The organism is Amycolatopsis thailandensis, assembly GCF_002234405.1.
Taxonomy (GTDB): domain Bacteria; phylum Actinomycetota; class Actinomycetes; order Mycobacteriales; family Pseudonocardiaceae; genus Amycolatopsis; species Amycolatopsis thailandensis.
The window spans coordinates 1-84217 of record NZ_NMQT01000057.1 but is presented as its reverse complement, the minus strand read 5'-3'; the positions used below and the strand labels follow the sequence as shown (position 1 = coordinate 84217).

Below are 84217 nucleotides of genomic sequence, written 5' to 3'. Positions count from 1 at the left end.
GGCGGGCGGCCGTTGCCGCCACCGGACTCGCCACGACGCGGGCGGCCACGGACGCCGCCGGGACGGCCGCCTTCGCGGTGACCGTGACCCTCGCGCGAACCCTGGTAGCCGCCGCGGTCGCCGCCACCGTAGCCGCGGCCACCGCCACGACGCGGGGACTCACGACGACGCTCGACGACCGGCTCGCCGCTGGGCTGCTGCGCACCGGTGATGCGGGTGAGCTCGGCGTCGCCCGGGCGGATGGTGGTCTGCTCGGCGCGGACACCGGCGCGGTCGGTCATCCGGCGCACCATGCGGCGCTGGTCGTGGGTGACCAGCGTGACCACGACACCGGACGCCCCGGCGCGCGCGGTGCGGCCGGCGCGGTGCAGGTAGTCCTTGTGGTCAGCGGCCGGGTCGACGTGCAGCACCAGCGAGATGTCGTCGACGTGGATGCCGCGCGCGGCGACGTCCGTGGCGACGAGGACGGGCGCGTAGCCCTCCTTGAAGTCCGCGAGGACCCGGTTGCGCTGGCCCTGCGTCTTGCCGCCGTGCAGCGCGGCCGCGTGGACGCCCTTCTCGCGCAGGCGCTCGGTGAGGCGGTCCACGTGGTGCTTGGTGCGGACGAACATGATCGTGCGGCCCTCGCGGGCGCCGATCTCGGTGATGATGTCCTGCTTGTCCTGGTGCGACACCTGGAACACGTGGTGGTCCATGGTGGTGACGCTCGCGGTCGACGGGGCGACCGAGTGGGTGACCGGGTCGGTCAGGTACGCGCGGACCAGCCTGTCGACGTCACCGTCGAGGGTGGCCGAGAACAGCAGGCGCTGGCCGCGGGCCGGGGTCAGGTCGAGGATCTCGCGGACCTGCGGCATGAAGCCCATGTCGGCCATCTGGTCGGCCTCGTCGAGCGCGACGAAGTTGATGTCCGACAGCGACGCGGTGCCCTGGCGGACGTGGTCCGACAGCCGGCCGGGGGTGGCGATCAGCAGGTCGACGCCGCGGGAAAGCGCGTCGGCCTGGCGGGTGAAGGCCATGCCGCCGACGGCGGTGCGGCACCACAGGCCGAGGGACTTGGCCAGCGGGGTCAGCGAGTCGGCGACCTGCATGGCCAGCTCGCGGGTCGGGACCAGGATCAGCGCGCGCGGGTGCTTCGGCCGGGCGCGGCCGCCGTTGAGCCGGGTCAGCATCGCGAGGCCGAAGGCCAGGGTCTTGCCGGAACCGGTCTGGGCGCGGCCGAGCACGTCGCGGCCGGCGAGCGCGTCGGGGATGGTCGCCGACTGGATCGGGAACGGGGTGGTGATACCGGCGTCGGCCAGCGCCCGCAGCAGCGGGTCGGGGAGGCCGAGTTCCGCCCAGGTCTTCGCCTTGACCGTCTCGACGGCGTCTTCGCGCAGCATCGCGTCACCCGCGGGGCGGGTGCGCGGCTTGCGGTGCTGACGCGCCGACGGTGAGACGTGGCCGGAGTTGAACGTGACTGTCACAAATGCCTCTCGGACGTGGCACGTCACAAGGAGGCCCGGGCTGCCCGCGCGCAGGCAGGGCAAGATGGTGTGCACAGATGGGCGTTCACAGGGACGAACCCGGCACACCGCGTCTGCGTGACACCGCGCGCCAATTGGTTGATACGGATACCGCGAGCCATTCGGTTGGCTTTGGAGGCGACGGACACCACTCATCCACGCCGCCGGTTGCGGTCTAGTACTACTGTACCGGACCGTTATCCGGCCTCCCAACTGGAGGGACCGATTGTGGGCAGGGTCTCCACCGAGGGTTCTCCCGGCGTGTCATGAAGGGGTCTTTCCTGACGGATCACGTCAGGAAAGACCCCTTCATGACACTGTGGAGGGTCAGCGCAGCCCGGCGATCTCTTGCAGTTCCTCGATCAGCTCGGTGACCGACGTCAGCCGCTCCGGCAGTCCCCGTGAGTGGAACCACGCGGCGATGTTCCGCACGTCCCGCGCGAGGAACTCGAGCCCGCCCGGATTGGCGACGATGTCGACCACCTGGGGCAGGTCGATCACCATGATCCGCTCGCGGTGGACGAGCAGGTTGTACGCCGAGAGGTCGCCGTGCGCGAGCCCCTGCGACGCCAGCAGTTCCAGCATCGCCGAGGTCTGGAACCACAGCTCCCGCAACTGTTCCGGCTCCGGCCGGACCTGCGCGAGCCGCGGCGCCGCCGTCTCGCCGTCGCCGAGGAATTCCAGCAGGATTTCGGTTCCGTCGCGCTGCACCGGGTACGGCACCGGGGCACCGACCGTCCAGAGCCTGCTCAGCGCGCCGAATTCGGCCACCGCCCACTGTTCGGCGATGAGGTTGCGGCCGAAGCTGCTGCGCGACTCCATGGCCCGCATCTCCCGCGAACGCCGCATCCGCCTGCCTTCGAGGTAGCCGGCGTCACGATGGAACAAGCGGTGCTCACCACTGCGGTACCGCTTGGCGGCCAGCACGGTGCCCTCGGTGCCGGGCAGATTGCGCCGGACGAGGTGGACGTCCGCCTCCTTGCCGGTCTTGAGGATGCCGAGTTCGGTGTCCACCGCCGCCAGTTCGGTGATCACCCAGTCCGGCCGGGGCTGCGGCCCGTGCTCGGCGTCTCCCCAGGTGCTCCAGCGGTCGGCGCCGTCGGGGATGGCGGTTTCGGTGTAGGCGTCCTCACGCAGCCGGGCCAGCCGGACCTTTTCGGCTTCGGTGAGCCGTCCGCCGCGCGTGGGTTCGGGCTCGTCGTCGAAACGAGGACGACGGATACGGCGAGGACGTTGTTCGTAGGACTCTTCGAGATCGTGCTTGCGCACTGGTGGGTTCTCCTAGTCAGGGGTGCCCCACCGGGCGAGCGTCGTGGCTCCGCGCTCAGCCGCGAGGGGCGAGTGGATGGGGGCGGACAACGCCCCGGACAGTCATCAGCACGAGGCACCTCCCTGTCGCATCCACCGGCTCCCTGCCGGATCGCGCACGATCATCTCGGACACCCTCAGGCGCGCGCAACCGAATTAATTCGAGGGCGGAGGGGAGGGAGTGTCGTGAGTGGTGAGGCCGGCTCGGACGGACTCGTGTTTACCTGCCCACTGGTGTGATCGGCGGTCGAGTGTGGAGGATTCGGGACGTTCACCGTCCCGGATCCTCCACACTCGGGGTCAATCTCCCCCGCCACCGCGTCTGCCACCGTCGCCAAGGACGGTGGCAGACGAGGTACCTGCGCTTACCCGTCTGCACGTACATGAAGGCCCCCTTCACTGCGCCAGGCGCAGTGAAGGGGGCCTTCACGTACTTGGCAAGGTGTGAAGGTCGAGTTTCCTCGGCTCAGCCGAGGGAAGGGGGCCTCCACGCGCGGCCGCTGTGACTACTGTGGTTGCTGGTGCCTGTGGGGCGAAAGTGGCGATCGCTCAGGTAGTGAAGGCCTCCTTCACTACCTTCAGGGTAGGCAAGGAGGCCTTCACGGACCTCGGCGAGCACCTAGGCGGACCGCAGTCCGGCGAGTTCGCTCCGCGACCGCACCTTCAGCTTCCGCAGAACACTCGCGACGTGCTGTTCCACCGTGCGCCGCGACAGGAACAGCACCTCGGCGATCTCCCGGTTGGTGTGCCCGGCGGCCAGCAGGCGGGCGACGTCGCGTTCGCGCGGGGACAGTTCGTCGCCGTACCCACGGCGGCCGCGTCGCGACGGGGCGACCGCGCCGGTGGACCGGAACGCGTGACGGCATCGAGCGGCGTCGCGGGTGGCGCCGAGCCGGTCGAACGCTTCGGCGAGCGCGGCGAACGTCTCGGCGACGTCCTCGTTCCCGGCCAGGCGGCACCGCGCGGCCCGTTCGGCGATCAGCGCCGCGTGATACGGCGCGGGGAGGGCTTCGAACCGGGTCCGCGCCTGTTCGAAGGCTTTGATCGCGGTCGCGTGGTCGCCCCGGGCCGCCGCGACGAGACCGCGGTTCGCGGCCAGCGCGGCATGGGTGGCCGGCGCGTCGAGACCGCCGATCTCGCGTTCGAACTCGTCGGTCAGCGCCTCCGCCTGGTCTTCCCGGCCGGTGACGCAGTACGCGTCGACGGCGGCCATGAGCAGATCCGCGCCCCAGGCCCAGACACCCTTGGCGCGCAAGAGTTCCAGTCCCTTTTCGGCCTGGGTGACGGCGGCTTCGCCGAGGTCCTGCGCGAGCAGCATGCCCGCCATCCCGGCGTGCGCCGCGATCACGACCGGCGTGAACGCGTTCTCCGGCTGGTCCGCCGCGGTCCCGGCGAACCGGGCGGCGGCCTCGTCCCATTCGCCGCGGGCGGCGGCGAGCAGGCCCAGCACCAGGCACAGTTCGCTGGTCACGGGCAGGAGGTCGCGGTACTCGTCGATCAGCGCGTCGGCCCGTTCGGCGAGGCCGTCCCAGTTCCCGGTGAGCCAGTCGGTGTGGACGGCGGTCGCGCTGGCGGTGCTGACGACGTACGGCGCCCCGCAGTCGGCGGCCAGCTGCAGCCCGCTGCGCAGCAGGCTCCTGGCCCGCCGGTGGTGGCCCGTCCAGGCGCAGGCGTCCGCGATGTTGCAGTGCAGCCGCGAAAGATGCCGCTGCTCGTCGGGCGAACCGACGCTGGTGGGCGCCCGGTCCAGCATGTCCCAGCCGCGGGCGTCCCCGATGTGCAGCCGGGACGCCGCGTTGTTGGCCAGCAGGATGATCTTCAGCCGCCGATCGGTGGCTTGGTCGATGAGGCCGTCCACCCGGTCCATCCATCGCCGGTGTTCCCGCAGCGGCGTCGCGCCGACCCACGGCTGGGCGAGCACGCCCATCCCGCGTCCGGCCAGGTCGGGCCGGTCGGAGAGGTCGTTGACGGCGATCTCGATCTCGGTCCTCGCCGCCTCCAGCCCGCCTGCCTGGCGCACCAGCAGGAGCCCGAGGCCCAGCCGGACCTCGCCGCTCAGCCGTCCGGACAGCCTGCCGTCGGTGAGCAGCCGCTCCAGCGCGGGGACGACCTCGGCCTGCGCGAGGCCGTTGCACGCCACCGAGCTGAACTTGACCGCCAGTCTGTCCACATCGGACGGTTGCAGGCCCGGTTCGTCGAGCAGGGTGCGGAGCAGGTCCGTCGCGGTGGCGAGATCGCCGACCGTCGACGCCTGATCCGCGGCCGCTTCGCCGTACTTCAGGGCACCGGCCCGGTCGCCGGCTTTGCGGCAGTGTTCGGCGAGCCGCACCAGGGACTGCGGGAGGCGGTCGCGCAGCAGCCGCGACGCCCGCCGGTGCAGCTCCTGGCGATCGGGGCCGGGGATGGCGCGGTACACGGCTTGCTGGGCGAACGCGTGCCGGAAGCCGTAGGTGCCTTCACCGCTCTCCACCAGGACGTTGCGTTCGAGCGCGAGGACGAGCGCGCGGCGGGCGCGTTCGGGGGCGATCGCGGCCGCGGCGGTCAGCAGGTCCGAAGTGGACGGTGTGCCGAGAACGGCGGCGGCCTCGGTGATCCGCCGCGCCGCCGACGGCAGCGCGATGAGGCGCTCGACGGTCGCTTCCTTCAACAGCGCGGGGACTTCGACCGTGTCCAGCAGGCGTCGCGCGGTCGCGCCGTCGGCGTGCACCGCGCCCTCGACACCCCCGATGGCGTGCACGATCTCCTCGACCACGAACGGGAGCCCCGCGGTGCGCTCGTGCAGTCGCGCGGCGAACTCGGCCGACACGTTCGCCTCGCCGAGCAGGGCCGACACCAGCGCCTGGACGCCGTCGCGGTCCAGCGGACGGAGCGTGACGGGTACGTGCGTGGTGCCGGGCACGGGCCGGTAGGCGCTGCCGAGCGGGATGCCGCCGGGCGTCTCTTCACGCCGGTAGGTGAGCAGGAGGGTCAGGCCCGCGGGCGGGTCGGTCATCAGGAACCGCAGCAGGCGCCGGGAGCCGTCGTCCGCCCAGTGGAGGTCTTCGATGAGGAGGATGTGCGGGCCCAGCGCGCAGAGCAGCTCCCGGACGGCGCGGAAGAGCCGGTGCCGTTCGGCGCGGGGATCGCCGAGCCGGGCGGGCGGCTCGGGCAGGAAGGCCGCGAGTTCCGGCAGGTAGGGCGCGAGCACGCCGGTCACGGGGTTGAGTTCGCGCGCCGGGCGGACGTCCTTCAGCGCGTCGAAGACGACGCCGTAGGGGAAGGGCTCGCGCAACGGCTGGCAGCTTCCGGTGAAGACCGGCCGTCCGGCCAGTTCGGGGCAGGCCAGCAGTTCGGTGGCGAGCCGGGTCTTGCCCACGCCCGCTTCGCCTTCGAGCATGAGCACGGACGGCGAGCGCATCGCGCCGTCGAGGAGCTCGCGTAGTTCAGCTTCACGGCCGACGAGAACTGGCGAGCTCGTCCTGCGTCGGCAGCCACCGATCACCATGCCGGGTCACCCCCGCTTCACGAACAACACCGTTCGAGTGAACGCAGCTTAAGCGCGGATTCAGTGCTCACGGAACCCGCTCGGACGGTCACACAACTTTCGTAGGGATGGTGATTTTCCCTATTAGATACGTAGTCCTACGGACCGTTGCCTCGCTTGTTCGTGCAGGTACCGCCACCCGAAAGTGATTCCAGCGTGACTGCTCGTCACGGCGTCGGCCCGGATTCTCGCCGACGCGAACCACCTGTTCGAGTGAACGGAGCTCAGGAAATGCGTGGAGAACTTCGACGTCACCGGATCGCTGGTGCGGTGCTCGCCGGGGCCTGTGTGACGGCCTCGCTGGCCTTCGCCGGGTCGGCGACGGCCGCCGAGGGGCAGATCCTCGGCGCCGGTGCGCCGGGAGCGGTCACGGACGGGTACATCGTCTCGTTGAAGAGCGGCGACGCCGGTCTCGCGGCCAAGTACGGCGGCCAGGTGAAGGCGACCTACGGCGCCGCGCTGAACGGCTTCTCGGTGAAGATGACCGAGGCGCAGGCCAAGCGGCTCGCCGCCGACCCGGCCGTCGACTTCGTCCAGCAGGACGCCGTCGCGCACATCACCGGCACCCAGAACAACCCGACCTGGGGCCTGGACCGGGTCGACCAGCAGAAGCTGCCGCTGGACAAGAAGTACACCTACCCGAACGACGGGGCGGGGGCGACGGTCTACGTCGTCGACACCGGCGTGGACTACCGCCAGTCCGAATTCGGCGGCCGCGCCTCCAGCGGGTACGACTTCATCGACAACGACGCCGACGCCAAGGACTGCCAGGGCCACGGCACGCACGTCGCCGGCACGGTCGGCAGCGCCACCTACGGCGTGGCCAAGGGCGCCAAGATCGTCGCGGTCCGCGTGCTGAACTGCCAGGGCAGTGGCCAGTACTCGCAGATCATCAGCGGGATCGACTGGGTCATCAAGAACGCCAAGGGCCCGTCGGTGCTCACCATGAGCCTCGGTGGCCCGGCCGACAACGGCGTCGACGCCGCCGTGCGCCGCGCGGTCTCGGCGGGCATCACGAACACGGTGGCCTCCGGGAATTCCAACACGAACGCCTGCAGCACCAGCCCGGCGCGCGTGAAGGAGGCCATCACGGTCAACGCCACGCAGAACGACGACCGCCGGTCCACGTTCTCGAACTACGGCAGCTGCACCGACATCTTCGCGCCCGGCACCAACATCACCTCGCTGCGCAACGGTGGCGGTACCCAGCAGATGAGCGGGACCTCGATGGCGACGCCGCACGTCGCCGGCGCGGCCGCGATCTACCTGACCTCGCACCCGTCGGCCAACCCCGCCGCCGTGGCCTCCGGTCTGGCCGCCGCCGCCACCAACGGCGTCGTGACCAGCCCCGGTTCCGGCTCGACCAACAAACTGCTGAACGTGGCAGGTCTCTGATGCGCCGCGGCGTGCGCGGCGGGGTGGTGGCCCTCGCGGCCACCGCACTCGCCGCGCTCGCCGCCGGCAACGCCGTCGCCGCGCAGGCGGAAGGCGTTGTCGTGCAGGCGAACCAGCACTACGGGGATCAGTACATCGTGGAACTCCACGAGGTCGGCACCATGGCCGTCGAGCAGTCTTCGGCTTCGCTGACCAGCCGCTACGGCGGCGAGGTCCGGTCGGCGTACAAGAACGTGCTCCGCGGTTTCTCGGTCAAGGGCCTGTCCGAGCAGCAGGCCCGGCGCCTCGCGGCGGATCCGGCGGTCAAGACGGTCTACCAGGACGGCACCGCGCGTGCCGTCGGCACCCAGACCAACCCCACCTGGGGCCTCGACCGCATCGACCAGAAGAACCTGCCGCGCGACAAGAGCTTCACGTACCCGAACACGGGTGAGGGCGTCACCGCGTACGACCTCGACACCGGGATCAACCCGGAGAACCCCGAGTACGAGGGGCGCGCGTCCATCGGCAAGGACTTCGTGGGCGGCAACGGCAAGGACTGCAACGGGCACGGCAGTCACACCGCGGGCACCATCGGCAGCAAGACCTACGGCGTGGCCAAGAAGGTCAAGCTCGTCGGGCTGAAGGTGCTCGGCAACGACTGTTCGGGCAACGGCCCCGACTCCGCCATCGTGGACGCGGCGGAGTGGCTGACCTCGAACGGCACCAAACCGGCGGTGGCGAACCTGAGCCTGCGGATGGACCAGGTCGGCCTCGGCGACGACGTCATCAAGAAGTCCATCGCGGCGGGCTTCGTCTACGTGGTGGCGGCGGGCAACGAGAACCAGAACGCCTGCAACGTCAGCCCCGCCCGCATCCCCGAGGCGATCACGGTCGGCGCCTCGGACGAGAACGACAACAAGTCCTCGTTCTCCAACCACAGTTCGTGCGTGGACATCTTCGCCCCTGGCAGCAACATCACGTCGCTGTCCACGTCCAACGGTGGTTCGGCGAACATGAGCGGGACTTCGATGGCCACGCCGCACGTGGCCGGTGCCGCGGCGCTGTACCTCGCCGCGAACTCCGGCGCCACCGCGCAGCAGACGCGGGACGCGCTGGTGAACAACTCCTCGGACGGCGTGCTCAAGGGCCTGCCGAGCGGAACGGTGAACAAGCTGCTGAACGTCTCGTTCATCGGCGGAGGCGGCCCCGGCCCGAAGTGCGGGGCCAAATCCAACACGACACCGGTGTCCATTCCGGACGCGGGTGACGCGGTGACCAGTTCGGTGACGCAGGAAGGCTGCGACGGCAAGGCGTCGGCGACGCTGCCGGTCAAGGTCGACATCGCGCACACCTACACCGGTGACCTGGCGATAGACCTGATCGGGCCGAGCGGTGCGGTGTTCGGCCTCAAGCAGGCGGGAGGGATCGGCGAGGCGAGCGGCGTGCACACGTCGTACACGGTGAACGCCTCGTCCGAACCGGCGAACGGGACCTGGAAACTGCGGGTCCGTGACGTCTACCGGTTCGACAGCGGGACGATCGAAGGCTTCTCCATCACCTTCTGAGTCCTTGCGAAGGGCGGTGCGCCGCGGTCACGATGACCGCGGCGCACTGTCGTTCTCGCTGGGAGGCCTTGGATGGAGTCGTACGACGCCGTGATCGTCGGTGGCGGGCACAACGGCCTGGTGGCGGCCGCCTATCTGGCCAGGGCCGGCCGCTCGGTGCTGGTGCTGGAACGCCGGGACGAGGTCGGTGGCGCGGCGGTGTCGTTCCGGGCCTTTCCCGGCGTCGACGTCCGGCTTTCGCGGTACTCGTACCTGGTGAGCCTGCTGCCGCGCAAGATCATCGCGGACCTCGGGCTCACACTCGATCTCCGGCGACGGCGGATGTCGTCGTACACGCCTGTCGGCGACGGCGGTCTCCTTGTCGACACGGGCGACGACGGCCGCACTTCGGCGTCGTTCTCCGCGCTCACCGGGTCCACAAAGGACTTCGAAGCGTGGCGACGGTTCTACGCGATGACCTCCCGGGTCGCCGAGGCGACGTTCTCGACGCTGACCGAGCCGCTGGTCTCCCGCGCGGAGCTGCGTTCGCGGATCGAGCCGGAGGGCTGGGACGCGCTGTTCGAACGGCCGATCGCGGAAACACTCGTCCGGATGTTCGGCGACGACACCGTCCGCGGCGTCGTCCTGACCGACGCGCTGATCGGGACCTTCGCCGACGCCGGCGACTTCCGGCAGAACCTTTGCCTGCTCTACCACGTGATCGGCAACGAAACCGGCGACTGGGACGTGCCGGTGGGCGGGATGGGCGCGGTGACCGGGGCGCTCGCGTCGGCCGCGCGGACGGCGGGGGCGCGGCTGGTGACCGGCGCCGAGGTGCTGTCCCTCGATCCGGACGGTTCGGTGCGCTATCGGCTCGGTGACGACGAGTTCGCCGTGCGCGGCGGGCACGTGCTGTCGAACGTCGCGCCGCGAACCCTTGCCCGGTTGCTGGGGGAGGAGCCGCCGGAGTCGCCGGAAGGCGCGCAGCTCAAGGTGAACATGGTGCTGTCACGGCTGCCCCGGCTGCGCGATGCGAGCGTCGACCCGCGCGAGGCGTTCGGGGGCACGTTCCACGTCAACGAGGGTTACGGGCAGCTGGCGACGGCTTACGCCGAGGCCGCCGCGGGCGAGATCCCTTCACTGCCGCCGTGTGAGATCTACTGTCATTCGCTGACCGACCCGTCGATCCTCGGCCCGGCCGAGCGGGCCGCCGGTGTGCAGACACTGACCTTGTTCGGGCTGCACATGCCGGCGCGGCTGTTCGAGGGACGCAACGACGCCGCGCGCGAAGAGGCGTTGCGAGCGACTTTGTCCTCTTTGGACAGTGTGCTGGCCGAGCCGATCGAGGACTGCGTGCTGCGCGCGCCGGACGGCCGGTCGTGCGTCGAGGCGAAGACACCGCTGGACCTCGAAGCCGAGCTGGGATTGCCCGCGGGTCACATCTTCCATCGCGATCTGTCATGGCCCTATGCGGCCGATGCCGCTCAGGTGGGTCGTTGGGGAGTCGAGACCGAACACGAGCGGGTGCTGCTCTGTGGCGCGGGCGCCGTACGGGGTGGTGGCGTTTCGGGCATCCCCGGTCACAATGCCGCCATGGCGGTGCTTTCCCGCTCCTGAAGTGTCATAAGGGGTCCCCTCAAGACGAAAAACGTCTTGAGGGGACCCCTTATGACACGCGCGCTACTGGACGGTGAGGGTGTAGGTCGCCGTAGCGGTCTTGCCCGCCGAGTCCGTCGCGGTGACGGTCACCGGATACGTGCCCCGCTGGAACGGCGCGGCCACCTGCATGGTCGAGTTGCCGCCGCTCGAGATCGTCTTCGGGTTGAAGAACGGTGCGAACGGCAGGCCCTGTCCGGACGCCGAAAGCGTGATCGTGCCGGTCCCGCCGGTGGCGGAAACCGTGACGTTGCTGAAGAAGCCGGGCTGGACGGTCCCGCTGCCGGGGTTCACGCTCACCTTCAGGTCGCCGGGCTGCGGGCCGCCGTTGCCGACGGTCAGCGTCAGCTTCGTGGTCGCCGTGTCCGTGGTGCCCTTGCCCGAGATCGTGACCGCGTAGTCCTTTTCGGCCGTCCCGGCGGGAACGTCGATGCTCACCTTCGCCGACTCACCCGAGTTGATGGCCGCGGGCTGGAACGTGGCCTTCGCGCCGTCCGGAAGCCCCGACGCGCTCAGATCGACCTTCTCCGCGCCGTTCTTGCCCGGCTTGCTGGTCACCGTGGCCGAAACGTACTTGCCCGGCTCGACCTTGAGTGAGGACGGCGTCACCGCGAGGGAGAACGTCTCGGGGTTGTTCGGCTCGCCGATCTGCTGCTTGACCCAGTCGCCCATGTCGTTGTTGAGCCGGCCGTAGACGCTGTACCACTTGAAGTCGCTGCGGCTCCAGGACGCGACGCCGACGACCTTGCCGTCCACGATGAGCGGACCGCCGCTGTCACCCGGCAGGATGGTGACGCGGCCGTCGCTGTAACCGCTGCAGATCATCGTGGCGTCTTTGAAACCCGCGCCGACACCATTGCAGTTGCTGCCCTGCACGACCGGCAGGGTGAACTTGTGCAGTTCGACGTTGCGGGTGTCGTCGTTGAAGTCCTTCTTGCCGTAGCCGAGCCCCAGCCCGGACTTGCCCGGCTTGTTCAGGTCCGTGTCGGCCGACGTCGCGACCTTCGCGTACTGGCCGCCCGGCACCGGGATGTCGGCGTCCGTGGTGACCACCGCGACGTCGTAACCCTGGTCGAAGTTGACGTACTTCGGGTGGATGTCGTAGCTGACGACGCCGATCCTCGTCCCGCCGCCCGCGTTGAGATCGTCCAGTCCGTAAAGGAAGCTCTTCTCGCCTTCGGCCGCCTTGCAGTGGGCGGCGATCAGGATCTTGCGCGGCGCCACGACCGAACCGGTGCACGTCTGGCCCTGCGGCCGGGAGCCGCCCTGGCGCAGGCCCGCGATGATGAACGGGTGGTCCTTGACCGAGGCGGGCGTGCCGCCGATGGAGTTCGTGTGCGGTCCACTGGGGACGACCGCTTGATCCGTCGGCGTGACCGCGGGCAGGTTCGCGGCGGCCGCGGGCGCGGGGAGGAGGACCGAGAGGCAGCCGAGGGTGGCGGTGGCGATCCCCAGCAGCCGTTGTCTTCTGTTCACGGTGGTTCCTTTCCAGGTGGCTGGAAATCACTTTCCGCATCCGTGCCTGGTGGAACAACCGAGGAAGAAGCCCGTAGGGGTACGGAACTAATGCACGCCGTCGCCGGTGAGTAGTTCGATGCTGTGGTCGCCGGTGCGCTCGACGTCGAGACCGGCTTTCGACAGCACGCGCATCAGCTGTTCCACAGTGGACGGTTCGCTCCGGGACTTCACCAGTTCCGCGGCCAGCCGTCCCTTGTAGGCCTTGTTGAAATGGCTCACCGTGGTCCGGTTGCCCTTCGCGTCTTCTGTCACGACGCGCACGGTCACCGCGTCCGGCCGGAGTTTCGCGAGCGCCGAGTACGTTCCGGAACGCAGGTCGACGACCAGCCCCTCGATGCCCTGGAGCACCGGTTCGAGCACCGGCTTCCACACGCTGCGGATGGTCCCCAGCGACGGCAGCGCGTTCCCGCCGGAAAGCCGGTACGCGGGGATCGGGTCCGTCGCCGCGACCACGCCGAACAGCGCCGAAGCGACGGCGAGGCGCTTCTCGGCCTTCGCCAGCGTCGCCTTGGTGAAGGACTTCACGTCGAGCGCGTCGTAGAGCACCCCGGTGTAGCGGCGCAGCCCGGGCATCGTGGGCGAGGTCCACAGTTCGGCGTTGCGGGCGACCTCGTCGGCCTGTCGTGGCGTGATCCCGAGCGCGGCGACGCTGGCCGGGACGTCGGCTGCGAGTTCGGACAGCGCGTCGGCCAGCTTCGCCCTGGTCGGGTTCAGTTCCGGGAACGACAGCGCGCCGAGGTCCAGCGGCGCGCCGGTGCCGCCGGCGGCCTTGGTTTCGGAAGGGGGGAGCAGCACGAGCACCACGGAAGCGTAACTAAATGGGGTGCGTCACTCCGAGGCGCGGGCTTAGCCTCGTCCGCATGAGCCTGACCTGGCGCCCGCTGACCATGGAAGACATGCCACGACTGGCCGAGACCTTCGCCGCGGCGGAGCGTGTCGAGCCGATCGAAGAGCACTACAGCGCGGAGGACCTCGCCGAAGAGATCGGCTCGCCGAACGTCGACCTGCCGACGGCGACCACCAGCGCCTGGGACGGCGGCAAGCTGGTCGCCTACGGCCTGCTCAGGCGGCGTGACGCGGCGAATCCGGCGCATATGGTGCGGGTCGAGACGCTCGTCCACCCCGGGTACCGCGACGACGCGATCGCCGCGCGCCTCACCGCCTGGTTCGAGAAGACGGGCAAGGAGATCCACGCGAAGTCCCATCCGGACGCACCGCTGGAACTGCACGCCGCGGCCAACACCAAACAGCGCTGGCTCACCGACCTGCTCGTGGACGCCGGTTACGAGCACGCCCGGTGGTTCGTCGACATGCGGGCCGACCTCGGCTCGCTCCCGCCGGTCAAGCCGCTGCCCGAAGAGTTCCCCCTCGTCGCTTACGAGGACAAGTACGAGGAACTCACCCTGCGGTCCCGCAACGAGACCTTCGCGGACCATTGGGGGAGCACGGAGCAGTCCCCGGAGGCCTGGCGGCATCTCGTGGTGGGCGCGAAGGACTTCCAGCCGGATCTGTCGTTCCTGTTGCTGAGCCCGGCCGGGGACAAAGTGGTCGCGATGGTGCTGACCGCGCATTTCGCCTCCGACGAGGCCGCGACGGGTGTGAAAGAGCTGTATGCCAGTCACGTCGCGACCGACGCGGGCCTTCGTGGACGCGGCATCGCCGGCGCGCTGCTCGGTCACACGCTCGTCAAAGCCAAGGCCGCGGGCTTCCAACGCGCTTCGCTCAACGTCGATCAGGACAACACGCATCGCGCTCTCGGCGTCTACGAGCGCGTCGGGTTCAGCGAGCATCAGCGCTGGGCCGGGTACGTGAAGCCCATCGCCACCTGACCGGTTGTCACCCGAAAGGGCGTATTTCGGTACAGTCGATCTTCTCGGAGAGATCGCTGGGGGTGGTAGGGCGTTGCCGGTTTCCGCACGCCTCGGCTGGCACGACCTGCCGTCGGCGACGCGCGACGCCGTGGAGCGTGAGCTCGGGTCGGCGGTCCGTCGTTCGCTGTGGCAGACCCCGGAATTCGACGGCGGTGTCGCCGCGAGGCTCGAACTCGACCGCGGTCATCGCTGGGTTTTCCTGAAGGCCATTCCGGCCGACAGTCCGCGAGCGGGCGGCTACCGGACGGAGGCCGCCATCGCGCGACGGCTGCCACCGGAGGCGCCGACGCCGAGGTTACTGTCCTTTGTGGATGGTGACTGGCTGGTGCTCGCGTTCGCCGACTTCGACGGCACGAGGCCAAACCTGCGCCCAGGCTCGCCGGACATCTCCGCGGTCCTGGCCACGTTCGGCGCGCTCGGGCGCACGCTCACGCCGTGCCCGCTGCCCGACGTCCCGGACGCACTCGACGATCTCGGCCCGCTCCTGCGCGGATGGCACGAACTGGCGAAGGAACTTCCCGGCGACCTCGACGGCTGGGCCGTCCGCAACCTCGACAGGCTCGTCCAGCTGGAGACGTCCTGGCATCCCTGGTCGGCCGGGGACACCTTGCTGCACAACGACATCCAGCTCGAATACCTGGTGCGGACCGGGCCGGGCAGGGTGCTCGTCACCAACTGGCGCTATCCGGCGAGGGGCGCGGGCTGGCTCGATCTGGTCGCGCTCGTCCCGTATCTGCTCGACGCCGGGCACGAACCCGCCGACGTCGACCGCCTGCTGCGGCGCCGCCCCGTGCTCGCCGGCGTCCCGGTCTGGGCGGTCACCGCTTTCGGCGTCGCCCTGGCAGGGCACGCCGAACGCGCGTCCCGGTTACCGGAACCACCCGCGACGACCGGCGTCCGCGCGGCGCAACGCCGTCTCGCCGCGGCCATGCGCGACTGGCTCGCCTACCGGACCCACTGGCCCTAGGCCGTCAGGTCGCATCCAGAGGACTAAACGCCCCACGAGCACCCGGGGCACGCCGCGCCGAACACGTGAGTTCCGGCTTCAAGCACGCGAGTTCCGCCTCTGATCACGCGAGTCACGTCCGCGCCCCGGCCGAGAACCCGGCGAACGAGCCGGGAGCAGGCACCGTGACAAGTCCGTCAGCGCGACAAAGTACGTCAGCCGACGACGTGCAGCGGGTCTTCGCCCGCGACATACCGGCGCAGTTGCTCGGCGACCAGCCGCTTCGCGCGCGGGTAGAACGACGCCGATCCGCCCGCGATGTGCGGCGTGATGATCACGCCCGGCGCGGACCACAGCGGATGCCCGGCGGGCAGCGGCTCCGGATCGACGACGTCCAGCGCGGCCCGCAACCGTCCGGAGACGGTCTCCGCGGTGAGCGCCCCGGTGTCGATCGCCGAGCCCCGCCCGACGTTCACCACCAGGGCGTCGTCCGGCAGCGCGGCGAGTTCCGCGGCGCCGAACAAGCCCATGGTCGCGGGCGTTTCGGGCAGGATCAGGACCACGATGTCGGCGGACGGCAGCAGTTCCGCCAGTTCGCCGACGCCGTGCACCCGTTCCGCGGGCCGGGCCGTGCTCGCCACCCTGGTCACGACGGCCTCGGCCGCGACCAGCTGCCGCTCGATGGCCTGGCCGATCGAGCCGTGGCCGACCAGCAGCACCCGGCTGTCCGCCAGCGAACGCGTGTGCTCGCGATCCCACGACGCCGTCGCCTGCTGCGCGAACCAGCGCGGCAGATCCCGCTGGGACGCGTGGATCAGCGCCAGCGCGTGCTCGGCCACGCTGAGGTCGTGCAGGCCGCGGCCGTTGGCCAGCTTCACTCCCGCCGGTACCAGCGGGACCAGCTTCTCCACCCCGGCCGAAAGCGCCTGCACCAGCTTCAACGCGGGAAGCCGGGCGATCAGCTTCGTCGGCTCCGAACCCGAGTCGTACGGCAGCACGTAGACCTCGACGTCATCGAGGTCGCCGTCCGGCAGCGGACCCGTGCCGTCGTAGAGCCGGGCGCTCAGCCCGTCGGGCAGCTCGATGTCGGACCAGGGCAGGATGGCTCGCTCCGTCATGCCGCCATTCTGACCATGGGACTCGCCGCGGAATCCGTTGCCCTTCCACGCCCATGGGCGCGAGACTCTGCTTCTCTGGCCAAAGGGACCAAGGAGACGGCAGTGACCCAGTACCTGATCTCGTTCGACGAAGGCGCGATGCAGATCTCCGAGGAGGACCTGCCCGCCGTCACCGATGCGTCGGTCGCGGTGGTCCGGGCGGCCATGGACGCCGGCGTGTGGGTGTTCGGCTGTGGCCTGACGCCCCGGGAGGGGACGAGCGTGGTGGCCACCGACGGCACGGTCACCGACGCCCCGCAGCCGGCGGGCAAGCAGTACCTCGGCGGATTCTCGATCGTCGACGTGCCCACGCGCGAGGAAGCGTTGCGGTGGGCGGCCGAGATCGCCGTCGCCTGCCGTTGCGCGCAAGAGGTCCGCGAGCTGCTGCCCGCTCCGGACGACCTCTGATCACGGGTGCCGTCCATCTGATCACGCGTGTCGTCCGCCTGACCACGGGTGCCGTCCGGCTGGGCACGCTTGAGCGCACGTCCAGCCGGACAACGCCGAGGCTGCCCCGGGGCGGACCGATGCGGCGATGACTATCAACGGACGTCAAGCGTGCGCAGCCGGACGTCGCCCGTGATCAGATGGACGACACGCGTGATCAGATGGACGTCAAGCGTGATCGGCGGGACACCGGCTAGCCGTGGACCGCGACGCAGAACTCGTTGCCCGCGGGATCGGCCAGCACCGTCCAGGCGATACCCGGCATCTCGTGCTCGTCGAGCTTCTTCGCACCCAGTGCGGTCAAACGTTCCACCTCCTTCTGTCTGTCTTCGGTCTGGAAGTCCATGTGGACGCGGTTCTTGGTGGTACGCGGTTCCGGCACCCGCTGGAACGCGAACACGGGCCCGGCCCCGGCCTTGGGTCGCAGGATCAGGAACTCGCCCTCGTAGTCCTGATCCACCTCCACCCCGAGCGCCTTCGTCCAGAACGCCGCGAGCGCGCGCGGATCCGCGCAGTCGATCGTGATCATGCCCAGTTCGATACCCATGGCGGAACGCTAGCGGCACCCACCGACAAAACCGGGTGCCCGCGATAACCGGTTGAACAGCCCCGGGGCGGGGTGACTACGCTGCGCAGAACGTCTAAGCACGTAATTCCAGCGAGGAGCCCAGAAGTGATCACCAGGATGTCGTCGTTGTTCCTTCGCACCCTGCGTGAGGATCCGGCGGACGCCGAGGTACCGAGCCACCGGCTCCTGGTACGCGCCGGCTACGTCCGCCGGGTTGCCCCGGGCGGCTACTCCTGGCTGCCGCTGGGCCTACGGGTGCTGCGCCGTATCGAGAACGTCGTCCGCGACGAGATGAACGCCATCGGCGCGCAGGAGATCCAGTTCCCCGCGCTGCTGCCGAAGGAGCCCTACGAGGCCACCGGCCGCTGGACCGAGTACGGCGACGCCCTGTTCCGACTCAAGGACCGCAAGGGCGCCGACTACCTCCTCGGCCCGACTCACGAAGAGCTCTTCGCGCTCACCGTGAAGGGTGAATACAACTCGTACAAGGACTACCCCGTCGTCCTGTACCAAATCCAGACCAAGTACCGCGACGAGGCGCGTCCCCGGGCAGGCATCCTGCGCGGCCGCGAGTTCGTCATGAAGGACTCCTACTCCTTCGACCTCGACGACGAGGGTCTGGCGAAGTCGTACGAGCTGCACCGCCAGGCGTACACCAAGTTGTTCGACCGCCTCGGCATCGAGTACGTCGTCGTGAAGGCGACCTCCGGCGCGATGGGCGGCTCGGCCTCCGAAGAGTTCCTCGCCGTCGCCGAGACGGGTGAAGACACCTACGTCCGCAGCACCGAGTCGGGTTACGCCGCCAACGTCGAAGCGGTCACCACGCCCGCGCCCGAGGCGAAGCCGGTCGACGGCCTGCCCGAGGCGAAGGTCCACCACACGCCGGACACCCCGACCATCGAGTCGCTGGTGACGTTCCTGAACGACGCCGGTCTCGGGCGCACTTTCACCGCCGCGGACACGCTCAAGAACGTCCTGGTGAAGACCCGCCAGCCGGGCGCCAAGGAGTGGGAGCTGCTGGCCATCGGCCTCCCCGGAGACCGCGAGGTCGACACGAAGCGTCTCGAAGCGTCGCTCGAGCCCGCCGAGTTCGAGCTGCTCGAAGAGGCCGACTTCGCCAAGAACCCCTTCCTCGTCAAGGGCTACATCGGCCCGAAGGCGCTGAAGGACAACGGCGTCCGCTACCTGCTCGACCCGCGCGTCGTCGACGGCACCGCCTGGGTCACCGGCGCCGACGAGCGCGACCACCACGTGGTCGACCTGGTCGCTGGCCGCGACTTCACCGGTGACGGCACGATCGAGGCCGCCGAGGTCCGTGAAGGCGACGCTTCGCCCGACGGCAAGGGCACCCTGGTCGCCGCGCGCGGCATCGAGATCGGGCACATCTTCCAGCTGGGCCGCAAGTACGCCGACGCGTTCTCGCTGGACGCGCTGGGCCCGGACTCCAAGCCCATCCGCATCACCATGGGTTCCTACGGCGTCGGCGTCTCGCGGCTGGTCGGCGTGCTCGCCGAGCAGAACCACGACGACCTCGGCATCGTCTGGCCGCGCGAGGTCGCGCCGTTCGACGTGCACGTGGTCATCGCGGGCAAGGACGAGACGATCGCCGCCGGCGCGGAGAAGCTCGCCGCCGACCTGGACGCCGCCGGGATCGAGGTCGTCCTCGACGACCGCAAGGCGTCCCCGGGCGTGAAGTTCGCGGACGCCGAACTCGTCGGTGTGCCGACGATCCTCGTCGTCGGGCGCGGTCTCGCGAACGGCGTCGTCGAGGTCAAGGACCGCCGCACCGGCGACCGCGAGGAGATCGCCGTCGACGCGGTCGTGGAGCACCTGGTCAAGCTCGTCCGTTCCTGATGGGTCTGTTCGGCAAGAAGCGCGGGGATTCCCCGGGCTACGAGGACAACGCGGCGCTGGACGGGTTCGGGGGCTATCAGCCCTCGGACTCGCCCGGCTACTCGCCCGCCCCGGAACAGGCCGAACCGAAACCAGCGCCGGCAGCCGAACCCGCGCCGGAGCCGCAAAAGCCCGCGAAGCAGCCGATGTCGCGAAGCGGGCGAAGGGCCATGTACGGCTTCTTCGCCACGCTCGGCGTCATCGCGGTCGCCGCGCTCGCGAACAACAGTGACCGCTCGTCGGACAGCAGCTCTCCGACTCCCCGGACCCCGACCGTCTACACGCCTTCGCCGCGCGTCGTCGCGCCGCCGGTGACCGAAGGCTGGCAGTCGGTGGCCGGGGCCGACGGTCAGGTCGCCTACGACGTCCCACCGAACTGGACGCCGAAACCGGGCACGGTCCACGGCTGGGAGAAGGGCGCCCTCGTCCCGGGCATCTCCATGTTCTCCAGCGCCTTCGTCGGCGACGGCTACTGCCCGCAGGTCAAGGGGAGCAGGGTCGGCGGCAGCGGGATGACGACCGTGAAGGTCGCCGACGCGGCCGCCGCGGCGAACAAGGCCGTCAACGATCTCGCGGTGAGCGCGTACAACCCCGACGCGGGCCCGCTTTCGGCCAAGATCGCCGTCGAACCGCCGCAAGCGACGGAGTTCACGCTGGGCACCGGCAAAAAAGCCCCCGCGAGCATCGTCATCGCGGAGGTGACCCTCGGGTACGCGGCGCCCTGCACCCCGAAGCGTGCCCTGGTCGGCGTGCAGGCGGTGGACATGGGAGACGCGTCCGCCGCCCTGCTCGTCTATTCGGATCAAGACGAACAGGGCAGCGCGGACCGCGAGCAGATCCTGAAGATCCTCAAGACCTACCGGGGTGTGCCGGAAGCGGACCGTAAGACCATCACGCCGCCGCCTTCGACGTTGCGCTGATCTCTTTGGGGCTGGGGCTTCTTGCCCGAGCGCGCGAGCTTCGCCAGCCGCAGGAGCCCGGTGTTCGGCAGGTAGGCCCGGCCGAGCGCGATCCCGATCCGCGGCAGATCCGCCTCGTCGCGGAACGCCAGGTACAGCGGGACGTGGCGCGGCTGGAACTTCGCCTTGAACGCGTGCAGCGAACGGAACCCGTAGAACGGCTCCATCATCGTGCCGAGCGCGTCCAGCACCCGCTCGACGGCGTGCGCGGGTTCGCCGGAGCTCGCCAGCGGGGCGCCGGACAGCGAAACGAACTTCGCGCCTTCATCGCGGAAGGCCAGGCACGACGACGCGATCAGGAACTCCATCGACGGGCGGAAGCCGTCGGCGCGTTTGCGCATGACGTCGAGCGTCCAGCCGCCGATGGCACCCGCGCCGGTGTAGACCGGCATCCACGACGTCACGCCGTGGACCACGCCGTCGGCGTCCACCGCGAGGCCGACCCGGGTCTCGGGGTCCATCGCCTCGTCGACCCCGCCGAGGGTGAAGCCCATTTCCGGCATGCCCTTGTCGCTGATCCACTCCTCGGAGATCGCGCGCACCTGCGAGATCACCGCGCGCGGCTGGTCGGCGAGCCGGACGAGCCGGAACTCGATGCCGTCCTTCTTGGCGCGGTTGAGCGCGGTCCGCACGTCCTGCCAGCGCTTGCCGCGGAACTCCAGCGTTTCCAGTTCGATCAGGGTGTCCTCGGCGACCTGGACCTGCTTCCAGCCGAGTTCCTCGGTCTTCGCGGTGGTGTCGCCGGTGGCGGAGAACAGGCACGGCACGAGACCGGTGTTCTCGCACATCGTGATGAACTCGGCGATCGTCCGGTCGGCGGCGCCGTCCGGGGCGATCGGGTCGCCGAGGGCGATGGCGACCCCGGCGTGCCGCCGGTAGGCGAGGTAGGACTTGCCGTCCGCGGCCACGAAGTACGAGTTCTGCGGCCACGTCGTCATCCACGAAAGCGTGCTTCCGCCGTGACGGCTGAGCAGCGTGCGGGCCAGCGCGGGGTTGCCCATCCGGCCGAGACGACGGCGTTTCCGGCGCGACGGCACGCGGAAGGCGCCCCGCGACGAGACCAGCAACGCGAATTCGACCGTCCACAGGAGGTTGTCCACGAAGAACAGCGGCGGATCCATCAGTTCGCTCTCGTCACCGAAGATCTCCGCCAGCGTGAGCACCCCGCCGTAGACCATCACCTGAAGGATGACGAACGAGGTCAGGATCATCGCGCACCACCAGGCGACCTGGCTGCCCTTGCGCAGGCCGTTCATGATCGGCACCACGATCAGGCACAGGACGACGACTTCCCAGGTGGACAGCGAGAGCTCCTCGGACGAACCGAAGGGACCGTTGCCCGGTACGAAGGACATCACCAGTTCGGCGACCGTCAGCACCAGCAGGCCGGCCACGACGTAGAACCGCCACTCGCGCAGGCTCGGCCGTCGTTCGCGGCCGGATTCCTTCGAACCGAGGAACTTGCGCCCGAACGGCAGGGCCAGGACGAGGGCGAAGAAGTGCACGAGGTCGGCGAGGGTGCCGACGAAGATGATCGCGATCCCGGCGTAGACGCACAATCCGGCGCGCAACCGCAGGCGCCACGGCGGGCGCAGGGTGGCGCTGGCGACCGCGACCGCGGCGAGCGCGCCCCCGGAGAACCCGACGTCGAGGCTGCCCGCGACCCGTTCCGCCCACTCCCAGCCCGAGTTCCGGCTCAGCGCCAGGAACTGCACGGCCACCAGCACGCTGACGAACTGGCCGCCGATGGTCACGGCCATCGCCCGGCGCGTCCCGAGCCGCCACTCCGCGAACCCGGCGAACAGCGCGAAGCTGAGCACCATCGGCAAGTAGTACAGCGGGACGACCGCGAACAGCGGTCCGGTGAGCACGGTCCACCATCGGCCTGATTCGAGTGACGGCAGCCCATACGCGATGTACGGGTACACCGCGCGGTCCTCGGCGGCCGACCAGAGCGCGCCCGTGGCCAAGGCGAGCGCGAGCATGGTCAGCGTGACGAGGGTGGTGAAAGGCAGCCGGTGCCTCAGCACCGTGGCGATCTTGTGCGTCCGGCCCGGCGCGGCCGTCCCGCTTCCCCCTTTTGGCATGGAAATCAAATTAGGCGCGGGAGCCGGTCCGGCACATCCGGCACCGGACCCATCTTTCCCTTAGGGGAGTGCTACTCGCGACGGATGGTCCCACCCATCTTGAGGACGATGTCCCTGGCGACGGCGTCGGGGATTCCCTGGTCCGCCAGTACCAGGAGGACGTGGTAGCGGCCGGATCCGGGCAGGGCGCGCAAGGGGAGGGCGATCGCGGTGATCGCGACCGACGGGGCCGGGCAGGGCCCGTCCGGGGCGGGGACGACGGTGGTGGTCACGGCGGTGGCCGTCGCGCCGCCGTCCAGCATCTTCACCGGGTCCGCCTTGCCGATTTCGGTCTTCGGGGACCGTCCTTCGCCGAGAGAGCCGTACGCGGCTTCGGCCCATCGCAGGGTCGTTTCCTCCGCCGCTTGGGCGGTGCCGCCGACCTCGCCTTCGTCGATGGTGGTGAATCCCGCCATCGCCCGCGCCGCGAGGTCGGAGGCCGGGCAGAAATCGCGGTGGTAGCGGGCGACGCCTTGCAGGGTGACGAGGTCACCGGCCGGCGTCTCGTACCCGACGGCGACGTCCGGCTCTTCGAGTTTCCAATCCGGCGGGACGTCGAAAACGAGCGGGTGATCGTCGGACTGGACGGGTTGCCAGCCCGCGATCACGGGCTCGATCCTGGTGGGCATCACCGGGTCGGGAAGGACGAGGCTCGGCGCGGGCGGTGGCGGCGCTGTCCTGGCCTGGTACGTGGCCGTCGTGCCGACCGCGAGGACGACGATCAGCCCGATGACGCCCAGCGTCGGCCTGAGGCGGAGACGGCGGCGAGCCGGGGCGGGATCCCGGACGACCGGGATCGGCCCGGTCCTTTCGGTCTCGGCTTCGAGTGGCTGCCCGGTGAGCGGATCGACGAACCACGTTCGCGGTTCGTCGGAGCGCTCACCGGGGTCGGTCATGGCTGCGGCCTCAGACTCGCGAGGATCTTTTGCGCGTCCGCGTCGGGAAGCGCGTCGGGTGTGCCCTGGTCGATGGCCATGACGAAGCAGATAGTCTGCTCGCCGGATTTGAACGCGGCCGAGGTGATCTTCACGCTCGGCGCCCGGCACTCTTCGGTCTCGGGCGGGGTGAACGTCCCGGTCGAACTGGTCGCCTGGATCGCCCCGTTCGCGATCGGGACCTGCTTGACGTCGGGCATCGGGACGTCGGCCTTGCCGGTGGCGGCCTGGATCCAGAGCCGCACAGCGCCCCGGGCGGCGTTTTCGACCGGGATGTCGCCCGCGGTGGCGAAGCCGACGACGCCGCGGTTCGAGCCCCGGGCATCCGGGCAGGCGCCGAGTTTGTATGTCGACGCCTCGTGGATGACCATCTTGAACTCGCCCTCGTTGTAACCGACGATCTGGCCCGGCTTGGTCTCCCAGCCGGACGCGGGAAGGTCGTAGGCGGTCTTGTCCTTGGCTGACAGGATCCCCTGCCAGCCGGGCGTCGTCGAGGGCACTTCGTTGTCTTTCGGGGCACCGCTGCTCGTGGACGGCGGTTTCGACGCCGAGGACGAGGGTGGCACCGGCGCGGACGAAGGCGGCGGACCGGCCTGAGGCTGTGGCTCGTCGCCGTCACGCAGGACGAAGAAGAGCGTGGCGCCGACGGCGATGACGAGGACGAGCGCGCCGAGGCCGATCCAGAGGCCCTTCTTGCTCTTCTTCGGCGGCTCCGGCGCGAATCCCTGGTACGTCTGCTGCGGGAACTGCTGGTAACTCTCGTACGGCTGCTGAGGTTGCTGCGGGTACTGGCTGTACTGAGGCGGATTCTGCGGCGGATACCCCTGCTGCGGGGGTTGCTGCTGATAGGGCTGCTGAGGTTGCTGCTCCGGCCAGCCGTTGCCGCCTGGGTATGCCATGGAGCGAGCTTAGTTGGCCTCCCCGAGCACGGCCGCGCGCACCGCTGCCAGGTCGGACAGGTCGCCGAGCACGGTGTGCGCGCCCGCGTCGGCCAGTTCCTCCGCGCTGAACTGCCCGGTCGCCACGGCCACCGCGACGGCGCCGTTGTCGAGCGCGGCCCGCACGTCGTCCGGGGTGTCGCCGATGACGACGACCGATTCGGGCACGAAATCGGTGCCGTGTTTGGCCGAGGCCTGGCCGACGGCGGCGGGCACCAGATCGGGCCGGTGCGCCGAGAGCGAGCCGTAGCCGCCGATCTCGAAGTCCACGTGTTCGTGCAGGTCGAACGCGGTCAGCTTGTGCACGGAGATCTCCGGCAGGTTCCCCGTGACCAGCGTCTGGACGACGCCGCCGTGCCGGGCGAAGGCGTTCAGCGCGTCCTTGGCGCCAGGAAGCGCCCGGCCGTTCGAGGACAGCGTCGGCGCGTGACTTTCGGAGACCGCGATCAGCGCGAGCCACAGCTTGCGCACGTTCTCCTCGGTGGGTTCGACACCGTGCGAGGTCAGGATGTCCGCGCTGATGGCGCGTTCGGTGCGGCCGCCGAAGTTCGGCAGCGCCCGCAGCTCGACGCCCGCGACCTCGGCGAGCGCGGCCGTGTACCAGGCGGCACCCATGCCGCGCAGGTCGACGAGGGTCTGGTCGATGTCCCAAAGCACTAGCCGATGCGGAGTAGTCACGCGGTCGACGGTACCGGTGAGCTTATTCAACGTCTGTTGACTTCCTGGGGGTGGACGCCTACCTTGACAGCTAATTCAACAAGTGACGAATAAATGGAGGACGGTCATGCCGAACCGTCGCCCCGCCGGGGCCTTCGCTTTGCTCGCCGCGGTGGCCGGTGCGCTGGTCGCCGTCGTGCTCGGTTTTCTCACCTTCGGCGCGCAGGCCACCGTCGCGCCCGACGGTCTCCCCATCGCCGTCGCCGCGCCGCCGGGGCCGCTGCAGGTGGCCGCGAACGGGATCGCGTCCCATGGCGGCGGTCCGGTCTCCTGGCGGATGACCTCGCCCGAGGAAGGCCGGAAACTGCTGGAGGACAAGGAGGTCTACGGCGTCCTCGAACTCCCGTCGACGGTCGTCGTGTCCGGGGCGGTGAACCCGTCCGGGACACAGATCGCGCAACAGGTCCTGACCGGCGCCGCACAGGCGACGGGTGGCACGCCGAAGGTCGAAACGCTGCACCCCGCGAGCGTCGCGGGCCGGACCGCGCCGCTCGCGCTGAGCGCGCTGGCGTGGGTCGGCTGCCTGGCCGCCGGTGCCGTGCTGATCGTGGCCGGACGGCGGATCGGCCGGGACGCGGGAGCCGGCGCGCGCTTCACGCAGATCGTCGCGGCGGGGGCGCTGGTGACCGGCGTCCTGGCCGGATTCCTGAAACTGTGGGACTCCGCGCTCCCGCTCGGCTGGGACGTCCTCGGCTTCCTTTTCCTGGCCTCGACCGGGTTCGCCGCCTTGCAGGCCGGTCTGCTGCGGCTGCTCGGCGTGCGGGCGATGGCGATCCTCGGCCCGCTGTATCTGGTCGCGCCCGCCGTCGCGGGGCAGGTGCCGGAGCTGCTGAACCCCGCCTATCGCGCGGTGCTGTGGTCCTGGACGCCCTTCCGGTTCTCCGCGGAAGCGCTCCGGAGCCTGTTGCAGGGCGTGCCCGGAGCGCCGGACGTCGCGACCGGGGTGTGGGTGCTCGCCGGGCTGCTCACGGCCGGGCTCTTGCTCGCGCTGTGGCCGGGCAGGTCAGCCCTCCAGCAGGCTGAAGCGGACACGCCGGACCGGGTTGTCCAGGTTGGTGTCCACTAGGCAGACCGACTGCCAGGTGCCCAGCGTCATCACGCCACCGAGCACCGGGATCGTCGCGAACGGCGGCAGCAGCGCGGGCAGGACGTGGTCACGGCCGTGACCGGGACTGCCGTGCTGGTGCCGCCAGCGGCCGTCGCGGGGGAGCAGTTCGTCGAGCGCGGTGAGCAGGTCTTCGTCGCTGCCCGCGCCGGTTTCGAGGATCGCCAGCCCGGACGTCGCGTGCGGGACGAAGACGTGCAGGATCCCGTCCTCGGCGTCCGCGTCGCGAAGGAAGGTCTCGGCGTCCTTGGTCAGGTCGTGCACCACGGCCACGCTGCCGGTGCGCACCTCGATCTCCGTGGAGTACATACCCGTCACGGTAGTGCCCCGAAGCGCGCGACGTAGTGCCAGACGCGTTTGAGGGCTTGCGGATCGAGGTGGCCCGCTTCACCGAGCACCCGCGGGTCGAGATGGCCGTCTTCGGCCAAAGCCAGGCCGAGTTCGACGAATTCCGGACCGCGGTACGCGGGATGCCGCTCGAGTTCTTCGGTCGGCAGGCGGAAACCCGGATGCCATTCGACAGGGCAGTCCAGCCGGAGCGCGGCCTTTTCGACGTCGGTTCCGCGATGACTCGGGTCGAGCACGAGGGCTTCGACGTCCGTCGCGAGATCGACAGGGCCGTGGACGTGCGCCTCGACGTAGTCGTCGAGAAGGTCCGTCTCGTCTCGCTCTGCCATCGCGATCAGTGCGGAAACCCTGGTCCCGTAACCGAAATCCGCCGGATCCAGCACGCTGTCCGGATAGCAGAACGTCGTCCGCGCGACGGTGTGCGCGGCCATCCGGAAGTGGGCCGAGCCGAACCTCGGCGCGCCGCCGGTGGGACGGCGGCGGAAGTTCAAGGCACCGTACTTCGGCCGCTGGGCGGGCGACACGTCGTCGTAGACGCCGCCGAACATCCGGCTTTCCCAGCGCCAGCGGGCTCCGCCGGGGTGCGCGGTCAGTCCGCCGTTGCTCGTGCCGGTTTCGAATTGGTTGCGGTAGCGGCCGTCCTCGGCCATCGCCGTCAGTACCGAACGTCCGTCCACTGTGGATCTATCGGGATGGAAGTGCAGTGTCACCGGCAGCCCGGCCTCGTGCCCGCCGCGTGCTTTCGCCGCGACGTGTGCGAGGGCCCGGGAGTACATGCCCCGAGTATCAGGCGTGCCGCCGGGCGAGGGCGACCAAATATCGGACCGGCTCGTCGGTCGGGTTGACGTAGGCGCACTGCCGCGGGGTGCCGAGTTGCAGGCAGTCGCCCGCGTCGAGTTCGTGGTCGACGTCGCCCTCGCGGAAGCGCAGATGCCCGTCGAGCACCCAGATCTGGTGGTGGGTCAGCGCGTAGGTGTGGGCGGGGAAGGCGACCTCGGCACCGGCGGGCAGGACGACCTCGACCAGTTCCAGCGGTCCGCCGAGGGACGGCGACACCGCGCGGCGCACGTACCCGGTGTCGGGGTCGGTCCAGGTCGGCTGATCGGCCAAGCGCGCGAGCCGCCGGTCGCCGTGTTCGGCGCGCGCGATCAGTTCGGACAACGTCATCCCGAGCGCGGCGGAAAGCCTGCTGAGCAGGACGGCCGTCGGCTGCGCCTCACCGCGTTCGATCTTGCCGATCATCGCCCTGGACACGCCCGAGGACTCGGCGAGGGCGTTGGCCGAGAGGTTCTGGTCGAGTCTCGCGGACTGGAGCGTCGCGGCGAGCGACGCGGACAAGGGATCCGACATGCTGCTTACTATAGTGGCAGCCTCGGTTACTATGGTTGCCATGGTGATCAGGGAAGCGACGGAAGCCGACGCGACGGCGTGCGCGGAGATCTACGCGCCGTATGTCACCGACACGGTGATCTCGTTCGAGACCGAGCCGCCCAAGCCGGACGAGATGGCCGAGCGCATCGCCAAGGCGCAGCGATCGCACGCTTGGCTCGTCCTCGAAGACGACGAAGGCCGCGTCGCCGGCTACGCCTACGGAGGCCCTTTCAGCGGTCGTCCGTCCTACCGCTGGTCTTGCGAGGTTAGTATCTATCTGGAGCTCGGCCGCCGGAGGACCGGTGGTGGCCGCGCGCTCTATCAGGCGCTGCTGGACACGCTGGCGGCGCGCGGTTTCCGGAACTTCTGCGCGGGGATGGTGCTGCCGAACGACGCGAGCGCCGGGCTGCATCGCGCGCTGGGGTTCGAGCCGGTGGGGACCTATCGGCGGATCGGGTACAAGCACGGGGCGTGGCGGGATGTCGCGTGGGTGCAGCTTTGCCTGCCGGCACTCACCGGGTCACCTACCGAACCCCGTTGAGGCGTTGCGGTCACCGTTTCCGCTGTCCGTGAAGGCCCCCTTGAGGGACCCAGAGTCCCTCAAGGAGGCCTTCACGGACTTCATTCGCAGCCGAGTGGGCGGAGGAGCGACCAGGCTCGGTGGGCAGCGGACTGACGTTGCGAAAGCCACTTTCGCAACCTTCAGCGTTGCGAAAGCCACTTTCGCAACACCATGCCTGCCCGGCGAGAGACCACATCGGACAAAGGATGCCGTGAAGGCCTCCTTCACTACCCTCAAGGTAGGAAAGGAGGCCTTCACGGACAGCGGAGGCCTCCCTTAGGACTCCAGGTACCGAAGCACCGCGAGAACCCGCCGGTTGTCCCCCTCGGACTGAGGCAGCGCCAGCTTCCCGAAGATGCTCGAAACGTACTTCTCCACCGAGCCCGCCGAGAGGAACAGCGCCGCCGCGATGGCCGAGTTCGACCGGCCCTCGGCCATCAGCCCCAGCACTTCCCGCTCCCGCGGCGTGAGCCCGGCGAGCGCGTCCGTCTTCCGGGTGGCGGTGAACAGCTGGCTCACCACCTCCGGGTCGAGCACGGTCTCACCTTCGGCGACCCGCCGGAGCGCGTCGAGGAAGTCCGAAACCTCCGCGACGCGGTCCTTCAGCAGGTAGCCGACGCCGCCCGCGCGGTCGGCCAGCAGTTCCGTCGCGTACTGCGTCTCGACGTACTGCGAGAACAGCAGGATCGCGCACCCCGGCACTTCGGCGCGCAGCGCGATCGACGCGCGCAGTCCTTCGTCGGTGTGCGTCGGCGGCATCCGGATGTCCACAATGGACACGTCCGGCCGATGCTCGCGCACCGCCGCGCACAGGCTTTCGCCGTCGGCGACGGCCGCGACGACCTCGTGCCCCCGAAGGTTCAGCAGTTCGACGAGCCCCGCCCGGAGGATGGCCGAATCCTCCGCGATCACGACGCGCACGCCGCCCCCTATTTCCGTAAAGGTATTTCCGCGCTGATCACCGTAGGTCCTCCCGGAGGACTGTCGATGTCGAGCCTGCCGTCCACCGTCGCGAGCCGTTCGGCGATCCCGGCGAGCCCGCCACCGCGTTCCGGCCTGGCCCCGCCTTCGCCACCGTCGCGCACCACGAGCCGCAAGGCGTCACCGACGATACCGACGTCGACCTCGATCGCGGCGGAAGTGTGTTTCGCGGCATTGGTCAGCAGCTCGGCGACGGTGAAGTAGGCGATGGTCTCCAGCGACGGCGACGGCCTGCTCGGCAGGTCCACGCCGATCCGCGCGTCGATGCCCGAGCCCGCGGCCAAAGTGGACAGCGCGACGTCGAGGCCGGCGTCGAGCGCGGCGGGGTGGATGCCGCGGGCGAGGTCACGCAGTTCGACCAGCGCCTGTTTCGCGTTGGCGTGCGCGGCGGTGACCAGGGCGGTGACCTGCTCGATGTCGCCGTCGCCGCCGGACAGCTCGTCCTTCGCGATGCCGAGCTTCATCGCCAGCGCGACCAGCTGGGCCTGCGCGCCGTCGTGCAGGTCGCGTTCGATCCGGCGTAACCGCCACGTCGCGTCGTCGACGGCGCTCGCCCGGCTGCGTTCGAGGTCACGCACGCGTTTGGAGAGGTCTTCGGCGCCGAGGATCCCGCGCACCAGCAGCCGGTCGAACTCGGTCAGCCCGTGGACCACCCACGGCATCGCCAGCAGCACGGCCAGCCCGGTGAGGGCGAGCGGCAGGGTGAGGGGCCAGGCGCCGACGTGAAGGTCGAACGTCGGCATGGCTTCACCGTTCAGGGTGAACCAGAAGAACGGGTACGTCAGCGTGCTCACGGCGTACACGAACAGGACCGCGACCAGGAAGAACTCGATCAAGGCCACCGGGAGCCGGATCAGCAGGTAGGCGATCGACCGCCAGCCGCTCGGGTCCGCGATCTTGCTCTTGATCCCGTTCCACAGGCCCGGCCGCAGCTCGGGCCGGGCGGGCGCGGTGACCGTCGTCCCGAGCAGCATCCGTGACAGGCCGATGTGCGCGGAGCCGATCAGCCGCGCGCCCGCCACGACGCCGATGAGCACCGGCAGCCCGACGGTGAGCAGGCTCAGGGCCGTCCCGAAGAGGAGCCCGAAGACGACGAGAACGGCGAGCACCAGCGTCAAGGGCGCGCCGATGATCACCCAGGCCAGCTCTCCCCAGTACGCGCGGTTCAGCTGCGAGCCGAGGACGCGCCCGGGAAGGGCGAAACGGGTGATCACGGCTTCAGCTTGCCGTGACCACCCGCCCCACGCCCATCCAGGTTTCCCTAGTCTTCGCGGGTTTCGTCCGCCTGCGCGCGCTGGGACGCCTCGCGCATCTCGATGACGTCCGTGAGCCAATCGCCGGTCTCGCGGGCGATGTCCCGGATCGCGCCGGTGATGATCGTCGCGATGTTGCCGATATGGGTGGCCGCGGACTCGGTGACCTCTTGGACCACGTCCTTGGTGCTTTCGAACTGACCGACCATGTCAGACACCTTAAGCCGCTCGGAGGGTCTTGTCGCTCTCCACGGTAGCCGGAGTGCGGGGCTCGCCGTTCCACGGAAGGGCCAGTTTCACGATCTTCTTGGCCACCGAGAACAGCTGCTTGTGCAGGGGACCGGTGTTGTACGGGAGGCCGTACTTCTCGCAGATCGCCCGCACTTCGCCCGCGATCTCCGGGTAGCGGCGCGCCGGGATGTCCGGGAACAGGTGGTGCTCGATCTGGTGCGAGAGGTTCCCGGTCATGACGTGGAAGAGCTTGCCGCCGGTGATGTTCGCCGACCCGAGGATCTGCCGCAGGTACCACTGGCCCCGCGACTCGTTCTCGGTCTCCTCTTCGGTGAAGCTCTCGACGTCGGCGGGGAAGTGCCCGCAGAAGATGATCGAGAACGCCCACAGGTTGCGGGTCAGGTTCGCGGTCGCGTTGCCGAGGAAGGTCAGCGGCGCGAGCGGACCGGTCAGCAGCGGGAAGAGTACGTAGTCCTTGCCGACTTGGCGGCCCGCCTTGCGCACGATCTTCTTCAGCACCGGAACGTTCTCGGCCCAGGTGCGCTCGCCCTTCGCGACCCTGTCGACCTCCAGATCGTGCAGCATGACGCCCCACTGGAAGAACAGCGCGAGCAGCGTCGCGTACACCGGGTTGCCCAGGTAGTACGGGTTCCACTTCTGCGCCGGATCCATCCGCAGGATGCCGTAACCGATGTCCCGGTCCTTGTCGAGGATGTTCGTGTACGTGTGGTGGATGTAGTTGTGGGAATGGCGCCAGTTCTCCGACGGCGCGACGGTGTCCCATTCGAACTTCTGCGAGCTCAGCGCCGGGTCACGCGTCCAGTCGTACTGACCGTGCATGACGTTGTGGCCGATCTCCATGTTGTCGAGGATCTTCGCCACCGAAAGCGCGGCGACGCCGGCGACCCACGCGGGCGGGAAGAACCCGGCGAACAGCAGTCCGCGGCCGGCGACCTCGAGCGCGCGCTGCGTCTTGATGACGTTGTGGATGTAGTCGACGTCGACCTGGCCGAGGTCGGCGACGATCCGCTGCCGGATCTCGTCCAGTTCGCGGCCGAAGTCCTCGACCTGTTGCGGGGTCAGTTTGTCCTGCAAGCCCGTCATGACCGGTCCTTTCTAAGCGTTGATCTCGACGTCCCCGACCGGGACGGAGATGCAGAGCTGGATCTCTTCGTTCTCTTCGCTGGAGGTCTCGCCCGTCTTGGCGTTGCGCACGCAGCCGGAGGTCTTGATCTGGGTGCAGGAGAAGCAGATGCCCATCCGGCAGCCGTGTTCCGGGCTGAGTCCCGCGTCTTCGGCCTGCTCCAGCAGCGGTTTCCCGGAGTTTTCGAACTCGCGGCCGCTGCGCGCGAACCGGACCTGCCCTTCGGCGTTCTCGGTGTCGAAGGTGAGCGCCGGTGGCGTGAACTCCTCGGTGTGCAGTTGTGCACCGAGGCCGTCGGCCTCGAACGCCTCACGGACCGAATCCATCAGCGGCTTCGGGCCGCACAGGAAGGTCTCGGCGTCGGGGTACCACGGCGCGGCCTCCGCGAGGTGCTCCTTCGAGAAGAAGCCGTGCAGGTCGCCGCCGGTTTTCGCGTGAGTGAACGCGTGTACCACGCGCAGGCCGGGCAGGCGGCGGGCGAGGTCGGCGAGCTCGGCGCGGTAGAGCGCGTCGTCGGCGCCGTTGGAGTAGTGCAGGAAGGCGACGTCGCCCTCGTGCTTCTCGTCCGCCAGCGTGCGCAGCATCGACAGGACAGGCGTGATCCCGCTCCCGCCGCTGAGCAACAGGATCCGCCGGGGCCTCGGCGACGGCAGGGTGAACTCACCGTCCGCAGTGGACAGTCCGAGGACGGAGCCCGTGGTGATCGTGCGGTTCAGATGCCGCGAAACAAGCCCCTGCGGGTCGGCCTTGATGGTCAGTTCCAGTGAGCCGTCGTGCTCCGAACCAGCGGGTGAGTAGCAACGGGTCCGGCGGACGCCGTCGATCTCGACGGTCACCCGCACGTACTGGCCCGCGACGTGACCCCGCCAGGCCCGGCTCGGCCGGATGGTCAGCGTGACCGTGTCGGGTGTCTGCCTCCGGACGCCGGTGACCAGGCCGCGGATCTCGCGGCGGACCAGCATCGGATCGACGAGTTCGAGGTAGCGGTCCATTCCGTGGGGCGTGAGCAGGGCCTCGGCCAGCGAGGCCAGCCGCCTGGCCCTGCGCGGTACCAGTGCCGTCATCACTTTCTCCCAATTTCGGTGAACGCTTGTACACTCAACAGTGAAGTGGCGAAGATCCCGCTTGTCAACGTGAGAGGACGGCGATGTGACGTGGGTGATACCGCGGAGGCGATTACGCTGTCGGTCGTGACAACTGAGCCCGTTTCCCGGCAGGAGCGCAAACAGCGCACGCGTCAAGCGCTGCTGGACGCGGCGCTCGACCTGGTCGCGGAACGCGGGTTCTCCGGACTCAGCCTGCGCGAGGTCGCGAAACAGGCCGGGATCGTGCCGACGGCGTTCTATCGCCATTTCGCGTCGATGGACGAACTCGGTGTGGCGCTCGTCGAGGAGTCCATGCGCACCCTGCGCACGATGATCCGCTCCGCGCGCACGAGGCCGTCGGCGTACAACGACATGATCCGCTCGTCCGTGCGCGTGCTGCGCGAGCACGTGCGGGCGCACGAGGACCATTTCCACTTCCTGACCAGGGAGCGGTACGGCGGCACCGGCCCGGTCCGGCAGGCGATCGGCTTCGAGCTCAAGCTCTTCGTCAGCGAGCTCGCCGTCGACCTCGCGCGGTTCGACTTCCTCCGTGACTGGAGCACCGAGGATCTGCACCTGCTCGCCGACCTGATCGTGACGACCATGCTCACGACGGTGCTGGAGCTGCTCGAAACACCTTCACGTGACGACGAGATCGTGCGCACGGCCGAACGGCGGCTGCGGTTGATCTTTCTGGGCGTGCCGAACTGGCGGAGTGTTCCGTAACCGGCGAAACCCTTGCTCCGTAAGTGGGGCTGAAAGCGTCCTTCACCGCATGACACGCGGTGAAGGACGCTTTCGTCACATCGGACGAGGGGAAAGCCCCCTTCGCCACGCCGTGCTTGAATCCGGAACTCGCGTGCTTGAAGGCGGATCTCGCGTGCTTGAGCCCGGATCTCGCGTGACTGGAGGCCGCACTCGGTGTTCCGCCCCCGATCACGCGAGTTCCGCTCCCGATCACGCGAGTTCCGCCTTCAAGCACGCGAGATCCGGCTTTGATCACGCGAGTGCGGCGCAGCGTCACGGCCGCTCCGACCCGCCTTATGACGTCGCCCACCTGGATCGATGGCTGGATCGATCGTGATGAGCGATGTCACGGAAAGATGCCGTCCGGATACGTTCAGCCAGGAAAGTTGTCGGTCGGACGTGGTAAACAGTGCGGGTTCGTGTGGTCCTCTCCAGCGAGGAGGTCGCCTGTGGCGGCAGAAAACGAGCAGCTCACGGTCGGTGTTGTCCGGGAAACCGGACAAGGTGAACGCCGCATCGCGCTGGTACCGAAACTCATCGAGCGCGTCTCCGGACGCGGACTGCGGGTGGTGGTCGAGCCCGGCGCGGGCGCCGGCGCGCTGCTCGCCGACGAGACCTTCGAGCAGGCGGGTGCGGTGATCGGCGATCCGTGGGATGCCGACATCGTGGTGAAGGTGGCGCCTCCGAGCGCGGCCGAAGTCGCGAAGCTCAAGCAGGGCACCATTCTCATCGGCTTCCTGAATCCACGGGGTGATCCCGAGGGGATCGCGGCGCTGGAATCGGCGGGCGTCCGCGCTTTCGCCGTCGAGGCGATCCCGCGGATCTCCCGTGCGCAGGCGATGGACGCGTTGTCGTCGCAGAGCAGTGTCGCGGGTTATCGCGCCGTATTGCTGGCCGCGGAGAAACTCACGCGCTTCTTCCCGATGCTCACCACCGCGGCGGGAACCGTGCCGCCGGCCAAGGTGCTCGTGCTCGGCGCGGGCGTCGCCGGGCTCCAGGCGCTGGCGACGGCGAAACGGCTCGGCGCGCAGACCACCGGGTACGACGTCCGGCCCGAGGTCGGCGAGCAGGTGAAGTCACTCGGCGCGAAATTCCTCGAACTCGGCATCGAGGCGGTCGGCGAAGGCGGGTACGCCCGCGAGCTGACCGAGGAGGAAAAGGCCGAGCAGCAACGCAGGCTCACCGAGGCGATCACGAAATTCGACGTCGTGATCACCACCGCGCTCGTCCCCGGCCGCAAGGCGCCGACCCTCGTCACCGCCGACGCGGTGAAGGGGATGCCCGCCGGTGGTGTCGTGGTCGACCTCGCCGGCGAGTCCGGCGGCAACTGCGAACTGACGAAACCGGGCGAGGAGGTCGTCGAGTACGACGTCACCATCTGCTCGCCGCTCAACCTCGCCGCGGAGATGCCCGCGCATTCCAGCGAGCTCTACGCGCGCAACGTCACCGAGTTGCTGGAACTGCTCGTCGACTCCGAAGGCAAGCTCGCGCTCGACTTCTCCGACGAGATCGTCGCCGGGGCCTGCGTGGCCGGCGCCGTCGCAGCCGAAGAAGAAGAAGGAGGCGAGTGATGCTCGTAGGCAGCTTGGCGATCCTCGTACTCGCCGGATTCGTGGGATTCACCGTCATCTCGAAGGTGCCCAACACCCTCCACACCCCGCTCATGTCGGGGACCAACGCCATCCACGGCATCGTCCTGCTCGGCGGGCTGATCGTGCTCGGCCTCGGGGTCGACGGCGTACTGAACAAGATCCTGCTGGTGATCGCGATCGCCTTCGGCACGATCAACGTCGTCGGCGGTTTCCTCGTCACCGACAGGATGCTCTCGATGTTCAAGGCGAAGAAGCCGGAAGACGGTGGTGACAAGTGACGACCTTCATCGCCGTCCTCTACATCATTTCCTTCGCACTGTTCATCTACGGCCTGATGGGCCTGACCGGTCCGCGCACCGCGGTCCGCGGCAACTGGATCGCGGCGGTCGGCATGGGCATCGCGGTGATCGCGACGCTGCTGACTCCGGGCATGAGCAACTGGCTGCTGATCGCGCTCGGCGTCGCGATCGGTGTCGTCGTCGGCGTGCCGTCCGCGCGCAAGGTCAAGATGACCGCGATGCCGCAGATGGTGGCGCTGTTCAACGGCGTCGGCGGCGGGGCGGTGGCCTTGATCGCCTGGGTCGAGTTCCGCACCACCGAGGGCTACGCGCACGAGCCGGCGTACGTCGCGATCGCGTCGTTGTTCGCCGCGATCGTCGGTTCGGTCTCCTTCTGGGGCTCGAACATCGCGTTCGGGAAACTGCAGGAACTCATCTCCGGCCGCCCGATCACCCTCGGCAAATTGCAGCAGCCGGTGAACGCGCTGGTCCTGATCGCCGCGATCGTCTTCGCGGTCGTCATCGCCACCGGTGGCAGCGCCGAACTGCTGATGATCGGCCTGCTCGTCGCGGCGGGCATCCTCGGTGTGGTGGTCGTGCTGCCGATCGGCGGCGCGGACATGCCGGTCGTGATCTCGTTGCTGAACGCGCTCACCGGTTTGTCGGCCGCGGCCATGGGGCTCGCGCTCGACAACACCGCGCTGATCGTGGCGGGCATGATCGTCGGCGCCTCGGGTTCGATCCTGACGAACCTGATGGCGAAGGCGATGAACCGGTCGATCCCGGCCATCGTCGCCGGCGGGTTCGGCGGCGGCACGACGGTCGCGAGCGGCGGGTCCGGCGAGGTCCGGCCGGTCCGCAGCACCAGCGCGTCCGACACCGCGATCCAGATGGCGTACGCCAACAAGGTCGTGGTCGTGCCCGGTTACGGCATGGCCGTCGCGCAGGCGCAGCACGTGGTCCGCGAGATGGCGAAGCTGCTGGAGGCCAAGGGGATCACGGTCGCGTACGCCATCCATCCGGTCGCGGGCCGGATGCCGGGGCACATGAACGTGCTCCTCGCCGAGGCCGACGTCCCGTACGAACAGCTCAAAGAGATGGACGAGATCAACTCCGAGTTCGCCCAGACCGACGTCGCGCTGGTGATCGGCGCGAACGACGTCACGAACCCGGCCGCGGAGACCGATCCGGGCTCGCCCATCTACGGGATGCCGATCCTCAAGGTGAACCACAGCCGGTCGGTGATCGTGCTCAAACGCTCGATGAGCTCGGGCTTCGCCGGCATCGACAACGAGCTCTTCTACGATGCGAAGACAAGCATGCTCTTCGGCGACGCCAAATCGTCGGTGGGCGAGATCGTGGAGGAACTCAAAGCACTGTGACCGGCCCCTCGGAAGTCGTCGCCGCGTTCGACGACCCGGCCGACAACCTCGCGTTCGACGAAGCCCTCCTGCGCGCCGCACCGGAGGCGCCGGTCCTGTGGATCTGGCGCAACACCGACAGTGTGGTCGTGGGGCGGGGGCAGAAGATCGAACGCGAGGTCAAGGCCGACGTCTGTACGAGCGACGGGGTCCCGGTGCTGCGCCGGGCCAGCGGCGGTGGCACGGTTTTCCATGATCCCGGCAACCTCAACATCACCCTCGTCCTGCCAGGGCTCGGGTTGTCCGGGGAAGCCGTCAAACCGCTCGAAGCGCTCGGGGAACTGATGACCGCGACGGTGGCCGAACTCGGGCTGCCGTCGCGGCTCGGTGATCGGGGACTGTTCGTCGGTGACTCGAAGCTGTGCGGTTTCGCCGTGTTCCGGACGAGGACGGGCTTGCTCGCGCATTCCACCCTGCTCGTTTCGACCGCGGCCGAACGAGTCGGCCGGTACCTCACTTCGGCGCCTTCCGACCCCCGGCCACTCGACTCCCACCGGAGCCCGGTCGCGTCGCTCGCCGAACACGGCCTGCGCAAGGGTGTTGCCGAAGTCACGGACGCAGTCCGGGTGGCGGCGGCCGCGCAACTGGGTGAACTCACCACCCGGAAGCCCTCGCCCGGGGAGCTGGAGTGGCACAGCTCGCTCCAGCGCACGAGGTATCACTACCCGGAATGGCATTCCGAGGGCGCTCAGCGCAAATGACCGAAAACGAAAAAGGCCCTTTCGCGGAAATCGCGAAAGGGCCTTTTTCGGTGAGCTATTTTTCGGTGGCCGAGAAAGTGACGGCGGGCACCTTGCGGGCGGCGCGCGTGGTCTTCTTCGGCTCGGCTGTCTTCTTCACCGGCGTCTTGGTCGCGGCTTTCGGCGCAGCCTTGGTGGCGGTCGTCTTCGCGGCCGCGGCCTTCGGGGCGGCCTTCGTGGACGCGCTCCTCGCGGTGGTCTTCGGCGCTGCCTTGGCCGGGGTCTTCGCCGCGGCGGCGGCCTTGGCGCGACCGGCCGGAGCCTTCGCGGTGGTGGCCTTCGCCGCCGTGCCACGGGTCGACTTCGCCTTGGCCGCGGTGGCCTTCGCCGTGGTCTTGGCGGGAGTCTTGGCCTCCGCCTTGGGAGCGGCGGGCTTCTTGGCGGCGGCGGGCTTGCGGCCGGCGACACCCTTCGCGGCGGGCTTGCGACCCGGCTTCGCGGCCGTCTTCGCCTCGGCCTTCGCGGCGGTGGCGGCGGTCTTCGGGGTCGACTTCGACACCCGGGCGCCCTTGGGGCGCTGCACGACCCGGGGCCGCAGTTTGCGTCCACCGATCCGGCGGCCGTTCTCCACATAGGCACTCAGGATCTCCCGGAGTGCGGTGGCGTTGTCGGCCGAAAGGTCGATGTCGTAAGCGATTCCGTCCAAACCGAAAGCGACCGTTTCTTCGGCCGCCTCGCCGGTCAGATCGTCCAGCAAATGAACAGCAGTGTTCCTGGCCATGAAAAAACCTCCCGCGCTCGATCGTTCCACTGCGTAACCGGCACGGTGAACCCTGAACCCGCGGCTGATGACTCACGCAGCGACACGAGGATAGCGGCAGGTTGCGCGAAGCTGCGCGGTGGTGTGCGCTGAATGCATGTCAGCACAGACTTTTGACGTGATCGTGATCGGAGGCGGCCCGGTCGGCGAGGTCGCCGCCGAACGGGCCGCGCGTGGCGGGCTTCGGGTCGCCCTCGTCGAACACGAACGTTTCGGCGGCGAATGTTCTTACTGGGCCTGTATTCCGAGCAAGGCGCTGCTTCGGCCGGGGAACCTCCTCGCCGCCGCGAAGCGCGTCCCGGGTGTCCCGGTGGGTGACGCGGTCGACCCCGCGAAGGTGTTCGCGCGCCGGGACTGGTTCACCGGCAAGGGAGACGACAGCGGACAGGTCAAGTGGGCCGAAGGCGTCGGGATCGCCCCGATCCGCGGGCACGGCCGGATCACCGGTGAGCGGGAGGTCACGGTCGACGGCGGTGACGTGCTGACCGCACGGCACGCCGTGATCGTCGCCACCGGCAGTGTCCCGCGGACGCCGTCGATCCCCGGACTGGACACGATTTCCGTGTGGGGCTCCCGGGAGGCGACGTCGGCGGAAGCGGTCCCGCGCCGTCTCGGTGTGCTCGGTGGCGGAGTCGTCGGCGTCGAAATGGCGCAGGCTTTCGCGACACTCGGCGCCGAAGTCCACCTGATCATCTCGGGCGAACGCCCTTTGCCACGGCTGCCGGACTTCGCGGGCGACGCCGTCATCGCGGGACTCCGCGAAGCCGGGGTGACCGTGCACACCGGATCGGGTCTCGACGCGGTGTCCGCTGTGGACGGTGGTAAGGAATTGTCCTTGAAGGGTGGTGGCCGGTTGCTCGTCGACGAACTGCTCGTCGCCACCGGCCGCCGTCCCGCGACCGACGGACTCGGCGTGGACACGCTCGGGCTCGAAGCGGGCGCGCCGCTCACGACGGACGACAACGGCCGAGTGTCCGCTGTGGACGGTGACTGGCTGTTCGCCGTCGGGGACGTCACCGGCCGGGCGCCGCTGACCCATCAGGGCAAGTACGCCGCCCGCGCCACCGGCGACGCGGTGGCCGCACAGGCGGCGGGCGAGCCGGTCGACTCCGCCGCGTGGAGCGCGCACAGCGCCACGGCCGACCATCACGCCATCCCGCAGGTCGTCTTCACCGACCCGGAGGTCGCTTCGGTCGGGCTCGCCGGACCCGAGGAGGGCAAACCGCATCGCGTCGTCGACATCGACATCGCGGTCGCCGGTTCGTCACTGCACGCGGACGGCTACGCGGGCAAGGCGCGGATCGTCGTCGACACCGAACGCGGTGTGCTCCTCGGCGCGACCTTCGTCGGGCAGGACGTCTCCGAACTGCTGCACTCGGCGACGATCGCGATCGTGGGGGAGGTCCCGCTGTCGAGGTTGTGGCACGCGGTCCCGTCGTTCCCCACGATCAGCGAGGTGTGGCTGCGCCTGCTGGAGGCGTACGGTCTTTAGCCGTTGACGGGAAGTTCGAGGGCGGCCTTCGCGCCCCGGACGAGGCCGGGATCGTCCGGAGTGGACGGTCCCGGCACCCAGACGACCTGGATCAGCCGGACCGATTTCCCGTCCAGGCTGCTCTGGTAGGCGGCGCCTTCGAACACCGGGACGTCGCCCTGCCACTGGTCGGTCTCGGTGGCGAGGTCGAGGATGCCGCCGCCGCCGGGATTGTCGGCGGCGGCCTTGAACGCGGTCGCCTGCTCGGCGTCCGGGAACTCCACGACGGCGATCGTGACCGCGGCGGCCCGGCCGTCGATCGAACTGGCGAAGCTGGCCCGTTTCACTCCCGCGCAGCTCGTCCGCTGAAGACTCGCCTGGACGTCGCCGTACGCGTGCGACGCGCATTTCTGGTCCGCGGCCGACGCCCGCGAGGTGAACTGGATGTTCTCCACCGCGCTGCTGCTCGGCGGCGGCGAACTAGTCGCCGGGGTCGGCGGCGGGGGAGTCTGGGTGGACGCGGTGTCGTCACCGCCGGAGGCCACGCTGATGGCCGCGACCAGCAGCACGATGAGCAAGCCGATCGCGGCGAGCGGGAGCCACTTCACCGTCTTGGACTGATGCGGCGACTTCGGGGCGGGCTCGGTGGGAGCGGAAGCGGCGGCCGCGGGCGGAACGGGCTTCGCGGCGACGGCCTGCCGAGCGGGCTGGACCGGCGGAGCGGGCCGGACGGGCGGCGGCGTGGCGGGCAGGGGTTTGGCGGCTTTGACCGGAGGAGCGGCCGGTTTCGCCGGTCTTTTCACCTTCCCCGGATGCTGCACCGGAACCGTCGGGGCGATCGCGACGAGCGGGTTCTCGCGGATCACGGTCGGCTCGTCGTCGGAGTAGGCGCTGAACCCTTCCCCGAGCAACATCTCTTCGGGCATCGGTGGCGCGTCCGGGGCGAGCGCGGCGATCAGGTCCCGCGCCTGCTGGACCGAGCGGGGGCGGGCGGCGGTGGCCAGCGAGACCGTCGCGGCGAGCATCGTCGTCGCCGTCGGGTAGAGGACGCGGACGGAGCCGGCGAGGTCCGCGGCCGGCTGGTCGACCGTCTCCACGTACGGACCGACGGCGATGATCGTGCCGATCGGCCCGGCGCCGGGGGCGACGTCCGCGATCTTGTGCGTGCACGCGGCCGACAGCGAGAGCGCGTCGGTGGCCGGGTTGATCGAGGTGTCGCCGTGGACCAGCGGCCAGCCGTCGGCCTTCCACGGCCCGCCGAGCGGGGCTTCGAGTTTCAATGCCGGGTCCGGCAGGTCGACACCGATGACGATGAGGACGCCCTTCGGCATGACGACGACGGCTTCGACGGGGCGCCCGTCGACCGGGCTGGCGCCGATCAGGGCGACTCCGCCCACGACGTTGCTGCCCCGGCCGAGTGAAGCCAGCGCGGCGCGGACGTCCTCGGCCACCCGGGACGGCTGTTGAGCGAGGCGAACGAGTCGCACCGAACCCCTCCCCATCTCGTCGGTCTCGATGCACAAAGTAGCGCCTCCATCCGGACCAACGGGCCGACACGTCGCAGGTAGGCGCGGTGACCTTGCTCCGAGAAGTTGTCATCCACGTGAGCGCCGTCACTCACCTGGGTGTTACTCGTTGGTAGGTGGCAGCTTCTTTGTCCCCTGTCACCAGGAGAAACGTCATGGCCGTATCTCGCCCCTGGCGTCGACGCGCCGCGCTCGTCGCCGCCCTGCTCGCCGTCCCGGCCGCGGGGATGGTCCCCGCACAGGCCGCGGGACCGCTCGCACCTGTCGCCCCCGGGCTCTCCCGCCTGCTCTCGGCCGTCACCGGAGCGACGGGGGTGACCGCGCTCGTGCACGCCGACGACATCGCCACCGCCGAACGCGCCGCCCGCGGAGCCGGGCTGACGAAGATCACTTCGTTCGGCAAGATCGGCGTCGTCGCCGTCCGGGGAACCGCCGACCAGGTGCGCGCCGTCCGCGAGGCCGACGGCGTCAGCTACGTCGAAGGCAACGAGAAGCTGAAGGCGCACGGCAGCGCGGGCACCACGGCGACCAGGAGCCTGCAGACGCAGGCACAGCTCAAGGACGCCGGTGGCGCTCCGGTGGACGGCAGGGGCGTCTCCGTCGCGATCATCGACACGGGCGTCGACCCGACGCATCCGGCGTTCAAGGGCGCCGACGGCAAGACGCGGGTGGTGCGCAGCCTCAAGAGCCTCTGCCTCGACGGCACAGCGACGAACTGCATCGTCGACGTCCCGACCGTCATCGACACCGACACCCTTTCCCTCGGCGGCCACGGCACGCACGTCACCGGTATCGCCGCCGGGAACCAGCTGACGCTGACCGACGGCACCAAGGTCGGCGGCTCGGCGCCCGGCTCGAAGATCGTCTCGGTCTCGACCGGGGCGGCGCTGCTCGTGCTCGGCACGGACGCGGCGCTGAACTGGGTGCTGGAGAACCACAAGGCGCCCTGCGGCGCGGGCGTCGCGGCGTCGGTGTGCCCGCCGATCAAGGTGACCAACAACTCCTACGGCCCCAGCGGAGGTGGCACCTTCGACCCGAACTCGGCGACGGTGAAGCTCCAGCGCGCGCTCGCCGCGGAAGGCGTCGTCACGGTGTGGGCGAACGGGAACGACGGCGGCGACGGTTCGGCGAACCTCTCCAACCCGCCGGGACAGGACCAGACGCCGGGCGTGCTCTCGGTGGCCTCGTCCAACGACCAGGGGACCGGCACCCGCGACGGCACGGTTTCCGACTTCTCCTCGCGCGGCCTCGCGACCAGCCAGTCGAGCTGGCCCGACGTCTCCGCGCCGGGGGAGAACATCCTCTCGTCCTGCCGCCCCACGCAGCCGATCTGCACACAGGGCCTCCAGCCCGAGAATGGCCCCGGACTGCTGGACCTCGCCACCTACAACGTGATCAGCGGGACCTCGATGGCGGCACCGCAGATCACCGGGATCGTCGCGCAGCTGTTCCAGGTCGCGCCGAACGCGAGCCCGGGCGACATCGAGGCCGCGATCAAGGGGACGGCGTACAAGTTCACCAACGGCTCGCCGTACGTGGCCGCCGGGCCGTACACGTCGAGCTTCGACAAGGGCACGGGCCTGGTGGACACCTTCGCCGCGGCGAAGTCCCTCGGCGCCCAAGGCTGACCTGCTCGCCTTCCGTTCCGGCTCGCTCGCCGGGACGGAAGGCGGGACTCGCGTGATCAGAGACGTGACTCGCGTGTTTGGGCACGTGACTCGCGAGTGCGGTGCGCGGTCACCCAGCCCACCCGTTTCCTCGGCAGGGCGGCACAATTGCCGTCCCCGGGGTAACCCGGGTGAAGGGATCTTTTCCCCGGCCCCGCCGAAAGAAGGGGGGCTTTCGCAGGAGTTCCGCGTCCCAATCAGGTGCGACTTGTGGTGTTCATGTGGCCAAACAGCACAGTTGGGGTGCACAATGTGCTCACGCGTACCGGGAGGCGGCACGAGCCACCTGACCAGCACAACTCGCGAGGTCGTAGGGGAAGACGCCCCTCGTCGAGTAGCGGAGGTCAGCAGTGAGCACCCGTGGCAACACCCGTGGCGTGGTGTACGTCCACTCGTCGCCGTCTGCGGTCTGTCCGCACGTCGAGTGGGCTATTTCGGGCACCCTCGGTGCCCGAGTCGAGTTGAAGTGGACGGCGCAGCCCGCCAGTCCAGGACAGCTCCGCGCCGAATGTGGATGGCGTGCGCCTTCGGGCACCGGCGGAAAGCTGGCGTCCGCGCTCAAGGCGTGGCCGATGATCCGGTTCGAAGTCACCGAAGAGCCCAGTGCGGGGGTCGACGGTGAGAGGTTCTGCTTCGCCCCCGGCCTCGGCCTGTGGCACGGCAGGACCAGCGCCAACGGCGACATCGTCGTGGGCGAAGACCAGTTGCGGGCACTCGTGAGCAAGGTGCGCACCGGGGAGTCCCTGGCGCACAAGCTCGACGAGCTCTTGGCCGCCAACTGGGACGAAGCGCTCGAACCGTACCGGCACGCCGGTGACGGCGCACCGGTCACCTGGCTGCACCAAGTCGGGTAGACGCCGGTGAGGACGGAAGAGGCGGGCGGCTAACCTTTCAGGGTGACCGCCCAGCCTCGCCCCCTCTCCCGCCAGCGGTGGCTGATCCCCGTCCTCGTGGTCGTGATCTCGCTGACCGTCGGCGTCGGGTTGCTGGCACGCGACCTCTATCTCCGCCCCGAGGCGGAACCCACCGAGCCGCTCGTCAGTGATTCGCCGACGTCGGTCCCCCCGGGCGCGCAACCCGGCTCGCGCGCCGTGGAGGTGACTCCGGACGTCTTCGCGCATCCGCATTACCAGAGTGTCCGGCAAGTGCTGCAAGGGTATTTCGACTCCATCAACGATCGCGACTATCTGAAGTGGACTTCGGTGGTCAGCCGCGAGCGTGCCAAGACCAAGACCTCGTCCGAGTGGAAGAAGGACTATCAGTCCACTCAGGACGGCAGCATCCTCGTCTACCGCATCGAGCCGGGCGCGCCGAGCACGCTCCGGGTGCTCGTCGCCTTCACCAGCACCCAGGACGTCGACGACGCGCCGGTATATCTGCCGGAAGGGTGCATCCGCTGGCGGCTGGTGCTGCCGCTGCGGCTGGAGAGCGGCTCCTGGCGCGTCGACACCACCGACGGCGGGACGAACCCCGAACACGAAAGATGCTGAAGTAAGGGGCGACATGGTCCCCCAGGCTGACGCGGGCGCGAACCGGGGCCGAATAGAGTCGCGGGCATGGCAATTGACCAGCCGGCCGTGCTGACCGGCGCCTCGAGGGGGCTCACCAGCGAAGAGGTCGCCCAACGGGTGGCCGCGGGACAGACCAACACTGTCTCGACGAAGACCAGCCGGACCACCGGCGAGATCATCCGCGCGAACGTCTTCACCCGGATCAACGCGATCTACGGGGTGCTGTTCGTCCTCATCCTGTCGACGGGGTACTTCATCGACGGGTTGTTCGGCGGGCTGATCATCGTCAACAGCGCGGTCGGCATCATCCAGGAACTCCGGGCGAAACGGACCTTGGAACGGCTCGCCATCGTCGGACAGGCGAAGCCGACCGTCCGCCGCGACGGGCAGAGCGCCGAGATCGCCCCGGAAGACGTCGTGCTCGGGGATCTCGTCGAACTGGGGCCCGGCGACAAGATCGTCGTCGACGGCCCGGCGCTGACGGCCGACGCGCTGGAGGTCGACGAGTCGCTGCTGACCGGGGAATCCGATCCCGTGGTCAAGCAGCCCGGCGACAAGGTGCTGTCCGGCAGCTTCGTCGTCGCGGGCAGCGGCACCTACCGCGCGGACGTCATCGGCGACGAGTCCTACGCGGCGAAACTGGCCGCGGAGGCCAGCAAGTTCACCCTGGTGAAGTCGGAACTGCGCCAGGGCATCGACAAGATCCTCAAGTTCATCACCTACCTGCTTGTCCCGGCGGGCGCGCTGACCATCTACAACCAGCTCGCGGGCGACCAGGCGTGGCCGGACGCGCTGCGCGGCATGGTCGCGGCGCTCGTGCCGATGGTGCCCGAAGGCCTGGTGCTGATGACCAGTGTCGCGCTCGCGGTCGGCGTCATCCGGCTGGGCAAGCGTCAGTGCCTGGTGCAGGAACTCCCGGCGATCGAAGGACTCGCCCGGGTCGACGTGGTGTGCGCGGACAAGACCGGCACGCTCACCGAGAACGCGATGCGGCTTTCCGAGGTCCGCGAGATCACGCCGGGCCACCCGGTGGACGACGTGCTGGCCGCGCTCGCCGCCGCGGATCCCCGCCCGAACGCGAGCCTGCAGGCGATCGCCGAGGCGTATCCGGCCGATCCCGGCTGGCGGGTCTCCGCGACCATGCCGTTCTCCTCGGCGCGCAAGTGGAGCGGCGCGTCGTTCGGCACCGACGGCGACTGGGTGCTCGGCGCGGCCGACGTCCTGCTGCCGGAAGGGGAACACCGGGCGGAGGCCGAGAAGATCGGCTCGCGCGGTCTGCGTGTCCTGCTGCTGGGCCGTGCCGAGCGTGCCGTCGACGCGGCCGAGGGCCCCGGCGACATCCAGCCGGTCGCGCTCGTGGTGCTGGAGCAGAAGGTCCGTCCCGACGCGAAGGACACTTTGGACTTCTTCGCGCACCAGGACGTCGCGGTCAAGGTCATCTCCGGCGACAACGCCATCTCGGTGGGCGCGGTCGCGGGCACCCTCGACCTGCCGGGCGCGGACAAGCCCGTCGACGCGCGGAAGCTGCCGGAGGACGCCGAAAAGCTGGCCGACACCGTGGAGGAGCGCGCCGTCTTCGGCCGCGTGACGCCGCTGCAGAAACGCGCGATGGTCGGCGCGCTCCAGTCGAAGGGCCACACCGTCGCGATGACCGGAGACGGCGTGAACGACGTCCTCGCGCTGAAGGACGCGGACATCGGTGTCGCCATGGGCGCCGGCAGCCCGGCCACCCGCGCGGTCGCGCAGATCGTGCTGCTGGACGACAAGTTCGCCACCCTGCCGCACGTGGTCGCCGAGGGGCGGCGGGTGATCGGCAACATCGAGCGCGTCTCGAACCTGTTCCTCACCAAGACGGTCTACTCGGTGCTGCTGGCGCTGATGGTCGGCATCGCGCAGGTGCCGTTCCCGTTCCTGCCGCGGCACATCACGATCACCGCGTGGTTCACGATCGGCCTGCCCGCCTTCGTGCTTTCGCTGGCGCCGAACAACGAACGCGCCCGCACCGGCTTCGTCGGCAGGGTGATGCGGATGGCCGTCCCGGCCGGGCTGGTCATCGCCACGGCGACCTTCGTGAGCTATCTGCTGGTGTACAAGGGTTCCGGACAGTCCGAACTGGACAAGATCCAGGCCGGGACGACCGCGCTGATCACGCTCATCACGATCGCGCTGTGGGTGCTCGGGATCGTCGCGCGGCCGTACCGGTGGTGGAAGATCCTGCTGATCGGCGGGATGGTCGTGCTGACGCTCGCGCTGTTCCTGATCCCGTTCACGCAGAAGTTCTTCGCATTGGACCCGAGCGTGAGCGCGTACACGCTTTCGGCGTTCGCCTGCGCCGGAGTCGGGATCGTGCTGGTGGAGGCCGCCTGGTGGATCGGGCGGCATCTGGTGAAGCGCTCGGAAGCCTGACCGCTCCCGCCTCAAGTGCCGCAAACGTCATGAGGGGTCCCCATAGGACATAAAACGTCCTATGGGGACCCCTCATGACATGTCAGGCGAGCCGGAACTCCGCGACCGTCAGGCCGCCGGGGTGAACAGCAGAGCCGTGTTGTGCCCGCCGAAACCGAACGAGTTGCTGATCGCCGCGCCCAGCTCTACCTTGCGCGCCTCACCGGAGACGACGTCGAGCTGCACCTTCGGGTCCAGGTCTTCGAGGTTCAGCGTCGCCGGGATGAGGCCGTGGTAGATCGCCAGGATCGTGGCGATGCCCTCGACCGCGCCCGCACCGCCGACCAGGTGGCCGAGCGCGCCCTTGGGCGCGGTCACCACGACGTGCTCGCCGACGGCGTTGCGGATCGCCGCGGCCTCGCCGACGTCACCGACGACCGTCGAGGTCGCGTGCGCGTTGACGTGGCCGACGTCGGCAGGGGAGACCCCGGCCATCGTCATCGCCTGCCGCATGGCGGTGATCTGGCCGATGCCCTCCGGGTGGTTACCCGTGATGTGGTAGGCGTCCGAGGTGATCCCGTACCCGCTCAGCTGCGCGTAGATCCGCGCGTTGCGGGCCCTGGCGCGGTCGGCCCGCTCCAGGATCACGACGCCGGAGCCCTCGCCGAGGACGAAACCGTCACGGTTCACGTCGAACGGCCTGGACGCCTTCGTCGGGTCGTCGTTGCGGGTGGAGACCGTCCGCGCCTGGGCGAAACCGGCGAGGGTGATCGGGTGGATGCACGATTCGGCACCACCGGCGACCACGACGTCGGCGCGGCCCGAGCGGATCATCTCGTAGCCGGCGGCGATGCCTTCCGCGCCCGACGCGCAGGCCGACGCGGGCGAGTGCACACCGGCACGCGCCTTCAGATCGATCCCGACGTGCGCGGCGGGGCCGTTCGGCATCAGCATCGGCACGGTCAGCGGGGAGACCTTGCGGAGTCCCTGCTTGTGCAGAAGGTCGTTCTGGGAGATCAGGGTGACCGGACCGCCGACACCGGTACCGATGGTCACCCCGAGGCGCTCGGGTTCCACATCCTGATGCTCATCGGTCGGTTGCTCGAAACCCGCGTCCGCCCAAGCCTGGCGGGCGGCGATGATCGCCACCTGCTCACAGCGGTCCAGCCGCCGGGCCTGGACCCGCGGCAGGACTTCGGACGGGTCGACGGCGAGCATGGCGCCGATCTTCACCGGCAGCTCGAGTTCGTCGACCCAGTCGGCTTCGATGCGGCGGATCCCGCTCGCCCCGGCGAGCAGGCCGTCCCACGTGGACGCGACGTCCCCGCCGAGCGGCGTGGTCGCGCCCATCCCGGTGATCACGACGTCGATGTTGCTCATTGGAGTCTCCCCAAGGTCGGCGCCAATCAAGAAGTCGGACTTACTTGGAGTTGGCCGACACGTAGTTCACCGCGTCGCCAACGGTCTTCAGGTTCGCCAGCTCGTCGTCCGGGATCTTGACGCCGAACTTGTCCTCGGCCTGAACAGCGATCTCCACCATGGACAGCGAGTCGATGTCGAGGTCGTCCACGAAGGACTTCTCGGCGGTCACGTCGTCCTGCGCCACACCGGCGACCTCTTCGACGATCTCGGCGAGGCCGGCGAGGATCTCTGCGTTGTCTGCCACTGGTTGTTCCCTTCTCGGTGATGCTTTCGGCTGCCCCGCGGACACGGTGCCCGCGGGGGAAGTATTCATCACGGGCAGATGAAGGCCTGGCCCGCGTAGGAGAGTCCCGCCCCGAAGCCGACGGCGAGCACGACGTCGCCCTGCTTCACGGTGCCCGCCTTGCGCATGTGGTCCAGCGCGAGGGGGATGGACGCGGACGAGGTGTTGCCCGAGTACTTGATGTCGTCGGCGACGACCATGTCCTCGCGCGCGCCCTTGGCCCGCAGCTTCTTGGCGATGGCCTCGACGATGCGCAGATTGGCCTGGTGCGGGATCAGGACGTCCACATCGGATGGTTCGAGCCCGGACAGTTCCAGCGCCCGCAAGGCGATCGGCGCGATCTGCGTGGTCGCCCACCGGAAGACCGACTGGCCCTCCTGGTAGATCCACTTGTCGTCGCGCATGTAGATGAGGTCGACGTGCTCGCCCGCGCTGCCCCAGGCGACCGGGCCGATCTGCGCCGAATCGGCCGCGCCGACCACCGCCGCGCCCGCGCCGTCGGCGAAGATGATCGCGTTCGCGCGGTCGACCGGGTCGACGTGGTCGGTGAGCTTCTCGGCGCCGATGACGAGCGCCTTCTTCGCGCTGCCCGCCCGGATGAGGTCCGACGCGACACCGAGGCCGTAGCAGAAGCCGGCGCAGGCGGCGTTGAGGTCGAACGCGGCGGGATGCGTGATGCCGATCCGGTCCGCGACCTGGGCGGCGGCGTTCGGGATCTGCGTGGGCATCGTGCAGTTCGGCAGGATGACCGTGTCCACTTCGGACGGATCCACACCGGCGTCGGCCAGCGCGGCGGTGCCCGCCTTGACCGCCATGTCGACCAGCGACTCGTCCTTCTCGGCGAACCGGCGCTCGACGATGCCGACCCGCTCGCGGATCCACTGGTCGTTGGTGTCCATGATCTTCGAGAGATCGTCGTTGGTCACGATCTTCTCGGGCTGGAAGCTCCCGACACCGAGGATGCGGGTCCCGGCGGCGCCCTGCGCCTGCCGCAAGGTGGATCGGTCGGTCACGAAGCGTCCTCCTGCCCCTGAAGCTTCGCCAGCTCGGCGGGGGTCTTCAGTGCGATGGTGGTGGTCACGATTCCCTTGAGCTGCCGCTTGACCAGCCCGGTCAGCGTGCCCGCCGGCGGCAGTTCGAGCGTCGAGGTGACGCCCGCGGAGACCAGACCGTCCATGGTCAGGTCCCAGCGCACCGGGCTCGTGACCTGCTTGACCAGCCGGTCGAGGTACTCGGCCCCGCTGGTGACGACCTGGCCGTCGGCGTTCGACAGCAGCGGACGCGTCGGGTCCGCCGGGGTGATCTTCGCAGCCTGCGAAGCCAGCGCTTCCCGCGCGGGTGCCATGTACGAGGTGTGGAACGCGCCCGCGACCTTGAGCGCGCGGACCTTGGTGCCCTCCAGCGGCTCGGCCACGATCTTCTCGATCGCGGCGGCGGCGCCCGAGGCGACGATCTGACCGGCGCCGTTACGGTTCGCCGCGGCGAGGCCGTGGCCGTCGAGCCAGGCGACGACCTGATCCGGGTCGCCGAGCATGACCGCGGCCATGCTCGTGGGCTCCAGCGCGCACGCCTTGGCCATCTCCGCGCCGCGGATTGCGGCCAGCGCGACGGCGTCCTCGGGGCTCAGCACCCCGGCGATGGCGGCGGCGGCCAGTTCGCCGACGGAGTGACCGGCGACCGGCGAGTCCGCGGCGACCGGGGCCTCGCGCTGGAGGTGTTCGAACGCCAGCAGGGACAGCGCCACGATCAGCGGCTGCGTGATCGCGGTGTCCTGGATCTCTTCGGCGTCCGCTTCGGTGCCGAGACGGATCAGGTCGAGACCGGCACGCTCGGACCAGGCTTCGACGCGCGCGCGGGCGCCGTCGAGCTCGAGCCAAGGAGTGAGCATGCCTGGGGCTTGGGAACCCTGACCGGGGGCGAGGACTGCAGCTGTCACCCCACTAGGGAACACTCTCGGCCACCATGGTCGTGATGCCGACGCTCACCAAGTCCGGCCTGGGTAATTGTGGGAAACCTCCAAAAGCACGTTCCTGATCTCCGCGCTTAACCCAAAAGCCTTGTCGGGTTCAACCAGCTTTCCCTATGAAGTCTGTCACTGCGCAGCGTTACCAACGGGTTTACCAGAGCCGTGCGGGGCGGGCCAAGTCTTCCATGTCGCTTCACGTGCCTGAGTGGGGTATTTGCCCGTTTCGGTGCCCGGGCCCGGCGCATGAGGTTCCCCTGAGAGGCAGGGCAACTGTGGCGTGTTCGGGCGGGCCGGGTGACGCGGCACCGAACTCTCGTGATCAGACACGGAACTCGCGTGCTCGAAGGCGGAACTCACGTGATCAGGCGCCGAACACCCGAGTTCCGTCTCCAAACACGTGAGTTCCGCCTTCAAGCACGCGAGATCGGCTTTCGATCACGCGAGTCACGCCTCCGGCCCCACCCGTCTTGCTCACCAGAGGCCGCGGGCCCGGGCCAGCCGCCCCACCGTCAGCGCCACCTTCAGCACCCAGGCGTCGCGCGATTCCGCGGCGTGACGGCCGGTGAGCTCCGCCGCCTTCCGCAGCCGGTACCGGACGGTGTTCGGATGCACGAACAGTGTCCGCGCGCAGGTTTCCAGGACGCCGCCGCTGTCCAGGTAGGTCTCCACCGTCCGCAGCAGCGCCGGGCCCGCCTCCTCCAGCGGCCGGGCGATCTGTTCGACGAGCAGCCGTTCCGCCTCGGGATCGCCGGACAGCGCGCGTTCCGGCAGCAGGTCGATCGATCTCGCCGGTCGCGGCGCACCGGGCCAGCCGACGACCGCGCGCAGGCCGGAGAGCGCTTCGGTCGCGCTGTGGTGCGCTTCGGCGAGGGTCGGCACCGTCGGCCCGGCGACGACCGGGCCCTCGGCGAACGCGACGGACAGTTTCGTGAGGATCTCGCGGTCCTTGACGCTGCCGTCGGTGGGCCCGGCGACGACCACGACCAGCCGCGATCCCTGCACCGAGAGCAGCACGGGGCGCCCGACGCGGGCGGCGCGGCTGCGCACCTCGAACACGACGGCGGGCGGGTCGTCCGACGTCGGGGTGCCGACCAGGGCGGTGGCGGGCGCGGCCGGGTCCCAGCCGAGCGCGGCGGCGCGGGAGAGCACCGCTTCCTCGGCGTCTCCTCGGACGATGCCGTCGACGACCAGCGCTTCCAGCCGCGCGTCCCAGGCGCCCCGGGCCTCGGCGGCGGCCGCGTAGGAGTTCGCGGCGGCGAACGCGATCTCCCTGCCGTAGCGCAGGATCCCTTCGATCAGCGCGGCGCGTTCCGCCTCGTTCGCGGCGAACTCGGGGAGCTGCTCCTCGAACACCTCGATCGCCAGCCGCACCATGCCGACCGCCTGCCGCAGGCTCACCCAGCGGGAAAGTTCCGCGGGCGCCTCGCGGAACGCCTCGGTGGTGAGGGAGAGCGCCTCCTTCGCGTCGCGGAGCCAGTCGACGAAACCGGCGGCACCCGCCTGGGTGATCAGCAGGACACTCGCGCGCTGGTCGGCGGGAAGGCGGGCGAACCAGCTCAGCCGCTCCTCCATCACCGCGACGCTCGCGCTCGCGAGCCGGCCGGAGGCGTGCTCCAGTCTTCGGAGGGTCTTGGCGGACAGCCCGTGGTGCTTGGGCACACGTCGCCCGGAAGTCGCATCAGCCATGGTCAGCCGATCCTAGTCCGGCGGGCAAAGGTGGCCGTCGTCCTGCGGCTCTTCGCCGCCTATGTCCGAAGTGGACAGTTATGGCCGGTGAATTGTGAAAAGTCTTTGCATAAAACTCGAGGCCGCCCGGCGCTAGCGTTTTTCGCTGCGCCGGACGGCCTCGTCTCCCCGGTCCCCACCGGTAGAACAAGTATGGGACTTGTCGATCTTTTCCCGCTAGTTCACTCACTCGATCGTGGGTCGCCGAGTTGCCGGTGCGGTGCCGGTGATCAACGATCCCTCGCAAGCCGCACCGGGTAGGTCGCGGATGCGCAGAGGAGGGAGTTCGCCGTGGGCGAGCAGCTGAAAGACGGTCTGGGACAAGCATGGAACCTTGTCGCCACCTTCGTGCCGAAACTGGTCGGATTCCTGATCATCCTGCTCATCGGCTGGTTGATCGCGAAAGCCGTGTCAAAGGCATTGGGACTGGTTCTGTCGAAGATCGGTTTCGGCAAGCTCATCGAGAAGACCGGACTCACCGGAACGCTCAAACAAGCGAATGTCGACGCTGGCGGGATCCTCGTCAAACTCGTGTACTACTTCATTCTCCTGATCGCGCTGCAACTCGCGTTCGGCGTATTCGGTGAGAGCAATCCGGTCAGCGCCCTGCTCAACGACATCATCGCGTTCCTGCCGCGGATCCTGGTGGCGCTGGTTCTGGTGATCGTCGCGGCGGCCGTCGCGAAGGTCGTCCGCGACCTGGTGACCGGAGCGCTCTCCACCCGGCCCGCCGGACGGCTGCTCGGCACCATCGCCTACTGGCTGATCATGGCGTTCGGCATCATCGCCGCGCTCGGCCAGGTGAACATCGCGACGGCGGTGACCGGGCCGGTCCTGATCACCGTGCTCGCCACCATCGGCGGCGTGATCGTCGTCGGCTTCGGCGGTGGCCTGATCAAGCCGGCGCAGGACCGCTGGCAGGGCTGGCTGTCCAACTTGCAGGGCCAGCTGGAGCCCGGCGGCGGCAAGCAGGAGGTCCATTCGGAGCCGCCGACTTCGCCCGTGGGCATCGGTCGCGTAGATTCCTGAGCATCCCGCGGGCCCGGTGATCGAGGAAGGCACCGGGCCCGCGTGGAGTCGAAGGGCCCGTTCGCCGCGGAGCACGCGGTGGAGGGCCCTTTTCTCGTCCTGTGAGAGTCCTTAGCGACTCTTGAGCCGTCTCCCTGTTCCGCACCTCACACTCCCTAGGGAATGACGTCGGAACGGAGCATGTTGGAGCGGTAGACGGAGAGGGGTGCGGACGTGGACTTCCTGCTGCACAACGGTGTCACGGTGCTAGGACAGTGGATCTCCTTCGCCGAGCTGGCGGGGCAGGTCTTCGCGCTGGCCGTGGTCTTCCTGGCGCAACGCCGCACGCTGTGGACCTGGCCGGTCCAGGTCGGCGCCACCGTGCTGTTGTTCTCGGTCTACATCTCCGCCCACCTCGGCGGGCTCGCGACCAGGCAGGTCGCGATCCTCGCCATCTCGATCTACGGCTGGTGGGCGTGGTCCCGCCGCAGCGACCCGGTCTACGGCGTCGTCGTCCGCAAGGGAAGGCTCGGCGAGCGCCTGGCGATGCTCGGCGCGTTCGCGATCGGCACCACCGCGATGGCGCTGGTCCTCGAGGCGCTGAACGCCTCGTGGGCGCCCTGGCCGGACGCCGCGATCTTCGTCGGCACGCTGGTCGCCTTCGCCGCGCAGGGTGCGGGCCTCGTCGAGTTCTGGCTGGTGTGGCTGGTCGTCGACGCGATCGGCGTGCCGTTGCAGCTTTCCTCGGGCCTGTACTTCTCCGCGGCGGTCTACATCGTGTTCGCCGGGCTGGTCGTGCACGGCTGGTGGAGCTGGAACCGGACGGCGAAGCAGGTCCGCACCGCGCCGTCCGGCGTCTCCGCCGCGGCCCGCTGACCCCGCGTTTAGTCCTCTGAATGCGGTATTTGCGCGACGCAAGTACCGCATTCAGAGGACGAATTGCGTCGGTCAGCGCATGGTGGCGTGCGAGGGCTTGAGGTCCGCGAGGGTGCGCACGCCCAGCAGTTGCATGGTCCGGGTCATCTCGGCGCGCAGGATGTCCACGCACCGCTGGACACCGCGCTCGCCCCCGGCCATCAGGCCGTAGAGGAACGCGCGCCCGATCAGCACCGCGTCGGCGCCGCGCGCGATCGCGGCCACGATGTCGCCGCCGGAGAGGATGCCGGTGTCGACCCACACCTCCGCGTCGCCCTGGATCTCGTCGAGCACCGCGGGCAGCAGTTCGATCGGCGTCGGCGCGCGGTCGAGCTGGCGGCCGCCGTGGTTCGACAGCAGCACCGCGTCGGCGCCGTGCTTGACCACGTCACGCGCGTCGTCGACGTTCTGGATCCCCTTGACCACGAGCTTGCCCGGCCAGGTCTGGCGGACCCAGTCGAGGTCGTCGAAGTTCAGGGTCGGGTCGAAGAGCTGGTTGAGCAGTTCGGCGACCGTGCCGTCGAACTGGCTCAGCGAGGCGAAGGTCAGCGGCTCGGTGGTCAGCAGGTTGAACCACCACGACGGATGCATCGCGCCGTCGACGAACGTCTTGAGGGTGAGCGCGGGCGGGATGGTCAACCCGTTGCGGACGTCGCGCAGCCGCGCGCCGGCGACCGGGGTGTCCACCGTGAGCATGAGGGTGTCGAACCCGGCGGCCCACGCGCGATTCATCAGATCTTCGCCCGCTTTGTGGTCGCGCCAGACGTACAGCTGAAACCACTTGCGGGCCTCGGGCGCGGCCTCCGCGAGGTCTTCGATTGACGTCGTCGCCATCGTCGACAGTCCCATCGGGATGCCGTTGCGCTGGGCGACGCGGGCCACCGCGGACTCGCCCTCGTGGTTCATCATGCGGGTGAACCCGGTCGGCGCGAACGCGAACGGCAGCGCCGAACGCTTGCCGAGGATCTCCTTGCTGGTGTCCACATCGGACACGCCGCGCAGGACGTTCGGGTGGAATTCCACGCTGCGGAAGGCCTGCCGTGCGCGGCGGAGGCTGTCTTCCAGCTCGGCGGCGCCGTCGGTGTAGTCGAACGCCGCCCGCGGCGTCCGCTTGCGGGCGAGCATCCGCAGGTCGGCGATCGTGTGCGCGCCCGCCAGCCGCCGTTCGGTCGGGTTGAGCACGATCGGCTTCGGCCGCAGGATCTGCTTCAGCTCACTCGGCTTCGGCAGTCGACGCTTGGTCACTCTCGCTCACCCTTTCCGCAAACATCCGATGTCTCACCCTAGTCCGCTGCTCCCCGGATGCAATGAAGGGGCCTTTCATCGCAAAATTCGCAATGAAAGGCCCCTTCATCTCAACGCTAGGCGCTACCGGAGTCCGACAACTGCGGACCCGCGGCGGCGACGTCGTCGAGGCGGTACTTGCGCGCCGCCTCCGCCGCCTTCGAGCGGTCGACCTCGCCGCGCTTGGCCAGCGCGCTCAGCGTGCCGACCACGATCGACTGCGCGTCGACCAGGAACTTCCGCCGGGCGGCGGGGCGGGTGTCGGAGAAGCCGAACCCGTCGGTGCCCAGCGTCAGCATGTCGGTCGGCACCCACGGGCGGATGAGGTCCGGCACGGCCCGCATCCAGTCCGAAACCGCGACGACCGGCCCGTTCACGCCGGACAGCTTCTGCGTGATGTACGGCACACGCGGGGAGTCGCCGGGGTGGAGGAGGTTGTCGTGGTCGATCTCGACGGCCTCGCGCCGCAGCTCGGTCCACGACGTCGCCGACCACACGGCCGCGCGCACGCCCCACTCCTCGGCGAGCATCTTCTGCGCCCGCAGCGCGTCCGGCATCGTGACGCCGGAGACCAGGATCTGGGCCTCCGGACCGTCGCCCGACGGGGCGTCCGCGTACTTGTAGAGACCCTTCAGCAGGCCGTCGACGTCGAGGTTCTCCGGCTCGGCGGGCTGCTGGTAGGGCTCGTTGTAGATCGTCATGTAGTAGAAGATGTTCTCGCCGTTGCCGTCCGGCCCGGTGTCGCCGTACATCCGGCGGAGACCGTCCCGCACGATGTGGGCGATCTCGAACGACCACGCCGCGTCGTAGGCCACGACGGCCGGGTTGGTCGCCGCCAGCAGCAGCGAGTGCCCGTCCGCGTGCTGGAGGCCCTCACCGGTCAGCGTGGTACGGCCGGCGGTGGCGCCGAGCACGAACCCGCGGGCCATCTGGTCCGCCGCGGCGTAGAGGCCGTCACCGGTCCGCTGGAACCCGAACATCGAGTAGAAGATGTAGATCGGGATCATCGGCTCGCCGTGCGTGGCGTACGAGGTGCCGACGGCGGTGAACGACGCGGTGGACCCCGCCTCGTTGATGCCCTCGTGCAGGATGACGCCCTTTTCGGACTCCTTGTAGGCCAGCATCAGGCTCGCGTCGACCGACGTGTACGTCTGGCCGTGCGGGTTGTAGATCTTGGCCGTCGGGAACATCGAGTCGAGGCCGAAGGTGCGCGCCTCGTCCGGGATGATCGGGACGATCCGCTTGCCGATCTCGGAGTCCTTCGCCAGCTCGCGGACGAGCCGGACGAACGCCATCGTGGTGGCGACCTCCTGCTTGCCCGAGCCCTTGCGGATGCCTTCGTAGACCTTGTCGCCCGGCAGCACGAGCGCCTTCGAGGCCTTCGGGCGGCGCTCCGGCAGGAACCCGCCCAGCGCCTTGCGGCGGCCGAGCATGTACTCGATCTCCGCCGAGTCCTTACCCGGGTGGTAGTACGGCGGGAGCTTCGGGTCGCGCTCGAGCTCCTCGTCGCTGATCGGGATGCGCTGGGCGTCCCGGAACAGCTTCAGGTCGTCGAGGGTGAGCTTCTTCATCTGGTGCGTGGCGTTGCGGCCCTCGAAGGACGGGCCGAGGCCGTAACCCTTGATGGTGTGGGCAAGGATCACCGTCGGCTGGCCGTGGTGCTCCAGCGACGACTTGTAGGCCGCGTAGACCTTGCGGTAGTCGTGCCCGCCGCGCTTGAGGTTCCAGACGTCGGCATCGGTGAGGTCCTTGACCAGTTCCTTGGTCCGCGGGTCGCGGCCGAAGAAGTGCTCGCGGACGAAGGCGCCGTCGTTGGCCTTGTACGTCTGGAAGTCGCCGTCCGGCGTGGTGTTCATGAGGTTGACCAGGGCGCCGTCACGGTCCGCGTGCAGCAGCGAGTCCCACTCGCGGCCCCAGATAACCTTGATGACGTTCCAGCCGGCGCCGCGGAAGTACGACTCCAGCTCCTGGATGATCTTGCCGTTGCCGCGTACCGGGCCGTCGAGCCGCTGCAGGTTGCAGTTGATCACGAAGGTCAGGTTGTCGAGGCCCTCGCCCGCGGCGACGTGGATGAGGCCGCGCGATTCCGCCTCGTCCATCTCGCCGTCGCCGAGGAACGCCCAGACGTGCTGGTCGCTGGTGTCCTTGATGCCGCGATCGCGCAGGTAGCGGTTGAACCGGGCCTGGTAGATCGCGTTCATCGGGCCGAGGCCCATGGACACGGTCGGGTTCTCCCAGAACTCCGGCATCAGCCGCGGGTGCGGGTACGACGGCAGGCCGCCGCCCTCGCCCGCGTGCGAGAACTCCTGGCGGAACCCGTCCAGCTGGCTCTCGCTCAGCCTGCCTTCGAGGAAGGCGCGAGCGTAGATGCCGGGGGAGGCGTGACCCTGGATGAAGATCTGGTCGCCGCCGCCGGAGTGGTCCTTGCCGCGGAAGAAGTGGTTGAAGCCCACTTCGTACAGCGCCGCCGACGAGCCGTAGGTCGAAATGTGCCCGCCGACACCGACCCCGGGGCGCTGCGCGCGGTGCACCATGATCGCGGCGTTCCACCGGATGTAGGCGCGATAGCGGCGCTCGATCTCCTCGTCACCGGGGAACCAGGGTTCGTTCTCGGTGGGGATGGTGTTGACGTAGTCCGTCGACGTCAGCGCCGGGACGCCGACGTGGCGTTCCCTGGCCCGCTCGAGGATGCGCAGCATCAGGTACCGGGCGCGCTGCTGACCACCCCTGGCCAGCGCCTCGTCGAAGGAGTCCAGCCATTCGGCGGTCTCCTCCGGGTCGATGTCGGGCAGGTGCGCCGCCAATCCGTCACGGATGACGCGGACGCGTGCCGGGGTCTCCTTGCCGGAGGCGCCGTCGTTCTGCGGGGCCAAGGGGTCTCCTTGCGAAAGGTGGTAGCTGGTTGTGCTCGTACGCGGGCGTGTTCGCGGTCCATCGTCGTCCTCCGGTTCCGCTCGCGTCACCGCTACTGATCGGTAACGTTCGCGGACCCGATTGCGACACGCCTCGCACGCGCCTGTACTCGCGCGCGCGTTTTCTCTCCCACCCTAAAGCAGGGCGTTCGGGGGTGCCCAAGCGCGCCCGAATTGACCCCCCGGGAGTGGGCTGAATGTCCGTACGCCGCGACACGAGTTGTTCAAGATCCGGTGTGGACGGTTGCGCGGAACGCTTCACCAGTGTTCGCTAACGGGCATCGTGTACCCGAGTGTGGTGCCCGCCCGGTCGAATCCGGCCGAGCGACACCACGCTCCGTCGTAGTTGGAGGAGTGACAGCAGTGGTCGCCGCGGGAGACGCTGATCAGAGCAGCGTCGCCGAAAGGCTCGGGATCAAGCCGGACATGGTGGTCCAGGAGATCGGCTGGGACGAAGACGTCGACGACGACCTTCGTGCGGCGATCGAGGAACAGATCGGCGGCGACATCCTCGACGAGGACGCCGACGAGGTCATCGACGTGGTGCTGCTGTGGTGGCGCGAGGACGACGGTGATCTCGGTGACACGCTGATCGAGGTCCGGACCCCCCTGAACGAGAACGGCGTGATCTGGGTGCTGACCCCGAAGACGGGACAGCCCGGGCACGTCGAGCCGAGCGAGATCGCCGAAGCGGTGCCGCAGGTCGGGCTGGCCCAGACGGCCAACATCAGCGCCGGCCCGAAGTGGGCGGGCACCCGGCTGGTGTCGCCGAAGTCGAAGACCAAGCGGTGACCCGGGGAGCCGCGCGATCGACACGATAGGGTTGTCGTCGCAGGCCCCTGTTCGCTCTTGAGAGGAAACCGCCGGTATGGCCGTCGAGGTCGGATCGCAAGCCCCGGACTTCACGCTCAACGACTACAACAAGCAGGCCGTGAAGCTGTCGTCCTTCCAGGGCGAGAAGCCGGTCTTGCTGGTGTTCTACCCGTTCGCGTTCAGCGGTATCTGCACCGGCGAGCTGTGCCAGCTCCGCGACGAGTTCGCGGACTACGACGGCAACGGCGTGCAGGTCATCGGTGTGTCCGTGGACACCCCGTTCTCGCTCAAGGCGTGGGCCGAGCAGGAGGGCTACCAGTTCCCGCTGCTTTCGGACTTCTGGCCGCACGGTGAGGTCGCGAAGGCCTACGGCGTCTTCAACGAGGCGGCCGGTCTGGCCACCCGCGGCACCTTCCTGATCGACAAGGACGGCGTCGTCCGGTTCGCCGAGGTCAACCAGCCCGGCGAGGCGCGCGACCAGCAGGCGTGGAAGAAGGCCGTGGCCTCCCTGGCCTGAGTCTTCACCGGTGGCACCCGTGCGCGGGTGCCACCTCCCGGGCGCATAGCTCAGCGGGAGAGCACTCGGTTTACACCCGAGCGGTCGTAGGTTCGATCCCTACTGCGCCCACCGAAAACCCGGCGACAACCCGCCACGCGCGGCGCTACTTTCAGCCGCATGCACGACCTCACGTGGCGGCCGCTCACCCGCGAAGACGCGCAGGCGTCCGCGGATCTCCTCAACGCCATGGAGACCGTCGACGGGATCGGCGAGAACTACACGGCGGAGGACACCCTCCAGGAGCTGCTCGACCCGTACGCGGATCTGGAGCGCGCGAGTCTCGCGGCCTTCGACGGCGACGTGATGGCCGGCTACATGAAGATCCGCTTCAAGCCGTCCGCGGAAGAGATCCATCGGGTCTTCCTCGACGGCGGAGTCCACCCCGCGTATCGCCGCCGGGGCATCGGCGGCGCGCTCGTCGACGCGGGGGTGGCGGCGGCCGAGGTGATGCACGCGCTGCATCACCCGGGCTCGAAGCTCGTGGTGGACGTCAACCGGCCCGACCGGATCGCCGGGCTGGCCGAACTCGTCCTGTCCCGGGGGTTCGTGCCGGTGCGCTACTTCCAGCGGATGGAGAATTCGCTCGGCACCTCGGGCGGTGCGGCGATCCCTGACGGATTCCGGGTCGAGGCGTGGTCGGAGCGGAACGACGAGGACTTCCGCGCTGTCCGGAACGAGGCGTACCGGGACTACTGGGGCGCGGTGCCGATGCCCGCCGATCTCTGGCGGAACAAGATCACCAACCAGACTTTCCGGCCCGAAGTCAGCTTCTTGCTCCGTGAGGAGGCGACGGGCGCCGCGGTGGGGATGCTGGTGACCATGTGGTGGGAGGCCGACACGGAGGCCACCGGAGTCCGTGACGCGCATTTCATGGTGATCGGGACGCTCCGGGAGTATCGGCGGCGGGGTGTCGCGGGCGGGCTGATGGGGCACGCGCTGCGGGCCGCCGTCGATCAGGGCTACGACCGCGCCAGCTTGAACGTGGACTCGGCGGACCCGTCCGGGGCGTACGGGGTCTTCGAGAAGGCCGGCTTCACGCCGACGATGCGGTTCGTGCGGTGGGCCCTGGAGGCCTGACCCCGTCGCACTCAGCCGACTAAATGCGACCCGCAAGCCGTCAAGCCCGTCGCAAGTAGTCGGCTGAACGCGGCCGGGACACGTGAAGGCCCCATTCCCGTGACTCGCGGGAATGGGGCCTTCACGTACCCCCAACACCTGTGGAACGTCTTCGTTTTGGCGGTCTGGTCTGCCCCCTCGGCAGGCCAGACCGCCGGTCGCGCGCCTCGCCGCGGGTGGCGAACTTTTCGGCTGCACAAGACAGGAGACGGCAGGGACTGCCCAGATACATCAAGATCGGCGGCCATTGGAGTGATACCGGGCCGCGAGGGGCGATCACGGAAAGCGACTACGCGCGGGTAAGCCTGTTCGCCAGGGTCGACATCGTGTAGGCCCCGATGCCCATGACGACTTCGAGAGCGTTCCGCTCGGTGAATCCGTGCCCGAAGAACGTTCGCAGCGTCTCGTCGTCCACGCCTCCGGCGGTTTCGAGCACCGCCAGGGTGAACTGCCGGACGGCTTCCAGTCGCTCGTCGGGCACTAGCCCCTGCGAGCGGAGGGCCGCGATGACGTCGTCGGTCGCGTGATGTCCCTTCAGCCTGCCGGTGTGGATCTCGACGCATACCTCACAGCCGTTGCGCGTCGCCACGGTCATCACGACCGTCTCCCGCGCGAGCGGGTCGAGCGTGGTCTTCTCGAAGCTCGCGCTGAGCCTCAGGAACCCGTCGAGCAGTTCCGGTGACGACGCCTGCCGGGCGACGGCGGTGGGGAGATGCCCGAACTTGCGGATGGTCGCCTCCATCAAGCGACGCGAGGCTTCGGGCGCGGTTTCGAGGGTGTGATCGGTGAACAAGGCGTGCCCCTTAAGATGGTCAACGTGGTTGACGAAAAGGTAAACCAGGTTGTCGAATCTGGCAAGCAGGTTCCGGAACCTCCCGGGTTCGAGTTGCCGCTGCTGCTGTTCGCGGGCTTCCGCTCGATCATCGACCGGCTGCACGCGGAGCTGGCCGAGCAGGGGCATCCCGACGTCCGCCCCGCGTACGGCTTCGCCATGCAGGCGATCGGCCTCGGCGGCGCGACGGCGAGCGAGATCGGGCGGCGACTCGGGGTCAGCAAGCAGGCGGCGGGCAAGACCGTCGACAAGCTGGAGCAGCTCGGTTACGTCGAGCGCGCCGACGACCCGGCCGACGCGCGGCGCAAGGTCGTCCGGCTCACCGGCCGCGGGATCGACTCACTCCGCCGGTCCGCGGCGATTTTCGAAGAGCTGCGCGAGGACTGGGTCGGCGCGCTGGGCGCGGACAGGGTTCGCGCGCTCGAAACCGACCTCCGCGTGATGGCGCCGGCGGACGGCTTCCGGCTCGACGTCGCGGGCTGGTTCGGAGCCTAGAACGGGCAACCCGGGTTCGGCGCGTCCTGCGAGAGCGGCTTTCCGTGCGGCAGCACGTAGAGCACCTCCAGCACCACCGGCGTCGTCCCGAGGTTCCGTCCGATGTGGACGGTGTCGCTCGGCTCGGTGAAGACGGCGCCCTTCCGGTACAGGCCGTCGAGCCCGCAGTCGGTCGAGTTGTGCGTCAGCGTACCGTTCTTGACGAACGCGTACAGCTTCCCGTCGTGGTAGTGCCAGCCGGTGTAGCCGCCGGGCTGGATGACGACCTCGCGCAGCACGTAGTCGGTGTCCCCGACGGTCTTCTGCCCGAAGATCGTCCCGGTCACCCCGGACCCGGGGGTCGCCTCCGCCGTCGCGGGGACGGCGAACGCGAGAGCGAGCGTGGCGAGCAGTGTGGTCACAGACCGCAGGCGCATCGGGAAACGGTACCGCGAATCAGGGGGCCCGAAGCGTCCGCCGCAGCATCTTTCCGCTCTCCGTCCGCGGCAGCCGCTCCCGGAAGTCGAAGCGGCGCGGTGTCTTGAAACCGGCGAGCTCCGCCCGGCAATGCTCTTCGAGCCGCTTCGCCAGCTCGGTGTCCCCGGCGACATCCTCGACCGGTTGAACGACGGCGACGACCCGTTGCCCCCATTCGGGATCCGGTTCCCCGATCACCGCGACGTCGGCGACGTCGGGATGGCTCAGCAGCCGCGCCTCGATCTCGGCCGGGTAGATGTTCACCCCGCCGGAGAGGATGAGATCCGTCCGCCGGTCGCACAGGAACACCCGGCCCTCGGCGTCGAGATAGCCGACGTCGCCCACGGTGACGAACTCCCCGGAACGCGCGGCCGCCGTCTTGCCCGGATCGTCGTGGTAGTCGAATTTCGTGTGCGCGGAACTGAAGTAGAGCGTCCCGGTTCCGCCGGCGGGGAGCTCCCGGCCGTCGTCGTCGAGGACCTTGACCCGCACGCCGTCGAGCGGCTCGCCGACGGTGCCCGGCTCGGCGAGCCAATCACGGGCGTGCACCGCCGAGATCAGGCCCTCGGACGCGCCGTAGTACTCGTGGACCACCGGTCCGAGCCAGGCGAGCATCCGCTCCTTCACCTCCCGCGGGCACGGCGCGGCGCCGTGGATCACCGAGACCAGGCTCGACAGGTCATGGCGCGCGCGGACGTCCTCGGGCAGCCGCAGCATGCGGTGGAACATCGTCGGCACCAGATGCGTACTCGTCACGCGGTGCTTTTCCGTGAGCCGTAACGTTTCCTCGGCGTCGAACCGGTCCATCAGCACGAGCGTGTGCCCGAGATGCAGGATCGCGGTCGAGAACATGCCGGGCGCCGCGTGGTAGAGCGGGCAGGCGACGAGGTGCACGCCGTGCCCCGCCACGACGTCCAGGCGTTCGAGGACGTGCGCGTGGATGGGGTGCAGCGCGGGCGGCCGCCCGGACAGCGCGCGCCGGACACCTTTGGGACGGCCGGTGGTCCCGGACGTGTAGAGCATCGTCTGACCGGCGGTCCGGTGCTCCGGCGTGGTGGTGGGCAGGTCCGTGCCCCAGGACGCGTAATCCGCCCAGCCCGGCGTCTCGCCGCGGGAAAACCGGTGCAGGCCTTCCAGTTCCGCGGTGCACGTGGCCGCGATGTCCGAGTCCGCGACGGCCACCTTGGCGCCGCTGTTGGCCGCGATGTACGCGATTTCGCCCGGCGAGGACCGGTGGTTGACCGGGGTGAAGTACATGCCCGCCTGCAGGGTCGCCAGCAGCAGCTCGTAATAGGCGAGTCCATTGTGGATGATCGCGACGACGCCGTCGCCCTCGCCGAGGCCGAGCGCCCGCAAGGCGTGGGTCAGCTGGTTCGCGCGCGCCGACAGTTCGCCGAAGGTGGTCTCCCGCCCGTCGACGTCGATCACCGCGACACGACCGGGGTCCTGGGTGGCGATCTCGTAGAACGTGCTCATTTCATCACCGATTCTGGCCGTCGCAGGGTCTCCAGATGACGTCGGAGCACGGTTCGCATCAGCTCCGGCGAGGTCCGGCCCGTCGAGAGGGCGAGGCCGTCCAACAGCGCGGCCAGCCGTTCGGTCTCGACGGCCAGGTCGAGGTCGTCGAGCAGGCCGCCCGCTTCGTTCGCGCCGTCGAGCACCCGCCGGACGAGCGCGCGGACCCCCTCGTGCATGCGGGCGGCCTCCTCCGCGAGGTCCGGGCGGTTCTTCGCGGCGGCCGAGAACGCCAGCCAGACGTCGGTTTCGGCCCGCGTCTGCTCGGTGAGCGGGAGCAGTTCGCCGAGCAGGGCTTCGGTGATTTCCTGCCGCCGCGAACGTGGCGTCTTCGGATCGAGCAGATCGGGGAGGTGGCCGAGCAGTCTCGCTTCGAGCCGGTCGCCGAGCGCGCGCATGGCGAACACGATCAGTTCGTCGTGGCCGCGGAAGTAGTGCCGCACCGAACCGATCGCGAGACCGGCCTCTTCGGCCACGCTCCTGAGCGACGCCTGCGCGAGCCCGTCCCGCTGGATCACGCGGAAGACGGCCTCGGCTATTTCCAGGCGACGGACGCCGGGGTCGACGATCTTGGGCATGTTGCCTTTATAGCACGGCCTTGCTATTTTATTTGGCACAGTCATGCCATAAAAGGGGGAGTTCATGAGGACCTGGTTGCTGATCGCGCTGGTGGTCGCCGCGGTGGTCGTGATCGTCGTGCGCCGGCTGCGCGGGGAGCCGCTGGTCGCCCGCGATGTGTTCGGGGCGCCGGTGATCCTGCTCGCGATCGGGGTCTACGGCCTGGCCAAGCTGGAGATCTTCACCTTCACGGACGGCCTCTGGCTCGTGCTGGGCTCCGCGGTCGGCTGCGGGCTCGGCGCGGTGCGCGCCACCACCACGAAGCTGTTCGAGCGCGAAGGTGTGCTCTGGCTGCGCTACACCGGCTGGACGTTCGGCGTGTGGGTGCTCTCGCTGCTGGTGAACTTCGGGATCGGGTTCCTGGCCACCACGGCCGGGGTGCATCCCGACGCGCGGCCGGTGACGTTGTCGATCGGCGTCAGCCTGCTGGGGGAGGCCCTGGTGATCGGCAAACGCGCGAAGACGACGGGACTGCCGTTCGCCCCGCCGTCCGAGTCGCTGCTTTCGCGCCGTTAAGCCAGTTTCCCGACTTCGCCGACGAGGAGGGCGATGTCGTCCTCGGTGTTGAAGTAGTGCACCGAGGACCGGACCAGCGACGGCAGCCCGCGGTCGGCGAAGTCGAACTGGGCGGACGTCGCCTCCGTGACGCTGACGTTGATCTTCGCCGCCGCCAGGCGCTGTTTCACCTCCTGCGAGGGCGTTTTCGCCACGCTGAACGTGACGATCCCGCACTGCCGGGTGCCCTGGTCGTGCACCTGGACGCCGGGGATCTCGCGGAGCGCGTCGCGCAGCTTCGCCGCGAGCGCGGCGACACGGGCCTCGATAGCGGGCATGCCCCATTCGAGGGCGTAGTCGATCGCCGCGCCGAGCCCGTGCAAGGCGGCGTGATCGCGTTCCCAGACCTCGAACATCTTCGCCGTCGAGTCGACTTCGTAGGTTTCGGGCGCGGTCCACACCGCCGAGTGGAGGTCGAGCATCGCGGGCTCGACGCGCTCGCGCAGCCGCGGGTGCGCGTACAGGAATCCGGTGCCGCGCGGCCCGCGCAGGTACTTGCGGCCGGTCACGCTGAGCGCGTCGCAGTTCAGGCGCGCGACGTCGAGGTCGAGCTGGCCGGCGCTCTGGCACGCGTCCAGCAGGAACGGGATCCCGGCCGCCCGCGCGACCGCGCCGATCTCCTCGGCGGGGTTCACCAGTCCGCCCTGGGTCGGCACGTGGGAGACGGCGATCAGCTTGACGTCGCCGTCGACGCGGCGCTTGAGATCCTCGACGTCCAGCTGCCCGGACTCGTCGTTGTCGACCACCTCGACGACGGCGCCGGTGCGCTTCGCGATCTGGAGAAAGGAGATGACGTTGCTCGCGTACTCGGACTTCGCCGTCAGGATCCGGTCTCCCGCGGCGAACGGAAGCGCGTAGAAGACCGCCTGCCAGGACCTGGTCGCGTTGTCGGTCAGCGCGATGTCGCCGGGTTCGGCTCCGACGAGCCGGGCGGCCGAGGCGTAGACGCCGTTCATCCGCTCCGCGGTCGCCGCGGCCTGCTCGTATCCGCCGATCAGGGCCTCCTCGCGGAGGTAGTCCACGACGGTGTCGGTGACCCGCGAGGGCGGCAGGGACGATCCGGCGTTGTTGAGGTGGACCACTTCCGCGCAGCCCGGCGTCTCGACCCGAGCGCGGTTCACATCGAAGTCCGTCATGCCTAACTGAATACAGTACGTCCGAAGTGCATGCAATACTGTCCGCATGACGAGGAACCTGCTCCGGCGCGACCTCGCGGAGGAGATCACCGCCCGCGTGCTCGACGGCCGGATCGCCGCGGACAGCCGGATCAACGAGGTGCACCTCGCCCGCGAACTGGGCGTCAGCCGGACACCGTTGCGCGAGGCGCTGATCGGGCTGGCCGATCGCGGCCTGCTCGTCTCGGCGCCGAACCGGGGTTTCCTCGTGCCGCCGTTCGATCCCGAGGAGGCGCGGCAGCTGTACCCGCTCGTCGCGGAGCTGGAATCGCTCGCGTTGCGCTGGAGCTCGCCGCAGGACCTCGCCGGCCTCACCGGCGGCCTGGACCGGATCACCGCCGAGATGACCGCGGAACTCGATCGGCAGGGTGATTTGTCCACTTTGGACGACCGTTGGCACGCGCTGCTGGTCTCGCGCTGCACGAATCCGCATCTGCTGCGCCTGATCGAGCAGACGAAACCGCTGCTGAAGCGCTATGACGCCCGCTATTTCGGTGGCATCGAACGCTCACGGGAGAGTATCGATGAACACCTCCGGATCGCCGAGGCGATCCGCGTCTCCGACCTCGCGGCGGCCGTGGAGCTGCTCGCGCGGAACTGGGTGAAAACGTTGGCATATCTGGACGACATGGGGTGACACGATGTTCGTGACTGCACATCTGAGCGACAACCATCTCGACGGCGGGGAACGCGCCGACGAACGCACCGAACGGGTCATGCGGTACCTGGGCGGCCTGGCGACACCGGTCGACGCGATCCTGGTGACGGGCGACATCGCCGACCACGGCACGCTCGAGGAGTATCGGCGCGCGGCCGAACTGTTCAAGACCGACGTCCCGCTCTTCACCTGCCCCGGCAACCACGACAAACGCGGCCCGTTCCGTGAAGGGCTGCTCGGCCAGGCACCGGACGACGGGCCGGTCAACGTGGCCCACACCGTCGGCGACGTCACCTTCGTCATGGCCGACTCCAGCATCCCCGGCAAGCCGGACGGACAGTTCGACGACGAGACCATGGCCTGGCTGGACGGCGTGCTGGCCGACGGCGACGGCCCCGCCTTCATCGCCTTCCACCACCCGCCGGTCGCGCTCGGCCTGCCGTTGGTGGACGCGATGCGCCAGTACGGCGAAGACAGGCTGGCAGAGGTGCTCGCCCGCCACCCGCGAGTGGTGGCCCTGCTCTGCGGGCATGTGCACGCCTCGGCGTCGACGACGTTCGCGGGTGTGCCGCTGCGGTCGGCGCCCTCGGTGGGATCGAGCATCCTGCTCCCGTGGGAGGAGAACGGTCTCCGGCCGTGGGGTGAAGGCGGGCCGATCGACTACGATCTGCCGCCGTCGCTGCTGTTCCACGTGCTGCACGACGACGGCAGGCTGACCACTCACCAGCGAGTGGTCCCGGCTTAGCCCGCGAACACCGGCAGCGTGATCCGGGACGGGTGCGCGGGGTCGTGGAAGATCTCGAACCGCGCGGGTTTCCCGTCCACCGCGCTGAAAACCGGTTCGCCGGTGCCGTGGTTGCGGGCGAAGCGCGGGAACGCTCCGCCCGCGACCTGCAGCCGCAGGCGATGCCCGCGCCGGAACCGGTAGGCGGTCGGGTCGAGCTGGACCTCGGCCGCCACCACACCGTCCACATCGGACCCGGGACTGCCGGGGCGCAGGCGGAGGATGCCGTCGGTGACGTTGCGGGAGACCCCGCGGCCGTCGACGTCGCACAGCCGGACGTAGACGTCGCCGTGCCCGAGGTCGGTCCGGACGTGCACCAGCGCGGAGATCTCGCCTATGACGTCGAGGTCGCGCTTCAGCCTGTCGCCGGTGAAGAGCAGCACGTCGCGGCGCACTTCGACGTCCTTGTTGTCCTGCTGTTTCTGCACACCCGAAAGCAAGGGACCGCCGACGGCAGGCGTCGGGTCGGCCGGGTCGAAGGTGAACGTGCCCGGCTTCGACTCGACGGGCTCGGCGGGGGAAAGCCCGCCGGGACGCAGGAAGTACGGGGTCGTGTCGGACTTCGGCGGCCAGCTTTCGAAGTCCAGCCAACGTCCTGAGCCTTGGAGGTACAGGCGTACGGGCGCTTGCCTCAGCGGCGCGCGATCGCCGAGCAGATGCGCGGAGAGGAAGCCGATCTGGTCGGTGATCAGGGTTTTCAGGCTGGCGAGCTCGCCGTGCGCCCACGGGCCGATGGTGATCCGCGGCTCGCGACCGGCGGCCGCGAGCTCCTTGAAATCGCGCAGCTGGGCGGCGATGAACAGGTCGTACCAGCCGGTCACCATGCTCACCGGCGTGGTCAGCCCGGCGACTTCGGCGCTGTGATCCGCCGGCGCCCAGAAGTCGTCGCCCGGTTCGGCGTGCTCGGAGACGTCCTGCAGGAACCGCACCTGCTTGCCGATGGCCTCGACGTCGGCGCCGGAAACCGGCAGATGCGCCATGGCCCGCCGGGTCTTCTTCGTCTGCCAGGGATTCGGCAGGCCCGCGAACCGGCCCTCCTGGCGGCCGATCAACGACGACCACGAAACCATGTTGTCGACCGCGAGGATCCCGCCGGGATAGAAGGCCGAGGTGAACTCCGACGCGGTGACGCCGAGACAGATCGCTTCGAGCGGCTCGTCGAGGTACGGCGCGACGGCCCATTGCGTGTGGCCGAGGTAGCTCGCGCCCGCCATCGCGACCCGCCCGTCGCACCACGGCTGCTCGCGCAGCCAGGCGACGGTCGCGAGGCCGTCTTCCTTCTCCAGATGGAACGGCCGGAACTCGCCACCGGAGCCGAAGGTCCCGCGCGTGCTCTGGAGGACCACCTGGAGCCCGTGCCGGGCGAACGTCTCGCCGAAGATCTTGCCCATCACGCCCTTGCGGCCGTACGGCGTGCGGATCAGCACCACCGGCCGCGGCTCGTCGCCGGGGACGGCGTAGCGGTCCGCCAGCAGCCGGACGCCGTCGGGCATCGGGACTGGGATCGCCTTGGTCACCGAGGGGGCTGGCCCTTCGGCCGCGGGAAGGCCGAGGTACCGGTCGAGAAGTCGGTCGAGCACGCTGGGGCCGCCTTTCGTGCGGAGGATCACCTTCCGCTTACGACCGTACCCGCGTCGGCGGCCTGAGGGAGTCCCGTACGTGTCATGAGGGGTCCCCTTCGGACGAAAATTGTCCCAAGGGGACCCCTCATGACACCGGGCGCGGGGCAGACCGCCCGGTACCGCCCCGCTGGTCTCAGGAAAGCCGCGCGAGCGTCTCCGGCTTCAGCAGCTTCGCCAGCTCTTCGGCGGGAAGAAGGCCCTTCTCGACGACGAGCTCAGCCACGCCGCGCCCGGTCTCCAGCGCCTCCTTGGCGATCTCGGTCGCCGCCGCGTACCCGATGCTCGGGTTGAGCGCGGTCACCAACCCGATCGAGTTCTCGACGTAGCCCCGCATCACGTCGGCGTTCGCGGTGATCCCGGAGACGCACCGTTCCGCCAGCACGAGGCAGGCCGACCGCAGATGCGTGATGCTCTCCGAAAGCGAGTGCAGGATCAGCGGCTCGAACGCGTTGAGCTGCAGCTGGCCCGCTTCGGCCGCCATCGTCACCGCGACGTCGTTGCCGATGACCTCGAACGCGACCTGGTTGACCACCTCGGGGATCACCGGGTTGATCTTGCCGGGCATGATCGACGACCCCGCCTGCACCGGCGGCAGGTTGATCTCGTTAAGCCCCGCTCGGGGGCCGGACGAAAGCAGCCGCAGATCGTTGCAGCTCTTCGAGAGTTTCACCGCGATCCGCTTGAGCACACCGGAAAGGTGCACGAAAGCGCCGCAGTCCTGTGTCGCCTCGACGAGGTCGGCGGCGGTCACGACGGGCAGCCCGGTGATCTCGCGCAGGTGCGCGACGGCGGCTTCGGCGTATCCGGGCGCGGCGTTGAGGCCGGTGCCGATCGCGGTCGCGCCGAGGTTGATCTCGTGCAGCAGCGTCACCGCCTCGGTGAGCCGTAGCCGGTCTTCGCCGAGCATGACCGCGTAGGTGCCGAACTCCTGTCCCAGCGTCATCGGGACGGCGTCCTGCAACTGCGTGCGGCCCATCTTCAGCAGGTCGTGGAACTCGACGGCCTTGGCCGCGAACGCCTGCTCCAGCACGACCATCGCCTCGGCGAGTTCCCGGACGGCGATGATCGTGGCGACGTTGACCGCGGTCGGGTAGGCGTCGTTGGTCGACTGCCCGAGGTTCACGTGCTCGTTCGGGTGCACGCGGGCGTAGTCGCCCTTGCCGTGCCCGAGCAGTTCGAGCGCGCGGTTCGCGATCACCTCGTTGGCGTTCATGTTCGTCGAGGTGCCCGCGCCGCCCTGGATGACGTCGACGACGAACTGGTCGTGCAGCGCGCCTTCGCGGATCTCGCGGCACGCCCGGCGGATCGCGTCGGCGACGTCCGGTTCCAGCAGGCCGAGGTCGGCGTTGGCGCTCGCGGCCGCCTCCTTGACCGACGCGAGCGCCTCGATCAGATGCGGGTACGCGGAGATCGCGGTGCCGGTGATGGGGAAGTTCTCCCTGGCGCGGGCGGTGTGCACACCCCAGTAGGCGTCGGCCGGGACTTCCTTGTCTCCCAGCAGATCGTGTTCCACGCGGTGCATCTGTCGCTCCTCAGGCGGCGAGGTGGTGGTCGGCGAGCGCGCCGGTCACGCGCAGACCGGGGAACGGCTCCAGGACGTCTTGTTCGACGCCGCACAGCGCGAGCGCGGCGGCGAGCACCGGCTTCCGCGCGCGGTCACCGCCGTCGGCGATCTTGATCGCGATGGCCGTCCCGTCCGGCAACGCGGCGACCTGGACGGCTTCGAAACCGTCCTTGGCGATCAGCCCGGGCACCGCGCGCATGAGCGCGGTGACGTCGCGACGGGTGCCGGCGACCAGTTCCGGATGCTTCCGGATCCCTTCGGCGACAAGGCTTTCCGGAGTGCCGGTGGAAGCCGCAGCGATCTTGCCGACGGCCCTGGCGAGTCCGCGCAGCGAGACCGCGAACAGGGGAGCGCCGCAGCCGTCGACGGCGACCTTCGGGATCCGCTGCCCGGTCAGGTCCTCGACGCACTCCGCGATCGCGCGCTGCAAGGGGTGCCCCGGATCCAGGTAGTCCTTTGTGGACCAGCCGTGCAGGCGGCAGGTCGCGAGCATCGCGGCGTGCTTGCCGGAACAGTTGTGCGCCAGTCTCGAAGCCGGCCGCCCCGCGACGATCCAGCCGTCGCGCTCGACGGGGTCGAACGGCAGGTCTTCCGGCGTTCGCAGGTCTTCCGCGGTGAGCCCGGCGCCGTCGAGCGTCCTGAGCGCCTCGGCGAGGTGGATCTCCTCGCCCGAGTGGCTGGCCGCGCCGACGGCGAACCCGGCGGGGCTCAGCTCGACGCCTAGTCGCGCCATCGCCGTGGCCTGCAAGGGTTTCGCCGCCGAACGCGGGTAGAACGCCGCCTCGATGTCACCGGCGGAGAACAGCACCCGGCCGTCCGGGGCGAGCACCACGGCCGAACCGTGGTGCACCCCCTCGACCATTCCGTCGCGAAGGAGGTGCACCAGCGGTTCGTGGGCGGGAACGCGGATCTCGGGGATCACAGCTTCGTCTTTTCGAAGACGTCCATGTTGATCCGCTTGCGGACCCCGAACCAGCCCGCCACCAGCGCGAGCCCGATGACGGGCAGGCAGTACAGGGTGATCCGGCCGACCTCGTCGAAGCCCATCAGCACCACGACGGCGACGAGGAAGACCAGCGTCGCGATCTCGGTGTAGGGAGAGAACGGCAGACGGTAGGACGGGCGCTCGACCTCGCCGAGTTTGGCCTTGCGCACGAACAGCAGATGCGAAAGGACGATGATCGCCCAGGTGCCGAGGATGCCGACGGCGGCGAAGTTCAGCACGATCTCGAAGGCCTGGCTCGGCACGACGGCGTTCAGGCCGACACCGACGACGCAGACCGCGGAGGTGAGCAGGATCCCGCCGTAGGGCACGTGGTTCTTGTTCATCACGCCGGTGAACTTCGGCGCGGACCCGGCCAGCGACATCGACCGCAGGATGCGGCCGGTGGAGTAGAGCCCCGAGTTCAGGCTGGACAGCGCCGCTGTCAGCACCACCAGGTTCATCACATTGCCCGCCTGCGGCACACCGACATGCGAAAGCACGGTGACGAACGGGCTCTCGCTCTTCGAGTAGGAGCTCCACGGCATGAGCATCGCCAGCAGGACCACCGAACCGACGTAGAAGACCGCGATCCGCCACATGATCGAGTTGATCGCCTTCGGCATGATCTTGCGCGGGTTCTCCGTCTCGCCGGCGGCGACGCCGACCAGTTCGACCGAGGCGTAGGCGAACACGACACCCTGGATGATCAGCACCATCGGCAGTACTCCGGCGGGGAAGAAACCGCCGTTGTCGGAGATCAGCGAGAACCCGGGCACGGTGCCGTCGATCGGCTGCTGGGTCACCAGCAGCCAGATCCCGATCCCCATGAAGGTCACCAGCGCGGCGACCTTGATGATGGCGAACCAGAACTCCATCTCGCCGAACAGCTTCACCGAGACCATGTTCAGCGCCAGCACCACGGCGAGCGCGATCAGCGCCAGCACCCACTGCGGGATCGGCGTGAAGAACGACCAGAAATGCGCGTACAGCGCGATCGCGGTGATGTCCGCGATACCGGTCGTCGACCAGTTCAGGAAGTGCATCCAGCCCGCGACGAACGCGCCTTTCTCGCCCATGAACTCCCGGGCGTAGGAAACGAAGGCGCCGGAGGAGGGGCGGTACAGGATGAGTTCGCCGAGCGAACGCACCACGAAGAACGCGAAAAGGCCGCAGACCGCGTAAACGATCGCCAGCGCCGGGCCGGCTTGCGCGAGCCGTCCGCCCGCGCCGAGGAACAGGCCGGTGCCGATGGCGCCGCCGATCGCGATCATGTTGACGTGGCGGGGCTTCAACGCCTTGTCGTAGCCGGCGTCACCGGCGTCGGCCGGCACCGGCGCGGGTTTGCCGTCCGCGCTGAGGGTCTGTTCGGTCACGGTGTCAGTCGTCCTTGTTCTGGTGCGTCGTGTGGCTTGGCCGCACGATGGTGGTAAGCGCGTTCTCGACGTGCTCGAGATGGGAGGTCATCGCCGCGATGGCGTCCGCTTCGGACCCGGAGGCGATGGCGGTGACGATCTCACGGTGCTCGGTGTTCGAGCGGGTCCGACGGTCCCCCAATTGGTTGAGAAAGGAGGACTGTCTGGCCAGCGCGTCCCGGATCTCTTCGATGACCTTGCCGAACACCGGGTTGCCCGAGGCCTGGGCGATGGTGATGTGGAACAGCGAGTCCAGCGCCACCCACGCGGTGTTGTCGGTTTCGAGGTCCATCCGCTCGACGAGGTGACCGAGCAGATCGAGGTCGTCGGTGCTGCGGCGCACGGCGGCGTAGCCGGCGACGGGGATCTCGACGTGGCGCCGGACCTCGAAAAGGTCGCGGGCCGAGTAGGTCCCGAAGGTGGGATTCTCGACCGGCCCGGTGGCGGTCACGAAGGTCCCTTTGCCCGTTTTGGACACGGTGAGCCCGAGCGCTTGCAATCCGCGCAGCGCTTCGCGGACGACCGAACGGCTGACCTCGAACTCCTTGCCGAGCGCGGACTCCGACGGCAGCTTCTGGCCGACGGGGTACTCGCCGCGCTCGATGGCACCGCGGAGGTGGGCCAGAACGGCCTCCATCGCGCTGACGCGTCGTGGACCACCATGTCCGGCTGTCTGGCTGTCAGACAGGTTCATGAGACGAGATCGTGCGGTCGGGCCAACGCTTTGTCAAGCGATCGGCCGAGGGCGCCGATCCACGCTGCGAGGTCCGCGTCGACGCGGTAATCGGCTGAGAATTCGAACCCGTGCTGGGTGCCTTCGTGGGCGGGGAGTTCCGTGCTGACACCGGATTCCCGTGCGGGGGTGGCCAGTGTCACAACGTCGGTCAGATGGTCGTGAGTGGCGATTCGGGTTGGAGCGGACCGGTATTCGGTTACCTGCCGGGTTTGGGTTCGTGCCGGTCTGCTCGCGGGGTAGGTGTGATGGGGGAGGATTTCGGACGTCCGGTTTCTTCCCCGCTCGGCTGTCGGCAGTCGCTGAATCGGCACTTCCGGACCGGTATCCGCGTGGCCCTCCACGCTCGGGTCAGGCAACGACTGGCTTGCCGGAGGATCCCGGCGCAGCTGCTGCCGGGCCCAGTAGGTAGGCAATACCGGTCGGCCAGAACCCGAATCGCCACCTACGACCACCCCGGCCCACTCGGTGCCGTCTCGCCTCTCCAAGTACATGAAGGACCCCTTCACCGCGCCTAGCGCAATGAAGGACCCCTTCATGTACTTGGAGAGTGACCTTCACCCGAGTCCGCTGTGACGGCTGGTGCGTCTGTGGCGGACGTGGCGACCCGGAAGTCCGTGAAGGCCTCCTTCCCTACCTTCAGAGTAGGGAAGGGCCCTTCACGGACCGGACCTGAGATCGACCGCGGCCAAACCCCAGTAGGTGCCGAAGACACCCTCGGCCCTAAAGCGAAGCGCCACCCACGTCAGACCCGCTTGAGCGCGATCACCGGGAACGGCCTGCTGGTCTTCGACTGGTGCTCGGCCAGCCGAGGGAACGCCTTCGCCTGCTTCGCGAACAGACGGTCCCTCGCCGCTCCAGAGACCTCGACAGCGTGGGCGGTGAAGGCCTCTCCGTCCGCTTCGACGTCGACAGACGGCTCCGCGACCAGGTTGCGGTACCAGTCCGGATGCCCCGGAGCGCCGCCGTTCGCGGCGAACACGATGTAGCGGTCGTCGTCGGCCAGGAACAGCATCGGCGTCACGTGCCGTCGTCCGGTGCGGGCGCCGGTGGTGGTGAGCAGCAACGTCGGGAGACCGTCGCCGTGGCGGCCGTTCGCGCGGAACTCCGCGATCACTCGTTCGTTCATGGCCTGCAGGTCGATCATCAACTCTCCGGGCGGTTCGGTGATCTTGGCGGCTGGTCAGTCTGCCCATCCGCGCCCAGGTCGGCAAGCATTTTTCGATCATGGCTGCTCACAGCGCCGAAACTGTCGGTGCCGCTGGCGATACTGATCCCGTGTCCCCCGTCAGCCGCGGCCGCAAGCCCGCCAAAAGACCGAAGAACCAGCGCTCCCACCGGCCGCGTCCGCCCTTGGACGTGACCAGGGTGGAGCGCTGGCCGAAGCTGCTCCACGGACCAGTCGAGCTGTCGGACTGTGTCGTCCAAGGCCAGGTGGATCAGGACCTGGTGGTCCTGGCCGCCACGCTGACCGCCGGCAAACGCTCGGTGGGAGTCGAGGTCGTGGTCAACGATCGCGAGGTCGACGTGATCGAGCTCCATCCCGATCCCGAGGACGCCCTGGCGGTTCTCCGCAACGGCTTCGAGGTCACCGAGGCGCCGCTGACCCCCGAAGAGTTCCGGAGCCAGGTCGAAGCGGCGCTGATCGCCAGGGCGGATCATGACGCCTGGTTCCGGGAGAAGGTCCCCAAGCTCTCGGAGCTGGGGACCGATCCGAGGCCTGAGCTGCCCGAACGCGCGGCCCAGCTGCGCCGATGGCTCGGCTTGCCCGGCTACGAACCGTTGCCCCGCTTGTCGTCGGCCGATCCGCTGCCGCTCGTCCTGCCCTCGCCCGCGCCGGTCACCGGACTCTGGTTGGCGGTCGCCCTGTCCGAGCTGGACGAGGCGATTTGGCGGCGGCTCGAAGTCGGCTCCGACGTCACCCTCGCCGGACTGCACCGGATCCTCGCGGCCGCGTTCGACCGTGACGAACGGCAGGATCACCGGTTCGAGACCGCGTACGGAGGCTTCAGCGTCGATGCGTGGAGCGGTGAGGGCGACAGGCTGGACGACGAAGCGACCCTCGGCCAGGTCGTCACCTCGCCCGGCCACCGGCTCGTCTATGAGGCGGAGGGCTGGCGGCACTGGATCCGAGTGGAGAAGCTGGTCGGCCCGCCTCGCACGGCGAGTTGTCTCGACGGGGAGCGCGCCGCCCCGCCACCGGAATGTGACGACATGAGCGGTTACGAGATGTTGCTGGAAGCCCTGCGTGATCCGGACGACGAAGAGAACGAGGAACTGATCGAAGAGCTCGGCGGCCACGGCTTCGATCCGGAGTGGTTCGACAAGGAGGTGGTCGACGAACGGCTGGCCCGGCTGAGCTGACCCGGCGGGCCCGGCCTCGCTGCCCCGTTCGGGTGGCGACGGTTCCGGCGAGCCAACTGGATTTGATCTTGCTCGGCTAGCAGACTCGGCACTGGCCGAGGACCGCGTCCCCCCGCGAGTTGCTGATGATCATGAGAAGCCTAGGGTGGGAGGACCGGCCCGCGTCAAGCAGCCAGGGATCCGTCTGCCTAGGGGAGGTTTTCGCTGGTGTCGAACGATTCCTTCGTCCACCTGCATGTGCACACCGAGTACTCGATGCTCGACGGTGCGGCGAAGATCGCCCCCTTGTTCAAGGAGGCGGCGCGCCTGGGCATGCCCGCGGTCGGCATGACCGACCACGGGAACATGTACGGCGCGGACGAGTTCTACCAGCAGGCGGTCAAGCACGAGCTCAAGCCGATCATCGGCATCGAGGCCTACATCGCGCCGGAGAGCCGCTTCCACAAGAAGCCGGTCTTCTGGGGGCAGGCCAACCAGCGTGGCTCGGACGAGTTCGGTGAGGGCGGTGACGTCTCCGGTAGCGGTTCGTACACCCACATGACGATGCTCGCCGAGAACTCCACCGGCCTGCGCAACCTGTTCAAGCTCTCTTCGCTCGCGAGCATGCAGGGGTACTACCGCAAGCCCCGGATGGACCGCGAGCTGATCGCGGAGAACCACCAGGGCATCATCGCGACCACCGGCTGCCCGTCCGGCGAGGTCCAGACCCGGCTGCGGCTGGGGCAGCGCACCGAAGCGATCCAGGCCGCTTCGGACTACAAGGACATCTTCGGCGGCGACAACTTCTTCCTCGAACTGATGGACCACGGCCTGCCGATCGAGCGGTCGGTCCGCGAGGGCCTGCTCGAGATCGGCAAGCTGCTCGACCTCAGGCCGCTGGCCACCAACGACTCGCACTACGTCACCAAGGACCAGGCCGACACCCACTCCGCGCTGCTGTGCGTGCAGGCGGGCAAGACGCTGAACGACCCGAACCGGTTCAAGTTCGACGGTGACGGCTACTACCTGAAGTCGGCCGCCGACATGCGCGAGTACTGGGACAAGGAAGTCCCCGGCGCCGCCGACTCGACGCTGCTGATCGCCGAGCGCGTCGAGTCCTACAAGGACGTCTACACGCACAAGGACCGGCTGCCGTTCTTCGAGGTCCCCGAAGGCTACGACCAGGGCACCTGGCTGCGGGAAGAGGTCGCGCGCGGTCTCAAGTGGCGGTATCCGGAGGGCGTCCCGGACGAGTACTACAACGAGCGCATCGAGATCGAGCTCGACGTCATCATCGGGAAGGGCTTCCCCGCCTACTTCCTCATCGTCGCCGACCTCATCAACTACGCCCGCAAGGTCGGCATCCGTGTCGGTCCCGGCCGTGGTTCCGCCGCCGGTTCGCTGGTCGCGTACGTCCTCGGTATCACCAACCTGGACCCGATCCCGCAGAAGCTGCTGTTCGAGCGGTTCCTGAACCCCGAGCGCGTCTCGATGCCCGATATCGACATCGACTTCGACGACCGCCGTCGCGGCGAGATGATCCGGTACGCCACCGACAAGTACGGCGTCGACAAGGTCGCGCAGGTCATCACCTTCGGCACCATTAAGACCAAGGCGGCCATCAAGGACTCCGCGCGGGTCCACTTCGGCCAGCCGGGGTACGCGATCGCGGACCGGATCTCCAAGGCCCTGCCGCCGCCGATCATGGCGAAGGACATCCCGCTTTCGGGCATCGTCGACTCGAAACACGAGCGGTACGGCGAGGCCGCCGAGGTCCGCGCGCTCGTCGAGACCGACGAAGAGTGCAAGACGATCTTCGAGACCGCCCGCGGCCTCGAAGGGCTGATCCGCAACGCGGGCGTCCACGCCTGCGCGGTCATCATGTCCTGCGACCCGCTGACCGACGCCATCCCGCTGTGGCAGCGCGACGACGGCTCGATCATCACCGGCTGGGACTACCCGTCGTGCGAGAACATCGGCCTGCTGAAGATGGACTTCCTGGGCCTGCGGAACCTCACCGTCATCGGTGACGCGATCGACAACATCAAGAGCAACCGCGGGATCGACATCGACCTCGACACTCTCGGCGTCGAAGACCCGGAGACGTACAAGCTGCTCGCCAGGGGAGACACGCTCGGCGTGTTCCAGCTGGACGGCGGGCCGATGCGGGATCTGCTGCGCCGGATGCAGCCGACGGTCTTCGACGACATCGTGGCGGTGGGCGCGCTGTACCGCCCCGGCCCGATGGGCATGAACGCGCACAACGACTACGCCGACCGCAAGAACAATCGGCAAAAGGTCAAGCCGATCCACCCACAGCTCGAAGAGCCCCTGAAGGAGATCCTGGCCGACACTTACGGCCTGATCGTCTATCAGGAGCAGATCATGCACATCGGCCAGAAGGTGGCCGGGTACACGATGGGCCGCGCGGACGTGCTCCGCCGGGCCATGGGTAAGAAGAAGAAGGAAGTCCTCGATCTCGAGTACGAGGGCTTCGAGGCCGGGATGAAGGCCAGCCCGCTGGTCGAAGGCGGGTTCTCGCCGGATGCGGTGAAAGCGCTGTGGGACACGATCCTCCCGTTCGCCGGCTACGCGTTCAACAAGAGCCACGCGGCCGCGTACGGCCTGATCTCGTACTGGACCGCGTACCTCAAGGCGAACTTCACGCCGGAGTACATGGCCGCGCTGCTCACCTCGGTCGGTGACAACAAGGACAAGTCCGCGGTCTACCTCTCGGAATGCCGCCGTCTCGGGATCAAGGTGCTCCCGCCGGACGTCAACGAGTCGGCGCTGAGGTTCGCGGCCGTCGGGGAGGACATCCGCTTCGGCATGGGCGCCGTCCGCAACGTGGGCGCGAACGTCGTCGAGTCGATCATCAAGACCCGCGCGGAGAAGGGGAAGTACTCCTCCTTCACCGACTTCCTCGACAAGTCCGAACTGGTGGCCTGCAACAAGCGGGTCATCGAATCGCTGATCAAGGCGGGCGGATTCGACTCGCTCGGCAACTCCCGGCTTTCGATGATCCAGGTGCACGAGGACGCGGTCGAGGCCGTCGTCCCGCTCAAGCGCCAGGAGGCGATGGGCCAGTTCGACCTCTTCGGCTTCGGCGGGGACGACGACGCGGAGGCCGCCGTGTCCTCTTCGCCGCTCGCGCATCTGAAGTTCGGCGAAGAGGAGTACCCACGCAAGCAACTCCTCGCCTACGAGCGGGAGATGCTCGGCCTCTACGTCTCGGCGCACCCGCTGGACGGCGCCGAACGCATCCTGCGCAAACACGCGCCGAGGCCGATCGCGGCGATCATCGCCGACCCGCCCAAGGAAGGCGAGCTGATCATCTCCGGGTTGATCACCTCGCTGGAACGCCGGGTCAACAAGAAGGGCGAGCCCTGGGCGATCTGCACCGTCGAGGACATGGACGCCTCACTGGAGGTCCTGTACTTCCCGAAGTCCTACGCGATGTTCTCCGCAGACCTCATCGAGGACAACGCCGTCCTGGTCAAGGGCCGGGTGAACTGGCGCGAAGACAAGATGTCCATCTTCGGCGGCGGGCTCGTGCCGCTCGACCTGTCCGAGGTCGGCAACGGTGACGACGACCTGCCGCTGGTCCTGCTGGCCGCCGCGGAGAAGATCGACCAGTCGGTGGTCAGCGAACTGAAACAGACCCTGCTGGCGCACAAGGGTGAGACCCCGGTGCACCTCAAGCTGGTCGGCAAGAACCAGACGGTCTTCGCGCTGTACGACTATCCGGTCAAGGTGACGTCGATGCTGATCGGTGAGCTCAAGGGCATCCCCGGGATCGCCGCCAGCACCTGATGAGCACCTACGAACCCGACCCCCGGCGCTGGAAGGCGCTCGCCGTCTCCCTCGCCGCCGGGTTCATGGGCCTGCTCGACGTCAGCATCGTCAACACGGCGCTGCCCTCGATCCAGAAGGACCTCGGCGCGTCGAGCGGCGGGATCCAGTGGGTCGTTTCCGGCTACGCGCTGGCCTTCGGGCTGGTGCTGGTGACCGGCGGCAGACTCGGCGACGCGCTCGGCCGCCGCCGCATGTTCCTGTTCGCGCTCGCCGCGTTCGTGCTGACCAGCGCGTTCGCCGGCGCGGCGCCGGACGAGACGACCCTGGTCGTCGCGCGGCTCCTGCAAGGTGTGGCGTCGGGGATGATGACGCCGCAGAACAGCGGGATGATCCAGGACCTGTTCCGCGGCGCGGAACGAGGCCGCGCGTTCGGCATGTTCGGCGCCACTGTCGGGATCTCGACCGCCGTCGGCCCGGTGCTCGGCGGCGTGATCCTCGCCGTCTTCGGCGACCCGGAAGGCTGGCGCTGGGTCTTCTACGTCAACGTGCCCATCGGGATCCTGGCGTTCACCCTGGCCTTGAGATGGCTCCCGAAAGCGGAGAAACCGGCGAGCAGCCTGCGGGGCGAGATCGACTTCGTCGGCATCATGCTGCTGGGTGTCGCCGTGCTCGGCGTCCTGCTCCCGCTGATCGAATCCGAACAAGGCGGGCTGAGCGGCCTGTGGTGGCTGTTCGCCGTCGCGGTGGTCTTCGGCTTCGCGTTCGTGCGCTGGGAACGCTCGATGGTCCGGCGCGGCCGTCCGCCGCTGCTGGACACCCGACTGTTCACCGGCACCCCCGGCTACGCCACGGGTGCCGCCGTCGGTGCCCTTTACTTCAGCGGATTCACCGGCATGTGGCTGGTCTTCGCCATCTTCTTCCAGCAGGGCCTCGGCTACACGCCACTGCAATCCGGGCTCGCCGTCACCTCCTTCGCCCTCGGCTCGGCCGTTTCGGCGGCGATCGCGGGACGACTGGTGCCGAAGTGGGGCCGCAAGCTCACCGTCACCGGGCTGGTCATGGTGATCACCGGGATGGTCACGGTCGCCGTCCTCGCCGGTCAGGATCCCGGTGCCGCGGCAGGCTGGTGGTTCGCGCTGCCGTTGCTCGTCGCCGGCGTCGGTGGCGGAATGGTCATCTCACCCAACACCACACTGACCCTGGAATGCGTCCCGACCTCGATGGCGGGGGTGGCCGGGGGAGCGCTGCAGACCGGGCAGCGCATCGGCACCGCGATCGGCACGGTCGTGCTGGCCTCGGTCTTCCACGCGGTACTGGGCGCGAACGGTGGTTACCCGTCGGCGCTGACCGCGGCGATGCTGTGCGCCGCGGGCTTGACGTGCTCGGCGCTCTTACTCGCCGTGATCGAGCTCCGCGCGCGCCGGAAGCGGCGTTCGCTCACTGATCGGGAGGACGCCGCCAGGGCTGCCGCCGACAGTCAACGCGGCTGAGTCATCCGTGCGTACCGATGACTACGTTCGGCAAGACTCGATGCTCCATCCGAGTGACTGAGGCTGTCATCCCCTGGTGCTACTCAGAGCAACCGGGTAGACCTTACGGAGCCTTCACTGCTGTGTCATGGCTACCGACAGTGGTATTTCTGTCGATCGATCGGGGATGGATCGATCGGCGAAGCGATCGTGGCGAGTCCGGAGTTCTCAGGAATGGACACCCACGGTCACGAACCGGTGGACAGCCGTCGGCGTCCGCGGGGGACCGTTCGGCGGCAGCCGGCTCACCACCACTGACGAGCCGAGTCCCGGTGAGGCATTCGCGCGGGTGGGTCCGTGCGGGGTCGCCTGGGGAGGTGCACCCGGTCCGGACCCACCCGCCGCGCGTTTCTCCGAGTGTGTGAACCGCCTCCGGCTGCGAAGATCTTCGCGAGTCCGAGAGTGCGAGGAGCGGTGATGGCGGAGAGTTCTGGGCGGAATCGGCTGCGGGTCTGGTACCGGCCGATGACGATGCGCGATTCCGGTGAGGGACATCGGGTCGCGACCCCGTTGGAGCTGCTGTTCGACCTGTGTTTCGTGGTCGCCGTCGCGCAGGCCGCCGCCGGTCTGCACCACGCGATCGCCGAGAACCACATCGGGCACGGGGTGCTCAGCTTCGGGATGGTGTTCTTCGCGATCTGGTGGGGCTGGCTGAACTTCAGCTGGTTCGCGTCGTCGTTCGACACCGACGACGTCCCGTACCGGGTGGTCACCCTCGTGCAGATCGCCGGCGGGCTGACCGTCGCCGCCGGTGTCTCGTCCGCCTTCGAAGGCGACTTCAGGATCATGGTCGCCGGCTACGTCCTGATGCGCCTCGCGATGGTCGTCCAATGGCTGCGTGCCGCCAGGACCGATCCGCAGTGCCGCCCGGCCGCACTCCGGTACGCCGTCGGCATCACGATCGTCCAGATCCTGTGGATCGTGCGGCTCAGCCTGCCGGACTCGCTGGGACTGCCGTCGTTCTTCGTGCTCCTGGTGGCCGAACTCGCGGTCCCGGTGATCGCCGAACGCAAACGCTGGACCGGCTGGCACCCGCATCACATCGCCGAGCGATACGGCCTGTTCACCATCATCGTGCTGGGTGAATCGATCCTCGGCGCGACCACCGCCGTCAAGGAAGGGCTGGACGAGGGCGAGCACACCGGCAGCCTGATCTCGCTCGCCGCCGCGGGGCTCGTGCTGGTCTTCTCCCTGTGGTGGTTGTACTTCGACCAGCCGGGCCACGTCCGGCTGGAGAAGGCGAAAAGCCTGTTCACCGTCGCGAGCTGGGGCTACGGGCACTACCTGATCTTCGCGTCGGCGGCCGCGCTCGGCGCCGGCCTCGAAGTCGCGGTCGACTACGACACCCACACCGGTCACGTCGCTTCGCTGCCCGCCGCCATGGCGACGACCGTGCCCGTCGCGATCTACCTGCTGAGCGTCTGGCTGATGCACATCGGCCCCACCAACGAATGCCGTCCGATCGCGATCGGCTTCCCGGTGACCGCGGTGCTCGTGCTCGCCGCGTCGTTCACGCCCGCGCCCATCCACATCACCGCCGGACTCGCCGCGGCGCTCGTCGTGCTGACGGTGGTCGCCACGCACGGAGAGCCGGTTCCGGGGGAGACAGCGCCCGAGGGGTAGATCGACGCAGGTCAGAGCGTCGGCGCGAAAAAAGGGACCCCCCTGTAAACGCCGGTTTCGGGCCGTGTAATGTTCTCTTCGTCGCCAGGGAAACCGAGCGGCCGCCGGGAACACGAACCAAGCTCCCATCGGATGGTGGTAGAGTGGGTGGTCCCGAACCGGAGAGGTAACTCTACCCCCGCTGAAACGGCAGTTTCGAGCAGGTGCTAGGGTGTGCTCCGGACAAAAGCCAAGAAATAACTGCTTCAGATAAGGCCGTGTAGCCACGGTGCGATCTGGGGTGTGTTGCTTGAGAACTCAACAGTGTGCTAGTGAACTAAGCCAGTAGAGCTTATGTATATGTAACCTCGTATGAGG

General features: G+C 68.9%; 72 protein-coding genes and 1 tRNA gene. 34 read left to right on the top strand and 39 right to left on the bottom strand.

The genetic code is table 11. The features are described from left to right. From CFP71_RS16710 to CFP71_RS16700, 3 genes are all read right to left on the bottom strand, one after another. Positions 1–1463, bottom strand: a 1463-nt coding sequence (locus CFP71_RS16710) for a DEAD/DEAH box helicase (RefSeq protein ID WP_093934773.1), incomplete at its 3' end; no start/stop codon positions are given. 366 nt (positions 1464–1829) lie between these two features. After that, complete coding sequence (locus CFP71_RS16705; RefSeq protein ID WP_093934772.1) at positions 1830–2771, bottom strand: serine protein kinase RIO; 942 nt, start codon at positions 2769–2771, stop codon at positions 1830–1832. A gap of 658 nt (positions 2772–3429) precedes the next feature. Beyond that, the gene (locus CFP71_RS16700; protein WP_093934771.1) at positions 3430–6294 is read right to left on the bottom strand and encodes an ATP-binding protein; all 2865 of its coding nucleotides are present in this window, start codon (positions 6292–6294) and stop codon (positions 3430–3432) included. Positions 6295–6564: 270 nt separating this feature from the next. On the opposite strand from CFP71_RS16700, the gene CFP71_RS16695 reads away from it, so the two are divergent. The 3 genes from CFP71_RS16695 to CFP71_RS16685 all read left to right on the top strand — a co-directional run bounded on the left by CFP71_RS16695 (position 6565) and on the right by CFP71_RS16685 (position 10871). Next, on the top strand, positions 6565–7728 hold the full coding sequence (locus CFP71_RS16695) for a S8 family peptidase (RefSeq protein WP_093934770.1): 1164 nt from the start codon (positions 6565–6567) through the stop codon (positions 7726–7728). Next, a complete protein-coding gene (locus tag CFP71_RS16690; protein ID WP_093934769.1) occupies positions 7728–9275 on the top strand; it encodes a S8 family peptidase in 1548 nt (515 codons plus the stop codon). Before CFP71_RS16695 ends, CFP71_RS16690 begins: the two co-directional genes overlap by 1 nt. Before the next feature lie 72 nt (positions 9276–9347). After that, positions 9348–10871 (top strand): phytoene desaturase family protein, encoded by a 1524-nt coding sequence (locus CFP71_RS16685; RefSeq protein ID WP_093934768.1) that lies wholly within the window; start codon positions 9348–9350, stop codon positions 10869–10871. Between the two features lie 63 nt (positions 10872–10934). Here the strand turns inward: CFP71_RS16685 and CFP71_RS16680 are convergent, their stop codons facing one another. Next, a complete protein-coding gene (locus tag CFP71_RS16680) occupies positions 10935–12386 on the bottom strand; it encodes a trypsin-like serine protease (RefSeq protein ID WP_093934767.1) in 1452 nt (483 codons plus the stop codon). An 87-nt stretch (positions 12387–12473) separates the two neighbouring features. Further along, positions 12474–13229: a peroxide stress protein YaaA gene (gene yaaA, locus CFP71_RS16675; protein ID WP_093934779.1), complete on the bottom strand. Its 756-nt coding sequence runs from the start codon at positions 13227–13229 to the stop codon at positions 12474–12476. A 59-nt stretch (positions 13230–13288) separates the two neighbouring features. Here yaaA and CFP71_RS16670 point away from each other — a divergent pair, with 59 nt between their 5' ends. Together CFP71_RS16670 and CFP71_RS16665 are read left to right on the top strand one after the other, a co-directional pair. Next, positions 13289–14257, top strand: coding sequence for a GNAT family N-acetyltransferase (locus CFP71_RS16670; RefSeq protein ID WP_093934766.1), 969 nt, complete (start codon positions 13289–13291; stop codon positions 14255–14257). Between the two features lie 73 nt (positions 14258–14330). Further along, positions 14331–15266 (top strand): aminoglycoside phosphotransferase, encoded by a 936-nt coding sequence (locus tag CFP71_RS16665; protein ID WP_093934765.1) that lies wholly within the window; start codon positions 14331–14333, stop codon positions 15264–15266. A 194-nt stretch (positions 15267–15460) separates the two neighbouring features. Here CFP71_RS16665 and CFP71_RS16660 read toward each other — a convergent pair whose 3' ends face one another. Next, on the bottom strand, positions 15461–16363 hold the full coding sequence (locus CFP71_RS16660; protein WP_093934764.1) for a 2-hydroxyacid dehydrogenase: 903 nt from the start codon (positions 16361–16363) through the stop codon (positions 15461–15463). Between the two features lie 102 nt (positions 16364–16465). Between CFP71_RS16660 and CFP71_RS16655 the strand changes: the two genes are divergently transcribed. Beyond that, a complete protein-coding gene (locus CFP71_RS16655; protein ID WP_093934763.1) occupies positions 16466–16810 on the top strand; it encodes a YciI family protein in 345 nt (114 codons plus the stop codon). Between the two features lie 232 nt (positions 16811–17042). On the opposite strand, the gene CFP71_RS16650 is transcribed toward CFP71_RS16655, so the two are convergent. Beyond that, on the bottom strand, positions 17043–17396 hold the full coding sequence (locus CFP71_RS16650; protein ID WP_093934762.1) for a VOC family protein: 354 nt from the start codon (positions 17394–17396) through the stop codon (positions 17043–17045). A gap of 126 nt (positions 17397–17522) precedes the next feature. Here CFP71_RS16650 and CFP71_RS16645 point away from each other — a divergent pair, with 126 nt between their 5' ends. Both CFP71_RS16645 and CFP71_RS16640 read left to right on the top strand, forming a co-directional pair. Next, entirely contained in the window at positions 17523–19271 is a 1749-nt protein-coding gene (locus CFP71_RS16645) for a proline--tRNA ligase (protein WP_093934761.1), read from the top strand. After that, positions 19271–20230 carry a DUF8017 domain-containing protein gene (locus CFP71_RS16640; RefSeq protein WP_093934760.1) on the top strand — a complete coding sequence of 320 codons (960 nt, stop codon included), beginning with the start codon at positions 19271–19273 and terminating at the stop codon, positions 20228–20230. The genes CFP71_RS16645 and CFP71_RS16640 overlap by 1 nt, the downstream gene beginning before the upstream one ends. Here CFP71_RS16640 and CFP71_RS16635 read toward each other — a convergent pair. The 4 genes from CFP71_RS16635 to CFP71_RS16620 all read right to left on the bottom strand — a co-directional run bounded on the left by CFP71_RS16635 (position 20167) and on the right by CFP71_RS16620 (position 24925). Then, entirely contained in the window at positions 20167–22356 is a 2190-nt protein-coding gene (locus CFP71_RS16635; protein ID WP_093934759.1) for a bifunctional lysylphosphatidylglycerol flippase/synthetase MprF, read from the bottom strand. The two genes, CFP71_RS16640 and CFP71_RS16635, sit on opposite strands and share 64 nt — an antisense overlap. 71 nt (positions 22357–22427) lie before the next feature. Continuing rightward, on the bottom strand, positions 22428–23291 hold the full coding sequence (locus CFP71_RS16630; RefSeq protein WP_093934758.1) for a DUF8017 domain-containing protein: 864 nt from the start codon (positions 23289–23291) through the stop codon (positions 22428–22430). Beyond that, entirely contained in the window at positions 23288–24229 is a 942-nt protein-coding gene (locus tag CFP71_RS16625; RefSeq protein WP_093934757.1) for a DUF8017 domain-containing protein, read from the bottom strand. Before CFP71_RS16625 ends, CFP71_RS16630 begins: the two co-directional genes overlap by 4 nt. Positions 24230–24238: 9 nt before the next feature. Further along, a complete protein-coding gene (locus tag CFP71_RS16620; protein WP_093934756.1) occupies positions 24239–24925 on the bottom strand; it encodes an HAD hydrolase-like protein in 687 nt (228 codons plus the stop codon). A 127-nt stretch (positions 24926–25052) separates the two neighbouring features. On the opposite strand from CFP71_RS16620, the gene CFP71_RS16615 reads away from it, so the two are divergent. Further along, positions 25053–26051 (top strand): YhgE/Pip domain-containing protein, encoded by a 999-nt coding sequence (locus CFP71_RS16615; RefSeq protein WP_093934755.1) that lies wholly within the window; start codon positions 25053–25055, stop codon positions 26049–26051. Here the strand turns inward: CFP71_RS16615 and CFP71_RS16610 are convergent. Genes CFP71_RS16610 through CFP71_RS16600 form a run of 3 tightly spaced genes read right to left on the bottom strand, consistent with a single transcriptional unit; the run spans position 25989 to position 27788 of the window. Further along, positions 25989–26399 carry a secondary thiamine-phosphate synthase enzyme YjbQ gene (locus tag CFP71_RS16610; RefSeq protein WP_093934754.1) on the bottom strand — a complete coding sequence of 137 codons (411 nt, stop codon included), beginning with the start codon at positions 26397–26399 and terminating at the stop codon, positions 25989–25991. The genes CFP71_RS16615 and CFP71_RS16610 overlap by 63 nt on opposite strands. 5 nt (positions 26400–26404) lie before the next feature. Further along, complete coding sequence (locus CFP71_RS16605; protein ID WP_208635970.1) at positions 26405–27214, bottom strand: DUF3626 domain-containing protein; 810 nt, start codon at positions 27212–27214, stop codon at positions 26405–26407. Between the two features lie 10 nt (positions 27215–27224). Next, on the bottom strand, positions 27225–27788 hold the full coding sequence (locus CFP71_RS16600; protein ID WP_093934753.1) for a helix-turn-helix domain-containing protein: 564 nt from the start codon (positions 27786–27788) through the stop codon (positions 27225–27227). Positions 27789–27819: 31 nt separating this feature from the next. On the opposite strand from CFP71_RS16600, the gene CFP71_RS16595 reads away from it, so the two are divergent. Further along, on the top strand, positions 27820–28350 hold the full coding sequence (locus tag CFP71_RS16595) for a GNAT family N-acetyltransferase (RefSeq protein WP_167406151.1): 531 nt from the start codon (positions 27820–27822) through the stop codon (positions 28348–28350). Between the two features lie 297 nt (positions 28351–28647). Here the strand turns inward: CFP71_RS16595 and CFP71_RS16590 are convergent, their stop codons facing one another. Genes CFP71_RS16590 through CFP71_RS16570 form a run of 5 tightly spaced genes read right to left on the bottom strand, consistent with a single transcriptional unit; the run spans position 28648 to position 33044 of the window. Next, positions 28648–29292 (bottom strand): response regulator transcription factor, encoded by a 645-nt coding sequence (locus CFP71_RS16590; protein WP_093934752.1) that lies wholly within the window; start codon positions 29290–29292, stop codon positions 28648–28650. A gap of 8 nt (positions 29293–29300) precedes the next feature. After that, on the bottom strand, positions 29301–30566 hold the full coding sequence (locus CFP71_RS16585; protein ID WP_093934751.1) for a sensor histidine kinase: 1266 nt from the start codon (positions 30564–30566) through the stop codon (positions 29301–29303). Between the two features lie 47 nt (positions 30567–30613). After that, positions 30614–30814, bottom strand: coding sequence for a hypothetical protein (locus CFP71_RS16580; protein WP_093934750.1), 201 nt, complete (start codon positions 30812–30814; stop codon positions 30614–30616). Positions 30815–30824: 10 nt separating this feature from the next. Then, the gene (locus tag CFP71_RS16575; protein WP_093934749.1) at positions 30825–31940 is read right to left on the bottom strand and encodes a fatty acid desaturase family protein; all 1116 of its coding nucleotides are present in this window, start codon (positions 31938–31940) and stop codon (positions 30825–30827) included. 12 nt (positions 31941–31952) lie between these two features. After that, positions 31953–33044: a ferredoxin reductase gene (locus CFP71_RS16570; RefSeq protein WP_093934748.1), complete on the bottom strand. Its 1092-nt coding sequence runs from the start codon at positions 33042–33044 to the stop codon at positions 31953–31955. A 90-nt stretch (positions 33045–33134) separates the two neighbouring features. On the opposite strand from CFP71_RS16570, the gene CFP71_RS16565 reads away from it, so the two are divergent. The 5 genes from CFP71_RS16565 to CFP71_RS16545 all read left to right on the top strand — a co-directional run bounded on the left by CFP71_RS16565 (position 33135) and on the right by CFP71_RS16545 (position 37804). Further along, on the top strand, positions 33135–33791 hold the full coding sequence (locus CFP71_RS16565) for a TetR family transcriptional regulator (RefSeq protein ID WP_093934747.1): 657 nt from the start codon (positions 33135–33137) through the stop codon (positions 33789–33791). A 470-nt stretch (positions 33792–34261) separates the two neighbouring features. Beyond that, a complete protein-coding gene (locus CFP71_RS16560) occupies positions 34262–35383 on the top strand; it encodes a Re/Si-specific NAD(P)(+) transhydrogenase subunit alpha (protein WP_093934746.1) in 1122 nt (373 codons plus the stop codon). Then, a complete protein-coding gene (locus CFP71_RS16555; RefSeq protein ID WP_007032801.1) occupies positions 35383–35682 on the top strand; it encodes an NAD(P) transhydrogenase subunit alpha part 2 in 300 nt (99 codons plus the stop codon). Before CFP71_RS16560 ends, CFP71_RS16555 begins: the two co-directional genes overlap by 1 nt. After that, positions 35679–37064: an NAD(P)(+) transhydrogenase (Re/Si-specific) subunit beta gene (locus tag CFP71_RS16550; protein WP_093934745.1), complete on the top strand. Its 1386-nt coding sequence runs from the start codon at positions 35679–35681 to the stop codon at positions 37062–37064. Before CFP71_RS16555 ends, CFP71_RS16550 begins: the two co-directional genes overlap by 4 nt. Further along, on the top strand, positions 37061–37804 hold the full coding sequence (locus CFP71_RS16545) for a lipoate--protein ligase family protein (RefSeq protein ID WP_093934744.1): 744 nt from the start codon (positions 37061–37063) through the stop codon (positions 37802–37804). Before CFP71_RS16550 ends, CFP71_RS16545 begins: the two co-directional genes overlap by 4 nt. Before the next feature lie 55 nt (positions 37805–37859). Here the strand turns inward: CFP71_RS16545 and CFP71_RS16540 are convergent, their stop codons facing one another. Continuing rightward, entirely contained in the window at positions 37860–38564 is a 705-nt protein-coding gene (locus CFP71_RS16540) for an Lsr2 dimerization domain-containing protein (RefSeq protein WP_093934743.1), read from the bottom strand. 157 nt (positions 38565–38721) lie between these two features. Between CFP71_RS16540 and CFP71_RS16535 the strand changes: the two genes are divergently transcribed. Next, complete coding sequence (locus tag CFP71_RS16535) at positions 38722–40095, top strand: dihydrolipoyl dehydrogenase family protein (protein WP_167406150.1); 1374 nt, start codon at positions 38722–38724, stop codon at positions 40093–40095. On the opposite strand, the gene CFP71_RS16530 is transcribed toward CFP71_RS16535, so the two are convergent. After that, positions 40092–41561, bottom strand: coding sequence for a hypothetical protein (locus CFP71_RS16530; RefSeq protein WP_244199712.1), 1470 nt, complete (start codon positions 41559–41561; stop codon positions 40092–40094). The two genes, CFP71_RS16535 and CFP71_RS16530, sit on opposite strands and share 4 nt — an antisense overlap. A 194-nt stretch (positions 41562–41755) precedes the next feature. Between CFP71_RS16530 and CFP71_RS16525 the strand changes: the two genes are divergently transcribed. The 4 genes from CFP71_RS16525 (at position 41756) to CFP71_RS16510 (ending at position 47184) form a co-directional block, all read left to right on the top strand. Next, the gene (locus CFP71_RS16525; protein ID WP_093934741.1) at positions 41756–43228 is read left to right on the top strand and encodes a S8 family peptidase; all 1473 of its coding nucleotides are present in this window, start codon (positions 41756–41758) and stop codon (positions 43226–43228) included. Positions 43229–43617: 389 nt separating this feature from the next. Next, complete coding sequence (locus tag CFP71_RS16520) at positions 43618–44121, top strand: DUF3145 domain-containing protein (RefSeq protein WP_091599164.1); 504 nt, start codon at positions 43618–43620, stop codon at positions 44119–44121. A gap of 42 nt (positions 44122–44163) precedes the next feature. Then, positions 44164–44757: a hypothetical protein gene (locus tag CFP71_RS16515; RefSeq protein WP_093934740.1), complete on the top strand. Its 594-nt coding sequence runs from the start codon at positions 44164–44166 to the stop codon at positions 44755–44757. Positions 44758–44823: 66 nt separating this feature from the next. Next, complete coding sequence (locus CFP71_RS16510; protein ID WP_208635969.1) at positions 44824–47184, top strand: cation-translocating P-type ATPase; 2361 nt, start codon at positions 44824–44826, stop codon at positions 47182–47184. A 108-nt stretch (positions 47185–47292) separates the two neighbouring features. Here the strand turns inward: CFP71_RS16510 and CFP71_RS16505 are convergent, their stop codons facing one another. From CFP71_RS16505 to CFP71_RS16485, 5 genes are all read right to left on the bottom strand, one after another. Then, the gene (locus CFP71_RS16505) at positions 47293–48543 is read right to left on the bottom strand and encodes a beta-ketoacyl-[acyl-carrier-protein] synthase family protein (protein WP_093934738.1); all 1251 of its coding nucleotides are present in this window, start codon (positions 48541–48543) and stop codon (positions 47293–47295) included. 40 nt (positions 48544–48583) lie between these two features. Continuing rightward, a complete protein-coding gene (locus CFP71_RS16500) occupies positions 48584–48829 on the bottom strand; it encodes an acyl carrier protein (protein WP_004559006.1) in 246 nt (81 codons plus the stop codon). Positions 48830–48897: 68 nt separating this feature from the next. Further along, entirely contained in the window at positions 48898–49881 is a 984-nt protein-coding gene (locus tag CFP71_RS16495) for a beta-ketoacyl-ACP synthase III (protein ID WP_093934737.1), read from the bottom strand. Beyond that, the gene (locus tag CFP71_RS16490) at positions 49878–50804 is read right to left on the bottom strand and encodes an ACP S-malonyltransferase (RefSeq protein ID WP_279629227.1); all 927 of its coding nucleotides are present in this window, start codon (positions 50802–50804) and stop codon (positions 49878–49880) included. Before CFP71_RS16490 ends, CFP71_RS16495 begins: the two co-directional genes overlap by 4 nt. A gap of 501 nt (positions 50805–51305) precedes the next feature. After that, positions 51306–52520, bottom strand: a complete 1215-nt coding sequence (locus CFP71_RS16485; RefSeq protein WP_005164946.1) for a PucR family transcriptional regulator — start codon at positions 52518–52520, stop codon at positions 51306–51308. A 330-nt stretch (positions 52521–52850) separates the two neighbouring features. Here CFP71_RS16485 and CFP71_RS16480 point away from each other — a divergent pair, with 330 nt between their 5' ends. After that, entirely contained in the window at positions 52851–53588 is a 738-nt protein-coding gene (locus CFP71_RS16480) for a mechanosensitive ion channel family protein (protein ID WP_093934735.1), read from the top strand. Positions 53589–53801: 213 nt separating this feature from the next. Further along, on the top strand, positions 53802–54443 hold the full coding sequence (locus tag CFP71_RS16475; RefSeq protein WP_093934734.1) for a nicotinamide mononucleotide transporter family protein: 642 nt from the start codon (positions 53802–53804) through the stop codon (positions 54441–54443). A 72-nt stretch (positions 54444–54515) separates the two neighbouring features. Here the strand turns inward: CFP71_RS16475 and CFP71_RS16470 are convergent, their stop codons facing one another. Together CFP71_RS16470 and aceE are read right to left on the bottom strand one after the other, a co-directional pair. Continuing rightward, a complete protein-coding gene (locus tag CFP71_RS16470; protein ID WP_093934733.1) occupies positions 54516–55727 on the bottom strand; it encodes an alpha-hydroxy acid oxidase in 1212 nt (403 codons plus the stop codon). Positions 55728–55843: 116 nt separating this feature from the next. Next, positions 55844–58639, bottom strand: a complete 2796-nt coding sequence (aceE, locus tag CFP71_RS16465; RefSeq protein ID WP_093934732.1) for a pyruvate dehydrogenase (acetyl-transferring), homodimeric type — start codon at positions 58637–58639, stop codon at positions 55844–55846. Positions 58640–59041: 402 nt separating this feature from the next. Between aceE and CFP71_RS16460 the strand changes: the two genes are divergently transcribed. The 4 genes from CFP71_RS16460 (at position 59042) to CFP71_RS16445 (ending at position 61127) form a co-directional block, all read left to right on the top strand. After that, on the top strand, positions 59042–59470 hold the full coding sequence (locus CFP71_RS16460; protein ID WP_005164955.1) for a DUF3052 domain-containing protein: 429 nt from the start codon (positions 59042–59044) through the stop codon (positions 59468–59470). Positions 59471–59546: 76 nt separating this feature from the next. Then, on the top strand, positions 59547–60008 hold the full coding sequence (locus tag CFP71_RS16455; protein WP_093934731.1) for a peroxiredoxin: 462 nt from the start codon (positions 59547–59549) through the stop codon (positions 60006–60008). A 39-nt stretch (positions 60009–60047) separates the two neighbouring features. Next, a tRNA-Val gene (locus CFP71_RS16450) sits at positions 60048–60119 on the top strand. 48 nt (positions 60120–60167) lie between these two features. Then, complete coding sequence (locus tag CFP71_RS16445) at positions 60168–61127, top strand: GNAT family N-acetyltransferase (RefSeq protein WP_093934730.1); 960 nt, start codon at positions 60168–60170, stop codon at positions 61125–61127. A gap of 328 nt (positions 61128–61455) precedes the next feature. On the opposite strand, the gene CFP71_RS16440 is transcribed toward CFP71_RS16445, so the two are convergent. Continuing rightward, positions 61456–61959 carry a carboxymuconolactone decarboxylase family protein gene (locus tag CFP71_RS16440; protein ID WP_093934729.1) on the bottom strand — a complete coding sequence of 168 codons (504 nt, stop codon included), beginning with the start codon at positions 61957–61959 and terminating at the stop codon, positions 61456–61458. Positions 61960–61974: 15 nt separating this feature from the next. Between CFP71_RS16440 and CFP71_RS16435 the strand changes: the two genes are divergently transcribed. Continuing rightward, complete coding sequence (locus tag CFP71_RS16435) at positions 61975–62493, top strand: MarR family winged helix-turn-helix transcriptional regulator (protein ID WP_093934728.1); 519 nt, start codon at positions 61975–61977, stop codon at positions 62491–62493. On the opposite strand, the gene CFP71_RS16430 is transcribed toward CFP71_RS16435, so the two are convergent. The 3 genes from CFP71_RS16430 to CFP71_RS16420 are packed head-to-tail and all read right to left on the bottom strand — an operon-like array spanning position 62490 to position 65042. After that, the gene (locus CFP71_RS16430; RefSeq protein ID WP_093934727.1) at positions 62490–62909 is read right to left on the bottom strand and encodes a cupin domain-containing protein; all 420 of its coding nucleotides are present in this window, start codon (positions 62907–62909) and stop codon (positions 62490–62492) included. The two genes, CFP71_RS16435 and CFP71_RS16430, sit on opposite strands and share 4 nt — an antisense overlap. A 19-nt stretch (positions 62910–62928) precedes the next feature. Continuing rightward, positions 62929–64425, bottom strand: a complete 1497-nt coding sequence (locus CFP71_RS16425) for an AMP-binding protein (protein WP_093934726.1) — start codon at positions 64423–64425, stop codon at positions 62929–62931. Beyond that, positions 64422–65042, bottom strand: coding sequence for a TetR/AcrR family transcriptional regulator (locus tag CFP71_RS16420; RefSeq protein WP_093934725.1), 621 nt, complete (start codon positions 65040–65042; stop codon positions 64422–64424). The genes CFP71_RS16425 and CFP71_RS16420 overlap by 4 nt, the downstream gene beginning before the upstream one ends. Positions 65043–65106: 64 nt before the next feature. Here CFP71_RS16420 and CFP71_RS16415 point away from each other — a divergent pair, with 64 nt between their 5' ends. After that, on the top strand, positions 65107–65598 hold the full coding sequence (locus tag CFP71_RS16415; protein WP_093934724.1) for a DUF1453 domain-containing protein: 492 nt from the start codon (positions 65107–65109) through the stop codon (positions 65596–65598). On the opposite strand, the gene CFP71_RS16410 is transcribed toward CFP71_RS16415, so the two are convergent. Continuing rightward, positions 65595–66773, bottom strand: coding sequence for an aminotransferase class V-fold PLP-dependent enzyme (locus CFP71_RS16410; protein ID WP_093934723.1), 1179 nt, complete (start codon positions 66771–66773; stop codon positions 65595–65597). The two genes, CFP71_RS16415 and CFP71_RS16410, sit on opposite strands and share 4 nt — an antisense overlap. A 46-nt stretch (positions 66774–66819) precedes the next feature. Here CFP71_RS16410 and CFP71_RS16405 point away from each other — a divergent pair, with 46 nt between their 5' ends. Both CFP71_RS16405 and CFP71_RS16400 read left to right on the top strand, forming a co-directional pair. After that, positions 66820–67449 carry a GntR family transcriptional regulator gene (locus tag CFP71_RS16405; protein WP_093934722.1) on the top strand — a complete coding sequence of 210 codons (630 nt, stop codon included), beginning with the start codon at positions 66820–66822 and terminating at the stop codon, positions 67447–67449. A 4-nt stretch (positions 67450–67453) separates the two neighbouring features. After that, entirely contained in the window at positions 67454–68215 is a 762-nt protein-coding gene (locus tag CFP71_RS16400) for a metallophosphoesterase (RefSeq protein WP_093934721.1), read from the top strand. Here the strand turns inward: CFP71_RS16400 and CFP71_RS16395 are convergent. From CFP71_RS16395 to CFP71_RS16365, 6 genes are all read right to left on the bottom strand, one after another. Then, on the bottom strand, positions 68212–69834 hold the full coding sequence (locus CFP71_RS16395; RefSeq protein WP_093934775.1) for a CocE/NonD family hydrolase: 1623 nt from the start codon (positions 69832–69834) through the stop codon (positions 68212–68214). The genes CFP71_RS16400 and CFP71_RS16395 overlap by 4 nt on opposite strands. Before the next feature lie 175 nt (positions 69835–70009). After that, complete coding sequence (gene aspA, locus CFP71_RS16390) at positions 70010–71398, bottom strand: aspartate ammonia-lyase (protein WP_093934720.1); 1389 nt, start codon at positions 71396–71398, stop codon at positions 70010–70012. A gap of 10 nt (positions 71399–71408) precedes the next feature. Beyond that, entirely contained in the window at positions 71409–72362 is a 954-nt protein-coding gene (locus tag CFP71_RS16385) for an asparaginase (RefSeq protein ID WP_093934719.1), read from the bottom strand. Continuing rightward, positions 72359–73798 (bottom strand): amino acid permease, encoded by a 1440-nt coding sequence (locus CFP71_RS16380; RefSeq protein WP_093934718.1) that lies wholly within the window; start codon positions 73796–73798, stop codon positions 72359–72361. The genes CFP71_RS16385 and CFP71_RS16380 overlap by 4 nt, the downstream gene beginning before the upstream one ends. A gap of 4 nt (positions 73799–73802) precedes the next feature. After that, the gene (locus CFP71_RS16375) at positions 73803–74474 is read right to left on the bottom strand and encodes a FadR/GntR family transcriptional regulator (protein ID WP_093934717.1); all 672 of its coding nucleotides are present in this window, start codon (positions 74472–74474) and stop codon (positions 73803–73805) included. An 841-nt stretch (positions 74475–75315) separates the two neighbouring features. Next, positions 75316–75717: a nitroreductase/quinone reductase family protein gene (locus CFP71_RS16365; protein WP_093934715.1), complete on the bottom strand. Its 402-nt coding sequence runs from the start codon at positions 75715–75717 to the stop codon at positions 75316–75318. A gap of 131 nt (positions 75718–75848) precedes the next feature. Here CFP71_RS16365 and CFP71_RS16360 point away from each other — a divergent pair, with 131 nt between their 5' ends. From CFP71_RS16360 to CFP71_RS16345, 4 genes are all read left to right on the top strand, one after another. After that, positions 75849–76934, top strand: a complete 1086-nt coding sequence (locus CFP71_RS16360) for a plasmid pRiA4b ORF-3 family protein (protein WP_244199711.1) — start codon at positions 75849–75851, stop codon at positions 76932–76934. A 207-nt stretch (positions 76935–77141) separates the two neighbouring features. Continuing rightward, positions 77142–80726, top strand: a complete 3585-nt coding sequence (dnaE, locus tag CFP71_RS16355; RefSeq protein ID WP_093934714.1) for a DNA polymerase III subunit alpha — start codon at positions 77142–77144, stop codon at positions 80724–80726. After that, on the top strand, positions 80726–82198 hold the full coding sequence (locus tag CFP71_RS16350; protein ID WP_093934713.1) for an MFS transporter: 1473 nt from the start codon (positions 80726–80728) through the stop codon (positions 82196–82198). Before dnaE ends, CFP71_RS16350 begins: the two co-directional genes overlap by 1 nt. Positions 82199–82654: 456 nt before the next feature. After that, entirely contained in the window at positions 82655–83860 is a 1206-nt protein-coding gene (locus tag CFP71_RS16345; RefSeq protein ID WP_093934712.1) for a low temperature requirement protein A, read from the top strand. The last annotated feature ends 357 nt before the right edge of the window (positions 83861–84217 follow it).

Coding starts and splice junctions, on each gene's coding strand:
- CFP71_RS16685 (WP_093934768.1), top strand. CDS start 9,348: ATGGAGTCGTACGACGCCGTGATCGTCGGTGGCGGGCACAACGGCCTG.
- CFP71_RS16570 (WP_093934748.1), bottom strand. CDS start 33,044: ATGACGGCACTGGTACCGCGCAGGGCCAGGCGGCTGGCCTCGCTGGCC.
- CFP71_RS16430 (WP_093934727.1), bottom strand. CDS start 62,909: ATGCGCCTGCGGTCTGTGACCACACTGCTCGCCACGCTCGCTCTCGCG.
- CFP71_RS16600 (WP_093934753.1), bottom strand. CDS start 27,788: ATGTCGGATCCCTTGTCCGCGTCGCTCGCCGCGACGCTCCAGTCCGCG.
- CFP71_RS16650 (WP_093934762.1), bottom strand. CDS start 17,396: ATGGGTATCGAACTGGGCATGATCACGATCGACTGCGCGGATCCGCGC.
- CFP71_RS16350 (WP_093934713.1), top strand. CDS start 80,726: ATGAGCACCTACGAACCCGACCCCCGGCGCTGGAAGGCGCTCGCCGTC.
- CFP71_RS16630 (WP_093934758.1), bottom strand. CDS start 23,291: ATGACCGACCCCGGTGAGCGCTCCGACGAACCGCGAACGTGGTTCGTC.
- CFP71_RS16615 (WP_093934755.1), top strand. CDS start 25,053: ATGCCGAACCGTCGCCCCGCCGGGGCCTTCGCTTTGCTCGCCGCGGTG.
- CFP71_RS16610 (WP_093934754.1), bottom strand. CDS start 26,399: ATGTACTCCACGGAGATCGAGGTGCGCACCGGCAGCGTGGCCGTGGTG.
- CFP71_RS16510 (WP_208635969.1), top strand. CDS start 44,824: ATGGCAATTGACCAGCCGGCCGTGCTGACCGGCGCCTCGAGGGGGCTC.
- CFP71_RS16635 (WP_093934759.1), bottom strand. CDS start 22,356: ATGCCAAAAGGGGGAAGCGGGACGGCCGCGCCGGGCCGGACGCACAAG.
- CFP71_RS16400 (WP_093934721.1), top strand. CDS start 67,454: ATGTTCGTGACTGCACATCTGAGCGACAACCATCTCGACGGCGGGGAA.
- aspA (WP_093934720.1), bottom strand. CDS start 71,398: ATGCACCGCGTGGAACACGATCTGCTGGGAGACAAGGAAGTCCCGGCC.
- CFP71_RS16405 (WP_093934722.1), top strand. CDS start 66,820: ATGACGAGGAACCTGCTCCGGCGCGACCTCGCGGAGGAGATCACCGCC.
- CFP71_RS16425 (WP_093934726.1), bottom strand. CDS start 64,425: ATGAGCACGTTCTACGAGATCGCCACCCAGGACCCCGGTCGTGTCGCG.
- CFP71_RS16415 (WP_093934724.1), top strand. CDS start 65,107: ATGAGGACCTGGTTGCTGATCGCGCTGGTGGTCGCCGCGGTGGTCGTG.
- CFP71_RS16575 (WP_093934749.1), bottom strand. CDS start 31,940: ATGACGGGCTTGCAGGACAAACTGACCCCGCAACAGGTCGAGGACTTC.
- CFP71_RS16580 (WP_093934750.1), bottom strand. CDS start 30,814: ATGGTCGGTCAGTTCGAAAGCACCAAGGACGTGGTCCAAGAGGTCACC.
- CFP71_RS16525 (WP_093934741.1), top strand. CDS start 41,756: ATGGCCGTATCTCGCCCCTGGCGTCGACGCGCCGCGCTCGTCGCCGCC.
- CFP71_RS16625 (WP_093934757.1), bottom strand. CDS start 24,229: ATGGCATACCCAGGCGGCAACGGCTGGCCGGAGCAGCAACCTCAGCAG.
- CFP71_RS16660 (WP_093934764.1), bottom strand. CDS start 16,363: ATGACGGAGCGAGCCATCCTGCCCTGGTCCGACATCGAGCTGCCCGAC.
- CFP71_RS16505 (WP_093934738.1), bottom strand. CDS start 48,543: ATGAGCAACATCGACGTCGTGATCACCGGGATGGGCGCGACCACGCCG.
- CFP71_RS16700 (WP_093934771.1), bottom strand. CDS start 6,294: ATGGTGATCGGTGGCTGCCGACGCAGGACGAGCTCGCCAGTTCTCGTC.
- CFP71_RS16365 (WP_093934715.1), bottom strand. CDS start 75,717: ATGATCGACCTGCAGGCCATGAACGAACGAGTGATCGCGGAGTTCCGC.
- CFP71_RS16485 (WP_005164946.1), bottom strand. CDS start 52,520: ATGGCTGATGCGACTTCCGGGCGACGTGTGCCCAAGCACCACGGGCTG.
- CFP71_RS16670 (WP_093934766.1), top strand. CDS start 13,289: ATGAGCCTGACCTGGCGCCCGCTGACCATGGAAGACATGCCACGACTG.
- CFP71_RS16345 (WP_093934712.1), top strand. CDS start 82,655: ATGGCGGAGAGTTCTGGGCGGAATCGGCTGCGGGTCTGGTACCGGCCG.
- CFP71_RS16595 (WP_167406151.1), top strand. CDS start 27,820: ATGGTTGCCATGGTGATCAGGGAAGCGACGGAAGCCGACGCGACGGCG.
- CFP71_RS16695 (WP_093934770.1), top strand. CDS start 6,565: ATGCGTGGAGAACTTCGACGTCACCGGATCGCTGGTGCGGTGCTCGCC.
- CFP71_RS16375 (WP_093934717.1), bottom strand. CDS start 74,474: ATGGAGGCCGTTCTGGCCCACCTCCGCGGTGCCATCGAGCGCGGCGAG.
- CFP71_RS16605 (WP_208635970.1), bottom strand. CDS start 27,214: ATGTACTCCCGGGCCCTCGCACACGTCGCGGCGAAAGCACGCGGCGGG.
- CFP71_RS16540 (WP_093934743.1), bottom strand. CDS start 38,564: ATGGCCAGGAACACTGCTGTTCATTTGCTGGACGATCTGACCGGCGAG.
- CFP71_RS16420 (WP_093934725.1), bottom strand. CDS start 65,042: ATGCCCAAGATCGTCGACCCCGGCGTCCGTCGCCTGGAAATAGCCGAG.
- CFP71_RS16435 (WP_093934728.1), top strand. CDS start 61,975: ATGGTCAACGTGGTTGACGAAAAGGTAAACCAGGTTGTCGAATCTGGC.
- CFP71_RS16410 (WP_093934723.1), bottom strand. CDS start 66,773: ATGACGGACTTCGATGTGAACCGCGCTCGGGTCGAGACGCCGGGCTGC.
- CFP71_RS16555 (WP_007032801.1), top strand. CDS start 35,383: ATGCTCGTAGGCAGCTTGGCGATCCTCGTACTCGCCGGATTCGTGGGA.
- CFP71_RS16455 (WP_093934731.1), top strand. CDS start 59,547: ATGGCCGTCGAGGTCGGATCGCAAGCCCCGGACTTCACGCTCAACGAC.
- CFP71_RS16445 (WP_093934730.1), top strand. CDS start 60,168: ATGCACGACCTCACGTGGCGGCCGCTCACCCGCGAAGACGCGCAGGCG.
- CFP71_RS16690 (WP_093934769.1), top strand. CDS start 7,728: ATGCGCCGCGGCGTGCGCGGCGGGGTGGTGGCCCTCGCGGCCACCGCA.
- CFP71_RS16640 (WP_093934760.1), top strand. CDS start 19,271: ATGGGTCTGTTCGGCAAGAAGCGCGGGGATTCCCCGGGCTACGAGGAC.